Here is a 115343-nt window from a genome sequence, read left to right as displayed (position 1 = left end):
ACCTTATAGAATAAAACATGCTACCTATATCGCCGGAGGACTTAGCATTCCTCAACCTATCGCAAACAAGGATGGAAGTACTGCACCTAATATTGCTGCTGGAATGGAACCTGGAGATCTTACAAAATATATTGGAATTCCATGGCAAGCAGATTTTCATGAATGTACTTTTCAGAACATCAATACTACCTACGAAAAATGGAACAATATTTATCCAGAATCCATTGGTGATCCTGTAGAACAGCAAATAGCATATAATATTCCTTGGTGGCCAGCTCATAGACCTATTGTAGTTCCTGAATCTTTGAATGGTTCTCAAGTGTATTGGGCATCTGGAATACCGAACAACAATGCAGGAGATCTTCAAATGGTAGAGGCTTGGAAAGATCTTGGGTTTTTGATATCCGAAGGAGAAGGAATCACACGGCAATTCTATCAGGTAGAACGTAATAATGAAGCATTAGGAGACCCTGTACAACCAGGTAATCGTGTTTTAGGTCAAAGTTTTGGCGAATCGAACAAAGAAAATAATTCAAATTAAAAAATCATGAATACAGCTATTAACTCTGTACCGGAAATTCTAACTGGCATATGGACCTATCGAAGTTTTCTAAGTAATCCTGATCTGGATGCAGACTTTGATTCTTTAGAATTTGGAAGGGGAAATATAAAAATAAACGAAGCTCCATTTCAAACATTAGATGGTCTGATTTATGGTCCTGGATGGGAATTAAAACTAAAAGGATCAATTGGCTACGGCAATCCTTTCACACTACAATTCCAAGGAAAAGGTATTGTTGGAGGAGCCGAATGGATCTATAATTATTTAGGATATTTCGTTCCGAACTGGATGAATGGCGTTGACCAACGCCCTGCAATTGTGGGGTCTATCGTTAGAGCAATTCCTCATCCTACAGGACCTAATAGTAAATCTACAGCTCCAGCTGGAGTGGTTGCACAATGGATTGCTGTAAAACAAGACTATAATTAATGACCAACAAGAAACTGACATATGATGTTTGTATTATAGGTGGTGGAGTTGCAGGATGTGCAACAGCAATAGCCTTAAAAAATAAAGCGCCTTTTTTATCTATTGTGATCATAGAACGAGCAATAGAAATGCTACCCAATGATGCATATTTACCGAGAATTGGAGAAACCATTCCTCCGCAAGCATCTCAACAATTACAACAATTAGGAATTTGGGATTCTTTCGTAAAGTGTAATTTCCAACAGTCTTATGGCACCTCTGCTTCATGGGGTTCTTCCGAATTGTATTATAATGAATATATGTATTCTACTTATGGATATGGCTGGCATCTGGATAGACTGACTTTTGATCAGTTTATGATAAAAGAAGCCAAAAAAAAGGGAGTATCTATACAATTTAAAACTAGTGTCTTATCCTCCGAAAAAAAATCCGAATTCTGGTATTTAAAGACCAATTCAAATCAGAAACAAACAATTATCAAATCCCGTTTTGTTATTGATGCTACAGGAAAAAAAGCTGCTTTTTCATGTCTTCAACAAGTGACTAAAATAAAAGAAGATCGAATGGTAGGTATTTACCGCTTTTATAATATTGCCAATTCTAATAAAACAGATTTAGGTACTGGCATCTTTGTAGAAACCGATCCATATGGGTGGTGGTATAGCGCTACACTGCCTAATGAAAAACTGGTAATTGCATACATGACAGATGCAGATATTGCAAATAAAATGCAAATTCGAAGAACCGATATTTTTGACAAGCACCTATTTAAAACAAACTATACAAATTCGAGAATAAAAAACTCAGCAAGTCTCATAGAACCACAAATCGTTGCTGCACATACCCAATTTCTAAGCTCATCCGTCGGTAATTCCTGGCTGGCTGTTGGAGATGCTGCATCCAGCTACGATCCTATTTCTTCCTTAGGAATTTTCAAATCTCTAACAATGAGTCAATTTGCAGCTTATGCTACTGTTGATTTTTTAAAAGGAGATCCCTCAGCGTTACCAAAGTACCAATACATTATTACGCAAGATTATAAAGGGTACTTAAAAAAAAGGCAAGAATACTATGCACAAGAACAACGTTACTCTAATTCTTCATTTTGGGAAAGAAGACAGCGATTACAAACAATAACTAATTAACCTAAAATTATATATTATGAAACGCACAGAACAACTTTTATACACCTATTTTAATAAGCTTTGGGTAATCCCATGTATCTCGATGTTATTCTTTTCTTGTAAAGACAAGGTTACCGTTAAAGAGCAGATCGATACTGCAGAAGTTACTATAAATACTAATGATTACAAAAAAATTCCAGCTCCTGTAACATTTTCTCCCGATATTCCAGTAGATGTAAATCCAGTAATTCAGCAAAAATTCAAAGACAAAAAAGACATTTTTGGACTAAATCAAAAGTTCAATGAATACAGTTGGCAAGCTTTTATTGCAATTATGTGGCCAAGAGATGAAAAAGGAAAGCCAACAGAAAAATTTACAGATAAAGGAGAACTTACTTGGTTAGGATGGAAAGAAGCATTTCAGGTTTACAGAGCAGACGGAAAAACTCCAGCTCCTTGGGGAAGTCCAAGAACTACCTCGGGATTAGGTTTATCAGATGCTATTTTATCTAATAACGATGCACGTGTAGTGCTTTCTAAAAACACACCTACAAGCAGTAAAAACTTTGATATCGCAGATGAAGTAGATCAGGCATTCGCCGGAAAACTTTTTGATCAAAACGGAAATGTAGTTGTATATGAAGTACTCATGAATAAAGAGGAGTTCGATTATATCGTTTCTAATAAACTTTATAATATTAATGGTCAGACTAAGTTCTCAGAAACTGGAATTGCTAATTTTCCTAAAGGGAATTATGAGGAGAATAAATTAGGAGCTGTAGAAATCAAATTTGCATGGAAAATACTTACTGTCAAAGATTATAAAGATCGCTATTATACAGAAGAAGGATATATTATTGGTCCAGATGGCACTTCATTAGTTAAAAAAGATTTAGGAATGATTGGTTTTCATATTAGTCAAAAAACACCGACAGGCAAACAATGGGTATGGTCCACTTTTGAGCATATTGATAATTTAGATCAAAATGTAATTGAAAAAGACGGAAAAACTACAGTAATTCCTCCATCGCTTACAGACCCTAACTGCGAAATTTGTCCTGTAAACATAGATGTTACAAAAAACGGAACAACATATACTCATAATAAAGGAGTTCATGGAGATTTCTGGACAATTTCTAGTAGTACGGATAAATATTTTGCCAACAGTGATGTGATGAAAACTCAGGCAAAACGAATGGTAGATATACCCGTAAGAGTACAGCGAATTAATGAAAAAATGCAGACCTATTTTAAACAACAAAAAAGTGTTTGGCAATACTATCGATTAATCGACACTCAATATCCGTTAGATCAGAATGTCCCTCCTGGCAATCACACAGAAAGTGGTTATAAAGTACCAGAATCTGTAGTTAACAAACCTGGTGGAAATCCAAATCTTGCATTACTTACCAATATCACAATGGAGACCTTTTTTCAGGGAGGGAATCAATCTGCCTCAAATTTAATGGAGGCAAATCCAGTAAGTGATATTACTATTTTTGGTACAGAGAGTTGTATGGGATGTCACTCTAGTGCTGGCATCTACCTATATAAGAACGGAAAGTTAACTTCTGGAGATCAATTGAGTGGAGATTTTAGTTGGTTATTAGGCAAAGCACAATGGGAAAAAGGTGTCCCTAAAAAACCCTCAAAGTAGACGGTTTTACTCAAATAGTATTCATCTAATTAATTTTTGATAATACCAAGTAAATATTATGTAATCTCGATTATCGAGTCTAGTTTCATAACCAAACACAACAGCAATATGTATACCTTTAAAAATAAACCTTGCTCTTGTACTACCGAAAATGCTAATAAACCATCTGGTAGCTCTACAAAAAAGATGAGTGTTCTAAATATACTATCCGCTGTTGTGTTTTTTTTATTTCCTAAATGTGCATTTTGTTGGGCTGCTTATGCTTCATTTTTTAGTTACATCGGTTTCGATCAATTAGAATATAATTCTAAATGGAAATATGTAATACTTGCTCTATTCCTGTTGGGAAGTATTATTTTAATGTGGAAGCATTATAAAAATAAATCCTGGATCAATATTATAGTATACACCGTTGGATTATTCATTTTACTTATTGCCTATTATCTAAACTACAATCAAACATGGTGGTTATATATTGTAGCTTTTTTAATGATTTTAAGTAATTTCCATTTAAGAAAAAATCGAACTCTTAGTCATCCATAATATTTATCAAGTACTACGCTTTTAAAAAACATAGAGTATTGTATATTTATACAAAAAGTACCTTCTATGTCATCTCAATCCCGTTTGGATCGCGCTTATAAAAACGCAAAAGTTATCCCTTTTGATGACAGTTCTAAGTTTATTCTTTTTAGTGATTGCCATAGAGGTGATAACAGTTTTGCCGATGATTTTGCGAATAATCGTAATATTTATTTCCATGCTTTACAACATTACTTTAGCGAAGGATTTACCTATTGCGAATTAGGAGATGGGGATGAACTATGGGAAAATATACATTTTGAAACTATTCTGAGAGCACATAAAAATGTGTATGAATTACTCCAGAAATTCTATTTTAATGATAGATTAGCAATGATTTGGGGTAATCATGATATGGTATATAGAGATCCAAAATATGTAAAAAAGTATCTAAGTTCTTTTTATGATCGAAAGATTGATGATGATGTTCCTCTTTTTCCAAATATTGAATATCATGAAGCAATTATTCTAAGACATACCAATACTAAACAAGACATTTTTTTATTACATGGCCATCAGGCAGACTTTATGAACTATGTTGGGTGGAGAATCAATCGATTTTTGGTTCGCGTGTTGTGGAAACCTTTGCAGGTAGTGGGTATTGCAGATCCTACAAGCCCTGCTAAAAACTATAGAGAGACTAAAAAAGTAGAGAAGCGAATAAAAAAATGGATTTCGAATCACAAAAATCAGTTTACAATCATAGGGCATACGCATCGCCCTCGTTTTCCAGAAGCAGGTGAATTAGCACTTTTTAATGATGGAAGCTGTGTACATCCCAGATCAATTACTGGAATTGAAATTGAAAATGGTTGTATCACGCTAATCAAATGGCAAATTGCTACAACAGATGGTGGTACATTAAAAATAATTAGAGTCCCGTTAGAAGGACCTCAGAAGTTAACAGATTTTATTACAGAATAAACCATTGCTGCTATGGAACAAGTACAGCAGATCATAGATCAAATTCCTATACGACATAATTTTGCTTCCTATTTTATTAGTCTTGGTATATTTATAGGATTACTAATCAGTTTGGTAATTCTTCTAAGAACTTCTAAAAAAAGTAAAGCATTTAGAATTTACGGGTGGTCATTACTTATACAATCCATTATAGCTACAGACGTTTTTTTATGTTATACAGGTTTGATAAAATATGTACTCCATTTTAATGACAGTACAGAACCTTTAGTTTTACTTTTAGCACCATCTATTTACTTATTTGTATACTCTCTTCTGGTTAGAAAACCTATTACAATAAAAAAGCATAGTGTACATTTCTTACCAGCTATTCTATACTTTTTTACACAAATACAATATTATTTAGAACCTATTTCGGTAAAAGTAAATGCATATTTAGGAGCTTACTATCCTCATGTAAAAAGAGCTGTAGTTCCAGAAAACACAGACTACACCTATCAATTGATTAAGGATGAATTCCGATGGTTGGTTTTATTTAGCTTTGTTTTTTATATAGTACTTTCTATTCGCCTTATCATCATACATAAAGCTAAAAGAGCAAAGACAAATTCAGAATACACTAGGATTGACAAATTCGATTTTTCTAAGAATACGTCTATAGGATTACTTGCATTTTTCTTACTGATTTTTATAGTGTATTTAAACTATGATGACGATGGAGGAGATCATTATATTTTTATCTTTCATACCATAATAGTTACTATAACAGGTATTGTTTTGTTATCAGAATCTAGATTTTTCGAAAATTCGTGGATTGCAGATAAATATGAAACTTCTAGTTATAAGGGGCAAGAAATTTCTATAGACGAGATAAAAAACTTCGTAGAAAGTAAAGAGTTTTATTTAACCAGTTCGGCTTCTTTAAAAAGATTATCTGAGGAATTAAATTCGAGTGCTAATTACATATCACAGATCATCAATACCTCTACTGGTTTAAATTTTAATGATTTTATTAATCAATATAGAATCGAACTATCTAAAAAAAGATTAACAAATCCAGAATATGCTCACCTTACGATTGAAGCTATTGGCAACTCAGTAGGATTTAACTCAAAATCAGCTTTTTATAATGCTTTCAAAAAACATGTAGCCATGTCTCCAAAGGCTTTTGTAACCTTACAAAATACAACTTAACATTATTAAAAAAGGTGTAGTATTACAATATAGGACGTATTTAGACACTTTTTTGCTCTAATAAAAAGAGATTTATTTCACTTTTGGAGAAACAAATTTTCAAAAGTTATGGATCAAAAAATTCGTCGATACGACTTAGATTGGTTACGAGTAATCGTATTTGCATTGCTTATTTTTTATCATGTAGGAATGTTTTTCGTTCCTTGGGGATGGCATATTAAAAACAATGACATCTCAGAAGGAATGCGGTGGCCTATGTTATTCTTAAATCAATGGCGGCTTCCTATTTTATTCGTTATCTCGGGAATGGGAACTTACTACGCTTTATCCAAAAGAAGTTTATGGCAATTTAATCTAGAACGTTTCTTACGGTTGGGTATTCCTTTAGCCTTTGGTATGCTATTAATTGTACCTCCACAAATTTATTTTGAAAGATTAGCCACAAACGAATTTGTAGGGTCTTATTTTTCATATCTAACTACAGAAGCGTATACAGGAGTCTATCCAGAAGGTAATGTCAGCTGGCACCATTTGTGGTTTTTACCATACTTATTTCTATACTCATTGTTACTATCACCCATCTTAGTATTCCTGAAAAACAGACATACTAAAATACTACAATGGCTTTCAAGGCAACTAACAAAACCTTTTGGGTTTTATATTTTCATCATTCCTTTATATCTCATAGAAACATTAATAGAACCATTTTTCCCAGTAACCCACGCACTAATAGATGACTGGTTTACATTTATCAATTTTATGGTGCTATTTTTTTACGGATTCTTGTTAATCTCTTGCGGATCTATTTTTTGGGAACGAATTCAATTATTTAAGCAAAGAGCCTTATGGATTGGAATTATTGCATTCATCATACAAACTATCATCTGGGTAATCGGTAAAGACAGCATAATTATTCACTTCTCAGAAGGTGTAGTAAAGGTGGTTAATCTCTGGTCATGGATATTAGTACTATTTGGTTATGCGGCAAAGTATTTAAATAGAAGAAGTAACATCCTCGCATATTGTAATAGAGCCGTATATCCTTTTTATATTCTACATCAAACTATTACTGTAGGTATAGGATATTATCTGATGAATTTAGAATGGAATATCACTCTGAAATTTATCATTATGGTATTAGGAACTTTTTTAATTAGCTGGATTATCTACCATTTTATCATTCTAAAAATCCCGTTTTTACAACCATTATTTGGTCTTAAAAAAACATATGCTCAAGAGAAATAATCCTCTTGAGCATATGTTTTTGTTTGTATTAACGAAATATAGATTATTCTATATTTACAACTTCTTCGATCTGAGGAGCATATTTTTTAATGGTCATCTCTACTCCAGATTTTAACGTCATCTGATTTACGCTACAACCTACACAAGCTCCTTCTAACTGAACTTTGACTCTCTTATCATCTTCAATACCTACCAATGAGATATTACCTCCATCACTTTCTAAAAACGGACGGATCTCATCAAGCGCTTTCTCTACATTAATCTTTAATTCTTCAGATGTCATTTTCTATTTTTTTACTGCAGAACATCCTGCCATTGTTGTTATTTTAATTGCTTCTGTAGGCGGTAAATTTTCATTTCTATTTACCACTTCTTGCACCACATTTCTTGTCAATTCTTCAAAAGCTTTCTCTATAGAAGTAGCCGTTTGTAATGCTGCAGGGCGACCTACATCTCCCGCTTCACGAATACTCTGTACCAAAGGTATCTCTCCTAAAAATGGTACATTAATATCTTCAGCAAGGTTTTTGGCTCCTTCTTTCCCAAATATATAATATTTATTGTTAGGAAGCTCTTCTGGAGTAAAATAAGCCATATTTTCTACAATTCCTAAAACGGGAACTTTAATACTATCCTGTTGGAACATAGCTACCCCTTTTCTAGCATCTGCTAATGCTACATTTTGCGGAGTACTTACTACCACCGCACCAGTAATAGGTAAAGATTGCATAATCGATAAATGGATATCTCCTGTACCTGGTGGTAAATCCAATAATAAGAAATCTAACTCTCCCCAAGCAGCGTCAAAAATCATTTGGTTCAATGCTTTTGCCGCCATGGGTCCTCTCCAAACTACTGCTTGATTAGGTTGCGTAAAAAATCCTATCGATAAGATTTTTACTCCATAGCTTTCTATAGGCTTCATCTTAGATTTATCACCTACCTTTACAGATAATGGTCTTTCTCTTTCTACATCAAACATAATAGGCGCCGAAGGACCATAAATATCAGCATCCAAAAGCCCCACACTAAATCCCATTTTGGATAAGGTAACTGCTAAATTAGAAGTTACTGTAGATTTACCAACACCTCCTTTACCAGAGGCAACGGCAATAATATTTTTAATTCCTGGTATTGGTTTCCCTTTAATCACGTTAGGTTCCTGAGGTTTCGGTGCTGGAGCATTTACCTTAATGTTTACTTTTACCTTAGCTTTTTCATAGACGTTAGCGTGGATAGCCTTCATCACATCAACTTCAGCTCTTTTTTTGATGTGTAGCGCTGGTGTAGACAGTTCTAAATCTACAATCACCTCATCACCAAAAGTAATTACGTTTTTCACAGCTCCGCTTTCTACCATATTTTTACCTTCTCCTGCAACTGTGATAGTCTCTAAAGCCTTTATGATCTCTGATTTTTCTAACTTCATTTGTAATAATTCTTTTCCTAAAGCAAATTTAACTGCAAAGATAGCTCTAAAAGTTAAGATTCTAAAACCTATAAATTGAAATGAATTATCATAATATTGGCAATGCTGATAATGAAATTTTCCAAAATGGTACAGTTTGTGTTTTTGGCTATTAAGATTTAAAATCTGTAGCCCCAATGAAAAGAATTATCGGCATGATTTGCCTTTTGTTATTTTTTGCACTAACAGCTTCTGGTCAAGGTTCACTAGAAACTGCACAACAGCGATTATCCAAGGAAAATAACGCTGATATATTTCGAACTAATCCTAATAGCTCGGATAATCTTTTATCTCAAAATGATCGTAATTTAGGAAGAATTACCAAAGTTTTTGTGGAGATTGGTTTGTATGCCACGTACTATGGATTAATAGAAAGCCCGATGGAAAGAAAACATAAAGGGCGTAAAGCATTTATTACCAAACACCCTTATTTTATCTCCAATAAAGGTAATTACTCATATAATTGGGGAGCAGACACGAATCTATACAGAATTACAGCCGCTAATAGATTCCTAAAAGATACAGACCAATTATATGGCAATACTGCTCATATAGATTTTCGGTTTTTAAAAAGAATGAGTTTAGAAGCTAACTATCTACAACTCTGGGAACATGAATCTTTCTATAGCAATAGTTCTCTGGCTACCTATACCATTCTTGCTAAATATAACAGAATCCGAACAGAGAAATTTAATGCTTATTGGGGTGTAGGAGCTACATATATTGCTGGAGAGGTAGAAGAATTTGGTTTTACCTACGGTATTGGCGCAGAATATTTCTTTATAAATCCATTGAGTATTGAAATCAATTACAATCAATCTTTTATCAACTCTTTTTCTTCAAACAGACTAAACAGCTTATTGAATTATCATATCAATCAATATAAAATAATTGGAGGGTATGAATACTTGAGAATTGGTGGATTTAATTTCTCTACTATTTCGGTTGGGTTAGGCCTTTTTATTTAAAAATTAGTGTTCTTAAATCACTACGATTATAGTTCCTTCATAGGATCCCAGAATAATTTTTCAAAATTTTGAATTTGATTTTCAATAACCTCTACACCTTCGCTTTCTAATAACTGCTGCATTAAGTTAGTACCTTCAAAATGATGTTTCCCAGTTAATACACCTTTGCGATTTACTACTCGGTGTGCAGGTACATCTTCTTGTTTTCCAGATGCATTCATAGCCCAACCAACCATTCTCGCACTTCTTGCAGCTCCAAGATATTTAGCGATAGCCCCGTAAGATGTCACTCTTCCGTACGGAATCAATCTAGCCACCTCATATACCCTATCAAAGAAATTATTGTCTGTATTAGTACTCATAGTGTTCCTATTATCCCTCGTTCCAGGTATAAATTATCCTTGCAACGGTGAGCATTACTAAAATCAGCATCAATATTCCCATAAAATAATTGGAATACTTAGTGATAGAAGCAGTTTTCTTTTCAATTTTTAAAAACGATAATACATAAAAATAGAGCGTTACAAAAGTTCCTGCTCCTGCTGCAATTCCAAATATAAAAATTCGAAGCGCATCGTATTCTATCTTACCACTTACACTCATGGCAGCTGCTATAGTACAGAAATAAGGTATTGGTAATACATTTACCAGAGACATCATTACTCCTTTAAAAAAACTGCGAGAACCTGCATGCTTGTATACCTTCATTTTGGTTCTTCTTTGTTTTGCCTTCACAAAAAAATAAATTGCCATTAAAAAAAATATCACTGCTCCTGTTCTAAGCAGCATATTCTTTACATACGGATTAAAGAAGATATATTTTGCTAGTAATATTGCAAATAATGCCTGTACAAAAACTATGGAAGATGCTCCAATGGCTACCAAAATGCCATTTTTCTTCCCCCTTTCTAAGCATGTTTTAGCTACCGTCATATTGATCAATCCTGGAGGAATTACTCCAACTAGAGAAGCAAAAAAAGTAACTAAAAAGAGTTTAGTAGTTTCCAAATCGATGACGCAATTTAGGTAATTTTAAACTGGATGTAAGTTATAGGTTTATTTTGTTCTAGGTATTGTTTTTCATAAAAAGTTTGAATAGAAGTTACCTCTTCTGGCGAACCCTCCTGATGATATACATTATGGTTCGAATAAAGTACTTCATGTCCTTCTCCATGTAACAATCCTAAGGTATATCCATGCATAAACTCACTATCTGTTTTAAGATGCATAATACCATTTGGCTTTAAGATATTTTTATATCGCTGTAAAAACTGATGGTTAGTCATTCTATGTTTTGTACGCTTATATTTTATCTGAGGGTCTGGAAAGGTGATCCAAATTTCATCGATCTCATTAGCATCGAAAATATACTCCACTAGCTCGATTTGTGTTCTAATGAAACCGACATTTTTCATTTCGTTTTCGATGGCTGTCTTTGCACCACGCCAAAATCGAGCACCTTTAATATCGATACCTATAAAATTCTTATCTGGATATTTTTCTGCTAATCCTACAGTATATTCTCCTTTACCACATCCTAATTCTAATACAATCGGATTTTGGTTTTTAAAAAATTTCTCACCCCATTTCCCTTTATAACCAAGAGCATTGTTCAACACTTCCTCCCTGGTTGGCTCTACCACATTCTGAAAAATCTTGTTTTCGTTAAAACGCTTTAATTTGTTTTTACTTCCCACTGATTTTATTCTTCTTATATGTATTTGACTGTTTAATGCCGATTATGTTACGCTCAGATCTCAATTATTTATTTTACTTCTAAAATAAGATCAAGCAACTAAGATGATATACTCACGTTAGATTCTCTTTCAAATGTAAACTACAATCTAACGGATCCCGTTCTTCAACGGGATTGGTTCAGCTAATACATGCAATGCGCTTCGCTTTTGAACGTAAACACATAATCTAATGGATCCCGTTCTTCAACGGGATTAGTTCAGCTAATACATGCAATGCGCTTCGCTTTTGAATGTAAAGCTTCACTAACCTAAACATAATTTTTTGGTAAAATTAAGGAAATATATACTTACGAGAATACTATTAATTTTAAAATTAGACGATGTCTTTTTTTATATGATTAATTTACAAAACAACTGATTTTGAGTAAAAAAGTTCTTGTTGCACCGCTAAATTGGGGATTAGGTCACGCTACTCGCTGTATTCCTATAATAAACGCATTAATCCATGAAGGTTTTGAACCTGTTATTGCTTCTGATGGAGTAGCTCTTGCATTGCTTAAAAAGGAGTTTCCAAACTTAACTGCTAAAGAAATTCCTTCCTATAATATAGAGTATTCCAAAAAGGCTAGTAACTTTAAATTAAAGATGCTCTTAAACAGTCCAAAAATTGCTCATGCTATTACAGCTGAAAAAAAGGCTACTAAAAAAATTATAGAATCTGATGATTACTATGGCATTATATCGGATAATAGAATGGGTGTTAGACATAAAAGCCTCCCATCAGTTTTTATTACACATCAGCTAACGGTATTAAGTGGAAGTACAACTTCTATAAGTACAAAAATTCATAATAAGTATATCAAAAAATTTGATGTATGCTGGGTACCAGACATGGCCGACGATCCAAGTTTAAGTGGAGAATTAGGACATCCTAAACGAAGCAATATTCCGGTTACCTATCTAGGACCTTTAAGCAGGTTCAATTATCAGAATTTGCCAAAGAAATATGATATTATGGTACTGCTCTCTGGACCGGAACCTCAGCGCACTTTATTGGAGAAGAAGTTATTTCAAGAATTTGAACGTAGTGACAAAAAAATCGTTTTTGTAAGAGGTGTCATCGAAGATCAACACGAAACCTATGTTAAGAATAATATTACCGTTCATAATTACCTAACAGGCATTGCACTTCAAAATACCATTAACAGTAGTAATATTATCATATCCAGATCTGGATACACTACAGTAATGGATCTTGCAAAACTTAAGAAAAAAGCATTCTTTATACCTACTCCTGGTCAATTTGAACAAGAATATCTTGCTCAGCGTCTAACGAATAATAAGTTGGTTCCAAGTTGTAAACAAAATGAGTTTACCCTAAAAAAATTATATGATCTTAATATGTATAAAGGACTAAGCAGTTTTAGTACTGACATCGACTACAGGGAACTTTTTCACTTTTTCCAAAGTAAATGAAAACTCACTTCCAATTCGATAGTCGCTTTCTACATATATACGTTCGTGATGTGCTTCGATAATATGCTTTACAATAGCTAGTCCTAGACCAGAACCTCCTTCTTTTCTAGAACCACTTTTATCCACACGATAAAAACGTTCAAAAAGTCTAGGTATATGTGCCTCAGCAATACCTTCTCCATTATCCGTAACTCTAATAATTACTTTATTACGTATTAAATTTTCTATGCTGACTTCTGTAGTACCATCTTCTTTTCCGTACTTAATAGAATTTACAATAAGATTAGATAATACCTGCTGAATACGTTCTTTATCGGCATGAACGATGATCGGGGTTTGATAGTTCATATCAAAAGTCAAAGCAATATTTTTCTTAGCGGCTTTCATCTCAAAAAGATCAAAAACACTTTGCACTAATTCTACAATGTCAAAATTGGTATAATTTAAGTTAAGATCACCAACTTCGAGCTTTGTGATCATATCTAAATCCTTTACGATATAAATCAGCCTTTCCACTCCTTTATTGGCTCTGTTAAGGTATTTATCTAAAATCACTGGATCATTCATAGCACCATCCAACAGCGTTAGTATATACCCTTGAACTGTAAACAAAGGGGTTTTGAGCTCATGAGAAACATTACCCATAAATTCTTTACGATAATCTTCTCTGATTTTTAATGTTTCTATTTCTGTTTTACGTTTTTGCGCAAATTTTTCTACTTCCTTTATTAAGGTTCTCATATCGGTAGTAACCGGACTTTCGCCTCTGGTATCTACATCCAACATTTCTATATCATCATAAATTTTCCGAACTCTACGGTAAATAAATTTCTGAACTCGATACTGAATAATTAGAAAAGCAACTCCATAACATATAATCATAAAGCCTAATACAAACAGAATATTAAATTGATTCTGAACATATAAAAAAACGCTCACTATGAGCGTTAGTAGTATTGTTATGTATAAAGATGACAGGTATGCAAACCTGTACGATCTTTTAAAATTTTCTGCCATTATATCACAAACTTATAGCCTACCCCTTTTATGGTTTTAAAACTATCATCACCTAGTTTTTCTCTAAGCTTTCGGATATGAACATCTATAGTACGTCCTCCAACGATCACTTCATTACCCCAAACTTTGTCTAATATATCTTCTCTTTTGAAGACTTTACCAGGTTTTGAGGCTAATAAAGATAATAATTCGAATTCTTTTCTTGGCAATATAATTTCATTTTTATCCTTTACAATCTTGTATTCATCTCTGTTAATAACAAGATTACCGATCTTCACTACATTTTCGGAAGCATCATTTTCTTTAAGTCTACGAAGTAATGCTTTTACTTTACTTACTAAAACTTTTGGTCTAATAGGTTTAGTGATATAATCATCTGCTCCAGCATCGAATCCTGCTACCTGAGAATAGTCTTCTCCACGCGCAGTTAGAAAGGTAATAATGGTATTTTGCAAATCTGGCATTTTACGAATCTGTTCGCAAGCTTCGATTCCGTCCATTTCTGGCATCATTACATCTAAAATAATCAAATGTGGTTTTTTCTTTTTTGCAATTTTTACAGCTTCGTTTCCATTTTCTGCTGTTAAGACATTGTAACCTTCGGTAGTTAGATTATATCCTACAATTTCCAAAATATCAGGTTCGTCGTCTACAAGTAAAATGGTGATGTCTTTTTTATTCATTTTTCTAATTGAATTACTTCAGTAGTGGTAAATATACTAGCTTAAAATGAAGTATCGCTAATTATAGAACCTATAAACAATAAACTAACATAAATATTTCATAACCTTAACATTAAGCTAACATTATGAGATATTCTATAATCATCTAATCCTGATGATCTCTGTAGGTAGTTAATAAATTCATAGTAGCTGTTACAAGATCTTTAGTTTCCATCAACAACCCAAAGTAAAGAGTTGTGTTTTTAGGGCTACTTTCTTCTGTTCTTGTTCGTTCTACTTGTTTATTAATTTTATCTGTAACTAAGGTAAAGAGATTTTGTTTTTCTTCGATGATAGCATTCAACTTTCCAAATTCTCTGGTGTCAAAAATATCTTTGATACTCCCAAAAAACTCCTGTAGTTGCTCCTCAATTTCTTTTAGATCCTTGATTTGATTAAATCTAAGTTTCTTATGATTATTATTTACGTGTTTGTGACTATTTTTAGATATATATTCTAGGGATTGTGTAATATCTTCTAAATGCCCTAAAATAGAAATATAAAAACTACTGGCTCCAACGCTGGATTCATCAAGGTTTTTGATAAAGTAAAAGATACTATCTCTCAATTCTTCTACTTCCGTTTCCAATTTAGCGATCCCTTTTCTACTCTTTTTTAAGGATGCAAGATCATATTTAGCTAAACTATCAATGGTACTTCCGTAGATTTTATTCCCTCGATTTACAAAAGATTTGATATTGTCAGCACTCTCTTCTATCACTCCTTGTATAGAGCTACTTTCAGATTTTTTTAGACTATCTTCTGCTTTATCCGCTCTTGTTTTATTTCGATATCTAATGGTATTTCTAACCAATAAAAAGACTGCTACTAGAAGTAACACTCCGGTCATAATTGGCTGATTAAAATTAATCAAGAAAGCAATTAAAGCTGCTGCCAAAAATGCACTAATCGCTGTAAAAAACCATCCTCCGATTACATTTAATACTCCGGCCACACGATATACAGCACTTTCTGTTCCCCAAGCTCTATCTGCTAAAGAGGTACCCATTGCTACCATAAAAGTAACATAGGTAGTAGAAAGTGGAAGCTTCATAGAAGTAGCGATGGAAATTAACACGCCTGCTACCATAAGATTTACTGCAGCTCTTACCATATCAAAAGCAGGAAGATCTTCCTTTCTAGTCGTAGCCGCAACTGGAACTTCCTCAAACTGCTTTTCAGAAAAATCTTTAAAAGCTGCTGGAGTAATCGAAGAAATTACTTCCGAAATAAAAACCGTACCTCTAACAACACCTCTAGATAGAAAATTAGGTCGAAACTTTTCATCACCTTCTCCTTGGCGAGATAAATCTATGGAGGTTTTTACTACATTTCTGGCTTTTGTAGAAAACCAAAGTGTGAGTACCATAATTAATCCTGCTCCTAATAAAAATAATGTCGGGGTTTCTGCTTTTCCACTCAAAGAACTCATTAAAAATTCATTCGCAGGTATATTAGATGCACTCCACATCTCATACCCTTCATATGCCGCAATGGGAACTCCTATAAAATTCACCAAGTCATTTCCTGCAAAAGCAAGTGCTAAAGCAAAAGTTCCTACTATGATTATAAGTTTATAAATATTAACCTTTAAAAAGTTCATTACTACAAAAGAAATCAATGAGAGTAATGCAAACCCAGAGACAACTATGGTAAATACATTCGTTTCCAAAAATCCTCTTAAGGTTGTAGAGATGGTTCCAGCCTCTGCATCGATCTTAAAAAGATCTTTTTTAGCTTTTGCCATTTCTTTTAGCGTTTCATATGAGGTTTCGAAATAAGCATTTGCCCATTCTAAAAATCCTAAGCGTGTATCATTAGAAACAGTGTCTACAATTAGTTTTGCGTAATTGGTTCCTTTAATACCTTTAATAAATATGAAATATAAAATTGCTGTTAAGGCAATACCTCCAAATAAAGATCCTACCCATTTAGCTTTCTTTTCAAAATTAAAAGACAGTAAAAGCCTAGATAAATATTGGACGAAAGCCCCTACAGAAAAAGCTACCACTACCGACAATAAAATCCCCGCGATGATTTCACCAGCTTTCTTAGTATTTATATAGTTACCTAAATCGGCAACGGAAAGATCCGCATCTGCAGCAATTTTAAGTAAGGCTACACAAACAGCTGCTCCTAATAATTCAAATACAATAGATACCGTTGTTGAAGTTGGCATCCCCAGAGTGTTGAAGAAATCCAGCAGCAATATGTCGGTAATCATCACTGCCATAAAAATGATCATGATTTCATCGAAGTAGAACTCTCCTGGTACAAAAATCCCCTTACGGGCAACTTCCATTAACCCGCTAGAAAAAATAGCTCCAGCTGCAATACCGACACTAGCAACTATCATAATAGTTCTAAATGAAATGGCTTTAGAACCTATCGCAGAATTCAAAAAATTAACGGCATCATTACTAACACCAACAACCAAATCAGCAATAGCCAAAAAAGCTAAAGCTACAATCATCAAAATATAAATATCGTTCATATTTTCTTCACAATCTTATAAACCACAAAAGTGTTACTAAAAATCTTGCCGTATGTTATTGAAATGTTATCTTTTTTACACTATTTCATAATCGAAAAGCAGTTTACATTCTTTAAAAACAACAATTGATTCACAATGAATATACAAGGGTTTGAAATTGATTGTGATAAATATATTTCAAAATAAAAAACATATCAATCCCTTGATGAATTAATAAGCAATCTCATATAGCCTTTATTTTCTGGCAATCTCAAAAGCATGAAAGTAAATAAAAAACAATAAAACCTATGATTCAGTTACTTTGTAAAGTGATTTTACTTGTTTTTTTTTCACTGCAAACGGTCAAATTGTATCTTACATACAACTGTTAAACCTTACAAAAAACCATAACAAACCTTTTTGTTTTATAAACAAAATACTGATTTACAAATATTTACAGATCTAATGTTAATTTAATGTTACCTAAATGTTGTTTAAAAGTAAAATTAATGTTACATTTGTAATGTAATCATTAAGAACACCCCAATAAAAAATATAGTATGAAAAGTTTAGTATTAACATTAGCAGTTCTTTTTTCTGGTGCAATTATGGCACAAGACGTGAAACCTACTTTCGAAAAAGAAGGAAATACTATAAAAGGAACGTATTATTATGACAATGGTGAAATTCGTCAACAAGGGTTTTACAATAAAGAAGGAAAACTTCACGGAGAATGGAAGTCTTATGATGAGACAGGAAAGAAAATCTCAATGGGACAGTATGAAAATGGTGTAAAAACTGGAAAATGGTTCTTCTGGGAAGGTGAAAAATTATCAGAAGTAAACTATTCAGACAATTCTGTTGCTTCTGTAACAACATGGTCTAATAAAAGTGACGTAGTTGTAAATTACAAACAATAGTAAAATTTGCTACAATAATTTATAATGTGAAAACGCTCGGAAAATATTTCGAGCGTTTTTTTTATATCCTGTTTTTCGAGTAAAAATCAATCCTGTAGATGTACAAATTTGACTTTTTTATAAAAACAATTATTAAATATATTTTTACAATAAATCAGAAAAAATGTATTGTTAACATTTAGATAACTACCTGAAAAAAATATTTCAAAAAACTGATTATTAGGTTTTTAAATATTAAATAGCTTCAATTTTCAGAAAAGAAGTTATGAAAAACACTCTATTCAGATAACAATTACGTAACACTATAATCACTCTTATTTAATTTTTCAGTAACGCACAGGTAACAATAGCTAACGTTATTTGCACCGAATTTAGAACACGTTATGAGAAAAATTGTCATTCTCTGTGCACTATTCGTTGTTGGAATAGTTAGTGCGCAGGAAACTGGCTCTATAGCCGGTACTTTGCTTGATAAAGAAGCAAACAATCAACCGTTACCTTTTGCTAACGTACTTATAAAAGGCACGAGCAAAGGTACTACCACAGATTTTGATGGTTTATACACTATCGAAAATGTAACTCCAGGAACTTATACTTTAGAGTTTAGCTTCGTTGGTTATGAAACTTTAGAAAAAGAAGTTGTTGTAAAAGCCAATGAGACTACCACAGTAAATGCTACTATCGGTGCAAGTGCAGCTGCCTTAGATGAAGTTGTTATTAAAACCACTAGTAGAAAAAAAGAAAGTGTGCAAGCACTTCTTTTGGATCAAAAAGGAGCCGTAGTACAAAAACAAAGTATTGGTGCACAGGAGCTTTCTAACAAAGGAGTAAGTAACGCCGCAGCTGCAGTTACTAAAATTTCAGGAATCTCAAAACAAGAAGGTGGTGGTAATGTATACGTTAGAGGTCTAGGGGATCGATATCTAAACACCACGTTTAATGGATTATCGCTACCTGCAAACAATGTAGACAAGAAAAATATTGATCTTGGGTTGTTCGCTTCTGATGTTATCCAAAATATTGGAGTAAGCAAAACCTATGCTGCTAATTTTTATGGAGACTTCGCTGCTGGTAATGTAGATATAATTGCTAAAGAACATGTAGGAAAAGCTTATATAAATGCTGATTTAGGGAATAGTATAAATACCAATGCTATTGGCGAGAGATTTGTAAAAAGTGAAGGTACAGGATTCTTTGGGTTCTATAATAGATATAAAAATGATCCTTTTGCTGTCGTACTATCTCATGGAGTAGATCCTGTTTCATCAGAAGGACCTGTTGGGCTTTCTGGATCTATTACAGCAGGAAAATCTTGGGATATTGGCGAAGAATCTAAGCTAAGTATATTTGGAACTGCATCTTTTGGAAACAGTTACGAATATCTAAGAGGGGAAGCAGCCAATGTAACTGCAGCAGAAAACCAAATATTTAGAGATACTGAAATTTTTGAATATAGCAGAACTACTACTGCAATGACAAATATTGTATATCGTATCAATTCAGATCATAGCTTAAAATTCACCTCTTTATTCATTAATGATGCTACAGATGAAGTAGGACGTTTTGGAATCGATGGAAACGGGTTTAACCGTAACACCATCGCCGATATTGATGATTTTGGATTCTTTACACAAAATGTACAATTCGAACAAGACATGATCTATGTAAACCAACTTTCTGGAAAAAGTAACATTAACGAAAAAATAAAAGTTGACTACGGAATTGGTTTTAACAGTGTACTAGCTCGCCAACCAGACAGAAAGCGTATCGCTCTAGAACAATTCGACTTGGCATTGGATAATGATCCTACTACAAACCCAGTTCTTTTCCGCAACGTAGATTTCGACAACCAACGTTATTTCCAAAACATTGAAGACGAAGAATGGAACGGTCGAGTAAATGTAGCGTATGAGCATAAAGAAAATTTATCCTTTAATTTTGGGTACAACGGAAGAATCAAACAACGTGATTTTGATAACCAACGTTTTGGACTAAGTATTATAGAACCAAGAACCGAAGTTACAGATGTTAATGATTTCAATTCAATCTTTAGTATCGACAACTTAGGCGTTACGTATAATACAGTGGTGATAAATCCATTAGATCCTTCTATCGGATTAGGAGACACTAACCTTCCAGGACTTGCAGAAAACACCTATACTGGAAACTTAGATATTCATGCACTGTATGCAAATGCTATCTATAAATATGGTGACAAGTGGACATTTGTTCCTGGGTTACGTGTAGAATCTTTTAACCAGAGTATCGAATATGATGTAATCAATCTTGCATTTAACAATCCTGGACGTAATGAAGCTACTGAAACCTTTTTATTACCAAGTTTAAACGTAAAATATGCTTTAAATGAAGATCAAAACTTACGTTTTTCGGTAAGTAGAACAGTTTCTAACCCAGAGTTTAAAGAAGTTGCTCCATTTGTATATGAAAATGTAACCGATCGTATTGGAGGTAACCCAGATCTATTAAACGATCCTGCATTCTCTTCGATCATTAATTTAGATTTAAAATACGAATGGTTCTTCGATCAAGGTCAGATATTCTCTGTCGCAGCTTTTGCAAAGCAGATCAATGACCCTGTAAACTTAGTATCTGCAAATGATGCTACCGGAACACAACGTTTCTTTAGAACAGGAGACAAAGCAGAGGTATTTGGTATAGAACTAGAAGCACGTAAGGCATTATTAAAAACTTCTGAAGAAGAAAACCTTCTTTCTGCTGGTGTAAATATTACCTACACTTCTACCAGACAAGATTTAAAAACAGTTTCTGGTACATTCAACACCAATTTTAACAGAGACTCTGATCAATTACAAGGTGCATCACCATTCTTAATCAATGCCGATGTAAGCTATACACCAACTTTTGGCGATTACAAACCTGTAGCAAACCTAGTGTTCTCTTATTTCTCTGATCGTATTGATGCTTTAGGAGCTGGACAATTAGGAAATATTGTAGAAAAAGGAGTACCAACATTAGATTTTGTATGGAAAAACAAGGTACGTGACAACTTTGAAATCAACCTAAGTGTTAAAAACTTGTTGAACCCAACAATCGAAAGAGTACGTGAAAACGCTACCATATCAGAAGATGTTCTTACAACATTAGGAATTCCATTCAGCAGAAACGCTAATAACGAAATTAATCCAATAGAAGAGTTTGCTCTATCTAGTTATAAAAGAGGTGTAAACATTGGATTACAATTTAAATATACATTTTAACATACATAAAACGAACACGAATAAAATTTATTAAAACAAAAACCATGAAAGCAAATATATTTCTTTTAAAAATCGTTGCCATCGCTATGCTTTTTGCAGCTTGCGCAAGTGATGATACTTCGGATATTACTATCAATATAGATGGTAATGGCTCTCCAGTAAATCCAACAGATAATGTAATCGGAGGAACACTATCATCAGATCTTACACTAGAATTGGGTACAGAGTACTCTCTAACTAGTGCATTAATTGTACCAGAAGGTATTACGCTTACTGTAGAACCTGGTGTGGTAGTAAGAGCAGCAACTGGATCTGATGTATATATCGCAGTATTACAAGGAGGAGTGATCAATGCCGAAGGAACTTCTTCTAATCCAATCGTATTTACCTCTGCTACTTCTACTCCAAATCCTGGAGATTGGGGAGGTCTTATCTTATTAGGTAGAGCACCTATAAATTCTGTTGTTGGTGGAGACGCAACTTCTACTTCAGAAATTGGAGGATTACCATATGGTGGTAGTGTAGTAGATGATAATTCTGGTATCCTTAGATATGTTCGTATCGAATATTCTGGAGGAGCAGCAGATGCAGCTTCAGAAAATAACGGATTCTCTTTTTATGCAGTAGGAAATGGAACCACTATCGAATTTATCCAGGCTTTTGAAGGAGCAGATGACGGAGTAGAATTTTTTGGAGGAACTGTAAATGCTTCTTTTATCTCTGTTGTAGGGGCACAAGATGACTCTGTAGACTGGACAGAAGGATACACAGGAACATTAACTAATGTATATATCGAGCATAGACAATCTCATGACAAAGGAATCGAAGGAGATGGATTTAATACAGATATCGGAAACAACTCTAATCCAGTATTTTGGTCTGCACCAACAGTAACAAATCTTACAATTAACGGTCTTGGTTCTTCTAATGAAAATGAAGCGATCAGATTACGTGCTGGTACAAGAGCTACTTTTACTAATGTATTGTTAGAAGGTTTTGCTGAAGGTTTTGATTTAGATGATACTGAAACTGGAAATGGTGTTATTAATGACGAAACCTCTATCACTGATATTACTTTTGATGATATTACATTAAACCTTAAAAATGATACAGGAGCTACTTTTGGAGAAGCTGATGTAATCTCTGGAGTAGGTAACGGAACTGGAGCAGACTACAATTCATGGAACTCTGGTTGGACTCGTAACTAAACTACCACATCCCTACGGATGTTATTTTATAAAAAGAAAGCTGTTTAAAAATGATCTAAAATTTTTAAACGGCTTTTGTCGTGAAGAAAACTACTTTCTTAACCTTTTCTTTTCATTCTTAGCACTAAGATTACATTCTCATAATACAAGTATAATACTCCAGTAAAGTTTAACTAAAACAAAGTATTTTTATTTGTATCGATTAATTCAGAACGAGTTTTCTGGTGTATCAGACATCTCAGAATTTCAACAAACGACTTCTTATACATACATACGATAGGGAAAACTATTTTCTTTAAATAGCATACTACGATACGTGTTCGTAGAAGGCTGGAAGGTCATTATTATCCAACAACAATAATGGTTCTCTTCAGCCTTCTCATTTTTAATAATCTTCTATAAATGAATTTTTTAATATTTTCTTTAGAAGAGACACATGGTTGTACAGAAAATCTTACTTCATTCTCAAAAAAATACAAAAATATATTGAGTATTGATGAATTCACTTTATGCGATTGTTAACACAAAGATCTTTAAAATACTCTGTTTAACATTATCATAATGTTTATGTAATCTTTTCAAAAAACTAAAAAACCATAAAAAGGTAGTTTTTTTCAAAATTAAAATTCATCTTTTCAGATCCTATACTGAAACAAAATTATTTTCATATAATTGATTTTTAACGATTTACACAACCTGAAAGATTTCTAACAAAAAACCAAAAATAACTACACAAATCTACTTTCATTCTCGTGTTCTACAAATTACAATCCCTTAAACTAAGGATAATAGTAGGGTAAAATTCTTTACTGGAAAACCGTATTTATTTGTACCAGATTTATTAAGAACACGAAATGAGAAAATTTTGCACAGTTATCGCACTGTTTATTCTTGGATTAAATTTTGCACAAGAAACCGGAACCATCGCCGGAACACTTCTAGACAAAGAAGTAAACAACCAACCACTACCCTTTGCTAACATCGTCGTATTAGGAACTACTCTTGGAACCTCTTCTGATTTTGACGGAAAGTACGAAATCCCAAATGTACCCGCTGGGACGTACACCTTAGAATTTAGTTTTACGGGTTATGAAACCTTACGTATTCCGGATGTGGTTATCGAACCAGATAAAGTTACAGTAATCGACACTGCGCTGGGAGCTACCGCTGCAGCACTAGAAGAAGTAGTGATAAAAGTACAAACCAATAGAGAAAGAGAAGAAGCTTTATTATTAGAACAAAAAAATGCAATAACTCAAAAAATATCAATAGGAGCACAAGAATTAGCTAAAAAAGGTGTAGGTGATGTAGCAACCGCCGTTACTAAAGCTACTGGTATTTCTAAACAGGAAGGTTCAGGAAATATTTTCGTTCGCGGGTTAGGAGATCGATACAACGTGACTACCTTAAATGGTCTTCCATTACCATCAAATGACCCTTCAAAGAAAAATATTCAATTAGGGATTTTTAACACTAGTATAGTCGAAGCTATCGGCATTGACAAGACCTATAATGTCAGAAATTATGGAGATTTTGCAGGTGCCAATATAGATATAACATCAAAAGATTACAAAGGCTCTGGGTTTATGGAAGTTGGAATATCGACTGGTATTAATACTGAATCTGTAGCAGTAGATGAATTCTTCCTTACCGATGGACCAAGTAGAACTGGCTTTTATGATACCAACGCTCCTGAATTCCCATTGAATAATTATAATTTCACTACTAGTTGGGATAGAGAGAAAACATCTAATCCATTTAATTCCAATGTTTCCTTAAAAGGTGGAGATTCATATTATCTCTTTGGAGGAGAGACAAAACTTAGCATTTTTGGTGTTGGATCTTTTGGTAATAATTACACGTACCAAGAAGGTGTTTCGCGAGGTAGTGTAAATGTAAACTCTGTTGCACAAAGCGATTTTGACTATTTTGATTTTGGATACAATACCAATACTACCTTAATGGGTAATATTGGATTAAAATATCGCAATCATAAAGTTGTATATAATGTTCTATATCTTAACAACACTAGCGAAAGACAACGTGAATTCTTCGGAATTATTGATGTGGAGGATGATGCACCAAACGGTGGAGGTTTTATCCAAAGATCTGTATTCTTAAGAACTTCATTAATTACCCATCAGTTATTAGGAGAACACAAAATTTCAGAAAACTTTGAGTTTGACTGGGGAGCATCTTATAACTTTTTAGAAAATAATGAGCCAGATAGAAGACAAGTAACTTTAGTTCCAAGAACTCCTAATGAGCCTGATGGACCAAAGTCTTTCTTATTAGTGTCTGCTGCTTCCGATAACCATAGATTCTTTGCCGATCTTATTGAAGATGAAATAGCAGGAAGATTTGAGGCTTCCTATAAATTTAAGAGAAATGAAGAAGACCTTTTCGATGGTAAACTGTCTATTGGGTATAGTGGAAGATTCAAAAATGTTGATTTCGAAGCTGAGCAGTTCAACTTTCAAATTTTTAATAGAGTTCCTCAACCAGATGTTGACGTAAGAAACGTTGATGCTTACTTTAATCAAGAAAACTTAAACGCAGGCTTATATAGAATCAGAACTTTTAGAGGAACTTTAGATACTCCTGGAGCACTTAACCCCCAATTTTATAAGGGAGATCAACAAATCAATGCAGCATATTTAAGTTTGGAATATAAATTTGCATCTAAATTCACTTTACTAGCAGGAATTAGAGCAGAACAAATAAACCAAAATATAGAATGGAGTACCGTAATTAATGGTGAAGGAGAAAATGAACTAGATGAATTAGAAATACTTCCTTCATTATCTTTAAAGTATGCCCATAATGAAAAACAAAACTTTAAACTTGCCGCAAGTAAATCATATACTTTACCACAATTCAAAGAAAGAGCTCCTTTCCTATATCAAGAGGTGAATCAAGATTACTTTGGTAACCCATTCCTGACACTATCCACTAACTATAATGTAGACGTTAAATGGGAGTACTTTCCAAAATCTAGTGAAATAATTTCCTTAGGCGTTTTCGGGAAAATTATCGAAAACCCAATAAATTCCATAACAATTCAATCAGCTTCAAACGATATAACTTGGGCAAATACAGGTGATCAAGCAACAGCTTTTGGTGCAGAATTAGAAGTAAGAAAACTATTATTTCAGCAAGAAAGAGAAGTTAAAGACCAAATCTTAAAGCAAAATTTTACAGCCGGCATAAATGCAGCTTACATGATCCACAATCAAGAATTAGATGGTCAAAAAGTATTAGATGAATCTGGATTAAGTTTTGACCCAACATATTCTGAAACTGGGCTATCTGGTGCTTCTGATCTAGTTGCAAATGCAGATGTAAGTTACTATAAAGATTTTGCAAAAGACAGAAATCTACAATTAACCCTAGCTGCTAATTATTTCTCTGACAGAATCTTTGCTTTAGGAAACTTTGGGAAAGGAAATATTATTGAGAAAGCTGTACCAACTTTAGATTTCATAGCTAAAACACAACTATCCGAGAGAGTTTCTTTAGGATTGTCATTTCAAAACATTCTAAATCCCGAAATCGAAAGATTTCAACAAGAAGTAACAGACAGTAACGGTGATATAAATCCTATAAGAAGTGGAACAGATCTTCAACAAAGAGATGTTGATATGTTGTCTTACAAAAAAGGATACAACCTAAAGCTGTCTTTTAACTATACTTTTTAACTAAACAATGACTTTTTATAAAAAAGCGAACAATTTTTATTCACAACTAAAATTCAAAAAAATGAAAAAAGTTCTTTTTACATTAATATTAATGTTTGCCACAGGCGCATTTGTCGTGTCATGTAGTGGTGATGATGATTCAGGTTCCACCGCATCTTGTACTGATGGTGTACAAAACGGTGATGAAACTGGTATTGACTGTGGTGGCTCTTGTACCCCTTGTACTTCTGCTAATTTATCTGGTGATGTAATAGCTGATACCACACTAGACGCATCATTAGACTACGAACTTACTGGAGCTTATGTAGTAAAGTCTGGAGCTTCTTTAACAATCCCTGCTGGTACTGTAATTAAAGCTACGGGTGGAACTGCTGCATATATAGCAGTTGAGCGTGGTGCTCAAATTTTTATTAATGGTACTTCCGCAAATCCAGTTGTAATGACCTCAGCTTCTGCAAATCCTGCTCCTGGTGATTGGGGTGGATTAGTAATTTGTGGTGATGCTCCAACGAACAAAGGAAATAATGTAACATCTGAAGTTGCTGATCTTCAATATGGTGGAACAACTGCTAATGACAATTCTGGTTCTATTCGTTATTTAAGAGTTGAATATACTGGTGCTACTTTCTCTAACGATAAAGAATTTAATGGTGTATCTCTTTTTGGTGTTGGTTCTGGAACTACGTTCGAATTCGTTCAGTCTTTTGAAGGTGGTGATGACGGAATCGAGTTCTTTGGTGGAACTGTAAATGGAGAAAATCTTGTTTCTACTAATAGTGGTGATGATTCTATTGACTTCGCAGATGGATGGGCAGGAAACGGAGAAAACTGGTATATTTCTGGTGGAGCAAAAGCTGGTATAGAAGGATCTAATAATGGGGACAATGGTAACGCTGCTCCAGTAACTAATACTACCCTTGCTAATATCACTGTAGTTGGACCAGTAACTGAAGGTGCTTTATTTTATAAAGAAGGTGGAGGAAACTTCACAATAGACAATTTCTATACAAGTAATGTAAATGTTGGGATCACTGTATCAGATACAGATGCCGAAGCTGCTGCTAGAATCGAAAATGGTGACTTAACTATAACGAACATTCAGTTTGCGGATGCTCCTACTGATCTTGATATTACTAATTATACTGGTGCTAACCAATCTTTCTTTACAGAAGGTATTGCTACTGGTGCTGGTAACGGCGCTGCTTCTCCAGATTGGGCTGCAGGATGGACGAGAGGTCTTGACAATAGTGGTGCTTCTAGCACGCAAAATTTAGCTGGTGAGATAACAGGCGATGTTACTTTAAGCGCGGATGTTGAATATCAATTAACTAGTTCCTTTTATGTAAGATCAGGTGGTTCTTTAACTATTCCTGCTGGAACTACGATCAAAGCTACTGGAGGTACAGCTGCCTTTATTGCCGTAGAAAGAGGAGCTCAAATCTTTGTAAATGGTACTGCCACAAATCCAGTTGTAATGACTTCTGGTGCGGCAACACCTGCTCCTGCTGATTGGGGTGGATTAGTAATATGTGGAGATGCTCCAACAAATAAAGGAACTAATGTTACTTCTGAAGTTGCTGATCTTCAATATGGTGGTAATACTGCTAATGATAATTCTGGATCTATTCGTTACTTAAGAGTTGAGTACACTGGTGCTACTTTCTCTAACGATAAAGAATTTAACGGTGTATCTCTTTTTGGTGTTGGTTCTGGAACTACTTTTGAGTATGTACAATCTTTAAACGGAGGTGATGACGGAATAGAGTTCTTTGGTGGAACAGTATCAGGAAACTTCTTAGTATCTATAGGAAGTGGAGATGATTCTATTGACTTTGCTGACGGATGGGCAGGAAACGGAGATAGCTGGTATATCTCTAAAGGTGCCAAAGCTGGTATCGAAGGATCTAATAATGGCGATAATGGTAATGCAACACCAGTTACTACTACAACACTTTCTAACATTACCGTTGTAGGACCAGTAACTGAAGGTGCTCTTTTCTTTAAAGAAGGTGGAGGAAACTTTACGATTACTAATTTTTATACTGAAGGTGTAGATCTTGGTGTAAACATTAGTAGTACTGATGCAGAAGCAGCTGTTCGTATTGAAGCTAACGCTCTTTCTATCAATCCAATGCAATTTGCAAGTCCTGCAACAGGTTTTGAACAAACCAATTATGGAGGTGTTAACCAAAGCTTTATCACTGTAGGTGATAATACTGGAGCTGGTAATGGTGCAGCAGAACCAACTTGGGCTAATGGATGGGCTACTGGTTTCTAATCATAACTAAAATATAAATGAATACTAAAAACACCCTCCGAGAGGGTGTTTTTTTTTACCCCAAATCAACAAATATAAATTCGTTAGACCCAACCAAAGTCATATGATTATCATCTTATACATTCTTGTTCATTAATAACATATTTTAATCAAAGGCTATTTCATGATTATAAGTAAAGTAAAAGTGATTTCTTTCTTAGGGAAACATTAATAAAATCCCACAAAATGAACAAATCATTAATTGAGTTTTTTAGCACGTAACATTAGTACTACAAATGACACTCTATGTTATAAACCTTTTAAAACTTTACTAATGAAAAAAATCTATGTATTATTCATTCTATTAACGTCGATGATGCAAGCGCAAGTCGATATTCAAAACTTTAAAGTAACCTCTCCTACTAATGAAACTTTTACTTGGAACAATGGTCAACGTTTTAAATACAAATTTGACATTCGAGGAAATTATGGTTATAACGAAATCAAATTGAAAGTCTATGCCGAATCTGTAACATCTAATAATCTTATTGGATTAATTAGATGGAATCGTGAAGGCGATGACAACCTATCATTTAGCTCTTATACTACAAAATCTATGTGGGTAAGTATATTCAACAATTGGAATGGCAGAAGCTTTAACACTAACCCCACAAAAAAATTCTATTTAGTCGCAGAGTATCAAGGAAATTCACGAACCTATACCTATACAATACCCGACGGTGATAACGATGGAGATGGTGTTACTAACACGCAAGATGAATGCCCAAATGAAGCAGGACCAGCTTCAAATAACGGATGCCCTTTACCTCCTGATCTTATAACCGCTAATTTAACGATCAAAACGAAAACATCTACAGGTGGTTCAATCACATATAATTATGATCATATTACCTATACACCTTCTTTATACTACAATAAATCGGCAGAATTCTCTGTGAAGGTTAAAAATAAAGGAGCAGGTAAAACCAATAGATCGTGTGAATTACGCGTAGTTATTGCAGCGAATAAAAATTCGTATCCAGATTGGAATCCGGGTGAAGCACAACCTTACGTTTACAGAGATTTTACAGTTCCTGTTTTAGAAAGTGGAGAAGAAAAAACATTTAAGTTTACCGAATACTTAGCCGATTATATGGGTTCAGTACCTCTGTATGATGAAGTTACGTACTACATATTTTTCCATATTGATTGGAGAGAAGTAACTAATGAGCCTCCCTCTGCATTCAATAATAACATCAATAGATATGCCTTTAAATATATAAAAGACAAATCCTCTGGAGGTATTGGAATTATTGTACCGATTGATTCTGATTTTGACTCAAAAAGTAGTATCCCAAATGAGTATTATAATGTAGCTATTTTTAATCTTCAGGGAATTTTGGTAAAACAAAAAACAGTTACCGATGAGCAAGAAGAACAAAAGTTAATTGAAGAACTACCTAAAGGATTCTACATCATTAAAAATGATCAAAGAACTTATAAAGTAGGAAAGTAATTAAACTTAAATAACCTTATCCTAATAACAGTAAAACCCGTTTCAAATTTTGAAGAGGGTTTTTTATTCTAAAAATTTAAAAAAAGTTGTTTTTAAACGGTCACAATGTTCTTATAAAATGGATTAACGATAGTAAAAACATATATCTAATTTTAAAACCATTTTTATGATGAAAACAAAGACAAAAAACTACATTTTATTATTAACGTTTTTAACGCTCTCGATATCGTTATCTGCTCAATCTCATAAATATCATCGATTGGTAAAACTAGGAACTTCATTGACCGATAATATTATAAATTCAGTTTGTAATAATCAGGATTTCGATGTCCCAACTTTGAAAGTAAATATAAGGCTAAATACTCCACTAGCAGTTGGAAAAATATACCTCATTAATATTACTGATGGTGATTTAAGTATTCCTTATAATACTCCTACGTACTATTTGGTAGAATTAGCATCAAATTCATCTAATTCAGATGCAGAGAATATTATTACTGCACCTATTGGTCTACCTGAATTCATATTTTGTGATAGTGATGGAGACGAGGTTTCAGACGAAGACGATAATTGTCCAACAATACCAAATACAGATCAGAAAGATTTAGATGGAGATGGAATTGGTGACGTTTGCGATAATCAAGATAATAGAGATTTCGATAATGATGGTGTAGAGAATTATGAAGATCAATGCCCAAATGAAGCAGGACCAGCTTCGAATAACGGATGCCCTTTTCCTGATCTTATTACCGCGAATTTAACCATCAAAACAAAAACAGCTACGGGTGGCTCTATTACTTACGATTATGATAAAATTACCTATACCCCTCCTTTATATTACAATAAATCAGCAGAATTCTCTGTGAAGGTAAAAAATAAAGGAGCAGGTAAAACCAATAGATCGTGTGAATTACACGTAGTTATTGCTGCGAATAAAAATTCGTATCCAGATTGGAATCCAGGTGAAGCACAACCTTATGTATATAGAGATTTTACAGTTCCTGTTTTAGAAAGTGGAGAAGAAAAAACATTTAAATTCACCGAGAACATGTTTGATTATATGGGCTCAATCCCTTTATACGATGAAGTTACGTACTACATATTTTTCCATATTGATTGGAGAGAAGTAACTAATGAGCCTCCCTCTGCATTCAATAATAACATCAATAGATATGCCTTTAAATATATAAAAGACAAATCCTCTGGAGGTATTGGAATTATTGTACCGATTGATTCTGATTTTGACTCAAAAAGTAGTATTTCAAACAAATCTTATAATCTAGCTATTTTTAATCTTCAGGGAATTTTGGTAAAACAAAAAACAGTTACCGATGAGCAAGAAGAACAAAAGTTAATTGAAGAGTTACCTAAAGGATTTTACATCATTAAAAATGATCAAAGAACCTATAAAGTGGCGAAGTAATTAAAAATAGATGACCAGAAACTTAGTAATACATAATCTAAGTTTCTGGTTTTTTAATTTTTAAGTTTTAGCATTTCCTCAAGAAGCTGGATTGCTTTTTTTCGATAGCGACCATCATATTCGATAAGATTCTTTACATAAAATACAGCTTTTTGTAAATCACCTATTTTTAAATACGTAAGAGATAAATACCATTGTGCATCCTCGTAATAACCACTCTTATAAGGTATTTCTTCAAAAAAGGCAATTGCCTTTTTTTCCTGGTCAACGAGTAGATAGCTATTTCCAAGATATATTTTCATTTCGTCTGTAAATACGGCATCTGATATCTCGGATGATTGTAAAATCACTTGATCATATAATTTTTTACTGTACGCAATCTTAATATTTTCCAAAGATTTTGATACTCCTGACCGAACTTCATTATTTACAGGAAACGGACTAAAATACTCACTATACAATGCATCCGCTGGATTAGAATAATTTAAATTTGTGTATAACAAAACTCCCACACTGATGATGACGGCAATTGCAGCAGCAATACCAATATATCTATAGCGATGTCGTTTCGCTTTTTTGTTCTCTTCTTCAATTTCCTTTCCTATAGTTGTAAGTTCCTTTTTAAAGGACACTAGTTTTTTTTCTTGCAAAACGGTTTTAAGGGTTTTATGTCTGGCTACTTCTAATTGTAATTTAGGATTAGCATCCAATTCTTTCTCAAAATCCGCTCTTTCAGACGCTGATAAAGTATCCGAAAGAAATCTATCTATGGTATCAAATAATTCTTCTGTTCGTTTCATAAGCTTGATTTTATGAAATCTTCATATTTTACCTCATCATATAATGGATCATTCTCTATTTGTTCCATTAAGGATTTTTTGCATTTATATTTCTTTCTTCTACAGTACAATTCAGAATAACCTGTGATTTCAGCAATTTCTCGCATACTTTTATCCTCAAAAACCAACTCTAATAGTTGCTGACATGCCAGAGATAAAGAGACAAAATATTTACGATATAAATTCCCCCTTTCTTGATTTGTTAGATCTTCTATAGTAGTATCTTGCATTTCTCCTTCTTGAAGGGTGTTAGTAAGAAAAATGCTACGCTTCTTAGCTAGTCTTTGTTTCCAAAGGTTTTTACATATCCCAAAAAAATAGGTTTTAAGTCTAACGGTAAGTTTCAGGTTATTGGATAACAATTTTTCGTACAACACTACCATAGCATCTTGAAACACATCTTCTACATCTTCCTTATTACCAGAATTTTGTATGATATATTTTCTTATATATTTTAAGTTATCTCGGTAAAAAGCTTTAATAATCACCCGATCATTTTCTACAATTCCGTTTAAAATCTCCTCGTCACTCATTATAACTACCTTTCCAAAGCTTTCATATTTTTTTAAATAACATAGTTTTTTGCAAACGAATTATTAATGAAAATATTGATTAAAATCACAAACGAATTTCGTATTAATAAATTATTAAATCATCATATTTTCATGAAAAAATGACACATTTTTAATTCCTTTGTTTGTCTTTTATTTTATCACCCATCCGTTAATACATATCCATGCACCAATCCCCTTTTGCAAAGTTTTTTATTATTCTATTTTTCTTAAGCCATCATCTTTTGGGACAGACTTCAAAAGATACAGTTAATGCCAATTTATATCAACAAAAAGGAGATTCTTTAGTACAGCGTCAGCATCTAGATAGTGCGATTATCTATTATCAAAAATCAGCAGATATTTATAAATCTCTTCAATATTGGAAAAAAACAGCCTCTAGTTACAATAAAATAGCTAGTGTATACCTAAAAAAGACAACTCTGGACAGCGCTCTACATTTTTCCAAAAAGGCATTTAGTATATGTGAATCAAAACTAGAAAAAAATAATATCGAAAAAGCCAATTCCTTAGAAAATATTGGCTGGTATTATTATGAGCAATCTGAATTCGAAAATGCTCTGAGAAAATTTAAAGATGGATTGAAAATAAAACTGGAAATACTTCCCGAAAATCATATTGCTTTTGCTAATGCATATAATAATTTGGGTAGAGTCTATTCTAAAACTGCACAATTGAATTTATCGTTAAATGCATATCAAAAAGCATTACAAATTGCTAAAAATTATCCAAACAGCCCTAATAGTAATATTGGTCTTTATTATAATAACGTAGCAGGTATTTTTTATCGGAGAGGAGAATACGATGAAGCAATTGAAACATTGAAAAAAGCAATAGAATTTCAAAACGATATTTCAAATCATCACCACCCTAAAAGTGTAAATTATTATAATAATTTAGGGAATTTATTCATGTCAAAAGGAGATTCAGAAAATGGATTAAAAAATTATAAAATAGCATTAAATACTCAAAATTTTATTAAATCTACTAATAAATTGTTGACAGCTTCTATTTATAATAATATAGGCAATGCTCATAATTCTTTGGGAAATTTCAATAAAGCGTTAACATATCACAAAAAATCTTTAACGATTCGACAAAAAAGATATGGTGAATTACATTATTCAATAGCATCATCCTATATGAACATAGGAAATGCTTTTTCAAATTTAGATGAGATTACCAGCGCACTAGAAAACTATACTAAATCACAAGAAATTTACGAAAAAATATTCTCAGAAGAACATCCTAGAATTGCACAAATTTATGGTAATAAGGCAATTGCTCTTCAAAGACAAGGAAATACAGATGAAGCTCTCAATTTTTTAAAAAAAACATTAAACATATATACTACTAACTATGGAAACACGCATCCCAAAGTAGCAAAAACACATTCTACAATTGCTTGGTACTTCTACGAAAACAAATTGTTAAACAAAGCCCTATTTCATTCAAAAATTGCGCTAGACATTAACAAAAATCTTTTCGGCAAAATAAATTCAAAAAATTCTGAACTTTACAATTTTTTTGCTAGAGTTTATATCGAAAAAAAGATGGGCAAAGAAGCATTGGACTTTTGTGAAAAAGCTATTATAGCTAATTCAAGATATCAAAAAAAATCAAAAACCCACTCAGTTTTTAATCCTAAAATTTATTTCGACCCTAGTATTGCTTTGATGAGTTTGAAATTAAAAGCAAACTCTTTTAAACTTTTATTTGAGACCAATAAAAAAATTAAAGACTTACAGAAAGCAACACAATATTATCAAAAAGCAGATAGTATTATACATTATCTTAAAAATTTCAAAAAAAATCATCAAGACAAAGTTATTTTATCCAGCGACATAAAGGAAATTTACAAAAATTCCATCGAAGCTGAATTTCTTTCTTATAAAGTTAAAAACAATCCTACGCATTTAATAAAGGCTTTCGAGTACAGCGAAAAAAGCAAAGCCAATACTCTTAAAAATTTGCTTACAACTACTAGAGCCAAAAACTTCGCTGGTTTGTCTAAAGAAACGCTCTTATTAGAACAGAACCTAAAAACCAATCTGGCATTTTACACTTCAAACATTACTAATCAATTACAGACGAAAAATCCTGATACTGCAAAAATTAGATTCTATGAAAATAAAATATTTGATATATCAAGAAAACAAGATTCTTTAACCGATTTCTTAGAACAAAATCATCCGAACTACTATCGTCTTAAATACAAAAACACATTTCTTACAGTACCCGAAATTCAGGAAAGATTATCTAACAACACTACAATTCTTGAATTTTTTACTGCTGATAGTGTTACGTATGCTTTTACGCTAAATAAAAATGACATCAACGTTTCTAAAATAGCCACTCCCAATATTGCACAGAAAATACAGCATTTTAGAGAACATATTACTTCCAAAAATATTATTGATTACAAGAATAATGCAGAAAGTTTATATACAACACTTATCAAACCCATAGTTCACCAACTAAAAGGAGATGAATTGATTATAGTTCCAGATGGTCCTTTATGGCATCTAAATTTTGATTTACTATTAACTAAAGAAAGTACTAGCAAAGATCCAAAGCAATTGCCCTATATGCTTCGTGATTATGCTATATCCTATGCTAATTCTGTAAATGTTCTTTTTTCAAAAAACCATTCCAACAAAAACTCAAAACTATTGCAAGAATGTTTGGCCTTTTCTTTTTCGGATAGTACACAAATTACAGATTCTGAATCCTTATCATTTAATATGCTAAGAAACGCAGATGCAGATCTTCCTGGCACTAGAGAAGAGATTAGTGCCATTTCCGAAATTGTAAATGGGCAGTATTATTATGGCGCTCAGGCGATAGAAAAAAACTTTAAAAAGACAGCTCATCAATATAATATACTGCATTTAGCATTACACGGAGAAGTTGATAATGAACATCCTGAAAACTCTAAGTTATACTTTACGAAAAGTAATGACTCAATTGAGGATGATTTGTTATATAGTCATGAGTTATTTGCTTTAGATATTCCTGCCGAGTTAGTAGTTTTAAGTGCCTGCAATACTGGAACGGGTAAAATCGCAGAAGGCGAAGGAATTATGAGTCTAGGAAATGCTTTTCAATATGCTGGTTCTAAAAGCTTATTACTAACAAACTGGGAAGTTCCTGATCAAAATACTCCTGAGATTATGCGCAATTTCTATACGCATTTATCATCTAAAATGAGTAAATCAAAAGCGCTGCAACAAGCTAAATTAAACTATTTAAAAAATGCCGATATTACAAGATCACATCCCTTTTATTGGGGAAGTTTTTATATACTTGGAGACAATAAAGCTATAGATCTTCAAACTCCGTCTGATATATCTAAAACAATAACTTGGTTTGTTTTACTTATACTAGTTTTATGTTTAACCTATTTTATACTAAAAAGAAGAAAAAAGCTATCTAAAAAGTAATATATAATTGTCAAACTATGCTTCCTCTATAAGCAGATAGGCGCAGAAGTTTCTAATCATTTGATTGTCAGTCAATCTTCAACAGATCCTGTTTTGAGCCTGTCGAACGGCTCAGAGCGATAAATACAACTTTTTAGTACTTTTTAAACAGCTTATTTCCCTTCACACCTTCACCGATTTCCAGTTCCCTTTTCTAAACCATATGATACTAATTACAGCAATGAGTACTTCTGCAAAAGTAATGGCAAGAAAAACTCCCATCGCTCCCCAATCAAATAATATGGCAGCTAGGTATGCAAACGGTAATTGAAATACCCAAAAACAAAAGAAATTGATAATTGTTGGTGTTTTGGTATCACCTGCTCCATTAAATGATTGAATGATGACCATACCATACGCATAAAACACATAACCTGCAGCAATCACACGAAGACTTAACGCGCCATAGGTAATTACTTTTGGTTCCTCACTAAAAAACCCGATAATATATTCGGCCAATATTAGGTATACAAAAGAAACGAACACCATAAAGATTGCATTATACTTACCGGTTTTCCATACGGATTGTTCTGCTCGATCTGGTTTGCCAGCTCCCAAGTTTTGTCCTACCAAAGTCGCAGCAGCATTACTCATACCCCAAGATGGCATTAAGGTAAACATCAAAACTCGAATTGCAATCGTATATCCTGCTAATACTTCGCTACCAAACTCTGCCATAATACGCATTAAAAACACCCAACTAGAAGTTCCGATAATAAACTGTCCAATTCCACCAAGAGAAACTTTTATCAGATTAAGCATCACTTTAGATCGCAGTACAATATCTTTTAATGTTACTTTAATTTTGCTCCAGCCAAAGAATAAAATCATTAATTGTAGTACTACTGCTGTTCCTCTACCAATGGTTGTGGCGATAGCTGCGCCTTGTACTCCAAATTCTGGAATAGGTCCAAACCCAAAAATAAATAGTGGGTCCAAAATAATATTAAGAACATTAGAAACAATCAACACAATCATTGCCACTGATGCATCACCTGCACCTCTAAAAACTGCATTGATCAAAAACAAAAGCATGATGGTAATATTCCCTCCTAATAAAACCTGAGTGTAGCCATATCCTTCGGCTATGAGATCCGCTTCTGCTCCCATGAGTGCTAAAATTTCTTTCGGAAACAGTATCCCAACGATACTAATGAATATTGCTACTGCAATTCCAAGAAATATAGACTGTACTGCTGCTTGAGAAGCGCCTTCGATATCTCTTTCGCCTACTCTTCTTGCTACAATAGCAGTTACACCCATACTCAGTCCAATCGCTACCGCATAAATAAGTGTAATTACAGATTCTGTGATGCCAACGGTTGCTATTGCATTTGCTCCCAAACTAGAAACCCAATATGCATCTACCAATGCAAATATGGATTCCATCATCATTTCCAGAATCATAGGAATGGCCAGCATGAAGACCGCCTTGCGAATACTGCCGGTTGAAAATTCTTTTTCTTTACCTGTTACAGCTATTTTAAAGTAAGAAAATAATTTGGTTAAGGTTATTTTATTGTGTGCCATGAAAAATGGATTATGTTTAAAAAAAGAAAAATGGAATAAGACTAAATGAAGATTTTTTAGTCTAATAATACCGAATCCGATATTTCCATAAATGTGTACATAAATCCTTATAACTTCATAATAAACAAAGATGAGACTTTTTCCCGAGACAACAAAAAAGAAAAACCTTAATTATGAAAAGGATATACCATAAATGTGAAAATAAATTTGTTATTTTGTACATATTTAACATTTAAAAATGGTTGCCCTAACTCTATTTTTAATAAAATATTGTACTTTTATAGTCCCAAAATAAAGTTTTATGAAGAAAATCTACTTACTACTCATATTTATCGGCATTTTTGTCCTTTCTTCTACTACAGAAGTTCAGGCGCAATCATCCATTGAAATAAAGGATCAAGAAGAAATTAGTATATTTCCAAATCCAGTTACTGGAGATGTTTTAAACATCACTTCCAAATCTGGAAAATCAATAACGTGTAGAGTTTTTAATGTATTAGGTAAAACTGTTTTATTTAAAGTAATTACCACAAGAGAACAATTGGATATTTCCGCCCTACCACCAGGTGTATATGTATTGAAGATTAAATCTGGTAAGGAGATTTTTTCTAAAAAATTAATTAGACAATAATTACATCATCTTTATAGACTATATTTTGTGATATCGAAAGAACGCATATCATAACCCATAATACTTAAAAAACACCCTATTTATAAAGGGTGTTTTTTTATACCTTTGTTTCAAAAATACATTGAAAAGTTTATGCTATCCGACAGAATTTTTGAAATTGAAAATGATGCAGAATTTGAAGAGGTAGCCTTAAGAGTTTTTCATCATCAATACATTCATTGCAAAGTATACCAGCGTTTTTGTAATTTATTAGGTGTTACTAAAAACTCCGTAACCCGAACTACACAAATACCTTTTCTTCCGATAGAATTTTTTAAACAAGAAACTATTGTAAGCTCTCCAGCAAATGTGCAACAGATCTTTACTAGTAGTGGCACCACTGGAAGTATTACCAGTAAGCACTACGTTACAAATCTAAAGATTTATGAAAACAGCTTCAGAAAGGCATTTCATTCTTTTTACGGAGACATTTCAGATTATACAGTTTTGGCTTTATTACCTTCATACTTAGAAAGAGAAGGCTCTTCCTTAGTATATATGGCTGATCAATTTATAAAAGCAAGTAACAAACCTAATAGTGGCTTTTATCTTAATGAAATAGATACACTGATTCAAACCATCAATCAGCTAGCAGAAAAACAAGAGAAAGTATTGGTAATCGGTGTTTCTTTTGCGCTTTTAGATATTGCAGAGCAACACTCCCTCCATTTAAATGATAATATTGTAATCATGGAAACAGGAGGAATGAAAGGTAGGCGTAAAGAAATAGTCCGAGAAGAATTACATGAAGTATTAAAAAAAGGGTTTGGTGTTTCTAAAATTCATAGCGAATATGGAATGACCGAATTATTATCACAAGCCTACTCTAAAGGCAATAGTCTTTTTAATTGTCCTCCTTGGATGAAAATATATACTCGCGATCCAGAAGATGCCCTCACTTTATTAAAACACAACAAAACGGGTGGAATTAATATTATAGACTTAGCAAATATTAATTCTTGTTCCTTTATTGCCACACAAGATCTGGGTAAAACTCACATAGATGGAAGTTTCGAAATTCTTGGCAGATTCGACAATAGTGATATTAGAGGATGTAACCTAATGGTATTGTAACCTCACTTTTTTCATTTTATTCTATACAATTAAGATTCTTTTATGATCTTTTTATGCAACATAGAAAGTGTTCACACGTATTTATAAATGTATAGGTTTTAGTATATAGCGCATATCAAATTGGATATTCACAGATATTAAAAACTTATAATTATGTTAAAATTGTAATGTCCTGTTTTTTTTACGACTGAATGGGTGTAACAACAAAAAAACATTACTCAGAATGAAAAAGTTCTTAATCTTACTGTTTTTAGGATTAGCCGCTAACTTAACAGCACAGAAGATTGATTACAATCTAAAAAAAGGTTTTGTCGCAGAAGGATACGATGTAACAGAATACTTTAATAATAAAGCTGTGAAGGGAGAAAGTAAATATACTACTACTCATGACAATGTGAAATATAAATTCGCAAGTCAGGCAAATTTGGATGCATTTAAAAAGAATCCAGAAAAATTTGTTCCTCAATATGGTGGTTACTGTGCCTACGCAATTGGAGCGAAAGCAGAAAAGGTAGATATTGATCCTGAAACCTATGAAATAAGAGATGGTAAACTGTACTTATTCTATAATTCCTGGGGAATAAACACATTAACCAAATGGAATGATGAAGGTGCAGAAGCCTTAAAAAATAAAGCCGATGAGAATTGGCAAAAAATAAAAGCAAAAAAATAATCGAGCAAATTCTCGATAAACATATAGAACGTTAAGTTTTTTTCAATAATTGATTGGTTAGTTGACAAAGCCTGCTAAGAAGAGATTCTTGCAGGCTTTGTTTTTTTATGTGGTTTTGTTATTTCTTTATACTGCTCTAATCACAAAATAGTTTTTCTTTCCTCTTTGTAACAGCACGAACTGGTCGTTGATTAAATCATTAGAAGTGATAGAATACCCGTCTTTTACTTTTTCTTTATTCACAGAAATAGAGTTTTCTTTTAATGCACGTCTTGCTTCTCCATTTGATTTTAAAAACCCCGTATGTTCCGCTAATGCTCCAATAATATCTACACCATTGCTGATGTTATCTTTAGATATTTCTGCTTGTGGCACACCATCAAATACATCCAAGAAAGTAGCTTCATCCAACCCTTTTAAATCTTCTGATGTAGATTTACCAAACAATATATTAGAAGCTTTGATCGCATTATCCAAATCTTCTTGAGAATGCACCATAATAGTGATCTCATCTGCTAACTTCTTTTGAAGAATTCTTTGATGTGGAGCTTCATTATGAGCGACAATTAGGTTTTCAATCTCTTCTTTCGTTAGAAAAGTAAAAATCTTGATATACTTTTCAGCATCCTGATCACTTGTGTTTAACCAATACTGATAAAATTTATAAGGAGAAGTTCTTTTCGCATCTAACCAAACATTACCACCTTCAGATTTACCAAACTTAGAACCATCAGATTTTGTAATCAATGGGCACGTAAGGGCATACCCTTTACCGCCTCCAATTCGTCTGATCAATTCTGTACCAGTGGTAATATTACCCCACTGATCACTACCTCCCATTTGCAATGTACAATCATGCTCTTTATACAAATGCAAGAAATCATATCCTTGTACTAATTGGTAAGTGAATTCTGTAAATGACATCCCATCAGAAGATTCTGAAGAAATTCTGTTCTTCACAGAATCTTTGGCCATCATATAATTTACAGTAATATGCTTACCTACATCTCTAATAAAATCAAGGAATGAAAATTCTTTCATCCAATCATAGTTGTTTACTAAAACGGCAGCGTTAGGCTCATCACTTTCAAAATCCAAAAACTGTGATAATTGTAGTTTTATAGCTTCCTGGTTATGGCGAAGTGTATTTTCATCCAAAAGATTACGCTCTGCAGATTTACCAGAAGGGTCACCTATCATTCCAGTAGCACCACCAACTAGAGCAAAAGGTTTATGACCAGCACGCTGATAGTGCGCCAGTAACATAATTGGTACTAGATTACCAATATGTAAAGAATCTGCTGTTGGATCAAATCCTACATACGCCGCACGCATCTGCTCTAATAAATACTCTTCTGTACCAGGCATTGCATCATGCAACATTCCACGCCAACGAAGTTCTTCTATAAAATTTACAGCCATTTTTGTAGTGTTCAAATTATGGCGCAAAGATAAAAATATGGATTATATAGCCCTATGAATACTGTAGAAATTAGTATCAGCTGATTGAAAAAATTAATCTTCTAATTTAGCTAATAGCTCTTGTGCTTTTTCTTTGTAAACACCATCAAAATCAACAATGTCTTTTAATAAGGCTGAAGATTTTTCAGCATCTTTTAGCTTTAAATAAGTTAAGGCCTGATACCAATTAGCATTTTCAGAATATTTACTATCATCACCTATCTGCTGAAATTGCTCCAAAGCTTCTTGCTCTTTTCCTAAATTTAGATAACTATTCCCTAAATACAATCTAAATTGTTCCGTTAATGGAAATGAAGTATTATCAGAAAGTATAGCTACCACCTTTTGGTAATCACCTTCTGCGTAACTTTTCATAATAACATCTTTTTCTACCTGAGTACTTCCTCTGATAACATCTTCTACAGGATATATTTCATAATACGCAGCGTATAAATCAGAAAAATCACCTGAAGTATTTAGCGTATTCCATAATAAAGTACCAACCCCAAAAACAATTACTATCGAAGCTGCTATTTTCCAGAATAATGAATAAGAAATAGTACTTTCTTCTGAACTTTCTCGTTTGATCTCTGTACTGATTTTATGTAACTTTTCTTTAAATAGAAGCGTATCCGTATCACTTAACACTCGTTGCAGTTCGCGATGCTTTTCTACTTCGAGTTCTAGCTCAGAATCCATAGATATTTCCTTTTCAAAAGCAATAACCTCTTGAGCAGGTAACTCTTTTGATAAATAAAGCTCTATTTTTTCAAATAATTCCTGAGTTCTTTCCATCACATTAATCTTTTACAGAAGTTATTTTTAATTCCTGAAACATAGGGTCTTTCTCTAATTTTTCTAACAACGCTTTCTTACATTCAAACTTTTTCTTTCTGGTGTATCCGTCTGAATATCCTGTTATACTTGCAATTTCTTTCATGTTATTACCATCAAAAACAAGATTCAGGATTTCTTTACAAGAATCACTTAAAGCAAGAAAATACTTCCTATACAAATGCTCCCGCTCTTTGTATTCGATCTCTTCACTTATTGACTTTTCTATTCTTTCATTTTCTTCCAGCACCTCATTATCTACAATCATTTTCTTTTTCTTTCTCAATCGACTCCTCCACATGTTCTTACATATCGCATAAAGATAGGTTCTAACTGTAACGTTGGAATGTATATCCAAAGTACCTGCTTTTAATTTTTCATAAATAACTATTAATGCATCCTGAAAAATATCCTCAGCATCTTCTTCGTCTCCCGAATTTTTTAAAACAAAACCTTTTATGTAACTAAAGTTTTTCTTGTAAAAAGCCTTAATTGCTTTGGCATCACCAGCTAGAATTCCTTCTAAAATTTTGCGATCATCATTAATACTCATAGGTTAATGTCCTAAAACAGCAATCTGTTACCTTATTAGTTTAATTTTTATTTATCTGTAAAAGTAACATTTTTATGTGCTATACTATAAATAAATATAAATGGTTATCTATTTTTGATTTTAAAAGTACATAACCAACTATCTAAAATAACAAGCTTATCTGAGAACACCTATTGTCTATGCATGATTTAAGATAGGTTTTAGATAAAAATCAAACAATCTAACATTAAGGATGTTTATATTGTCATCAATGGAACGACTGGAATATTTTTTTACTCTTAAGATTGTATATATTACTATTCTTTTTCTTCCATTATGCCAAATTTTAGCACAGTCATCTAAGGACACGATACTAGCCTCACAATATCTACAAAAAGCTGAATCTCTATTTGAACAAAAGAAACTTGAACGTTCTGTAGAATACTATAAAAAAGCTTTGGATGTAGAATCTAAAATATATGGTCAGAATCATGAAAAAATAATTATTCATTACAATAGAATAGGCCTTATTTATAAAAACTTGGGTGAACATGAAATTGCACTTGATTATTTTAAAACTTTTGTAAGACTATCGATTAAGAAATATGGTTGGTATCATTTTTATACTGGAACTGGATTTCTATATATTGGAGTTACCTACAAAAACCTTTTGCGATATGATTTAGCACTAGAAAACTACGAGAAATCACTGCTTATTTTCCAGTATTCTAGAAAAAGGGATATGATCGCTTTTACTTATGACAATATCGGAGATGTTTACATTAAAAACGGCGCACACGAAAAGGCAATAGAGTATTACAACAAGAGTATTCTTATAGGAACTAAGCTGTTTGGAGAAAACTATATTGAAAATGGAAAGAGTTATCAGAATATTGGTAACCTCTACAGGGATCAAAAAAAGTATGGAAAATCACTTACAAACTATCTAGAAAGCTTAAGAATACACATACAAGCTTATGGAGAAAACAATATTAATGTAGCCGAATTATACGCTAATATTGGAGACATCTACGACTACAGAAAAGAATATGACATCTCATTATCTTATTACCAAAAATCTCTTAACGCCTACTCAACTGTTTTAGATGAAAATGATCCAAAAATTGTGAACTTAAATCTAAGAATTGCAAATATTTATATTCAGAAACAGAAATATGAAGACGCCCTACAATACTATGAAAAAGGGTTAATTACATTTCAAAAAACCTATGGTAATAAACATATACTAACTTCGGATTTCTACTATAACATAGCGAAAGTGTACGATAAGAAAAAAGACTTTTCTAAAGCAATATCTTACTATGATAAAGCCGTAAAAGCTAATAGAAAATCAAAATATGATACCCGAAGAACAAACGTTTTTGATCCTAGCGAATATTATGATTTAAAATTACTATTAACCGTACTCAGGGGGAAAGCTACTACACTTCTATCGAAATATGAAGAGTACGAGAATATTGAAGATCTATGTAAAAGTTTAGAGATCTATGATCAAGCTGATGTTTTGATTAATTATATCCGAAAATCCTATCAAGATTATCAAGAGAAAATTTTATTCGCAGAAAGTGCTAGAATTATTTATGCGGATGCTATCAAAGCACAATTTCAGTTTTACAAGGAAATAGGAGCTAAGCATACTCTTGAAAAAATAATTTACCTAATAGAAAAAAGCAAAGCAAATACACTTAAGGACTTAATCAACGAATCAAAGACTAAAGAGTTTGCCGGCTTATCTCCTGAGTTATTAGAACTCGAAAAAAACCAAAGGATTAATAGAGCTTTTTATCAATCTAGAATAGTTGAAGAAACATCCAAAGCAAACATCGATGGGTCTAAAATTCAGGAATACGAAAACAAATTACATAAGTTAAGTCTGATAGAAGACTCTCTAGCCTTTGTATTAAAAACAAATTATCCCAAATACCACAAATTAAAATACCAAAACTCCATAATATTAGTAGATGATATCCAAGAAATGCTGCACCCGACATCTACGCTTTTAGAATTTTTTATAGCCAATGATATTGTATACACATTTATCATTACCAAAAATAAAATTGCGGTTAAAGAATTAAAGATATCTAATCTAAATGAAAAAGTTTCGGAATTCAGAATGACGATAACCGATAGAAATACAAAGACATATAAGAAAATAGCTCATTTATTGTATAAAGACCTTATAGCTCCAATTAAAAATGAGCTTCTAGGCAAAGAACTTATCATTGTTCCAGATGGTGCTTTATGGCATCTTAATTTTGATTTACTACTAAGTAAAGACGACATTACTAATAACCCTAAAGACCTATCCTATTTACTAAAAGATTATACTGTTTCTTATGCCAACTCCGCAAACTTATTATTTTCGGATAGAGATAAAAGCTTATTTAATTTTAAAAACACACAAGAAGAATGTCTAGCCTTTTCTTTTTCTAATAAAATTGATAAACAAAGTTCAAATACCATAAGTTTATCAGATCTTACTCAGTATACAAATGATTTGCCAGGAACTCGCAAAGAAATTAAGGCCATTGCCAATATTATTAATGGAAATTATTTTTATGGATCGGAGGCTATTGAAACTAATTTTAAAAAGAATGTGAGTAATTATAGTATCTTACATTTAGCATTACATGGTGAAGTGGATAATGAGCGACCAGAAAATTCAAAGCTATTTTTTACAAAGAGTAATGACTCTATCGAGGATAATTTACTCTATAGCCATGAACTATTTGCATTGGACATCCCAGCAGAACTAACAGTTCTAAGCGCCTGTAATACAGGTACAGGAAAAATTGCGAAAGGAGAAGGGATTATGAGTTTAGGAACTGCGTTTCAGTATGCGGGAGCTAAGAGCTTATTGCTAAGTAGTTGGGATGTTTCGGATCAGACTACTCCAGATTTAATGACCTATTTTTATATCAACCTAAAAAATGGCATGAGTAAATCACAAGCTCTGCAACATGCAAAATTAGAGTATCTTAAAAATGGGAATATCAATCGTATCCACCCTTTCTATTGGGGAGGTTTTTATCTTTTAGGAGATTCTGATCCTGTCCAATTCGGAACGAATCCTTTTTGGTATTGGATAGCAATAGGAGTTACAAGTATTATCATAATCTTTTTAGGTGGGTTATGGTACAGAAACAAAAAAATAGGAACAGTGAGCAAAGATATTTATAGCTAATTGTTTACATTAGTATTCCAGAAGAAGAAGAATGATTTTAGTTACCGGAGCAACAGGTTTAGTGGGCACTCATTTACTGATCAAACTATTAAAAGAAAAACATCAGATACGAGCCACATACAGAACAGCAACAAAAAAAGATTATGCAAAAAGCATCTATTTAAAGTGCTGTAATCCGGAAGATCGAGAAGCATTTGATACTATTGAATGGATTAAAACTGATCTGAATGACATTCCTGAATTAACTAAAGCCTTTGTAGACATCACTCATGTTTATCATTGTGCTGCCATGATTTCTTTTAATCCTTCACATTTCAAAAAATTAAGAAAAACAAATATTGAAGGAACTGCAAACATTGTAAATCTATCTTTATTAAACAATGTTCAAAAACTATGTTATGTAAGCTCTATTGCAACATTAAGTGAAAACGCATTACAAAATCCTATTAATGAAAATTCAGAATGGAATCCTGAAATTTCCGATTCTGTTTATGCCATCACTAAATATGGAGCAGAAATGGAAGTATGGAGAGGTACTCAGGAAGGATTAGATGCAGTCATTGTAAATCCTGGAATAATTATAGGTCGTGGTTTTTACAATTCTGGAAGTGGTTTTTTATTTAAAAAAATACACAAGGGAATGCCTTATTACACCAATGGAACTACTGGCTATGTTGCTGTGGAGGATGTAATAGAAATCATGTATCGTCTCACAAATAGCACTATTAAAAATCAACGTTATGTGGTAGTTGCCGAAAATTTGAGCTTTAAAAATGCGTTTACTCTTATTGCAAAAGCTTTACAAAAATCAATTCCCAAAAAGAAGGTTTCTCCGTTAACGATTAAAATAGCATATTATATTCAAGAATTTAGTCATTTCCTTTTTAGAACTAAAAAAATTCTATTTAAGTCTTCTATAAAAAGTGCGTTTACAAATTCTTTCTATGAGAATGATAAAATCAAAAAGGAATTATCCTATGATTTCTTACCAATAGAAAATGCTATAGAAACTACTGCTTCTTTTTTCCTGAAGGAGAAGAAGACTTAACCCTCTTTTTAACAGCATTTTCCATCTCCGCATTCATCAATTCTTCTTCTATTGATTCTAATTTATCTAAATCAGATGGTAGTATTTTTTCATTTTCAAGACCATTTTTGATTCGTTTCAAAGAGTCTTCTATCTTTTTTAACGAATCCTCTTCCTTCTTAAGTTTCTCAAACTTAATTTTTGAGACTTCTATATTCTTTTTTACCTTATTGAATATTTTTTCGTAGTCATCGAGCTTGCTAATATACCATCTATTGTTTTCTGCAAACACTAAGCTATCGACACCATGTTTTTCTAATATATATAACTCTGGATTTATTTTTTCGATATCAAAAACCTTTTTATAACTTCCTTTAGCAGCTTTCACAAAAGCTATATCCGTAAGTATCTCAATCATCTTATCTTCCTCGATAAAGTTTTCGGGTTTATCAATCTTATCCAGATTTTGACAAGAGAACCCTACGAGTATCAATAATAAAGCACTATAAACAACACTTTTTTTCACATATTTTAATTTTAATGATTATCAAGAACTAACCATAAAACCGAGAACTACACACATCAACTTTATTGTATAATTCAAAAGTTTTACCAATATAAAATTGAAGCTTTTCTTAACGATCAAAAGTTAATCTTTGTGCATTTTTAACATCATAGAACTTAAAGTTCTTATACACCAAACTTCCATTAATAAAAGTATGCGTAATTCTAGATTTAAAAGTTGTCCCCTCAAAAGGAGACCACCCACATTTGTACGCAATATTATCTGAGTTTACAGTCCAAGGCGCATTCAAATCTACCAAAACAGCATCTGCACAATATCCTTCTTTAATATACCCTCTTTTTGATACTTGAAAAAGAATTGCAGGATTATGACACATTTTTTCGGCGATTTTTTCTAATGAAATTTTACCTCTGTGATAAAACTCTAACATCGCTGGCAAAGCATGTTGCACTAAAGGACCACCTGATGGTGCTTTGGTGTATACATTACTCTTCTCTTCTTTTGTATGTGGCGCATGATCCGTAGCAATTACATCTAATTTATCTGCCAATAATGCTTCAAATAATGCATCTCGATCTTTAGCAGTTTTCACTGCAGGATTCCATTTAATAAGAGTTCCCTTTTGCTTATAATCTTCATCAGAAAACCAAAGATGATGTATACAAACTTCTGCAGTTATTTTTTTCTCTTTCAGAGGAATTTTATTGGTAAAAAGTTCCAGTTCTTTTGCTGTAGAAAGATGAAATACATGTAATCTAGCTCCAGTTTTTTTAGCTAATGCTACAGCACTAGAAGAAGATAAGTAACAAGCTTCTTCACTTCTTATTACCGGATGCATTTCGATAGGAATGTCATCCCCATATTGTTCTTTATACTTTGCTGTATTATTTCTAATCGTCTCTTCATCCTCACAATGAACCGATATTACTAAATCCGTCGATGAAAAAATCTTTTCTAATACTTCTGGATTATCCACTAACATATTTCCTGTAGAAGACCCAAGGAATAATTTAAGCCCTGCCACTTTAGATGGATCTAACTTTATTATCTCTTCTAAGTTATCGTTAGTTCCTCCAAACATAAAAGAATAATTCGCATAACTAGTTTTAGCTGCGATATCAAACTTTTCTTCAAGTTTTTCTACCGTTGTTGTCTGAGGATTTGTATTAGGCATTTCTATAAAAGAAGTTATTCCTCCTGCAACAGCAGCTTTAGACTCAGTTTCGATAGTTGCTTTGTGTGTTAATCCTGGCTCTCTAAAATGAACCTGATCATCGATTACCCCAGGAAATAGGTACTTCCCTTCTGCATCAAAAACCTGAACATCTGGAGATTTTGCACTTATCTGTGCTGCAATTTCTTTGAAAAACCCATTTTCTATATATACGTCTCCATTGAAAATTTTTCCTTCATTAACAATGTTCGCGTTTTTAATCAATACACTATTCATAATTATATATCATAACTATTAAACAAACTCTTTAATTTCATTCCCAAAACTCCAAAAATCGCCTCTGAAATGATTCCTTTACTCATCTTAGAAGCACCACGTGTTCTATCTGTAAAAATTACTGGGACTTCTTTTATTTTAAACTTAAGGAGATAAGCCTTAAACTTCATTTCGATTTGAAAAGCATACCCAACAAATTTAATTTTATCAAGATTTATTTTTTCTAAAACCTCTCTTTTATAACATACAAAACCTGCTGTTGTGTCATGGATATTCATACCTGTAATTAGACGCACATATTTTGAGGCTAACCAAGAGAGTAATACTCTACTCATTGGCCAATTGACCACATTCACTCCAGTTACGTATCTTGATCCTATGGCCACATGAGATGATCCTTTGGCACAAGCATTATACAACCTTATTAAATCATTAGGGTTATGAGAAAAATCAGCATCCATTTCAAAGATATATTCATACGAATTTTCCAAAGCCCATTTAAAGCCCGTAATATAGGCTGTTCCTAAACCAAGTTTACCTTCTCTTTCTAATAAAAACAAATGTTCTCCATATATTTCTTGCAGCTCTTTAACTTTTGCCGCAGTTCCGTCAGGAGAGTTATCATCTACAATCAGTATATCGAAATCACGCTGTAATGCAAGCACATTTTTAATAATACGCTCTACATTTTCAATTTCATTATAGGTAGGTATAATTACTAAGGCGTCTACCATCTGGGTATTTTCAGGCAAATATAACTAAATAATCACTAGATTATTTCCAGTTTTTTTCAGTAAAAATATAGTTTAATAATATAACTACCAGAAGAAATTAGTGTTGCATCTTTATTTACTTTATTTTCATTTTCTTATGTAGCAACTATGATTTAATTTTGGAGCATCAATTATGGAAGTTATTACAAGAGAAATTATAACAAGCGACTGGATTACCATTATATTTCTGGTATGTTTTATATTGTTAGCTACTGCAAAACTCATGAACTCAGTATTGTTTCATGAATTTACAATGCTTTTTAACACAAATAAGTATGTGGTATTAAATCATAAGGGGAATAAACTCTCTAATGCATTTAATGCAATACTAATATTAGTGCAAATACTGTCTGTGTCTTTATTTGCATATCTATGCGTTGAAACTTTTCAATGGAAAGTAAACGAATTAAATATGTTATTCTATTTCAAGATCACTTTACTCTATTTATTCGTATTTCTATGCAAAATTTTAATCGAAAAAATTGTTTCTATTGTTTTTTCTATAGAATCCTTGATAGACGATTATTTATTCTATAAAATATCATATCGTAATTTTTTAGGCGTAATTTTATTACCTCTTAATTTATTCTTCATTTATACTGCAAAACCTTCAAAAATTGTTCTTCTAATTATTATAGGATCTTTGGTACTACTTAACTTAATCACTCTCTTTTCTGCCTATAAACGAAATGAAAACATTATTTTAAAGAACTTGTTTTATTTTATTTTGTATCTTTGCGCACTTGAAATCGCGCCCTATTTTATGCTTTACAAACTAATGGCATAATTTAGGAATACGTGTACTAATAAAGATTATATATGAAAGTGAAAACGATTTTGGTGTCTCAGCCAGAGCCTAAAGTAGAGAATTCGCCTTATTTCGATCTTGAAGAAAAGGAAAAGGTAAAAATTGACTTTATACCGTTTATTCACGTTGAGGGAGTAGATGCGAAAGAAGTGAGACAACAAAAGGTAGATTTATCTCAATACACAGCAATTATACTTACCAGTAGAAATTCTGTTGACCACTTTTTTAGAATCGCTGACGAAATGCGTTTTAAAGTACCTGATACTCTTAAATATTTCTGCCAGAGTGAAGCTGTAGCATATTATCTTCAGAAATATGTAGTTTATAGAAAGAGAAAGATTTATGTAGGGAAACGTACATTCCAAGAACTAACACCTTTGATTAAAAAGTACAAAAATGAAAAGTTCTTACTTCCTTCTTCCGATCAATTAAAACCTTTAATTCCAGACACTTTAAATTCATTGAAAGTAGACTGGAAACAAGCTATTTTTTACAGAACAGTAGTGAGTGATCTTTCTGATTTACGCGATGTATTTTATGATATTTTAGTATTCTTTAGCCCTTCTGGAATCAAATCATTATTTGAAAACTTTCCAGATTTTAAGCAAAACAATACGCGTATAGCAGTTTTCGGTAATTCTACTGTAAAAGCAGCCGAAGAACATGATTTAGTAGTGAATATTCAAGCTCCTACGCCTGAAACTCCTTCTATGACCATGGCGCTTCAGAAATATATTAAAGAAGCTAATAAAAAATAAGACATTTTTTTATTTCGATATAAAACTAAAAAGCCTGAAATTTAAATTTCAGGCTTTTTAATATCTATTACTTTTTATTTATTTAAAAAGCATATCGCTGTGGTCCACCTCTACGAATTTCTTCATTCGCATAAGATTCAAACTTTTTAAAATTCTCTCTAAATGCATTTGTTAGTTTAAATGCTGTCTTATAATAAGCTTCATCATCATTCCACGTTGCTCTAGGACTAAGCACACTAGTAGGAACTCCAGGACATTCTCTTGGTTGTGCTACCCCAAATACCGAATGAATATGATAGTTATCATAAGAATACAGACCTAAATCTCCGTTCAGTACTGCCTGAATCATTGCTCGCGTATATTTCAGTTTTATTCTGGTACCAACACCATAAGGACCACCTGTCCATCCAGTGTTTACCAACCAAACATTTACTCCAGTATCTTTCATTTTGTCAATAAGCATTTCTGCATATTTCGCTGGGTGTAAAGGCATAAATGGAGCACCAAAACAAGCAGAGAATGACGGAGTAGGCTCTACAACTCCTGCCTCTGTACCCGCAACTTTTGCTGTATATCCTGAGATAAAGTGGTATGCTGCTTGACTAGGCGTTAACTTAGAAATAGGAGGAATTACTCCAAACGCATCTGCCGTTAAAAAGAAAATGTTTTTTGGGTTTTTTCCAATAGAAGAATCCTGAATATTTTCAATATGATGTATTGGGTAACTTACTCTTGTATTTTGTGTAATTGAAGTATCTGAATAATCTACTTCTCCGTTATCATCTATAATAACGTTCTCTAAAATAGCTCCTTTTTTAATCGCTCCATATATCTCAGGTTCTTTCTCAGCAGACAGATCAATCACTTTTGCATAACATCCTCCTTCAAAATTAAAAATAGTATTTTCTTTTGTCCATCCATGCTCATCATCACCAATAAGCTTTCTATCGGGATCTGTAGATAAGGTTGTTTTTCCTGTACCTGATAATCCAAAAAATATGGCTGTATCTCCTTTTTCACCAACATTAGCCGAGCAATGCATTGGCAAGGTATTTTTATATACTGGCAAGATAAAATTCAAAGCAGAGAAAATTCCCTTTTTAATTTCACCTGTATAGCCTGTTCCTCCTATAAGTGCAATTTTTCTAGTAAAATTTAGAATAGCAAAATTATGCTGACGTGTTCCATCTACGGCAGCATCTGCCATAAAACCAGGAGCATTAATTACCGTCCACTCAGGATCAAAATCTTTTAACTCCTCTTCCGTTGGCCTTAAAAACATATTATAAGCAAACATATTTGACCAAGGATATTCATTAATTACCCTAATGTTTAATTTGTAATCAGGGTCTGCACACGCATAACTATCTCTAACAAATATTTCTTTCCCAGAAAGATAAGTGATCACTTTATCATATAAAGCATCAAATGCATCTGGCTCAAAAGGAATGTTAATATCACCCCACCAAATCTTTTCTTCAGTAATTTGGTCTTTTACAATAAAACGATCCATTGGAGAGCGACCTGTAAACTCACCTGTATTCACAGCAAGTGTGCCTGATTTTGTAATTCTTCCTTGTTTTTTTTGTACCGTTTCTTCCTGAAGTTCATCAGGAGATAATTGGTAACGTATTGTCGCATTTTCAATACCGTAATGCTTTAACGAAATCGTTTTCGTAATTGGATACAGTGGTTCCATAAAAATATGTTGTGTTTGTTATGTGTGGCAAAATTATAAATAAAAAGTACACCAACCGTCAAAAAAATCACTTAATCTTACTGAGATAAATCATAAAGAAAATCCATCCCAAAATTAAAACAGAACCTCCTAAAGGTGTAATAAAACCAATGCTTTCCAGAGAAATTCCCAGCACTTCATCTAGCACTAATAAATAGATCGATCCCGAAAAAAGAATAATTCCTATCAGGAATAAATAAAAAACACGTCTTTTATGAAGCTGTTGTAGCATATTCATATTTCCTAAGATAAGACAACCAATTGCATGATACATTTGATACCGAACCCCAGTTTGAAAAGAATTGATATTCTTGGCATCCACTAATTTTTCCAATCCATGTGCTCCAAATGCACCTAACAAAACAGCTAATAAAGCTAATATAGCACCAGTAATCAAAATTGTTTTATTCATTCTTTTTTTTGCAACAATTGATCATTTTTTGGTTTAAAAAATGATTTTTAGACATATTTTAGAGAAAAACATAACGAATACTACAAAATCAAGATCTTACTTTTTGATGTATTCATTACTTTCGTATCAAAGTTATCAAAATAATCATTAGTTATGAGAAAGATATTGGTCATTGGTGCAGGTAAATCAACTGCTGTTTTAATCAAGTATTTTCAAGACAAATCTTCTTCTGAAAATTTACACATTACTATCGGAGATATCTCTCTAACTAATGCAGAAGAACTTGCTGCAAATCATCCTAATACCAATGCAATTGCTCTAGATGTTTTTGATCAAAAATCGAGGGAAGAAGCCATAAAATCAGCCGATATTGTAGTATCTATGCTTCCTGCTAGATTTCATATAGAAGTTGCTAAAGATTGTCTTCGATTTGAAAAATCAATGGTTACAGCTTCTTATGTAAGTGATGAAATGAAAGCTCTAGATCAGGAAGCAACCAATAAAGGCCTTGTTTTCATGAACGAGATTGGTGTAGATCCAGGCATCGATCACATGAGTGCTATGCAAGTGATAGACAGAATTAGAAATCAGGGCGGAAAAATAATATTATTCGAATCTTTCACTGGTGGCCTTGTAGCACCAGAAAGTGACACTAATCTTTGGAATTATAAATTCACATGGAATCCAAGAAATGTAGTTGTTGCTGGACAAGGAGGAGCTGCTGAGTTCTTGCAAGAAGGAACTTATAAATACATCCCATATCACAAACTGTTTAGAAGAACTGAGTTTTTGGAAGTAGAAGAATATGGTAGATTTGAAGCCTATGCCAATCGAAATTCTCTAAAATATCAAAGTATTTATGGTTTAGATGATATTTTAACTTTATACAGAGGAACTATTAGAAGAGTTGGTTTTTCTAAAGCCTGGAATATTTTTGTGCAGTTAGGTATGACTGCCGATGATTATACACTAGAAAACTCGGAACACATGAGTTATCGTGATTTCACGAACTCTTTCCTTGCATATTCCCCTACAGATTCTGTGGAATTAAAACTGCGTCATTATCTCAAAATTGATCAGGACGATATCATATGGGATAAATTATTAGAGTTAGATATTTTCAATACCAATAAAAAAGTTGGAATTCCAAATGCTACACCAGCGCAAATTCTGCAAAAAATACTAATGGATAAATGGACTTTAGATCATGGAGATAAGGATATGATCGTTATGTATCATAAATTTGGTTATGAAATAAATGGCGAACGTAAACAAATAGATGCCACAATGGTAAGTATCGGAGAAGATCAAAAGTATACTGCTATGGCAAAAACCGTTGGACTTCCTGTTGCAATAGCTACATTAAAAATCCTGAATAAAGAAATCACGACTCCAGGAGTTCAAATACCAATTCAGGAAGAAGTATACACACCAATTCTTAAAGAACTAGAAGAATACGGAATTATATTCAAAGAAATTGATCGGGAATACCTGGGCTATAATCCTGATGGTGTAAAAGGATAATCCCTACAAGAGTTTCAATTTTATATCTAATACCTTATTTTTGGTTAAGATTTGAAACTTCTTTTTTATGAAAGGGCAATACGGCAACTTAAAAATTGATGGTATAGACAAAGAGATTCTTCGCAATCTTATGGAAGATGCACGAAGACCCATCCTAGAAATTGCAAGAAAAATTGGCATATCAGGTGCTGCTATTCATCAGAGATTAAGAAAACTAGAAGCATCAGGACTTATTACTGGATCCAAATTTATCATTGACCCAAAGATACTTGGATATAAAACCATGGCATTTGTCGGTGTTTATCTAGATAAAGCTGTAAGCAACCCTAAAGCTGTAAAGCAACTTAAAGACATCCCAGAAGTAATAGAATGCCATTACACCACCGGAAATTGGTCTATTTTTATTAAAATTCTTTGTAAAGACAATGAACATTTAATGAATGTTCTTAATAAAGAAATTCAGGCAATAGAAGGTGTTTCACGAACAGAAACCTTTATTTCCTTAGATCAACAAATTAGTCGACAAATAAAAATCTAAGAAACAGATGAAAATTAGCAACAAAAGCTTTATTCTAGGTCTAATTGGAATTCATCTTTTATTTTTCATTATTAAGATTTGGATTGGAGATTATTTCATTATCGATTCCTTTGAATACTATAAGCTATCGGAAAATATTCTATATGAATTTGAGTTTTATTGTGGAGACTTAAATAGCAACATTGATTTACGTAATTACAATCGAAGACCACCACTTTATTCAATATTTATTCTAATAAGCTCTTTATTTTTAAAATTTAACATTGGAATCTTACTGTTTCAAAATGTACTATCAGTAATTTCTTTAATATTAATCAGAAAAATATTTGAGGAGCATTCTTTTAAAATAAATACTGCATTATATTTTTTATTTATAGGCACTTCTTTAAACCAGTTTATTTACAGCAATTTAATCATGAGTGAAATATTTTTTCAGTTCATGATCATTATTTTATTTTACAGCTTACATCGGCTTATTCAAAACCCATCCTGGAAAAAACTTATTATTTTTCAACTATTTATTGCTCTTGGATTTTTAATTAAACCCGTTTTTTATCTATTCATTATTCCTAATATAGTACTTACCTACTTAATCTATAAGAAAACTAAAATAAGATGGGGATTTCTGAGTTCGATCATACCAATTTCAATTTTTGTTTTGTACAGTTTCTGGAATTATACAAGAACAGGTAGCACTGATTTTTCTAGCATGCAGAATTTCAACTTACTAGAATGGAATGTGAAATATTTTCATCAAAACAAATATGGTGCTCAAAAAGCCATAGCTATTAATGATTCTATACTCTCTAAATCCAAGGAAATAAAAAGCTATCCCGAACGTCAAAATTATATAAAAAACACATCTATTGGATACATCAAAGAGGATTTACTAGGGTATGGTCTTTTTCATTTAAAAGGATGTTTTAGAATTTTTATAGATCCTGGTAGATTTGATATTGCTAACTTTTTTAAGATTGAATCAGAGAATTCTGAACTCGGAATTTTACATCATTTAAATAATAGTGGATTAAAGGGCGCTTTTAACTTTTTAAAATCTCAAAATATCTTCTTATTCATTTCATTTTTTATAATCCTATTTTTTAACCTGATTAAAGCAGTGGGGTTTATTTGGTTCTGGATCAAAAATTACAAAAAAGCAAATCTTACGATACTTATTATATTATCAGTAGTGTTATATATAGTTATTTTAACCGGACCTCTGGGAGCTTCTCGCTTTTTCGTTCCTATTTTACCAGCTTATCTTCTGTTTGCAGTATTAGGTTGTAATGATATAGTTTTAATAATCCACAGAAAAAAATTAGAATGAAGTATTCTACAATAAAAAACTCTAAATACAGCTTAAACTAATCCAAATGCTTTTGTTTTACTGTATCAAAACATCTTTAACCTCTCCATCTTCCTGATATCCTGTATCTGTATTAATTTTCCACAAATCTACATGAGTATTGTTTACAATATTCTCAGCAGCAAGAATGCCCATTAAAATAGAATGATCTTGATTATTATATTTAAATGCTCCATATCTACCTATCGGAGTTAATTTATTGATCCCCATCAAATAATTTTCAATAATGTCTAAATGAGATCTATATCCAATTTCATACACAGGATAGCATTTTGGAACTCTTACAATCTTCGTATTTTCTACTACTTCTGTTTCTTCTATTAATTTCAAAGCCTTAAGCTCTTTGATTGCTAAATCACCAAGATATTGATCCGTCTCTTTCCAAATAGGATCCGAATCAAAAGCCCAAAATTCTAAACATAAAATCGTAGTCTTCTTTCCTCTATTCAAACTTGGACACCAATTCCTAAAATTGGTAATTCTTCCATGTTTGACTTCTGGAGAATGCACATAAATCCAATTATCTTCAAACAAATCTTTCCTATCTATTTCTAGATATACTAGAATAGTATTTCGAAAATATAATCTGTCCACTGACTTCAAAACTTCTTCAGGAACATCATTCATACCATGCAATAGATAGGTAAGAGGCATAGAAGATATCACATGATCAGCAGAATATTGTTCTCCATCTTTTGTAGTGACTCCTGTACACACACCGTCTTCAATAACAATGTTTTGAATTGGAGTATTTTTATGGATAATTCCACCTTTTTCTATTACATATTCAGCCGCACGTTCATACAACGTTCCTGTTCCATTTTTGGGATAAGAGAACTCATCAACCAACGTTTTATGTTTATTTCCTCGATTTCCCTTAAAAGCACTCCAAACAGCTTCAAAAAGTGACAATCCTTTGATCCGTTGTGCCGCCCAATCTGCATCTATTTTGGAGCATGGAATGCCCCAAAGCTTTTCGGTATAATATTTAAAAAAAATGGTGTAGAGCTTTTTACCAAAGCGATTTGTCACCCATTTTTCGAAAGTATCTGGATTCTTTATAGGAAAAACCCGTTGTTTTGCATAATAATAGAGAATGCCTGTGATAGTTATAAGACTAAGATTACCCAATACATTAAAAATTTTTAGCGGGTAATCAAAAAAGTTCTTGTTGTAAAAGATTCTTGTTAACCTCTCTACTTGGGTAAAATCTTCCTTAATCAATTCATCAAAAAAAGCATTAATCCTAGGGTCTTTAGAAAAAAATCTATGAGGTCCTAGATCTACTCGTTGACCCCAAAGATCAAAGCTCCTGGACATCCCTCCAACGAAGGGAGAAGTTTCAAAAACCACCACTTGCACATTATTCTTCATCAATTGGTAGGCCGCTGCTAAACCAGCTGGTCCAGCACCAATAACAATCACCTTTTTATTCGACATTATTAGTCTATCAAAATTAAAGGCAAAAGATACACATATTTGATCTTTGAATAAGAAAAACTACGAGTTTTCGCAATTACTAATCCCTTCTTCCTAAAAACATTGAAATAAAATAAAGTAACGTAGCTAGTGATCCTAAAGCTGCTACTAAATACGTTCTTGCCGCCCATTTTAAAGCATCTTTGGCACCATCATATTCTTCACTGGTAACCATATTAGCATCTTCTAACCAAGCAAGCGCTCTATTACTTGCATCATACTCTACAGGCAGCGTAATAAATGTAAATAAAGTAGTAACAGCGAACAATATAATACCGAGTAGGAGAACAAAATTTCCAAATACACTACCGCCTACAGACAAAGCTAGACCTACCATTATTACAATGTTAGAGAACTTACTAGCTATTCCTACCGCAGGAACAATTTTAGACCTCATCGTTAACCAGCTATATGCTGTAGCATGCTGTACTGCATGGCCAACCTCATGAGCTGCTACTGCTGCAGCGGCCGCATTTCGTTGATTATATACTCCCTCACTAAGGTTTACAGTTTTATTTCTAGGGTTATAATGATCCGTTAGCATACCAGGTGTAGATATAACTTGTACGTCTCTGATTCCATTATCATCTAACATTTTTTGAGCGATCTCTGCTCCACTCATTCCATTACGCAATTGCACCCTTGAATAATGTTTGAACTTACTTTTTAATTTATTGCTTACATAGGAGCTCACCAAAAAGATAACACCCGCTATGATATAATATCCCATCATAATTAAATACTTTTAAGATTAAAGTTACGATAATAAAAGCAAAAACCTCGCCATAAAGACGAGGTTTTCAGTTAAATAAACTTGAGTTAGCCAATAAGTCGAGTTTAACTTAAATAGTTATTTACATCTTCCAAAGGAAGGTTAAATGCCTCTGAAATAGCAGGATACACTACAGCTCCATTAATCACATTCAATCCTTTTCTAAGTGGTTCGTTATCTGCACAAGCGGCTTTCCAACCTTTATTTGCCAATTGAATTGCGTATGACAAAGTTACATTGGTTAATGCCAAAGTAGATGTATATGGTACCGCTCCTGGCATATTTGCCACAGAATAATGTACTACATCATCAATAATATAAACAGGATCCTGATGTGTAGTAGGTTTTGTAGTTTCGAAACAACCACCTTGATCAACAGCAACATCAACCAATACAGTACCCGTACGCATATCCTTAAGCATATCGCGTGTGATTAACTTTGGAGCTTTAGCCCCAGGAATTAATACTCCTCCAATGATTAAATCAGAAGTTTTTATATGTTTACGAATAGTATATTCGTTAGAGAATTCAGTATTTACATTAGCAGGCATTACATCATCTAAATAACGTAATCTTTTCATACTAATATCTAGGATCGTAACATCAGCACCCATTCCTGCTGCCATTTTAGCAGCTTGCGTTCCTACAACACCTCCACCCAAGATTAAAACTTTGGCAGGAGCAACTCCCGGAACACCACCTAAAAGAATTCCTCTTCCCTTTAATGGTTTCTCTAGATACTTAGCACCTTGCTGTATCGACATTCTACCAGCTACTTCACTCATCGGAGTCAGTAAAGGCAAACTACGATCTGGATCTTCTACAGTTTCATAAGAAATACAAACGGATCCACTTTCGATCATAGCCTTTGTTAAAGGCTCGCTAGAAGCAAAGTGAAAATATGTGAATAATAATTGATCCTTTTTAATCAATTTATATTCTGGTTCAATAGGTTCCTTAACCTTAATAATCATTTCAGCAGTAGCATAAACCTCTTCTATTGTAGGTAATATTTTAGCTCCAGCTTCTATATATTCTTCATCACTAAAACCACTCTGAAGACCAGCATTTTGCTGAATGAAAACAGTGTGACCATTTTTAACGAGTGCCATTGTTCCGGCAGGTGTTACACCTACTCTGTTCTCGTTATTTTTGATTTCCTTAGGAACACCAATTATCATATTCTTAATTTTGGGTCGAAAATAGATGTTTTCTTGAAATAAAACAATAAAATACCTTTAAAAAATATCTTATCCGTAATTTAGGAAAACATATTGAAAGTTGTTAAAAAACAAGAGAGTCGTTAATTTTATTTAGTTTTTATAACGAAATTTAAAATAAAGTAGAAAAATTCCTGATACTGCAGTAATCGCATTTGCCAAAATTACAGGAAAGCTATCGATCAAAAAACCGTAAACCAACCAACAAAGAACGCCACTTTCAAAAACCAATAACATCGTCATCGATAAACTTTCTGCAGATTTTGTTTTCCAGGTCTTGTATACTTGAGGCAAAAAAGCCACTGTAGTTAATACAGCGGCTATTAATCCTAATATTTCTATGGAATCGATCATATCTGTTGATAAAAAACTGTAAGCCTATCGTAGTCACACTAAGCTTGTCGAAGTGTTATAATACAAAAAAAGTCTTCGACAGGCTCAGACTGACATAAATTTCTTTCCAAAAATCACCCTACGATGTTCACAATTTTACCAGGCACTACGATCACTTTTTTCGGTTCTCGTCCTGCAAGTTGTTGTTGTGTCTTTTCGTGAGCCATTACTGCTGCTTCAATATCCTCTTTACTCATATCTAAGGGAAGTTCCATGGTAAAACGCATTTTTCCGTTAAAAGATATCGGATATTGTTTTGAGCTTTCCACCAAATGTTTCTCTTCAAATATTGGAAATGCTGCTGTAGCAATGGAATCATTATGACCTAATTTACTCCATAATTCTTCTGCAATATGCGGTGCATATGGAGATACCAGTACTAGTAGTGGTTCTAAAATTGCTCTAGCATTACATTTTTGAGCAGTTAATTCATTTACGGCAATCATAAATGTACTTACAGAAGTATTAAAAGAGAAGTTCTCTATATCTTCTTCTACTTTTTTAATCGTTTTATGCAGTGTCTTTAAGTTATCCTTAGAAGGTTCTGCATCAGTTACACCAAACTCTTCTCCATTATGATATAGCTTCCAAAGCTTCTTCAAAAATCCATGCACTCCTGTAATACCCGCAGTATTCCAAGGCTTTGCTTGCTCTAGTGGTCCTAAAAACATTTCATACAAGCGTAAACTATCCGCTCCATACTGCTCACAAACTCCATCTGGGTTTACAACATTAAACCATCTTTTAGACATTTTTTCGACCTCACGCCCAACAATATATTTCCCATCTTCTAGTTCAAATTCAGCATCTTCAAATTGTGGTTGCCAATTTCTTAAATCGTTTGGATCCAACTCATCTGAAGCATTAATCATATTTACATCTACGCGAAGTTCTTCAATCTGATTCTTATACTGATCCTTAAGTCCTTTAGAAACATATGTATTCGTACCACTTATCCTATACACAATAGCACTTGTTCCCAAAATCATTCCTTGGTTGATTAGCTTTTTAGCAAATTCATCTACAGGAACGATTTCACGATCAAATAAGAATTTCTGCCAAAAACGTGCATATAATAAATGTCCTGTTGCATGTTCGCTACCTCCTATATATAGATCTACCTCTTTCCAATAGTTGATTGCTTCTTTAGAAAATACTACCTCATCATTATTAGGATCCATATACCTATTAAAGTAATACGAACTTCCAGCCCAACCAGGCATTGTATTCAACTCTAATGGAAAAACGCTAGTGTTATCTATTTTTTCATTACTAACCACTTTATTGGTTTCTGTACACCATGCCCAAACATCAGCACGACCTAAAGGTGGTTCTCCAGTTGCAGTTGGCAAATATTTTTCAACTTCTGGCAACTCAATAGGCAGATGTTGCAGATCTATCATCTGCGGCATTCCATCTACATAATATACTGGAAAGGGTTCTCCCCAATATCGCTGACGGCTAAATACCGCATCACGTAATCGGTAATTAATTTTACCCTTTCCTTGACCGATTTTCTCTAATTCGTAAATCGCTCTTTTCATTGCCTTCTTATAATTCAGACCATCTAAAAAATCTGAATTCGCAATGATTGTTTTTTCTTTATCCGCAAAAGCTTCTTCGCTGATGTCTACTCCATCAAAAATGTTAGGAATCTCAATCCCAAAATGTTTTGCAAAGTCATAATCACGTTGATCTCCACAAGGAACCGCCATCACTGCTCCAGTACCATAACCTGCTAATACATAATCTCCAATCCAAATCGGCACAGGTTCTTTGGTAAAAGGATGTTCTGCATAAGCTCCTGTAAACACTCCACTAATGGTTTTTACATCTGCCATACGATCACGTTCACTTCGTTTTGCTGTAGCTTCAATATATGCTTCGATCTCTGCTTTTTGTTCTGGAGTAGTAATCTTAGTTACCAATTCATGTTCTGGTGCTAATGTCATAAAACTTACTCCGAAAATAGTATCAGGTCTTGTAGTAAATACTTCTATTACCTCATCATGATCTTTTACATTAAAAGTAACACTCGCTCCTTGAGAACGACCAATCCAATTAGTCTGAGAATCTTTTAATGGTTGTGGCCAATCTATCGTTGTTAATCCATCCAATAAACGTTGTGCGTATGCAGAAATTCGCATACTCCACTGAGTCATTTTTTTACGAATTACCGGATGACCACCACGTTCAGAAACTCCATTTACAATTTCATCATTTGCCAAAACAGTACCTAGTTTTGGACACCAATTCACTTCGGTTTCTGCTAAATATGTCAATCTATATTTTAGAAGGACTTCTTGTTTTTCTAAGGACGAAAAATCATTCCACTCCTCAACAGAGAAAGTAACCACATCTTCATCACAAACAGCATTTATAGTTGTATTCCCTTCATTAGAAAAAACTTCTTCCAGTTCATTTATAGCTCTTGCTTTATCAGCATCATTATCATACCAGGAATCAAAAAGTTGGATAAAAATCCACTGCGTCCATTTATAGAATTTTGGATCACTAGTTTTCACCTCTCTACTCCAATCAAAAGAGAACCCTATTTTATCTAACTGCTCTCTGTAACGGGCAATATTCTCTTTGGTGGTAATTGCGGGATGCTGTCCAGTCTGAATCGCGTATTGTTCAGCCGGTAATCCAAAAGAGTCGTATCCTTGCGGATGTAATACGTTAAAACCTTTATGACGCTTGTATCGTGCATAGATATCACTGGCAATATAACCTAATGGATGCCCAACGTGTAATCCTGCTCCAGAAGGATAAGGAAACATGTCCAATACATAATATTTTGGTTTATCGCTATTATTTTCAGCTTTGAATGTTCCATTCTCTGCCCAATAAGCCTGCCATTTGGCTTCAATCGTATTAAAGTCGTAACTCATGATCTGAAATTAAGACCGCAAATTTACGATTTTATGTGAGTTTCCTATAGTTTTTTAGGTTAGTTTTTAGTGCTTCGAGCTTTTGCTTCCATTGGTTGTAAGCAACTATAAATAAACGTATTTGTAGGTGTATCTATACCTAGTTTTTTACCTTCATTTACAATAAAACCATTAAAATTTTCTAGCTCTGAAGGTCTACCTTCCATAATATCTCTTTGGGTAGATGCTGTGGCATCATAAGGCTGATTTTTGATAAAATTCATGATACCTTCTACAATGGTCGGAGGCATTGCTACTTTTTTCGCAATAGCAACTTGATAAATTTCGGAAGCTGTAGCTCTCAATATACTATTAAGTTCTGGATGCGCAAACATCTCTCCAATGGTAGCTCTGGTTAACGCTCCCAATCCACTTACTGTGGCTATAAACATAAACTTACTCCAAATATCTACCTGAATATCCTCAGAAATTTTATTTTTAAAACCTGCTTTATCAAATACTTCTTTTATACGAAGTAGTCGATCTGATTTACTCTTATCTAATTCTCCAAAAATAATCTCTGGTGGGTGTCCAAAATGTGAAATTATTCCTGGTGATTCGATCTTGCTGTAGATTTTGCATAAACCTCCTAATACATATTTCTTATCAATTACGGAAATGATCTTTTCTGCATTATCAGCTCCATTTTGTAACGGAATTACAACAGTAGTATCTTTAAGTAATGGTTTTATGATTTCGGCAGCGTCTTTAACTTGCCATGATTTTGTACAAATCAATATTAAATCGGCTTTATCAATTTGATGTATATTATCCGTTACCAAAAAAGGTGCTGTAATAAAATCTCCTTCAATACTCTTTACTTGCAATCCATCTTGGAGTATCGCTTCGAGATGTGCTCCTCTTGCCAGCATAGATACTTTCTGACCCGAAAAAGCAATCTTACCTCCAAAATATCCTCCTACTCCTCCTATACCAATTATTACTGTATGCATATGATTTGGTTATATTAAAAATAACAATGTTTGTAAGTTTACGTTATCTGATAAAGAAACTAAAATTAGGTAAAAGATTATTATAAATTGATCTTAATTATTAGTGCAACTAATTCTGAAATGAGATGTATTTAGCATCAAAAGTCTATTAACTTTATTATTTTTACCTGCAAAACAAATCTTTATGAGCTCATCCTTTGAAAAATATCAGAAACGCAGACTTATATCTTCTTATTTCTCTGTGGTGATTAGTATTTCTCTGGTACTTTTTTTATTGGGATTATTAGGTCTTTTGGTGTTGAATACCAAAAAGGTAGCCGATCATTTTAAAGAAAAGATAGCGCTAACTATCTACTTAAAAGACACTGCCAAAGAGGTAGAAATTAAACAAATGGAAAAAAGTCTAGCTTTGGCAGAATACACAAAGTCAACTACCTATATTTCCAAAGATGAAGCGGCAGAAGAGCATAGTAAAGATATTGGAGAAAACTTTATGGATTTTCTAGGATATAATCCTTTACAAAATTCTATCGATGTATTTCTTAAAGCCGATTTTGTAGATCAAGTAAAAATTGATGAAATAACCACAAGCATTACTAAGAAAGATTTTGTAGACGAAGTAATTTATGACAAACCTTTAATCTCGCTACTAAATGACAATATCAAAAAAATAAGTTTTTGGGTATTACTTATTAGTGGGATTTTCACATTTATTGCGGTGTTACTTATCAATAGTTCCATACGATTGTCTGTATACTCAAAACGTTTTATTATTAAAACGATGCAAATGGTAGGTGCTACCAAAAAATTCATCCGTAGACCCTTTGTTTGGAAGAGTATTCGTCTAGGTATGATCGGAGCAATTGTTGCATTAATAGGAGTAGGAGTTGTATTATATTATTTGGATCAGGCTTTTCCTGAACTAGGTTTATTGAATGACAAAATCTTACTCATTGGTTTATTTGGAGGAGTTTTTGGAATAGGTGTTTTTATCACATGGCTTAGTACTTTCTTCGCTACTCAGCGTTTTCTTAATCTTAGAACTGATGAATTATACTATTAATTATCTGAAGCTATCATGAAAAAAACCGGAAGAATTTTCTTTTCCATATCATCGGTATTGTTCATCATTTTTATGTGGGTTGCCATTCAAACGTTTAAACCAATACGAGATGTACAACCTGATGACGTTATAGAAATTACTGGCGTTGTTGCCAAAGTAGAAGAGAAAAGCGGTTTTGATATCGCCATTACTTTAGAAAATGATGATCATTACTATTATATCAATCGAGGATTAGAGCAAGGATTGACTATCCAACAATTACAAGAAGAATTAATAGGCAAAAAAGTTACTTTGTATTCTATTCATAGATGGACTATATTTACACGTGATAAAATTATGGGACATATCTCTAAATTGACAGTAGATGATCGTGTAATTTTTAATGAAATTCAAGAAGAACAATAGTTATAAAAACATAAACATTGGAATTCTATCTTCCTTGTACACCTAGATAGAACAACAACATAAATAACGACATTCATGAGCAAACAATCCAACAATAGCACAGTGCACAAACCAGATTTCGTTTTTGGGAAGAAAAACTATGTAGTAATGGCAATTGGTATTGCTGTAATTGCCTTAGGTTTTATCCTAATGGCAGGAGGTGGAAGTGACGATCCTAATGTTTTTAATCCTGAGATTTACAATTTCAGAAGAATTCGATTAGCTCCTATGATTGTATTAACTGGATTTGGAATTGAAGTTTATGCCATTTTACTAAATCCTAACAAGAAGAAAAGCGAGTAAACAAACGATTTATCTTCTCGTAGTTATATATTTGCATCGAATTTTACAAAACGTTCCTTATGGAAATTATTGATGCTATCATTTTGGGTGTAATTCAGGGACTAACCGAATTTCTTCCAGTTTCTTCCAGTGGTCATTTAGAATTAGGAAAAGCTATTCTAGGTGATAAGAGTGTACCCGAAGAATCCTTGCTTTTTACTGTTGTTTTACATTTTGCAACAGCACTTAGTACTATAGTTGTATTTAGAAAAGATATTCTACAGATTCTAAAAGGTCTTTTTCTATTTAAAAAGAATGAAGAAACTATGTTTTCTCTACGCATTATAGTTTCTATGATTCCGGCAGTGCTTATAGGTCTATTTTTTGAAGAACAATTAGAGCAGCTTTTTAGTGGGAATATTATGTTCGTTGGTTTTATGTTATTGATCACGGCGATTCTTTTATGGTTAGCAGATAAGGCCAAAGACACTAATAAGGTCGTAAGTACACCTAATGCTTTTATTATAGGAATTGCTCAAGCTATTGCCATGCTACCAGGTATTTCTAGAAGTGGAGCTACCATTTCTACTTCTGTACTACTAGGTAATGATAAAACAAAAGCAGCAAGATTCTCATTTCTTATGGTAATTCCTCTAATCTTCGGAAAGATTGCCAAAGACCTATTAAGTGGGGATTTAAACATCTCTTCAGAGAGTAGTTTCCCTTTAATTCTTGGGTTTTTAGCAGCTTTTATTTCTGGACTTTTTGCTTGTACATGGATGATTTCTTTGGTAAAAAAGAGTAAATTATCATATTTTGCCTTATATTGTATTGTTGTTGGTGTAATAGCCATCATCTTTGGTTTTATTAAATAGTCCCCAGTAATGCTAACCGAACAAGATTATAAAGACGGTCAGATCGTTCTGATCGACAAACCGCTTCAATGGACTTCCTTTCAGGTTGTTAACAAAGTACGTTGGCGTATTCGTAAAACTTTCGGGATTAAAAAAATTAAAGTTGGTCATGCTGGTACGTTAGACCCACTGGCTTCTGGATTACTAATCATTTGCACTGGTAAGTTTACAAAACGAATTCAGGAATTCATGGGACAAACCAAAGAATACACTGGAACCATTACCTTAGGCGCAACGACACCTTCTTATGATTTAGAGACTGAAGTAGATCAGACTTTTCCTGTAGATCATATTTCAGCAGAAAATATACAACAAGCCACAAAAGGGTTTGTTGGAGAAATTGAACAATATCCTCCGGTTTTTTCAGCCTTAAAAAAGGATGGAAAAAGATTATATGAGTATGCTCGCGAAGGAGAAGAAGTAGCCGTAGCAGCAAGAAAAATTACGATTTCCGAATTTGAAATAACACGAATAGAATTACCAGAAGTAGATTTTAGAGTAGTTTGCGGAAAAGGAACCTATATACGATCACTAGCACATGATTTTGGAAAAGCATTGCAAAGTGGTGGCCATCTGAGTGCTTTGAGAAGAACTAAAATCGGATCTTTTGATGTTACGGACGCAATAAGCCCTGAAATATTTGAAAATCAGCTACGTGCAGAAATCGAAACCTTATAAAATATTGTAGAAGAAAAGGAGTTATAGATACCTATGCAATTTATAGAAAAACATAAAGCATTAATTATCACATCTATGTTGATGGGTATTTTTGTGTTGACGCTCTACAATATTAATATGGTGAATAAAAAGAAAGAGCAGTCAGAAATTCTTATGGAAATCCCAGAAGAGTTAATGGAAGAACTTGCAAAACAAGAAGAACCAGAAGAAGAAATAGCTCCCGAAGAAAACAGAGAATTAATCGCCTCTAAAAGAACTCATGATGCGTTTAACGAAGATTTCGAGGATTCTGAGGATTTCGAACAACGTTTAAAATCTCTTACCGAAACAGCAGAAGCAACGGAACAAACTTCTGATAATGAAGAAATGGTAAAAGGAGAGGAAGTAGTGAACGAAGAAATCATTGAGGAAAAGGTTGAGGAATCTAAAAAAGATGAAAAACCAATTTCTGAAGAAGTTAATAACAGAAACAGTTCGGTTACTTTTACACTAAAAGGAAGACAAAAAAAAGACATCCCCAATCCTATTTATACTTGTAATGGGAGTGGGAAAGTCGTTATTAAAATTGAGGTAAACCAGAACGGTTATGTTACCGATGCCAAAGTTGACAAAAAAAGATCTACCACACGAAACGAATGTCTTTTTGAGAACGCAATTAATTATGCGCGAGATGCTTTATTCTCCTCTTCCGAAATAGAAGAACAAAAAGGTTTTATCACGTATTATTTTAATTACGGAGGATAGCTTACAGAAGCTTTACTAAATCTTCTGCGATGTTATTCCCTTTGTCCTTGTTATACCAAACCTGCAAATCTTGCTTAAACTGAGGATCCAGACTTCCATGTAATTCTTTATAATCATTTACCATTTTAGTAGCTACTGATGGTCTTGGCCCCCAACTATCTACTACTTCTTTAGTTTCTTTATTGTAAGCGATCAACTTAGGAATTGACTTGCCACCGTTAGTAAGAAAGTTATTCATTAGTTCGTCATTATCATCTCTAGAAATAATTCTTAGCTTAATTCCGTCGTTCATTTCTGCAAGCTTATTAATTACCGGTAAGGATTGTGCAGCATCACCACACCAACCTTCGGTTAACACCAACCAGGTAATATCTGTTTTAGCATTCGTAAACGCATCCTTTACTTGATCATCTATTTTTAAAGTTTTGTCCAGTCTTTTCATTCTACGATCATTCAGCATACTGTAATTAGTTAATGCATCAGACTGTTCATGACCTGTAGACTTACCTTCTGCTAATAGGTCACTTACTAAACTTCTATATTCCTGATAGGAATATGAATTATCGATTCCTTTTTCTATTAAATTATGTATTGTCATTGTTGTTTCCATAGTTGTTATCTCTCTTACGAACTAAGACGAGACCGAGTTTCAAAACTTACAAATCATGTAAACCCTTCTACAGTGTCAAAAATACCATTTCGATAAAAAACATTTATTCAGTACTTCAAAAATATCAATAGGAATACTTTATTTTAGACAATAATTTTTAAAAAATACTTTATGGGAAAAACTCGATGCGGATGGTGTATTGGCGACCCTTTGTATGAATCTTATCATGATAATGAATGGGGTGTTCCATTGCACGATGAACAATTATTATTTGAATTCTTAGTTCTAGAAACCTTTCAGGCAGGATTAAGTTGGATTACAATTCTTAGAAAACGTGATAATTTTAGAGTTGCTTTTGACAATTTTGATTACCAACGTGTGGCGCGATATGACGATAACAAAAAAGAAGAATTATTACAAAATCCAGGTATCATCCGAAACAAGCTAAAAGTAAATTCTGCAATTACGAATGCTCAGAACTTTATCAAGATCCAGGAAGAGTTTGGAAGTTTTGATGCGTATATCTGGGGATTTGTAGATGGAAAACCTATTAAAAATGCTTGGAAAGACCATAAAGAATGTCCTGCTAACACATCGCTTTCGGATAAAATCAGTAAAGATTTAAAGAAACGAGGTTTTAAGTTTGTTGGATCTACTGTAGTGTATGCTTTTATGCAAGCAATTGGAATCGTAAATGACCATATCGTAGACTGTTACAGGTATAATGAGGTGTAAATTACAATTTGGATCCGTAAGAAAGGTCTCCAGCATCTCCTAATCCAGGAATTATATATCCTTTGGAATTTAGCTCTTGATCAATAGCAGCTATCCAAAGATGTGTATTTTCTGGAAATATTTTTTCTACATACTCCACTCCTTTATTGGACCCAATAACTGAAACTATATGAATTTGCTTAGGTGTCCCATGACTTTTTAAAGCTTTCATGGTATTTTCTAATGTTTTTCCGGTAGCTAACATTGGATCTATTAATACTAACACCTTATTTTCTATGGAAGGAGATGCCAAATAACTTACCACCACATCAAATTCATCACTATTTCCCTTATGATCTCTATAAGCTGATATAAAAGCATTTTCTGCTTGATCAAAATAATTAAGAAGTCCTTGATGTAAAGGCAAACCTGCTCTTAAAATAGCACACAATACAAGATCTTTTTGTGGAACCGAGATTTCTTTAGCTCCAAGAGGCGTCTGAGTCATTTCCTCAGCATACGTCAAAGTTTTACTAAGTTCATATCCCAAAACCTCTCCTATACGCTCTATATTACGCCTAAAACGCATAGCATCTTTTTGGATAGCTGTATCTCTAATTTCTGCTATAAATTGATTTAAAATAGAATTTTCGGTTTCAAGATTATGTATAATCATAAAGGTTTGATTTTCTTATATAAATCTACTTCAAAAATTTCATAAAATCATCTCTTGGAATTTCTTTTGCACCCAAACTTTCTAAATGATTTGTATGTACCTGACAATCTATTAACTTCACTTCATTTTCCTTTAAAAACTCTACAAGTTTAACAAACCCATATTTAGAAGCATTACTTACTTTAGAAAACATACTTTCGCCACAAAAGACATTCTTGTCTTTTAGCCATACTCCATACAAACCTCCAACCAATTCCGAATCTTTCCAAACTTCTACTGAAGTTGCATATCCCATTTTGTGAAGTGTAGTATAAGCTTTTTTCATATCTGGTGTTATCCAAGTTCCTAATTGATCTACTCGATCAATCGAAGCACAATTGTCAATTACATTTTCAAAATCCTTATTAAAAGTTACAGAAAACGTATTTCTTCGTAACAGCTGCTTCATACTTTTACTAATCTTTAGTTCATTCGGAAAAAGTATCATTCTAGGATCAGGACTGAACCACAAAATTGGCTGATCTTCATCATACCATGGAAAAATACCATGATGATATGCCTCTAACAATCTAGGCACTGAAAGGTCTCCACCAATTGCTAATAATCCGTCGTTATTGGCCTCGGATACTGGTGGAAAAGCAATAGAATTATTAAGTATGTACAAATCTAAATTCGCTAACGTTTCTACAACGTTAAATATCAATTAGTTGTTTGAATTGACCAAAAAAATCGCAATATTTGTTAAGACCTTTTAAGATAAATTTTGTTCATCATTGCTTTTTTGAGTTTTATTAAAAGGTTAACCTAAAACCACAATATGAAAAGTCCGACACATATGTATCGGACTTTTTGCTTTGTAATTCAATATGTTGCTTAAAATTTTTGCAACATGTTGAACTTAAAATGGTAGATCGTCGTGATCTTCTTCTTTAAAATCGGTAGCAGGTTCAAATGCATCAGCAGGAGGCATTGCTGCTGGAGCCGAAGGAGCTGCTTGTTGTAAGTTTTCGATTCTCCAACCTTGAATAGAATTAAAATATTTTGTTTCTCCCTGAGGATTTACCCATTCGCGACCACGCAAATTGATACTTATTTTTACATCCTGACCTATCTGAAAGTTATTTAATAAATCACATTTATCCTGAATAAACTCAACCATTATATGCTGTGGATATTGCTCATCTGTAGTCACCACTATCTCACGTTTTCTGAAACCATTGCTTCCAAACGTCTGCGTTTCACCTAACATCTTTACTTTACCTTGTACTTCCATGTGTTTAATTATTGTATTGCTGCTAAAATATTCCAGGCAGTTTGAATATCATCTTTATCCAAATACTGCTGTGCAAATTTATGAATTTCTATTAGGTTAGCACCCTGAATTTTATCCTTAATATCACTATTGTTATTAACAAAATCTTTGGCTTTGTTTATTTCAGGGATACTTTCAATATTTCCCAATTTACCTAAATCATTACCAGTAAAAACACTACTATTCTTAATACGATCTGGTAGTACATCAATTCCAATTCCTATAGTGCTTAAAGGTTTTGGCACTTCAAACATTCCCATGTTTGCTCTAGAATACCAATTACCACCCATACGAGCTACCTGATCAATTTTATATTGGTCGATCTTACCATCAGCATCTAATATATCTTCTTTTACGTGCATCAATAAGACCTCGCAAATAACCAAGTTACCAGCACCACCATTATCACCCAATGAAACAACCTCGTTTACCTTGCACTCAAACTGAACTGGAGCCTCAGCTACTCTAAAAGATTTTATTTTTTCTGAAGGTAACATGGTCAATCCAGCTTTCTCAAACTCATTAACACCCTCTGGATATTCTGTACTAGACAAGGACATTTGCTGAACAATATCATAATTAACAATATTAATCACTACCTCATCAGTTGCTATAACATTCTCCAGGGTATGCTTGGTAGAATTATCTCTCACTCTTCGCGCAGGAGAGAAAATCAGAATAGGTGGATTAGCACTAAATACATTAAAAAAACTAAAAGGAGAAAGGTTTGGATTCCCTTCCTTATCCACGGTACTGGCAAAGGCTATAGGTCTTGGGCCTATTGCACCAAGCATCATTCCGTGTAATTTTCCAGTGGAAACTTCTAAAGGATCAATTCGTATCATATAAAAATCTAATAAGACAAAGATAATTAAACTTTAACCCGATCAGCATTCATTTGTTTGGTTTTACTTACCTTGGTATAAAACAATAAAATCGTATAAAAACGTTTATATTTAGGACTTGCAATACACTTTTTATGAACTTTTCTGACGAACGTAATTTAGCTAGTTACTTTATAATATTTGCCGTTCTTGTAATTACAGGTCTTGTATTATGGAACACCTCTTTGTTTTTGCAGCGCTTAAAGAAAGATGAAAGTATCAAAATGCAAGTTTGGGCTCAATCTTTTAAAGCGCTGAGTAGTTCTGGTTTAGACGGTTCGGATGAACTTAGTCTTGATGATTATTTAGAATTATCAAACCTAATCAATCGTACTAACAATACAATACCTACCATTATTACAAATGCAGAAGGAGATTTGATCAAAGACTCCAAAGGAAGAATTGACATTCAGGGCACCACGTTAAACCTTCCAGAAGACATTTCCGAAACTGAATTAAGGGATCATCTGGACAACATGAAATCAGAAAATGAACCTATTGTTTTAGATCTTAAAGATACCGTACAATACGTCTATTATGGCAATTCTTCTATTCTTAATAAATTAAAATACTACCCTATAGCCATTGCATTGATCATTTTTTTGCTCATTGGTGTTATTTATTTCTTTTTTACTACTTCTAAAGCGAGTGAACAAAATAAATTGTGGGCTGGTATGGCTAAAGAAACAGCACACCAGATCGGAACACCACTTTCTTCATTAGTTGGCTGGAACGAAATTTTAAAAGCAGAACAAGTAAATCCAGAATACATTGTAGAAATCGAAAAAGACATTTCTAGATTGAAAGTAATTACAGAACGATTTTCTAAAATTGGCTCGATACCGAACTTGGAAGAATCAGATATTGTAAAAGAAACGAGTGAAGCATACACGTATTTACAAAGTAGAAGTTCTAAATTAATTAATTTCTCAATAAACATTCCCGATGAGTCTATTGCGGTACTTCTAAACTCTCAGCTTTATAGTTGGACCATAGAAAATTTGGTTAAGAATGCGATAGATGCTATGAGAGGAAAAGGAGATCTGAATATTGATTTATCTCAGGATAGTAAACGTGTTTACATTAGGATTACCGATACTGGAAAAGGAATCCCAAAAAGTAAGTTTACTAAGATTTTCGAACCTGGTTACACCTCTAAAACCAGAGGTTGGGGACTTGGGCTCTCGTTGGCTAAGAGAATCATTGAAGAATACCATTCTGGTAAAATTCGAGTACTAAGATCGGAAATAGGAAAGGGTACTACATTTCAGATTACTTTAAGTAAATATGATGCTTCTAGCATAACATAATGTTTTTACACACGTTATCTTTTAAAATAAATATAACGTGAAAACTGAGTATATCATTTTAAAAAACACCATTCTAAATAACAATTGTCCTGAATGTTACGCTACAAAAAGCCTACAACTTTCTTTTAAACAAAAAAAGGTTCTTTCTAAATTATACATTAAAACAGAAAAGGATGTTATAGAAAGTATGGATTGCCAAAAATGTGGCACCACTATCTACCCTGGTCGATGGACCGATGATATCGAAAGAGTTTATGAATATCATAAGAAAACGATATCCGTAGCATCTTCTGGAATCAGATTTACTAAACTATTTTACGCAATACTCTTTTTACTTATTCTGATAGTTTCTTGTGCTATTGGAGCATTTCTATTTTTCCCGGATCTTTTTACTGATAAACTCTAAGCATATTCATTCATTACTGCTCTAAGATCCTCAGGAATAACAAATGTTTTATCAATATTAAAGTCAAAACAAACAGCTACATCGTTACCAACAGCACATAAAGTACCATCATCATTGTAAAGTTCGTGATACAAACCAAAACTTGAATTTTTGATATAAGCTACTTTTGTTTTTATCAATACATTTCCAGGAAAAAATAAAGGATTTTTGAAATCACATTTGGTAGAAACCAACATAGGTCCTTTTTTGGTTGCTGCATATAATTTTGCCAAACCAGACACCTCCCAAAACTGAACACGCGCACTCTGCATGTATTTCATGAAGTTAACATTATTTACGTGCTGATAGGTATCCATTTCACTCCAATCAATCCTAAGCTGTAGTGAAAGTTTAAATTCTGAAGAGGTACTCATTTACAAATTAGATTGAATCTTTTCGGCTAATGTTTCAAACTCTTCTTTACTCATTGATACTTTATGCTGAAATGTCATCTCTCTCATATCATTAAGTGGAATTAAATGCACATGAACATGAGGTACTTCTAGACCCACTACAGCAACCCCAACTCTTAGACAGGGTACAGATTTTTCAATTGCCTTTGCTACTTTACGAGAAAAACGCATCAGTTCTATATAAGTTTCTTCGTCTAGATCAAAGATTTTATCTTCTTCCTTTTTTGGAATGCATAGCGTATGCCCTTTGGCATTAGGGTTAATATCTAAGAAAGCATAAAAGTGCTCATCTTCTGCAACTTTATATGAGGGTATTTCACCAGCAACTATTTTCGTAAAAAGGGTAGACATTTGTTATAAATTTTGGTTGGTTTATTGTTACGAAATATAGAACATTTCTAGGAAAATAATAATCATAAAAAAACCTTTCTCATTTTTTTAAGAAAGGTTTTCGTATTCTATGTTATTTATACTATTCTCTTGTTATTTCTACTACATCAAACTTCATAATTCCGTTAGGAACTTGAATCTCTGCTACCTCTCCAACGCTTTTACCTAGAAGACCTTTGCCGATTGGAGAATCTACCGATATTTTTCCAGTTTTAAGATCTGCCTCACTTTGTGCTACTAGTTTATACGTCATTTGAGCACCATTAGTTTGGTTTTTTATCTTTACCGTAGAATGTATTAGCACTTTTGAAGTATCTAACTGAGATTCATCAATAAGACGAGCTCCAGCCAAAGTCTCTTCTAATTTAGAAATTCTCATTTCTAAAAGTCCTTGTGCTTCTTTTGCCGCATCATATTCGGCATTTTCACTTAAATCTCCTTTATCACGTGCTTCTGCAATTGCTTGTGATGCTTTAGGTCTTTCTATATCTTTAAGGTTATTTAACTCGTCTCTTAATTTTTTTAGCCCTTCTGCAGTGTAATAGGATACTTTGCTCATAACTTCATCGTTTATATAAATACAAAAAATCCCATAGCTATGGGACTTTATCTAAAACAAATATAAGAAAAAATAATACCGAATCACATTTTTGACTAATTTGGTCGTTTAAAAAATCCCTGTTTTTGTAAATAAAGAATATCTTTCTTTTTTTAAGAGTAAACAAATGAAAAAAATACTATTTATACTATCCATTTCGCTATGTATCATTTCTTGTAGTAGTGATGATAATCGTTCTAATAACCCTAACCTTCCGTCAATCAGTTTTAACCATACGGTAAATTTAGATCTTCCACAATTTAATGATCTTAAATTTCCTGGAAACTCTGAAGTAATAGGAATTGAAGGAGTTGGTATCAAAGGTGTGATTATCTACAATGTTGACAACACATTATATTCTGCTTTTGAACTTAGCGATCCTAATATTACTCCAAGTGACTGTTCAGCTCTAAATGTAACTGGTATTAGAGCCGAATCTAATTGTGGCAATGATAATGCTTATGAAATTATAAATGGGCAGCAATTAGAAGGAGAAGGTGGTTTTCCTTTATTGAGATATCAGATTAGAAGAGAAGGAAACATTTTAGTAATTTCTAATTAAAACGTAGACAATCCATTACTTAAATTAATGAGATGAAGATCATTTCTTTTTTCTCTAATAAGTTCTATTGCTCTTTTACTACGAATTCCTGATTGACAACAAACCACAATTGGTTTGTTCCCATTCAATTCCATTATATGATCCGAAATACTTTCTAAAGGAATATGCGTACCGCCTATGTTAAAATGATTAAACTCTTCGAAAGATCTGACATCTAAAATTTGATAATCTTCTATATGTTTTTTCAGTTCTACTGCATTGATTTCTTCAAAACCATAAGAACTTATTCCGCAGAAAAAATCGTAATCCTCTTCTAGTTGGTCTATTTCAATATCATGATTTTTCTTGAATGCAATGACCTGCTGTTGCATCGTTAGCGTATCAAAATAAAAAAGCTTTCCTCGTAATACTTCTCCAATTCCTGTAACCATTTTGATTACTTCATTGGCTTGAAGACTTCCAATAATACCTGGTAACACCCCCAAAACGCCTATGTCAGAACAATTAGGAACAGCTCCTGGAGACGGAGGAGAAGGAAATAAACAACGATATGTTGGTCCATCCTTATAATTTAAGACAGAAACTTGTCCTTGAAATTTAAAAATAGATCCAAAAACTAGCGGTTTATCAGCTAGTACACAAGCATCATTCACTAAGTATCTGGTCGGAAAATTATCGCTTCCATCCACTATAATATCATAGTCTGAAAATAGTTCTACAGCATTGTCATTATCTAGTAATTCTTCATATACCTTAAAAAAAACAAAAGGATTTATTGCAGCTAACCTTTCTGAAGCTACTCTAGCTTTTGACTTTCCTATATCATTAATCGTGTATAAAACTTGTCTTTGTAAGTTAGTTTGATCAACTACATCATTATCAATAATACCAATCGTTCCAACTCCTGCGGCAGTAAGATATTGTAAAATTGGACATCCTAAACCACCTGCACCGATAACTAAAACTTTGGCAGATTTTAATTTTTCTTGCCCTTCGACACCTATCTCATCGAGTAAAATATGGCGACTATATTGAATGTTTTCTTCTTTGTTTAACATATGCAGTACTGACTTATCCTTAGTTATTATTGCCAATTATGTGCCCAATCTTTCCAAACTACTTCTAAACCTTTAGATTTTAGCATAGTGACCACTTCTTCGGTAGAACGCTCATCAGAAATTTCGAACTGTTCCAAAGATTGAGGTTCTACAGCATATCCTCCAGGATTTGTTTTAGATTCTGCACTTATAGAAGTAATACCTAGATTGACAATATTTTCTCTAAAAACTTCACTCTCACGAGTAGACATAGATAACTCCACATCTTCATCTAATAATCGAAATGCGCATATTAATTGTACTAAATCCGAATCTGTCATTTCTACTTTAGGCTCTAATCCTCCACTATGCGGTCGTAACCTCGGAAATGATATAGAGTATTTAGTTTTCCAATACGTTTTTTGAAGATATTGTAAATGCAACGCAGTAAAAAAACTATCTGCTCTCCAATCTTCCAACCCAAACAAAGCTCCTAACCCTATTTTATGAATTCCTGCACGTCCTAATCGATCTGGAGTTTCTAACCTATAGTCAAAATTAGACTTTCTCCCTTTTGGGTGATGCTTCTTATACTCTTCTTTATGGTAAGTTTCCTGATACACCAACACTGCATACAAACCACTTTCTATAAGCAACTCATAATCCGGTTGATCTAATGGTTGTACTTCTATAGTGATATTTGCAAACTTCGACTGAATTAACTGTATCGCATTATTGATATAAGATACACCTACAGTTCTATTCGCCTCGCCGGTAACTAATAAAATATGATCATATCCTTTTGACTTTAAATATGCTACTTCCGTAAGTATTTCCTCATCGGTCAAAGTTCTTCGAGGAATTTTATTAGTCATACTAAAACCGCAATATGTACAAATGTTTTGACATTCATTACTAAGATACATGGGTGCATACATCTGTATGGTATTCCCAAATCGTTTCTTAGTAAGTTGATAACTTAATTGTGCCATTTGCTCCAAATACGGTTTTGCGGCTGGAGAAATTAACGCTTTAAAATCCTCAATAGTTCTTTTCGAAGTATATAAAGCTTGCTGAACATCTTGTTCATTTTTTTGTAAAATATCGGAAAGCACATCGTTCCAATCAAACTTATCGAATATGTCTTTGAAACTACTCATTCAAAAAACTTGTTAATGGACTACTTGCTTCTGCGTGCTTTTTAACTGGCGCTAATTTTGCATTATAAGCTAGCCTACCTGCTTTAACAGCCATTCTAAAAGCCTCTGCCATAGCAATAGGCTCCTGAGAAACTGCAATCGCCGTATTTACCAATACAGCATCTGCCCCAATTTCCATAGCAAAAGCAGCATGTGATGGACTACCGATACCTGCATCTACAATTACAGGGACGTTACTTTGATCAATGATTATTTCTAAAAAATCAAATGTCTTTAAACCTTTATTACTTCCTATTGGCGCTCCTAAAGGCATAACACATTGCGTTCCTACCTCTTCGAGTCTTTTGCACAAAACAGGATCGGCATGAATATAAGGCATTACTACAAATCCTAATTTTACAAGCTCTTCTGCCGCTTTTAAAGTCTCTATAGGATCTGGTAACAAATATTTTGGATCGGGATGAATCTCTAATTTGATCCAATTCGTTTCTAAAGCTTCTCTTGCCATCTGGGCAGCAAAAATAGCTTCTTTGGCATCTCTAACTCCCGACGTATTTGGTAATAAATTAATTCTGGGATGATCTAAATGCCCTAATATATCATCATTATTATCTTCGACATCCACCCTTTTTAGAGCAACTGTTATCAATTCGCTTTCTGATGCTAATAACGATTTTCTCATTAGATCAGAGGAACTAAATTTTCCTGTACCTGTAAATAATCTAGATGAAAACTCTTTATCTGCAATTTTTAATGTATCCATGTTTCTTTTAATTCATTCAATATGCATCAGCTCTTGACCATTATAAGGTCTTTTAAGTTTTGTACTCTTTCTTCTAATTGCTCTTGGTTGGTCAACATTCCAGAAACAGCAATTCCAGATACACCAGTTTCCATAATACCAGCAATATCTTCTTCAACAATACCACCAATCGCTACAATTGGCATTTCTATTTCCTGAACTCCTAATTCTGATATAACAGATCGATATCCTTCAATTCCAAGAATAGGACTTAATTTTTCTTTGGTTGTAGTATATCTAAAAGGACCAAGGCCAATATAATCTACTCCATCATTCTTATGTTGTATACAGTCCTGCAGTGTATTTGCAGTACCTCCAATAATAAAATTAGGACCTAAAATATTTCTGGCTTCTTTAGGGTTCATATCATTTAATCCTAAATGCACTCCATCTGCCTGCGATGCCTGCGCGATACTCACGCTATCGTTTACGATCATAATCGCTCCGTACTGATCACAGATTTCTCTACATTTTAGAGCAGTATTTAAAATGGTAGCTGGATCTTCTTTTTTTAGACGTAATTGCACCCATCTTACACCTGCTTCACAAACTTCTCCTATATGCTGCAAATGCTCTTGTGGAGAATTTCCTTGTGATATATATTGTAAGTTTATCATATTAATACATTCTTAACTTCTTCAACTACTTAACTACTAAAACTTATGATAGCCCAATAATGTCTTATTAGACCTTAATACATTTTCTGTATATCTTTTTCCTCTAAAACATGCTTTCAATAAAGGAAAACCTAAAGCCAAATATGCAGCAACAGCAGATGATAATACACAACCACTACCATGTTTTTCTGTGATTCTATTGCGCTTTGGGTTTAATGTAAAACAATTACCTTTTTTAGTATACAATTCATCCTTACCAACCATTTCTTTGCGATGCCCTCCTTTTAGAAGCAGATTCGTATAGCCAGAAATATGATTTATAGTTTCTTTTATGTTCTTATCATTATACAGTTTTTCGATCTCTTCGTAATTAGGAGTAATTAGATATATCTTTTGCAAGACTTCTTCGAAGTACTTTTTATCATCTTTACTATCTTCATGATCTAGTTTTTCACTTTCGGAATGAAAATCATAGGAAGAGCTAGATCTCAATACTGGATCCAAAATGATTTTTATCTTACTATTATTTTTCAATAAAAAATCGATAATTTCATTTAGTACTTTCCAATTCTGAACAATTCCGATCTTCACGAAGTCAATGCTAAACTTTTTAAAAAGAATCGCAATTTGATTTTTTATCAACTCAATATCATTCCATATACATGCTTCAAAATCAGTATCATTTTGTATCGTATTGGCGGTACATACCGCAAATCCGTAACACTTTAAAGCCTCCATCGTTTTAATATCAGCCGTTAATCCAGCTCCCGATGAAGGATCAAAACCGGCAATTGTTAATACATTAGGACGCTTTTTCATACACTCTCAATTCATAATCCTAACAACAGCATCATGAACATCTTTAATCTTAATAAAACTTTTTATTGGATCTTCTGAATTCCAAACACCTCCTAAAATTCCAACCCCTTTAAATCCTAAATCATAGGTTTTTTGTAGTGTGCTTTCATTGATACCGCCCATACCAATTATAGTATGATCCATATCAGTTACATCGAAACCTTTACCTTCATATCCAGCTTTAGATATAGAACCAAAAACAGGACTTAATAGCACATATTCAAAAGCAGCTTTACAGTCCCTAATATCTTCTTTGGAATGGAAAGAACTCGTTACAGAAAAACCTTTGTTTTTATAGACTTGAATAGTTACTTCTAAAGCATCTTCCAGATCAATTCTTGCTTGTTCTTGCAGGTGAATCCCTCTTAGATTATACTGTTGTGTTAACTCAGGAAATTGATGTGTCATAATTCTATTATGATACTTTCTGTCTATCTGGTCCAAAAGTGAGCGATATCCATCTATCGTAAATGTAGGTTTACGTAGATGCAATATTTCTAAGCCTTCTTTAAACAATTGATTAATTTGTTCTGCCTCATTTGGCAAAGCTCTTTCTGATGTAAGCACGATGATCATTTTTCTGCTTGCTATTCTATTATACATGGAATCGGGTACAAGATTCGATCTCCGATACCCAACTCCAAATACCTTGATACTTATAGATAAACTTCGCTTCCTTTTTCTTTAAACTCTTCTGCTTTTTCTTGCATTCCTTGTTCTAGCGCTCTCTGATCATCGATTTCCTTTTTAGCGGCATAATCTCGTACTTCTTGAGATATTTTCATTGAGCAGAATTTTGGACCACACATACTACAGAAATGAGCGATTTTTGCTCCTTCTGCGGGTAAGGTCTCGTCATGATATTCTCTTGCTCTTTCTGGATCTAAGGCAAGATTAAATTGATCTTCCCATCTGAACTCAAATCGTGCTTTACTCAAAGCATCATCTCTATGTTGTGCTCCTGGATGTCCTTTTGCCAAATCCGCGGCATGTGCTGCCAACTTGTAAGTAATCACTCCTGTTCTTACGTCTTCTTTATTAGGCAATCCTAAATGCTCTTTTGGAGTTACGTAACATAACATTGCAGTACCATACCATCCTATCATTGCCGCTCCAATTCCTGAAGTAATATGATCATATCCTGGCGCAATATCTGTAGTTAAAGGCCCTAATGTATAAAAAGGAGCTTCTCCACAAGCTTCTAACTGCTTATCCATGTTCTGCTTAATCATATGCATAGGTACATGACCTGGTCCTTCAATAAAAGTCTGCACATCATGCTTCCAGGCAATTTTTGTTAATTCACCTAGTGTTTCTAATTCTGCAAACTGGGCTTCATCATTAGCATCTGCAATACTTCCTGGACGTAAACCGTCTCCTAATGAAAATGCTACGTCATAAGACTTCATGATTTCACAAATCTCCTCGAAATGAGTATATAAAAAACTCTCTTTATGATGCGCTAAGCACCATTTTGCCATGATCGATCCTCCCCTAGATACAATTCCTGTAACTCTTTTAGCAGTCATTGGCACATATGCTAAACGTACACCTGCATGAATGGTAAAGTAATCTACTCCTTGCTCTGCTTGCTCAATTAAAGTATCTCTAAAAATTTCCCAGGTAAGATCTTCTGCCTTACCGTTTACTTTTTCCAACGCTTGATAAATTGGTACTGTCCCTATTGGTACAGGAGAGTTACGAACAATCCACTCTCTGGTTTCGTGAATATTCTGACCTGTAGAAAGGTCCATAATATTATCCGCTCCCCAACGGCACGCCCATACAGCTTTTTCTACCTCTTCTTCGATACTGGAAGTAGTTGCCGAATTACCAATATTAGCATTAATTTTTACCAAAAAGTTACGCCCTAAAATCATTGGCTCTGCTTCTGGATGATTAATATTAGAAGGAATTACTGCTCTACCTCTTGCTACTTCCTCTCTTACAAACTCTGCAGTAATTTTCTTAGGAATACTCGCCCCAAAATCCTGACCTGGATGCTGTTTGGCAATTCTAGTTGCTTCCTCTATTTTTTGATTTTCTCTAATGGCAACATATTCCATTTCTGGGGTAATGATTCCTTGCTTTGCATAATACATTTGAGAAACATTCTTACCAGCTTTTGCCCTTTTTGGTTTTCTAAGATGGTTGAATCTTAGGTGATCTAAACTTGGGTCATTTAGCCTTTGATTACAGTATTCAGAAGAAAAACCATCTAGCTCTTCGACATCACCACGATCTAATATCCATTGCTCTCTTATACGTTCAATTCCATTATGAACATTAATTTCTTTGGTAGGATCTGTATAGGGTCCACTTGTATCATATACTACTACAGGCTCATTTGCTGTTTTTTTACGAGTCATCGAATCTACTGTATCACTCAATTCTATTTCCCGCATCGCCACATTGATCTGTGGATGGATACTTCCTTTTACATATACTTTTTTAGAGTTGGGAAAAGGTGTTGTAGTAATTTTTTCTTGCTGTGGTGCGGTATCTTTTTTCTTCATAAACATGTTGTTTTAGCTTCTGGTAATCGTTTATCTGTAATGTATTTATCCTCCTTGAGTAGCTTGAATTATAGTAATATTATCGCTTACTTTGATTAAAGTCTGGCTCCATTCTTTTTTGGTAACAACTTCATTATTTATTGCTATTGCAATTCCATCTTTAGCAATGGATAGCTGCTCTAACAAAGATGTTATGGAACTATTTTCGGAAATAGTTTTTTCTTGATTATTAACGTTTATGGTCATTCTAAAATCTTAAATCCATAAACTTTAGGCACATACCTATAACGAGAAGAAAAATCACATACAATAATGCAGTGACATTAACTTTTCCCTTCATCAGTATTAACTGCATCAGGTTCGAAGGGTATTTCTCAGACTCCTTTTTCGGAGACACCCCTAAAGTTTATTTGGTAAAGGTAAGGAATCTAAAAATAAATACAGTATCTACTTTCCTATTTATAAACTTTTTATGAAAATATAAAGTCTAGATGCTAGAGAAAGACAAGGGTAATCCTTGTTCAAAACAAAATGCTATATGTGAGTTGTATCATCAATAAACAAGGTGGTTCCAATGATTTATTGTAAATTTATAAATCGGTTAAACAATGCTTCTCCTTTTTTGAAGTTAGTATACTAAGAAATAAGTTATTACTATCAATTTAAATCTAATTAAATTGATTATTAGAGATTCCTCTTTTAAAATTGGAAACTCAATACATATAAACCAATGAAAAATACCAAACGTGCTATAACATCAAAGGTAATTATTAGCTATAGTCTTGCGACCGTTTTGGCCGTTCTTTCTTTTTGGATAATCTATAGTCAATTAAATAACTACACAGAAAGCACTAAAATAAAGAATGAAAATAATGAAAAATTAGTTCTTGTCGGAGAAGCTATTACCAGATTATATGAAGCGGAAAGCCTTACAAGAAATATCATTCAAACTTCTAATAAGAACAAGAAATTTCAAAACTACACTGCCAAAGTAGATTCTATTATTAATACGATCGATCAACTTGCATACGTTTCCTCCGATAGTGTTCAGATTAGAAAAATAGATAGTATTAAAATTTTAGTAGATAATAAAAATAAAAACTTTGCAGAGTTAATAGACATTTATAAACAACGTAATCGAAAAGGTACTTATCAAACAGCTATAGATGAGTTGAAAAAAACCAATTCTAACTTCGAAGATTATGACACCAACTATGAAAAACGTTTTAAAGACAAGTCTCCTGATAAGAGAAAACTTTTTTCTAATGTGATAGAATTATTAAAAAAGGACAATGAAAAAAGGTTAACCAACGAAACAGTAGAATCTCTTACCAATACGGTAAAGGAAGTACTTGCAGAATTAGAAGCAAAAGACCGGAGATATAGATATGAGATTTGGTATAAAGAAAACAAACTCTTAAAAAATGATCAGGTTATTACTCAAAAATTAAGAGATATTTTAGCTCATATTGAACAAAACGAGAGAAACGAATTTAAAAAGAGATTCCAAGCTTCGAGTGAGGTCATGGATAAAACCTTTACGTTTATCATTATTATCTCTGCAATAAGTCTTGTCATTGCTATTATTTTTATTGTATTAATTACTGGTGATATTTCTAAAAGTCAGAAATTCAGAAATGAATTGGAGAATGAAAAAACATACACAGAGTCTTTATTAAAAACCCGAGAATCTTTAATCAACACCGTTACTCATGACCTACGTTCTCCTCTAAACACAGTGATTGGATATTCTGATTTATTAGAAAAAACAGGATTAAACAATAAGCAAAAACATTATCTAGGTCATCTCAAAAAATCATCGGATTACATTCTACATTTAGTGAATGACTTGCTTGATCTATCAAAATTAGAGGCTGGTAGAATGGTGATCGAAGAATTACCTTTTTCTCCAAAAAAATTAATAATAAATACCATTACAAGCGTAATACCGGTAAATGATGCTAAAAACCTTGATATTTTTATCAATACCAAAAATGAACTAAAAAAACAATATTTAGGAGACCCTTTCCGTATCAAGCAGGTACTCACTAACTTGCTTAATAATGCGTATAAATTTACGGACGTAGGCTCCATTACGATTGATGCAGAAATTACGGAAAACGGGCTAGCAGAAAAAGAACTTAAAATCTCTGTTAAGGATACAGGAATTGGTATTACAAAAGAGCAACAAAAATACATCTTCGAAGAATTTTCTCAAGGCGATGATGACACTGAAAAAAAGTATGGTGGATTTGGTTTAGGCCTGGCTATCACAAAGAAAATAATCAAACTACTTAATGGTAAAATCCGCTTAGAAAGTGAACCTAATAAAGGAAGTAATTTTACGTTTTGCATACCTATTAAACTTGCTAAAAATCAAATTCCTGAAGAAGAACATGAAGTAGTAAAAATAGAACATTTCACAAATAAAAAAGCGCTTATTGTAGATGATGACCTAAGTCAATTAGATCTAACTAGTGAAGTTGTTTCACTTATGGGATTATCTTATGATATCTGTGAAAATGGTTTAGATGCTCTTGAACTTCTCAAAAAAAACAGCTATGACCTTATTCTTACAGATATTCAAATGCCCAAAATGGATGGTTTTGAACTTTTGAAAAATGTAAAAGAAGACTCAAAATATGTGGATACTCCAATTATCGCACTTTCAGGTAGAACCGATACTACAGCATCGGAATATGAAGTAGCAGGTTTTTCTAGTAGCTTGCGAAAACCATACGCACCACAGTCACTTATAGATCTGGTAGCATCCGTATTAAAAATTGATGCACCTGATATTGAATACGAAAACCCAATTACTGATCAGGAAGAAGAATCCGATTATTCTTTAAGTGATCTGATGCTTTTTGCACACGGAGATTCTGAATCTCTTTATGCTATTTTAGAAACCTTTTGCGATAGTACTACAGACCATATAAAAGAATTAAAAACAGCCGTATCAACTAATGATGGCGATCTAGAACAAATTAAAAGGTTAGCGCATAAAATGCTACCTATGTTTAAACAAATAAAAGCCAAGGAAATCGTACCTATATTAGATACACTTGAACATCTGGATGACTACGAACTAAACTCTGAAGAAGTTCTTTCTCTCACCAAAGAAGGGATACAAAAGATAGAAAACCTAATTGATAAGCTTAAAGTAAAACACTAAAGACTTATATCGTATTGCTTTAATTTATTGTAAAGTGTCTTCCTATCTATATCAAGCATGCGCGCAGCTTTTGCTTTATTACCATTAGCTTTTTCTAAGGCATCCAAAATCAATTCTTGTTCATTTTGGTTTTTAAACAACCCATAGGTTTGTTTCGCATTATGTGAAGCATATGCCACATCATTTGGTAATACATCTAGGGTAATCATATCATTTTGCGAAAGTAACACAGATCTTTTTACGATATTTTTTAATTCCCTTAGATTTCCAGGCCAATCATATTTCTTAAATGTGTCGAGAACCTCATCTGCAAAACCTACAACGTGCTTATCTAGCTCTATATTAGACTCTTCGAGAAAATAATTTGCGAACAACATTAAGTCCTCAATTCTATCCTTTAAAGGTGGAACTTTTATTGAAAATTCATTTAGTCTGTGATACAAATCCTCTCTAAATTCTCCTTCTTTTACAGCATTACTTAAATCCTCATTGGTAGCTGCAATCACTCGAATATCTACCTCTATCTCCTTATTACTTCCTACAGGCTTAATCTTTCTTTCTTGCAATGCTCTTAGCAACTGTACCTGTAATTCATAACTTAGGTTTCCAATTTCATCTAAAAATAGAGTTCCTCCATTCGCTGCTTCAAAATGACCTACCTTATCATTAACAGCACCCGTAAAAGAACCTTTTATATGTCCAAAAAATTCACTGGAAGCAATTTCTTTAGGAATTGCTCCACAATCTACGGGAACAAAAGGTTTATCTGCTCTCTTACTTGCTTTATGAATACTACTAGCTACATATTCTTTTCCTGTACCACTATCACCAATTACCAAAACAGACATTCTGGTAGGAGCCACTAAAGCTACATATTCATTTAGTTTTTTGGATGCATCACTAACTCCTTTGACAAAGGAATTATTCTGAGACACTACTACCTCTTCTTTTTTAGAAGATTCTTTTTTTACGGGTTGAGAAATATCCTTTACCTTTAAGGCATTTTCTAAAATTTGTAGTATTTTATCTGGATTAAATGGTTTAGAAACATAATCAAAAGCCCCTTGCTTAATAGCACTAACTGCCATATTAATTTCGGCATAACCAGTCATAATAACGACTTGCGTTTTTGGATTTTTTGCTCTAATATCATCTAATAAAGTAATTCCATCTCTATCTGGCAGTCTTACATCTGTAAGGACTATATCAAATGTATGTTCTTGAATTTGTAAAACAGCTTCACTACCAGAAAATGAGGTTGATACTTCATATCCTTTTTTTTGTAAAAAAGTCTTAAGCATTGTGCAAAAAGCCACATCATCTTCAACAATCAGTAATTTGGACATATGATATCATTTAATTCTAAATGTATTATATAAAATTAAATATTAAAAACATTTAATAATTCTCTTCTTCAAAGAAACGTAAAAAATAAAAAAGAGACCCTTGGGATTGGGTCTCTTTTTAGCACTAAACAACTTTATATCGTCTTTTGGTTGCAAAACGATATCCTTTTCTACCCCTAGATTTAAGATTTGTCGTCTGGCTTAATCCATTCGCCATTAGCGCTTGCAAATACAACTTTAGTATAGTTATCTTTACCTTTAAGGACAATTTTATAGGTATTATCCTTTGATATATAAGCTCTATAAATACGTAAGTTTTCAAAATCTTTAGCAGCTGCATCCTGAACCATCATAGGTAATTCTACAATTTCGATTTCAGTATATTCTTGCAGCTCATATTCGTAATCCATAAACTCCCATCCATCATTTTCAGCTAACTCATCCTGTGCTATCACTCCTTGTGCTGAAATAATACTTACTACTATCGCGATGATCATTTGTAAATTTTTCATTTTGTTAATATGTAAAAACTCGTTTTACGATTATATAGAAAGGAATAATTGTTCCAAAAAATAAGTAATACAGAAAAAACTGTAAAATACTGTAAAACAGTTTTTTACAAATTAAATGAAAAATCAAAAAACTGTGGAAACTCGTAAAATCCACATAAAAGTGTAGAAATTTTACACACTTTTTGATAAATGCGGCAAATCAAAAAAGTGGTTTCTTACGATTTGATTTTTTTAAGGAGTGTTGTTTTTTATTCTCTAACCTTTTTTTGACAGATACTTTTGTAGGCTTTGATGGTTTTCTGGACTTTTTCACCTGTAAGCTCGCTTTTAGAACATCTAAAAATCTAGTAATCACAAGTTCCTTATTTCTGTGCTGACTTCTTGTATCACCACATTGTAAGATCAAATGACCAGATTTTGTTATTCTAGAAGCAAGCTTATTAAAAATCTTTACTTTTTCTTCTTCTGTAATCCCTTTTGAATCTTGTATATGAAAACTAAGCTCTACTTTGGTGGACACCTTATTTACATGTTGACCACCAGCTCCAGAACTTCGTACAGATTTAAATTTCAATTCGCTGAGAAGAATAGAAGTATTCACGAAAAAAGTTTTACTTGATGAGCAGATTTAAGCAAATCATTTACAGTTTTTACAGGATTAAAAGTAGTAAGAGGAACCTCCACAAAAACACTAATCCAATTTGCCATGGCACCATTCCACAATCCTGGAAGTTCTAGCGCTTTCAAAACTTTTCCATTTAATGATTTAGTAGTTATGAATCCAGCATTTGGATCAATATATTGCGTTAAGTCAAATTTATTTCCTTTATAGTCTCTAACTCCACAAACCAGATCTACTGGATTAAAATGAGTAGCGCTTTCCAATATTTCACGTTGTCTATGATCCTGTGTATTAATCTGAGGAGTTTCTATAATCTGTAACACTAGCCTTCCATTATCCTTCTTAACCCAAAAAGGTCCTCCTCCAGGTTCTCCCTCATTAATTACCATCCCACAAACTCGGATCGGTCTATTTAAAGATTCCTGTAAAAATTCGATTTTATACTTCTCAGAAAATTTGTCAAAGTCTAAAGGCAAACGAACATTAAGTTGCTCTACCAAGAACTTCTTTATGTCAGTTAGCTCTGCTTCAGTTGGGGGTTTTTTGTCAATAGCATGTAATATTCTAAAAGCTTCTTCCTGAATTTCTATCAACTTACCGGCCAGTATCTTTTTATATCCAGAAACCTCATCCTGATATTTTCGAACGACCACATTATCAATATTCTTTATGTAGATAATATCAGAATCCAGTTCGTTTAAATTTTCGATCAATGCTCCGTGCCCTCCAGGCCTAAAAAACAAGGAACCTTTTTCCGTTCTGAAAGGTTCGTTATTTTCATCTACTGCAATAGTATCTGTTTCTGATTTCTGAAAAGAATAAGTAATGATAAAGTTAGTATCTGTTTTCTCCTCTACCTTTTTCTTAATTCTCTCAAACTCATCTTTAAATGCATCCAAGTGATCTTTTGAAATAGTAAAATGCAGTTTAGAATCTCCATTAACGCTTTTATTATACCCTGCAGCTTCGTATAAATGTTCCTCGAAAGAAGTAGCTATACTATTTGGATATTTATGAAATGGTAATAAACCTTTTGGATATGAACCAAAATTCAAACCTTTTTCTTTTAACATCATCTCAATAAATATATATAACTGACGTCCTTCAGAAAGAGACTCAAAATTAGGATACGAATTCTTCACATCTTGCATTACAGTTTCATAAAAAGGAAACTTTTCTAAACCAATCAGGAATAAACGTATAGCAGTTGCTTTTTCATGATTTGTATAAGAATTTAAACTCTCTTTTTTGTATTCGTAATTATCCAAAAACTTAAATAGGTCTTTGAACATTCTAGTTGCTGCACCAGATGCAGGAACAAACTTAATCGTATCTAAATCTGCGGACTTAGATTCATATAACTTAGTTAATTCGGTTTGATAATGGTCTGAAAACTTCAAAATACCATTCTCTAAACTTGCCGCACTCCTTAATGCAACAAAGGGAATTTCATTTTTAAAGGTTTCTATCTGGGATAATACCCGTTCTACAGTTAATCCTTTTGAGGTTATCAGCTTAATATCTTTATCTGTAATATTCACTTTTGTAAATTCTTTTATTAGTCAGAAACAAAAACACAGTATTCAATCTTGTTTTCAATTTTAACAGTTAGTTTCCGCTTCGAAAGTCTATTTTATAGTTATTATTCGGTTTATCAATATAAAATAAAAACGTGTAAAACCTAGTTATTTCTATTTTAAAAAATGATTTATATTGGTAAAGCATATACACAGGTAAAGCCTTCAAACTCTAAAAAAGTAATATCATAATAGCTAATTTTGTTTTTATAATGTAAACTTGCCGTTGTAAAAGGCATTCCGAGGTTAAATGGTGTTACATGAATATTTTGCTCAAAACTAAGACCTGCCGTTCCATATAATTTGTACAAAGACTCTTTGGCCCCCCAAATAACCGTCAAAACCCTAACCTTTTCTTCTTGAAATTGCTCGACAAATTCCTGTTCTGATTCCACAAATTTATGAGCAATCCTAACAATCTTATCTCGTTGCTTTTCGATATCAATTCCCACTAATTTATCACTAATTATAACACCAGCAAATTCATAGGAATGTGTAATAGAAATTTGTTTCCCATCTTTTAAATGTGGTTTCCCAAAATCGTCATAATATAAATCATGATCTGTATATCCAAAAATGGCTAATAAATGACGAACACTCATAAATCCCCTTCTATGCAGATCAGATTTCATATTGTCAACTCTATTTTGACAATGATCCGTAAGTTCAATTCCATCAGACAGATCTTCAAAAGACTCTTCTATCTTCCAAATCAATATATTAGTGGTTTCATCTACTGTTATAGTTTTGTAAAGAGGCATGCGAATTCTTAAAGTTATTATGTACCTTTGCAAACTGAAAATTAGGAGTGAAGACCTTAATTTTCGGGAAACGAATTTAGAATAATTTGGTGCGAAATACTAAAATTATTGCACTTGATAACTATAAAACAGATACTATGAGTACCAAAACAGTACCTTATGTTCCTTACAAAGTTAAAGACATTTCATTAGCTGCTTGGGGGAGAAAAGAAATTGAACTAGCAGAAGCAGAAATGCCAGGTCTTATGTCCTTAAGAGAAGAATATAAAGACGAGCAACCTCTTAAAGGAGCTCGTATTGCAGGTTGTCTACATATGACTATCCAAACTGCAGTACTAATCGAAACATTACAAGCTCTTGGAGCAGAGGTTACTTGGAGTTCATGTAATATTTTTTCTACTCAAGATCAGGCAGCAGCAGCAATTGCAGATGCTGGAATACCAGTATATGCATGGAAAGGAATGAATGAAGAAGAATTTGATTGGTGTATAGAGCAAACACTGTTTTTTGGAGAAGATCGTAAGCCATTAAATATGATTCTAGATGATGGTGGAGATTTAACAAACATGGTATTGGATAAATATCCAGAACTAGTGGATGGTATTAAAGGACTTTCTGAAGAAACCACTACTGGGGTTCACCGTTTATACGAAAGAATGAAAAACGGTACGTTGCCTATGCCAGCAATTAACGTAAATGATTCTGTTACTAAATCTAAATTTGACAACAAATACGGTTGTAAAGAGAGTGCGGTGGATGCCATAAGAAGAGCAACAGATGTAATGTTAGCTGGTAAACGTGTAATTGTTTGTGGATACGGAGATGTTGGTAAAGGAACAGCTGCATCATTTAGAGGTGCTGGTTCTATTGTTACGGTTACCGAAATAGATCCGATCTGTGCTTTACAAGCTGCAATGGACGGTTTCGAAGTTAAAAAACTAGAAACTGTAATCGGAAATGCGGATATTGTAATTACTACTACAGGTAACAAAGACATTGTACAAGGACATCATTTCGAAGCCCTTAAAGACAAAGCAATTGTTTGTAATATTGGACATTTCGATAACGAAATCGATATGGCGTGGTTAAATAAAAACTACGGAAATACAAAAGACACCATCAAACCACAAGTAGATAAATATAATATCAATGGTAATGATGTGATCATTCTTGCAGAAGGTCGTTTGGTGAATTTAGGATGTGCAACAGGTCACCCAAGTTTTGTAATGAGTAATTCTTTTACCAATCAAACTTTAGCACAAATAGAGCTTTGGAAACATAGCGAAAACTATAAAAACGAAGTATATATGCTACCAAAGCACTTAGATGAAAAGGTAGCTAAACTTCATTTAGCTAAAATCGGAGTAGAATTAACAGAATTACGAAAAGATCAAGCTGATTATATTGGTGTTACGGTAGAAGGACCATTTAAACCAGAACACTATAGATATTAATTAGGATAATATCTTAAAACGTATATTTTTACAAAAAACTCCTTGTTTATTAAACAAGGAGTTTTTTTATTGGTTTAAGCTATAAAAATTTGCAAACCTAATCTACAATACTAGTATACCATATTTAAGTTAATATTTCCGTTTCCGGAAAATATAACTCATCCATACCGGATCATTTTCTTCAGAAACTACAGATTGACGGTCTACGAACTCCCAATTGGCTGCATTCATATAATTCAACAAATCTGAAGTCCCATCTAGATCTTCAACTTCTTTAATCGAAATCGCTTTACCTTTTAAAGACTCCTGTTCTTCCACCTTTATTCTTTTAATACTTCCACTATTATTAGCTTTTTGGACAACTATGATTTCTAAATAATCATATTTTGGTATTTCCTGCGAGGCTACAGTGCTTACGATCAAAAGAAAAACAAAGCAAAGCACAATTCGGTTTAGTAGTAATTTCATAAAATTTAGGTTTAAAAGAAGTTTAATTCAAATAAAAAGCCCTTTTCAAGTTTATTTGAAAAGGGCTTCGTCTTTATTACAAAGGAAAATATTCTTATGCTTCAAAAGGAACTATAGAAACATAAGATTTATTATCTTTTTTCTTAGTGAATTTTACTACACCATCTACTTTAGCATGAAGTGTATGATCTTTACCAGCGTAAACGTTTTCACCTGGCTTATGTGCTGTACCTCTTTGTCTTACAATGATGTTTCCAGCTACGGCAGCTTGTCCACCAAAAATCTTAACACCTAATCGTTTCGATTCTGATTCTCTACCATTCTTCGAACTACCAACTCCTTTTTTATGAGCCATAATTTCTAGGTTTTATTATGTTAAACTTAAAATTGAATGAAGCAATTAAGCTTTACCACCATCCAATTCGTCTTGCCATTTCTTTAATTCGTCCCACTTCCCTTCAGCAGCTAATTTTGCTTGTGCAGGCCAAGTGTCTGTTACGTGGTTACCACGTACTTCAGCGATGATTTCTGAAATCTTAGCAGCATCAGTCTTTGCTAAATCAGCAAAAGTGGCGATTCCTGCTTCTACTAATGTAGATGCGATTTTTGGTCCAATACCTTCAATCTTTTTAAGATCATCTGCTTTCGCTTCCTTTTTAGGAGCAGCTTTCTTTGGTGCTTCTACTTTTTTCTCAGCTTTTACTTTTGGCTCAGCCTTCTTAGTTTCTTTCTTAGGAGCAGCTTTCTTAGCTCCAGAAGCAACAATACTTTCAATTACGATTTCAGTAAGAGATTGACGGTGACCATTTTTTACACGGTAACCTTTACGTCTCTTTTTCTTGAAAACAATAACTTTATCACCTCTTAGGTGTCTTGTGATTTTCGCTCCTACTTGAGCTCCATCTATAGCCGGGGCGCCTAAAGTAACATTATCTCCATCTGCAGTAAGAAGAACTTTATCGAAAGAAACTGTATCTCCCTCTTCTCCTGCTAAACGATGAACAAAAACTTTTTGGTCTTTCGCAACTTTAAATTGCTGCCCTGCTATCTCTACAATTGCGTACATAGCGTAACGTTTAATTAATTTTTTATATTTAAAGAACAACCGCCTATTAAATAAGCGGATGCAAATATACTGCTAATTAATTAACTGACAAATATTTTACGCCTTTATAGGGTGAGAATGATGCTTTTTCTTAATATTCCAACTTTCTTTAAATAATTGCATAAAGGATAAGGTAAGCACAAAAGTTGTAGCAAATCCCATTATGGCAGCTACAAATACCACAATACCAACTCCTACATGATAATGTGAACTCCAATTAGCCAGCATTTCTGGAAGAAAGCTTGTATTGATATTGGTAACGTATATAGCAAAGAAAATAGTAAAGATTAAAGTAGCATTAAATCCAGTAAATAAACCTGCCATAAATCCTTTTTGATATTCAAATTGACTTCCTTTTTCTAACTTATAATCCCTCATTGCTCTGTAGAGACCATAAGCAACAATAAAACCATTACCTAAACTAAAAGCTGGGTTGGTTTGTGCTCCAACTAATGATAAAAGTAAAAAATAAGCAATCAATCCAATTGCAATCAAAACACCATATTTAACAGGAATAGTAGACTTTTTCATAATTTTCTTGTTTAGTTTTTACAGTAATTTATAGATAATAAACGGCTTTTAACCTTAAAGAACTGTTAATTTATTAGTAACTAGCTATTTACAACGTTAAAATTCTTTTTCGTTTAAATTGTAACAAAATCCGATCTTTGCATACAAATTCAATAAACAAAATTGTTATAAATGAAAACTAAACTTTACACAATTGCTTGTGGATTCCTGATGGCAGTATCAGGAAATGCGCAAGAAGTAGAATACACAGAGTATGACCTGGATAATGGTCTACATGTAATTCTACATCAAGAAAACAAAGCACCTGTTGTAACGGTAGGTGTGATGTATCACGTAGGCGCTAAAGATGAAGAAACAGGAAGAACAGGGTTTGCCCATTTTTTCGAACACCTATTATTTGAGGGTACTAAAAATATAGAAAGAGGAAAATGGTTTGATATCGTTTCTGCCAATGGAGGAAGAAATAATGCAAATACCACTCAAGATAGAACTTACTACTACGAGACTTTGCCATCTAACAATCTAGAGCTAGGATTATGGATGGAATCAGAACGTATGTTACACCCAGTGATTAATAAGATAGGTGTAGATACTCAAAACGAAGTAGTAAAAGAAGAGAAAAGACAACGTATAGATAACGCTCCTTATGGAAAGATTATCTACAGAACTGGAATTAACAAATACATCTTCAAAAAGCATCCTTACGGACAATCTGTGATCGGAAGTATGGAAGATTTAGATGCTGCTAAACTTGATGAATTTATTGCTTTCAACAAAAAATTCTATAATCCAAATAATGCAACTTTAGTCGTAGCAGGAGATATTCAGATTGAAGACACCAAGAAGATGATTGCTGATTATTTTGGTCCTATAAAAAATACAGGTGATAAAATAACCAGAACCGTAATCAAAGAAGATCCTATTACTACAGAGATCAAAGCAACAGAGAAGGATGCCAACATTCAGATTCCTGCAAAAGTACTGGTTTACAGAACACCAAAACAGACAGATAAAGATGCTTATGTTTTAAACTACATATCTACAATTCTTACTGGAGGTAATAGTTCTAGAATGTACAAGAATATGGTAGAAGACAAAAAAATGGCATTGCAGGTACTAGCTTTTACAGATGCTCAAGAGGACTACGGAACTTATATTATGGGTGCCTTGCCTCTTGGAAATGTAAGTCTGGATAAACTACAAGCAGAAATGGATGCTGAAATCGAAAAATTACAAAACGAATTGATTTCTGAGAGAGAGTTTAAGAAACTTCAAAATCAATTTGAAAATAACTTTGTGAATTCCAATTCTAGTATAGAAGGGATCGCTAATTCATTAGCTAGATACCAAATGCTATATAATGATACTAGTTTGATCAATAAAGAAATTGACATTTACAGATCTATTACAAGAGAAGACATTCAGAACGTTGCAAAAAAATACTTAAATAAAAACCAACGTCTTAATCTTGACTACTTACCTGAGTCGAGTAAATAATAAAAAAGAATATTACGATGAAAAAACATATAATCTTTATCATAGCATTTGTATTGGTTGCTGTTAGTGCTCAGGCGCAAATAGATCGATCTAAAATGCCAAAATCAGGACCTACACCTGTAATTAATTTAGGAGAACCTTATACCTTTAAAATGGGTAATGGTTTAACGGTACTTGTGGTAGAAAATAAAAAGCTACCAAGAATCACAGTAAGCTTGTCCCTAGACAATCCTCCAAATGCAGAAGGAGAAAAAGCCGGAATTGAAGCAATCGCTTCGGAAATGATGGGAAAAGGAACTAAAAGCATTAGTAAAGACGCTTTTAATGAAGAAGTTGATTTTCTTGGGGCGTTTGTAAATGTTGGTGCATCTGGCGGTTTTGCACAGTCATTATCAAAATACTCTGACCGAATCATTGAACTATTCGCAGATGCTTCTTTAAATCCAAATTTCACACAAGAAGAATTAGATCTAGAAAAAAAGAAACTTATTGAAGGAATTAAATCTGGAGAAAACAGTGCTGAAGCTGTTGCAAGTAGAGTACGAAGTGTATTAGCTTATGGGAAAAACCATCCTGAAGGAGAATACATAACGGAAAAAACTGTAAGCAATATTACATTAGCAGATGTAGAGAAATATTATAGAAAGAACTTTGTTCCTGCAAATGCCTATATGGTAATTAGCGGTGATATCAATAACGATAAGGCCAAAGATCTTGTAGAAAAGTATTTCACTTCTTGGACCTCTGGAAAAGCACCTTCTTTTGGCATTCCTGATGTAAAAGATGCTCAATACAGACAGATCAACTTTATCGATATGCCTAACGCTGTACAAACAGAAATGGCAATTATGAATATTTCTGATCTTAAAATGGCAGATGAAGACCATCATGCTGCGCTGGTTACTAATTATATCCTAGGAGGATCTTTTGGTAGTTATGTAAATATGAATTTAAGAGAAGAGCACGGATACACATACGGTGCGAGATCTACAATGCCTAGAAATAAAAATTTCAAGACTGCATTTCGAGTTACTGCCAAAGTAAGAAACATGGTAACCGATAGCGCTGTTGTAGAAACATTAAAGGAAATCAAAAGAATCAGAACGGAAGATGTTGATGATGAAGTATTAAAAAATGCAAAAGCAAAATTCTTAGGGAACTTTATCTTAGCTTCTGAAAACGATAGAACAATTGCTTCTAGAAGTATTGATATCAAAACTCAGAATCTTCCAAAAGATTTCTATGAAACTTTTATTGCTAAAATTAATGCTGTTAGTAAAGCAGATATCAAAAGAATTGCTAATAAATATTTTAATTTAGATAAAGCAAGAATTGTATTAGTTGGTAAAGGAAGTGATGTTCTTGAAAACCTTGAAAAAATCCAATTCGAAGGAAAGAAAATCCCTATCCTATATTTTGATAAATTCGGAAATAAAACCGAAAAACCAGATTATAACACTGCATTACCAGAAGGAGTTACGGCTCAATCTGTTTTTGACGCTTATTTTAAAGCTATTGGAGGAAAAGATAAATTAGAAGCAGTTACTTCTACATTTACAACAGCTCAAGCATCTATGGGAGGAGCTACCTTAGATATGATTCTTAAAGTGACCTCTAAAAGCCAAACACTTTCTAATATCTTATTTGGCGGAAATTCGGTAAACAAAAATGTTTTCGATGGAACTAAAGGGTATGTTATGGCGCAAGGCCAGAAAATCGACTACACAGAAGCGCAGATTGCTGATGCTAAAAAGGATTCACATCCATTTTCTGAATTAAAAAATACAGATGCTACACTAGAAGGCATAGAGCCATACGAAAACGGAAAAGCATACAAGGTAAAAATAAGTGATAAGAAAACTTCATTCTTTGATACAGAAACAGGACTTAAAGTAAAGGATATCGTTATCCAAGAACAAGGAGGACAAAAGATTCCTTCTACTGTTGGATATAGCAACTACAAAGAGGTAAATGGTATCAAGTTTCCACATACTATCTCCATTGCTGCTGGTCCTCAGAAATTCGATTTTAATGTTTCAGAAATTAAAGTGAACGAAGGAGTAAGTGATGAAGATTTTAAATAAAATCTAATTCAAGACAAAAGATGATAAAGGTTCGTAGTAATACGGACCTTTATTTTTTTCTGTTAGCAATGTACACTCCAAGAATAATTACCCCTGCTGCCAATACCTGATAAAAAGAAAATTCCTCTCCATCTAATAACCCCCACATCAATGCCACGATAGGTATGGTGTATGTTACAGAAGTAGCAAAAACAGGACTGCTAATCTGCACTAATTTATTGAATAATATTTTTGCGATACCAGTACCTATAACCGCAAGTATGGATATATACATCAAACTGGTATGTACTTCTGGACTTTGAACAACTTCAGCTTCAAAAAAATCTGAATAATATAAAACAATAAGCGAAGGAATTACCAACACGATAAAATTACCATTAGCAATGGCAATTGGAGAAATCTGTTGCATATACCTTTTTATAATATTCACGTTGGTAGCATAACAAACCGAAGCACAAAGGACTAAACCGGCATACCAATAGTTTTGATTTGGATTCACAGAAGCTCCTTCTAATATAAGTGCTAAACAACCTATTAAACCAACGATGACTCCAATAAGCTGATTTCTACTAAAGTTTATAGAAAATAGCACAACTCCTAATATTAATGTAACTAGAGGAGTAGTCGAATTAAGTACCGATACTACACCACTATCTATTTCGGTTTCTGCAAAAGCAAAAAGAAATGCAGGAATAAAGGTTCCTAAAAAACCTGATATTATCACCCATTTCCATTCTTCCTTTTTAATGGTTTTCATACTACGAAAACCTATCAAAAACAAAAATGCCGCAGCAAACAAGGTTCTCAATGCACCTAACTGCATTGGTGTAAGTCCAATCAAAGATTTTTTGATCAAAATAAACGAGCTACCCCATACTAACGACAATATCGCCAGATATATCCATTTAAGCTTAGTCTGTTGCATTGATAATTAATAAGCTGCAAAAATCAATAAAATAAATAAGCTACAATTCGTTATATAGAAAAATTAACGAACGTTTAGCGTTATTCTTTCCACTGCACTGTTTCCATAAAATGGATTACATCATTTCTTAGATATTTTGCAGCAGGAAGAATCGAATCGTAGTTAGGTTTCACTTTAAAATAAACCGAACCAGAGACAAAATGTTGTACACTATCCGTTAGATAAAACTGACAAGAAGAAGCTGCATTTCCACTAACTTCATATATTCTTCCGTAGACCTTTTTCTCTGGATATACAAAATCCCTAGATTGTATATTATCAGCTTTGATATAATGCTCCTGAGTTAGATTTTGAGCATCACGTAATAAGGAATCTAAATTTTTATCAATGTCATAGTACGACAAATAGATAGTAGCTTTTAGCTGTGGATATTCTAGATTATACCAACAAGTCTTTTTATTTCTTGCTTTTTGAAAAGAAGCTAAACTATTTTTTTCAAACGAATACGAACAATCTAGCAAGGCTTTTTCATATTTTGGAGATGGATACGATAAACGCAACATTGCTTTTGGTTTTGGTAAGGTCTCACCTCCACATGAATACAATACTCCTATTATGATAGAAGTCAAAAATATGTATAGCCTACTCTTCGTCATTAATTGTTAGTTTTATCCTCTTAATACGCTTATTATCTAAGGATTCTATTTTAAAAACGTACTGTTCCAGCGTTATTATATCATTTATTTTAGGAAAACTTCCTGACATTTCCAGCAATAAACCAGCAATCGTTTCTGCATCTCCTTTCTTATTTTCAAAAATAGAATGATCCTCTAGTTTTAGTACTTTGTAAAAATCTTTTAGTGATGTTCTTCCTTCGAATACATAATTTTGATCATCTAATTTAGAAAACACCAAATCTACATCATCAAATTCATCACTAATATCTCCTACAATCTCCTCGATAATATCTTCTAAAGAAATTAGTCCACTTGTACCTCCATACTCATCTACAACAATAGCCAAATGATTCTTTTTATCTTTAAAATCATTTAGCAAATCATCTAGTTTTTTGTTTTCAGGAACAAAATAGGGATCCCTAACTAAACCAACCCAATCAAAGTCTTTATGATTAATGTATGGCAAAAGATCCTTTACATATAAAATCCCTACCACTTTATCGATACTATCTTCATATACAGGAATACGCGAATATCCTTGTTTTATTATCTCCGGAAGTACCTCTGCATATTTCTTTTCTTTATTTAACGCAAAAATATCAATCCTAGGCTTCATCACCTGCTTGGTATCTGTATTTCCAAAAGATACAATCCCTTCTAATATTTTCTTTTCTTCGGAAGTAGTATCGGTATCCGATGTTAACTCCAATGCCTGTGATAGTTGATCTACACTAATATTGGATTTTTGTTTTCCTAATCTATTGTGAATTAACAAGGTAACACTACGCATAGGTAAACTAATTGGAGTAATGATCCAATCTAGAAACTGCAAAGGACGCGCCATAAAACTTGCAAACTTTACTTTATTTCTACTCGCATATATCTTTGGTAGTATTTCTCCGAATAATAAAATTAGAAAAGCCACCAAAATTACTTCTACTACAAATCGCACATCAATCCAGGTGGCCCAAGGAATTACTAAATCATCAAGATCTTTAAAAAACACCTCTCCTAGAGTATTAAAAAGCAATACAATAGCAATATTGATGAAGTTATTAGCTACCAAAATCGTAGCCAATAGTTTTTTTGGCTTGCTTAGTAGTTTTGAGATTATTTTTTGATGAATTGTTTCTTCTTCTCCTTCTATTTTTAGATCAGAAGGTGTAAGCGAAAATAGAGACACCTCGCTGCCGGAGATCAATGCCGAACAGATCAATAGTATAACAAGGACAATCAGATTGATTGCCTGCATCGAATCAAAAGTTGTTAAAACAATAAATAACGGTTCAGGATCAGGGTCCAAATTATAGCTCTTTAGTTAAACAAATTAAAACGGAAGATCATCTTCTTCCATTTCTGTTGGCGAAGATGTAACCGATTGTGGTGTACTAACCGATGGAGTATTACCCATAGTTGGTTGTTTTTCTGGAACTATTTCAGAGTGCTGACCTTCAGTTTTAGGTGTTAAAAATGTAAAATCAGTACACTGTATTTCGGTACTATATCGATCTTTTCCTTGTTCGTCTTGCCATTTTCTGGTTTTTAGACGACCCTCGATATATACCTTATCTCCTTTTTTTAAATACTTTTCGCAGATCTCTGCAGCTTTATTGCGTACTACTATATTATGCCACTCGGTAGAAGTAACTCTTTCTCCTGTGGTTTTGTTTACATAAGAATCATTAGTTGCCAGTGGAAATCTACCAATACAGTTTCCTCCTTCAAAATAATGCATCTTTACCTCATCACCCGTATGGCCAATAAGCATTACTTTATTCAACGTTCCAGACATATTCTTTATTATTAATTATAGTAAATGTAATAAAAAAGCATCATACCTTAAAAAAGGAATCTATAAAATTACCTAATAATATAGGAACAGGATATTCTTTGATTTTATCAATAGGTATTAACTGACAAGAATCATCAAACTTAGGAGAATTATCTGTCCTTATAATATAGAACCGTGTGTACAGGTGCTGATGCGAAAGTTTATGAATTTTAAACTCTTCTTCATACACGGTTATATTATAGGAAGAGGTTGACATACTTTCCTTTAGTATTGCATGCTTTTCTACATATTCCAAATTCACATCTTTATCGCTTTCGATTAATGGAAATTCATATAGATTCTGCCATATTCCTTTTCCTGTTCTCTGACGAATCACTGTATGCTTATCGTCTACCAAAAAGATCAAATAATTAAAATATCGTTTTTTAACTTTTAATTTTTTCAATTTTACTGGCAATGACGCTACAGTTCCTTTTTGCAAAGACTCACAACTATCATTTAGAGGACATACTATACAATAAGGATTTTGTGGTTTACATTGTAAAGCTCCAAATTCCATGATTGCCTGATTGTACGTAGCAGGTTCCTCTTGCTCCATAACCTCTATCGCCACTTTTTTAAATTCCTTTATTCCCTCTGTACTATTAATAGGAGTGCTAATATTAAAATATCTGGATAACACTCTATATACATTTCCATCTACCACAGGTACTACCTCATCATAACAAATAGAGGCAATAGCACTAGCAGTATAGTCTCCTACTCCTTTAAGCTTTAATAACTCTTTATATGAAGTGGGAAAAACACCATGAAGATCATTGGCAACATATTTTGCAGTAGTGTGTAGGTTTCTAGCTCTCGAATAATACCCTAAACCTTGCCATAATTTTAGTACTTGTTCCTCTTCTGCATTCGCCAAATCGAAAACGGTTGGATACTGCTCTGTAAAAGCTAAATAATAAGGCAATCCTTGCGCAACTCGAGTCTGTTGCAAGATAATTTCGCTTAACCAAATACGGTAGGGATCGGTAGTTTCTCGCCAGGGCATCGATCTTTTGTTTTGTAAGTACCACGAAATGAGTTTTTTAGAGAAAATCATAAGGAATTCTTAAGTTTTGTAAAATTAAACCATTAAAAGATGATAATTTCATCTTAAGTATTGATATTTTGGATTTTAAATTGCTATATTTGCCCCCTTGAAAATTTAAAAACCCCTAAATAGGTAATATAATGACTAAAGCAGATATTGTAGCAAAAATTTCAGAAAAACTAGGAATTGAAAAAGGAGATGTTCAGGCAACTGTTGAAACATTCATGGAAGAAGTAAAAAGTTCTTTAGAGAGTGGAGACAATGTATACTTAAGAGGATTTGGAAGCTTCATCATCAAGACGAGAGCAGAAAAAACTGGGCGTAACATTTCTAAAAACACTACAATCAAAATACCTGCACACAATATTCCTGCTTTTAAGCCAGCGAAAGTGTTTGTTGAAGGTGTAAAAACTAACGTAGAAGTTAAGTAAAAAATTAATAATCAATAAATAAGACGCACTATGCCAAGTGGTAAGAAACGTAAAAGACACAAGGTAGCTACGCACAAGCGTAAAAAAAGAAGAAGAGCTAATCGCCATAAGAAAAAGTAGTTTTCTAACTACTTTTTCTGGTATTTAAGAATGTTCTTTGAAATCGAAATAGAGTTTCTTATATCACTACCTTTATAAGACTTTGTTTCAACGGAATTATTAAAAATTCCTGTGAAAAAATTTGTTTAATCCATTCCGATATCATTCGGAATAAAAATCTAATCAGAGTGAACAAAGAATTGATCATTAGATCTGGTTCCTCTACAGATTTTGCCTTATTAAAGGATGGAAAACTAATTGAATTACATAAGGAAGAAGACGACAGTAATTTTTCGGTTGGTGATATATTTATTGCCAAAATTCGAAAAGCTGTTCCAGGTTTAAACGCTGCATTTGTAAATGTAGGGTATGAAAAAGATGCGTTTTTGCATTATCATGATCTGGGTCCTCAAGTATCTTCTTTACTTAAATTCATTAAACGTGTAAGCACAGGTAAAGTAAAAGATTACTCTCTTAAGAATTTTTCTTTTGAGAACGATATTGATAAACACGGCGTTATTACCGACGTGTTAAAATCAAATCAATCGCTATTAGTACAAATAGTAAAAGAACCTATTTCTACAAAAGGCCCTCGAATTAGTTCTGAACTTTCGATTGCTGGTAGATATATTGTTTTGGTACCTTTTTCTAGTAGAGTTTCTATTTCGCAAAAAATAGAATCTTCAGAAGAAAAAGAACGTCTAAAAAGGCTCGTAAAAAGTATCAAACCAAAAGGTTTTGGAATTATTGTACGTACAGTAGCAGAAGGCAAAAAAGTAGCAGAGCTAGATAGAGATTTGCAAAACTTGATGGACCGATGGGAGTCTATGTGTAAAAAATTATACAAAGCACACCATCCATCAAAAATTTTGGGTGAAATGAACAGAGCATCTTCGATATTAAGAGATGTTTTTAATGATACCTTCACCTCTATTGTTGTAGATGAACAAGATCTCTACAACCAAATTAAAGAGTATCTGCAAGAAATTGCACCAAAAAAAGAATCAATTGTAAAGTTACACACGTCTAAAGTACCGGTATTTGAGAAATACGGTATTGAAAGACAAATTAAAACCAGTTTTGGCAAAACGGTATCCATGAGTAAGGGAGCCTATTTGGTAATTGAACACACTGAAGCAATGCATGTCATTGACGTAAACAGTGGTAACCGATCTAACAAAGCCAAGAACCAAGAAGACACTGCACTAGAAGTCAACCTAATCAGTGCAACCGAAGTTGCCCGCCAACTACGTCTAAGAGATATGGGAGGTATTATCGTAGTCGATTTTATAGATATGAATAATGCTGATAATCGTAGAACACTCTTTAACCACTTACGAGAAGAGATGAAAGACGACAGGGCGAAGCACAAAATTTTACCACCAAGTAAGTTTGGTTTGATTCAGATTACGCGACAACGCGTTCGACCAGAAATGAATATCAAAACCCGTGAGGACAATCCAAACGGAGGAAATGGCGAAGTTGAGGCGCCCATAGTTTTAGTAGATAAAATAAAGGTCGATTTAGAAAAATTAATTAAAAAAGATCATAAAAAGTTGACGCTAAGCGCGCATCCTTTTATTGCAGCTTTTTTAACCAAAGGATTTCCATCCGCCCGATCTAAGTGGTTTTTTGACCATAAGAGATGGGTAAAAGTTATACCTAGAGACGCTTACACGTATTTAGAATATCACTTCCATGATAAAGATGGAGAAGTGATACAATAATAATCAAAAACCCAGCTTACCATTGTAGGCTGGGTTTTTTTGTTGGATATTTCGATAAACCACTACCATACTTGTAAAATATTGCTCTTCTTCTTACTTATATTCAACGTAGTACTCAGTAGCGTCGCCATTATTTCTTATTCTTCCAAACACTTCTCTATTTCATAAATTAAAATAAATCCTGAAAAACATTTTTAGAAAAAAATCAAAAAACAGAGGTAACAATTTTATTCTTTATGACACAAAAGAGATAGAAAACAGAATTAAAACACAACAAATAAAATCAAATCCATCAAAAATCACTTTATGAGAAAAATTGTTTTAATGCTACTACTCAGCATGAGCTTGGGGGTATATAGTCAAGCCATTCCTGGGGGTGCAGGTCCTATAGTAGATTACAGTGAAGAAGTCACTCGAATCGCCAGCGCTGCCACAGCGCCAGAAGCCGCCACTTTAACTAAATTCGGTAATACTCCTGTAAGCTTATATACTGGAACTCCAGAAATCAGTATTCCATTGTATCAATATCCAGGTCAGGAATTAGGGTTACCTATTCAATTATCATATGATGCACAAGGTGTAAAAGTCGAACAGCAAGCCTCTTGGGTAGGTCTTAGTTGGAACCTTACTATTGGCGGTCGTGTTTCGAGAATTGTAAATGGGATGCCCGATGATTATATCGATTCCGATTATCAAAGCATCTTCGATAATTCCGTCAGATCAAAAATTATTGAATATACTGCAAACAATTTCTCTTTTGATACACAACAAAAAGCTATCGATTACTTCTACTTTTTAGAAAGCGTAAATAAAGGACGTAAAGAAATAGAGCAAGACTTTTTTAGTGTTAATGCGCCAGGTCTTAACGAGATGGTAGTCATTGATATGCAAACTCTACAGGCTCGAGGTCTTAAAAACCCAAGAACTAAAGTAGAATACTATAGATCCGGATATATTCGCCATTGGACCATTACCAGTGAGAACGGAACTAAATATTATTTCGAACAGCAAGAAAAAACACATACTCAGGGTAATGACGCTTCTGCCACAGGCGGAGTGATTAAAGAGTATGTATCGTCTTGGTTATTAACCAAAATAGAGTCTCCAACATTAAAGGATACATATGAATTTAGCTATACCAGTACAGGATATTGGAATCAACCTTTTTCATCGGCTCCAGTAAGTCATGCTACCAATCCCATGCCAGATAATCCTGGAGGAAACACCTTTAGCAATCCAGGTGGATCCACCTTTCAACCAGTTACTAAGCTAAATCAGTCCTTTTTAAGTCAAATACAACACAATGGAAAATTGATCGTATCCACTGTTCTTAAAAATAGATATGACATGAAACTGACCGTGCCTAGTGGACTAGATGAATTGCGAATTTATACTCCACAGAGCAGTGGATTAATAGCTCCAATACTTAAAAAGATAAAATTTACACATTCTTACTTTGGAATCTCTCCTTCAGCAAATCCTGCCAATAGTGATGCTTATGATATTCGTCTAAAACTAGATAATATAGAGATTACGGATGCCAATGACAATGGCTATCAACAATATTCTTTTACATATGATAATGCTCCAGGAGTACCTTCCAGAAAATCCCTTTCTCAGGATTATATGGGATTTTATAATGGCAAGAATAACTCGGTATTATATCCACAATACACTAGAAATGGAGATATCTATAATGGAGCAAACCGATTACCAGATTTTGACAAAGCTAAAACAGGGATGCTTACCAAAATCACCTACCCAACAGGAGGATATACCACCTTTACTTATGGATCCAATAGAGCATCCAGTGGAGGATCTTCTAATACTATTGTAACAAGAGAAGTAGTATATGGAGGAGCAAGTTTAACCGGTGGTCATGATCCTTCGAATGCAGATGTTTGTGGAAATGCATGTGAAGACAAATTTGGTGATGTAATACCAAAAATTCAAAGTAACTTATTTACGATCACAGAACCTTACTATTACGAACTAGACTATAAAACAACTGGACTAGGAAATAGAGAAGCTTATATTTTAAGAGTATTTGGAAATATTGATCTTGGTGATAATCGAGATGACAACCCTCTTATAGATCCTGATTTTACTCCGACTGTAATTCCTTACGATCAAATTGTAAATCAATCTACGGGACAAATAAGCTCTTCTGTCTTATGGAGTAATTATGGTACCGCGGATAGAAGACAAATTCTTTTAGAGCCAGGCACCTATCAAATCACTTTGGTAAATTCTCTATCTGGAACTTCTAATGTTCGGGTATTTAGAGAAGAACAAATTGATGAAACAGAAACAACCAATGGACAATTCTTAAAAGCAGGAATTCGTATCCAAAAAATTACAGATTACGACAGTAATAACCAAAAAGTATCTTCTAAAAAATATGTATACAATTCTGGTAAAACAGTTTTTGATCCTACACTGGTATATACAACAGCTAAAGTAATTACCAACCAACCAGGTAATCCTACTGCTTATACTCTACATAGATTAGCAGGAGCATCTAGTAACCAACCTCATGTGGTATACCCAAAAGTTACTATATATGAAGAGAATATTCTAAATGGTAGTACAGGTAATGGACGCACTGTTCATGAATTTAACACGGGATCCGATGGAATCGTTACCAACGAAATAAGGCCTTTTACTAATAGTTTTATCCCAACATACAAAGTGGGTAAGGAAAAAAAGAACTTTGTTTTTAATGCTGATAATGATACCATTTCTTCTTCAGAAAACAGCTACAATAACCCTTTATATTTTTCTACAGCCGGAATTTCTCTTACTCACAATGAAAACAATAGCATCAAATACATACAAATTTATTACGATGCTTCTACAAATAAATACAGGTACCGCCATTTAGAACCTGTTTGGTTTCAAGGATTTGTAGGTAGTGCAGGAGTTGGTGGAATCGTACAGGCAGAAAATAGAGCTTATACACCGCAACGACCTGCAGGATGTGATGCTCCAGGAGCTACTTGCATTGAACGATTTGATCTCTCTACCCTTTCTTTAAAGAGAAATCTTATGCAAGGTACTGCTGGTAATACGATCCAGGTGAAGTCTACTCAATACTTTGATGACAAGCAAACTACTACAGTAAGCAATATGAGTTATGATCCTACTGTAGACTATTTACTACGTACTAGCACAACTACGGGAATCGATGGCGCTAAAGAACAAAGTATGTTTTCTTATCCGAAGGATTTTAGCGATGCAGGTAGTCAATTACTGGTAACTAGCAATCGTCTTACCGAAGTGATCCAAACAGAAAGTAGCACCATCAAGGAAGATGAAACTACTCTTAAATTAGCTACTCGTAAAACTATTTACAAAGATTGGGGTCAGGGCATTGCCTTACCAGAAAAGGTGCAATTTGCCAAAGGAAATACCACGCTAGAAGATCGTATGTATTATAAAAAATACGACTCCCATGGAAATCCTTTAGAAGTAACCCAAGCCAATGGAACCTCGATCATATTTGTGTGGGGATACAATAATCGTTACCCAATTGCAAAAATTGCCAATGCTTCTTATACAGGAATGCCTACAGCTGTCACCAATCTTATCAATCAAATAAAAACAACCTCTAATTCTGAAAATTCAATTAGCGAAGAAAATACGCTGAGAACTCAGTTAAAAAACTTACGAGATAACACATTTTTTGCCAATGCACAGGTAACTACCTATACCTACAATCCATCTGTAGGAGTCACTAGCATGACAGACCCAAAAGGATATGTGATGTACTATGAATATGATAATTTTCATCGATTAGCTAAGGTAAAAGATCAGGATGGAAACATTTTATCAGAAAATGAATATCACTATACAAACAACTAATACAGCAGTATCATGAAAACATTACAAAACATACTAATAGCCATCGCTGTATTATGCATTACAGCCCTAAGCGCACAGACACAAACAGAAAACTATGTGAAAACCACCACCTACCAAACCGATGTGCAAGAAGGTGAGCAATCTGAAGTATTAGAAAGTGATAAGATTGTATCGGTAAATTATTTTGATGGTTTAGGAAGAGCCAAACAATCGATAGCCGTTAGAGCTGGTGGACAACAACAAAACACCAATATCTTAGATTGGACAGATGATTGGACGGTAGGCACAGGAACTACTCCTTTATTTAACATCAATGGCCAATCTTCTGATAACCAAAGAATATTTGACACCAATCCTTTTGGAGAAGAATCTCTTGTATGGAGATGTGGTAATGATAGCAATAACGATGCTGATGGTGGTTGGAATACTGATTATATCCCAGTGGATAAAAATGTAGCCTATAGTTATACCGTTTGGGTAAAACGTACCGGATCGCAAGACGGAAGAACATATCATGGAACACAAAACGTAAACAATTTAAGTGGTACCGCTAACAATAATCCTTATTTCTGGTCTGGAGATATGCCAAATCTGAATCAATGGTATTTATTAGTTGGAGTCGTACATCCGCATACCTATAGTGGTGGTAATTCTGGTATTAGTGGTGTCTATGATATCAATGGTACTAAAGTGAAATCAGGAAATGATTTTAAATGGAGAAACAATACGACCACTTCACGATTTAGAAGTTATTTATACTATGCTACAGACACCAATGTACGTCAGTACTTTTGGAATCCTGTGTTGACTAAAATTGATGGAAATGGCGTACCTGTTACAGAACTCATCCAACGGACCAAACCCAAAGATATCATTACACACTATGCATATGATAACTACGGTAGACAAGCCAAAGAGTACCTACCTTACGCATCAGAAGAAACACAAAATGGTGATATCTATACCAATCCACTAGCAGAATTAAATGCTTTTTATAACACTCCAAAATATCAGAATACGCCTAATCCATATTCGGAAACTATTTTTGAAGCATCTCCATTAAACAGACCCTTAAAACAAGCTGCACCAGGAGCAGATTGGCAAGGGAGTATTACAGGAGACGATCATACCATCAAACTGGATAGAACTCTAAATAGTGATGCAGATGATGTAGTGTATTTTAAAGTAAACTTTACTGGTGGCGACACAGAAAAACCAACATTAGTAAAAGTTGGTGATTATCCAGCAAATGAACTTTTTGTTACCATTACCAAAGACGAAAACTGGACAGAAAGCTATCAAAACGATCACACTACACAGGAGTATACTGATAAATTAGGACGGGTTATTTTAAAAAGAACATTTAATAACAATACTCCTCATGACACGTATTATGTATATGATGATTTTGGGAATCTAACCTTTGTATTACCTCCTAAGATTACAGTAGCAAATGGTGTATCTACCACTGAGCTTAGTGAACTAGGATACCAATACAAATATGACTACCGTAATAGATTGATCGAAAAGAAAATACCAGGAAAAGGTTGGGAATATATCGTTTACAACAAACTAGATCAGCCAGTGATGACACAGGATGCATTATTAAAAGCACAAGGTGTTTGGCTATTTACCAAATATGATGCACTTGGAAGAGTTGTCTATACAGGGTCTATAAAAAATAACGAATCCAGAGTATCTCTACAAAACTCAGCCGATACCAATACAGTCTATAGTGCATACGAAACCAAAAAAACAAGTGCTACCACTATTGCAGGAACTGCGGTGTATTACACAAACAATGCAATACCGCGATTTATGGATAAAGTTTTAACCATCAATTACTACGACAACTATACTTTCGATAGAGATGGTATGAACAAACCGGCCAGTGTCTATGGAATAGCTACTTCCAATACCACCAAAGGATTGGCTACAGGATCTAAAGTACGTGTATTAGGCACAGATCAGTGGATCACAACAGTGATGGCCTATGATACCAAAGGACAGGTTATTTGGACTGGTAGTCGTAATGATTATTTAAACACTACTGATAAGATAGAAAATGAATTAGATTTTACTGGAAAACCAATCCAAGTAAAAACTACACATACTAAAGGGAGTAATGCTGCCATTGTTACCACAGATACTTTTACCTATGATCATATGGGACGATTATTGACTCAAAAACAACAAATCGGCAATCATCCACAAGAATTAATCGTACAAAACAATTACGATGATCTGGGACAGTTAGAAAATAAAAAAGTAGGAAATGCAGAACAAGCACCACTTCAAATCATAGATTACAAATACAACGTACGTGGATGGCTAACCGATATTAATGATGTAGCTAATATAGGAGACGATCTGTTTACTTTTAAAATTAATTATACAGACGTAGAAGGGCTTTATGATGTACCAGAGTTGTACAACGGTAATATTTCCCAAACCATCTGGAGAACGGCTAATGATAATACCAAAAGATCGTATTCTTATCAGTATGATGCCCTTAATAGAATTACCAGAGCTAATAGTCTTAAAGACAACTCGCTAATGGCTGGAGATGCTTATAGTATTTGGGGGATTGCATATGATAAAAATGGAAATATCGGAAGAATTACCAGAAATGGAAGACCTGGAGGAGGAGCTACCAAAACCATTGATGAGCTTTATTATACGTACTCCAATAATAAATTAGAAAAAGTTAGAGAGGCGATAACCACAGTTCATAAGGATGAAGGTTTTATAGATGGTACTAATACCAATAACGATTATGTTTATGATGTAAATGGTAATATGACAGTAGATCGTAATAAAGGAATAACTAATATCGCTTACAATCATTTAAACCTGCCAACATCGGTTGTAATAAATGATCAGGTAAGATCCAACGTGGGAAATATTAGCTATATTTACGACGCTACTGGAGTCAAACAAAAAAAGATCGTCTCTGGTGGAAGTTCTTTAACAACGGAATATGCTGGGAACTATATCTATGAGAATGGACAGTTACAGTTTATGAGCACAGCTGAAGGATATGTAGAACCCAATGGAAATGGAAGTTATGATTACATCTATCAATATAAAGACCAACTAGGAAATATCAGATTATCTTACTCTGACAAAAACAAGGATGGTAAAATTGATGTTCTCAGAAATGATGTAGATGTTGATGGGGATAGTGACTATGCGCATGAAATCATGCAAGAGAAAAACTATTATCCCTTTGGAATGAGACATAAAGGATATAATGATCTGATTGTATCTGAACATAAGTATGGTTTTAGTGGGAAAGAAGAAAATGATGAGTTAGGTCTACAATGGTTAGATTTTGGAGCGAGAAATTATGATTCTAGTATTGGGCGCTGGATGAATATTGACCCTCTTGGGGAAGTCTATTATGGAATAAATCCTTATGGTTATGTTTTCAATAACCCTGTACAGCTTTTTGATCCTGATGGAATGCGTGTTAAATATGTTAGACAGGAAGGACAAAGCCGTAAAGAGTTTAGGCAAGCCAGAAGAGAGTTTAAACGTAGAAATCGACAATTAAGTAGAGAATCTAAAACTCATAAAGCAAATTTTAGACAACTGAAAAAGTCTAAGAACACTCATTCAATAAGTTTTAATAAAGGAAAAGGCTCTAGTGTGGAACAAGTTGGAACTAAAAATAGAGAAACTGGAAATGATACAAATATCAGCATAGATTTAGATCAACAATCCGATGGAAATCAAGGTAATGAATTTGTAATAGCTCATGAGCTACAACATGCTATTGAAGATGATAATGGTACAAGTAGCCCTTTTGAAGCTGATATTGATTATATGAATGATAGTCCAAAAACGATTACCAGTAAATCTTTAGATCAGAGTAATAAGAATAAAGAAATAGATGAATCCAGTGCTTCTCATATTGAAAACATAATAAGAGGAGAAGTCAGTAACTCAAGAGGTATTAAAATACCCTTACGCGCAACATATACCATAGGCGTTGAGTCTATTTTTTTAGGAACATATGAAAATAAAGAAAAAGTAATTAATGTAATAAAAAAGAATTATGATTATTATAAAAAATCTGATAGCAAAACTGATGAAAAATAGATCTTTAGTGTTGTTAATTATTCTGATCTCTTGTTCTTCTACTAAAAAAGAGGTTGTTAAAGAGATGAAGTCAGATTGTTATGTGACAAAGGTTGACTCCTATAAACTTCCAAAAGAAATTAAAGAATCTACAGCTAATTTGGCTGAAAGCTTTTCTAATTCCAATTATGAATTACAGATATTACATACAAAAGTGATTCAAGGGTATGACTACAAAGTCGATAGCAGAATAATCTATTTTGAAAATAATAGGTTTTATATTAAGGATAATCAAGGAAATATAGAAGAAATGAATGATCTTAAATTTGACATAGTCTCAGAAAAACTAGATCAAATAGGTAAACAAAATTATGTGGCTTTTTGTAATCATAATAGTTCTTCGAAAGAAATAAATCAGTTTTACCTAAAACAAAAAGATGAAATTACGTTTAGTTTTGTACTTACAGGAAAAGGACTACATGAAATAGATACAGATCTGTCTAAAAATGAAATCTCATTCATTAAACTTTTTATTTAAAATTATGAGTCGTCCTAAAATAGGTTGACAATTTTACAAGATTTTATTTAATCCCTCGAAGCTAGCTAGCTTCGAGGGATTTTTTGTTATGTATAAAGTTAGGTGTTTTTAAGTTAAGACTCCAATGTGGTCTTTTGTTATTATAAGTTTCTATGGATTGTTCAATTAATTTTTTTAGTTCTTTTCCATTATTGCAAATGTTAATCAAAAACTCCCCAGTATTCCCCAGATTTCCATGATAAAATCAAGGGTTAAAAGTTAAAATATTAGGCAGCAGCTTTTTGATAAGGTTGTTGCCTTTTTATTACAGCACAGACTCTATGCACAAGTTTGTTTCTAACGTTGTTAATGACGAGCATTTTAGATTTTCCTTCTTCTACTTTTCGGTTATAGTAATTTTTGAGTTCTAGGTCATATTGTATTGCTGATAAAGCACATAAGTGTAATTGTTTTTTTAGTGTTTTATTAGCCATATGATGGACTTTAGACCTTTTTCTTATACTAGTTCCAGAGGTATGTTCAAAAGGCACTACCCCACAATAACAAGCTAATTGTTTAGCATTTTGATAGCGCGTAAACATGTTTGTAAAAATGGCTAAATATAATGCTGTAATTTTT

General features: G+C 33.3%; 104 protein-coding genes and 1 riboswitch (1 of these 105 running past the window's edge). Of the genes, 47 read left to right on the top strand and 57 right to left on the bottom strand.

Annotation, left to right across the window (positions count from 1 at the left end; genetic code table 11):
- The 8 genes from Q1B37_RS08680 to Q1B37_RS08645 form a co-directional block, all read left to right on the top strand.
- On the top strand, positions 1 to 541 hold the 3' portion of the coding sequence (locus tag Q1B37_RS08680; protein ID WP_299897910.1) for a LodA/GoxA family CTQ-dependent oxidase. It extends 1670 nt beyond the left edge of the window; 541 of the gene's 2211 nt are visible here — the last part of the coding sequence; its start codon lies beyond the left edge, outside the window; its stop codon occupies positions 539 to 541.
- Positions 542 to 547: 6 nt separating this feature from the next.
- Positions 548 to 991, top strand: coding sequence for a hypothetical protein (locus Q1B37_RS08675; protein ID WP_299897907.1), 444 nt, complete (start codon positions 548 to 550; stop codon positions 989 to 991).
- Positions 991 to 2136, top strand: a complete 1146-nt coding sequence (locus tag Q1B37_RS08670; RefSeq protein ID WP_299897903.1) for an NAD(P)/FAD-dependent oxidoreductase — start codon at positions 991 to 993, stop codon at positions 2134 to 2136. The genes Q1B37_RS08675 and Q1B37_RS08670 overlap by 1 nt, the downstream gene beginning before the upstream one ends.
- Positions 2137 to 2152: 16 nt before the next feature.
- The gene (locus Q1B37_RS08665; RefSeq protein WP_299897900.1) at positions 2153 to 3772 is read left to right on the top strand and encodes a hypothetical protein; all 1620 of its coding nucleotides are present in this window, start codon (positions 2153 to 2155) and stop codon (positions 3770 to 3772) included.
- A 108-nt stretch (positions 3773 to 3880) separates the two neighbouring features.
- Positions 3881 to 4315 carry a hypothetical protein gene (locus Q1B37_RS08660; protein WP_299897897.1) on the top strand — a complete coding sequence of 145 codons (435 nt, stop codon included), beginning with the start codon at positions 3881 to 3883 and terminating at the stop codon, positions 4313 to 4315.
- Positions 4316 to 4381: 66 nt separating this feature from the next.
- Positions 4382 to 5278, top strand: coding sequence for a metallophosphoesterase (locus tag Q1B37_RS08655; RefSeq protein ID WP_299897894.1), 897 nt, complete (start codon positions 4382 to 4384; stop codon positions 5276 to 5278).
- Between the two features lie 12 nt (positions 5279 to 5290).
- Positions 5291 to 6469 carry an AraC family transcriptional regulator gene (locus Q1B37_RS08650; RefSeq protein WP_299897891.1) on the top strand — a complete coding sequence of 393 codons (1179 nt, stop codon included), beginning with the start codon at positions 5291 to 5293 and terminating at the stop codon, positions 6467 to 6469.
- Positions 6470 to 6577: 108 nt separating this feature from the next.
- Entirely contained in the window at positions 6578 to 7714 is a 1137-nt protein-coding gene (locus Q1B37_RS08645) for an acyltransferase family protein (protein WP_299897888.1), read from the top strand.
- Positions 7715 to 7757: 43 nt separating this feature from the next.
- Here Q1B37_RS08645 and Q1B37_RS08640 read toward each other — a convergent pair whose 3' ends face one another.
- Complete coding sequence (locus tag Q1B37_RS08640) at positions 7758 to 7997, bottom strand: NifU family protein (RefSeq protein ID WP_027394883.1); 240 nt, start codon at positions 7995 to 7997, stop codon at positions 7758 to 7760.
- Positions 7998 to 8000: 3 nt separating this feature from the next.
- Positions 8001 to 9143 (bottom strand): Mrp/NBP35 family ATP-binding protein, encoded by a 1143-nt coding sequence (locus tag Q1B37_RS08635; RefSeq protein ID WP_299897885.1) that lies wholly within the window; start codon positions 9141 to 9143, stop codon positions 8001 to 8003.
- A 176-nt stretch (positions 9144 to 9319) separates the two neighbouring features.
- Between Q1B37_RS08635 and Q1B37_RS08630 the strand changes: the two genes are divergently transcribed.
- Positions 9320 to 10150 (top strand): hypothetical protein, encoded by an 831-nt coding sequence (locus Q1B37_RS08630; protein ID WP_299605164.1) that lies wholly within the window; start codon positions 9320 to 9322, stop codon positions 10148 to 10150.
- 26 nt (positions 10151 to 10176) lie between these two features.
- On the opposite strand, the gene Q1B37_RS08625 is transcribed toward Q1B37_RS08630, so the two are convergent.
- Genes Q1B37_RS08625 through trmB form a run of 3 tightly spaced genes read right to left on the bottom strand, consistent with a single transcriptional unit; the run spans position 10177 to position 11847 of the window.
- Positions 10177 to 10512 carry an MGMT family protein gene (locus Q1B37_RS08625; RefSeq protein ID WP_299605161.1) on the bottom strand — a complete coding sequence of 112 codons (336 nt, stop codon included), beginning with the start codon at positions 10510 to 10512 and terminating at the stop codon, positions 10177 to 10179.
- Positions 10513 to 10522: 10 nt separating this feature from the next.
- Positions 10523 to 11158 (bottom strand): LysE family transporter, encoded by a 636-nt coding sequence (locus tag Q1B37_RS08620; protein ID WP_299605159.1) that lies wholly within the window; start codon positions 11156 to 11158, stop codon positions 10523 to 10525.
- Positions 11159 to 11172: 14 nt separating this feature from the next.
- Positions 11173 to 11847: a tRNA (guanosine(46)-N7)-methyltransferase TrmB gene (trmB, locus tag Q1B37_RS08615; protein ID WP_299897882.1), complete on the bottom strand. Its 675-nt coding sequence runs from the start codon at positions 11845 to 11847 to the stop codon at positions 11173 to 11175.
- A 420-nt stretch (positions 11848 to 12267) separates the two neighbouring features.
- Between trmB and Q1B37_RS08610 the strand changes: the two genes are divergently transcribed.
- A complete protein-coding gene (locus Q1B37_RS08610) occupies positions 12268 to 13323 on the top strand; it encodes a glycosyltransferase (RefSeq protein WP_299897879.1) in 1056 nt (351 codons plus the stop codon).
- Here the strand turns inward: Q1B37_RS08610 and Q1B37_RS08605 are convergent.
- The 3 genes from Q1B37_RS08605 to Q1B37_RS08595 all read right to left on the bottom strand — a co-directional run bounded on the left by Q1B37_RS08605 (position 13261) and on the right by Q1B37_RS08595 (position 17556).
- Complete coding sequence (locus Q1B37_RS08605; RefSeq protein ID WP_299897876.1) at positions 13261 to 14340, bottom strand: ATP-binding protein; 1080 nt, start codon at positions 14338 to 14340, stop codon at positions 13261 to 13263. The genes Q1B37_RS08610 and Q1B37_RS08605 overlap by 63 nt on opposite strands.
- Positions 14340 to 15023, bottom strand: a complete 684-nt coding sequence (locus Q1B37_RS08600; protein WP_299897873.1) for a response regulator transcription factor — start codon at positions 15021 to 15023, stop codon at positions 14340 to 14342. The genes Q1B37_RS08605 and Q1B37_RS08600 overlap by 1 nt, the downstream gene beginning before the upstream one ends.
- Positions 15024 to 15168: 145 nt before the next feature.
- Positions 15169 to 17556 carry an inorganic phosphate transporter gene (locus tag Q1B37_RS08595; RefSeq protein ID WP_299897870.1) on the bottom strand — a complete coding sequence of 796 codons (2388 nt, stop codon included), beginning with the start codon at positions 17554 to 17556 and terminating at the stop codon, positions 15169 to 15171.
- A 539-nt stretch (positions 17557 to 18095) separates the two neighbouring features.
- Between Q1B37_RS08595 and Q1B37_RS08590 the strand changes: the two genes are divergently transcribed.
- The 7 genes from Q1B37_RS08590 to Q1B37_RS08560 all read left to right on the top strand — a co-directional run bounded on the left by Q1B37_RS08590 (position 18096) and on the right by Q1B37_RS08560 (position 31796).
- On the top strand, positions 18096 to 18455 hold the full coding sequence (locus Q1B37_RS08590; protein ID WP_299605147.1) for a nicotinic acid mononucleotide adenyltransferase: 360 nt from the start codon (positions 18096 to 18098) through the stop codon (positions 18453 to 18455).
- A gap of 383 nt (positions 18456 to 18838) precedes the next feature.
- Positions 18839 to 21694, top strand: coding sequence for a TonB-dependent receptor (locus tag Q1B37_RS08585; protein WP_299605144.1), 2856 nt, complete (start codon positions 18839 to 18841; stop codon positions 21692 to 21694).
- Between the two features lie 44 nt (positions 21695 to 21738).
- Positions 21739 to 22902, top strand: coding sequence for a multidrug transporter (locus Q1B37_RS08580; RefSeq protein WP_299897867.1), 1164 nt, complete (start codon positions 21739 to 21741; stop codon positions 22900 to 22902).
- 854 nt (positions 22903 to 23756) lie between these two features.
- Complete coding sequence (locus tag Q1B37_RS08575; RefSeq protein WP_299897864.1) at positions 23757 to 26600, top strand: TonB-dependent receptor; 2844 nt, start codon at positions 23757 to 23759, stop codon at positions 26598 to 26600.
- Between the two features lie 61 nt (positions 26601 to 26661).
- Positions 26662 to 28878: a hypothetical protein gene (locus tag Q1B37_RS08570; protein ID WP_299897861.1), complete on the top strand. Its 2217-nt coding sequence runs from the start codon at positions 26662 to 26664 to the stop codon at positions 28876 to 28878.
- A 313-nt stretch (positions 28879 to 29191) separates the two neighbouring features.
- Positions 29192 to 30373 carry a T9SS type A sorting domain-containing protein gene (locus Q1B37_RS08565; RefSeq protein ID WP_299897858.1) on the top strand — a complete coding sequence of 394 codons (1182 nt, stop codon included), beginning with the start codon at positions 29192 to 29194 and terminating at the stop codon, positions 30371 to 30373.
- A 166-nt stretch (positions 30374 to 30539) separates the two neighbouring features.
- On the top strand, positions 30540 to 31796 hold the full coding sequence (locus Q1B37_RS08560; protein WP_299897856.1) for a thrombospondin type 3 repeat-containing protein: 1257 nt from the start codon (positions 30540 to 30542) through the stop codon (positions 31794 to 31796).
- Between the two features lie 53 nt (positions 31797 to 31849).
- Here Q1B37_RS08560 and Q1B37_RS08555 read toward each other — a convergent pair whose 3' ends face one another.
- On the bottom strand, positions 31850 to 32596 hold the full coding sequence (locus Q1B37_RS08555; protein WP_299897853.1) for a hypothetical protein: 747 nt from the start codon (positions 32594 to 32596) through the stop codon (positions 31850 to 31852).
- Entirely contained in the window at positions 32593 to 33168 is a 576-nt protein-coding gene (locus Q1B37_RS08550; protein WP_299897850.1) for a sigma-70 family RNA polymerase sigma factor, read from the bottom strand. Before Q1B37_RS08550 ends, Q1B37_RS08555 begins: the two co-directional genes overlap by 4 nt.
- 263 nt (positions 33169 to 33431) lie before the next feature.
- Here Q1B37_RS08550 and Q1B37_RS08545 point away from each other — a divergent pair, with 263 nt between their 5' ends.
- Complete coding sequence (locus Q1B37_RS08545; RefSeq protein WP_299897848.1) at positions 33432 to 36650, top strand: tetratricopeptide repeat protein; 3219 nt, start codon at positions 33432 to 33434, stop codon at positions 36648 to 36650.
- A 162-nt stretch (positions 36651 to 36812) separates the two neighbouring features.
- Here the strand turns inward: Q1B37_RS08545 and Q1B37_RS08540 are convergent, their stop codons facing one another.
- Complete coding sequence (locus Q1B37_RS08540; RefSeq protein WP_299897845.1) at positions 36813 to 38219, bottom strand: MATE family efflux transporter; 1407 nt, start codon at positions 38217 to 38219, stop codon at positions 36813 to 36815.
- A 301-nt stretch (positions 38220 to 38520) separates the two neighbouring features.
- On the opposite strand from Q1B37_RS08540, the gene Q1B37_RS08535 reads away from it, so the two are divergent.
- The 3 genes from Q1B37_RS08535 (at position 38521) to Q1B37_RS08525 (ending at position 40636) form a co-directional block, all read left to right on the top strand.
- Positions 38521 to 38850, top strand: coding sequence for a T9SS type A sorting domain-containing protein (locus Q1B37_RS08535; RefSeq protein WP_299897843.1), 330 nt, complete (start codon positions 38521 to 38523; stop codon positions 38848 to 38850).
- A 132-nt stretch (positions 38851 to 38982) separates the two neighbouring features.
- Positions 38983 to 39963: an acyl transferase gene (locus Q1B37_RS08530; RefSeq protein ID WP_299897842.1), complete on the top strand. Its 981-nt coding sequence runs from the start codon at positions 38983 to 38985 to the stop codon at positions 39961 to 39963.
- Positions 39964 to 40186: 223 nt separating this feature from the next.
- On the top strand, positions 40187 to 40636 hold the full coding sequence (locus Q1B37_RS08525; protein ID WP_299605119.1) for a YHS domain-containing (seleno)protein: 450 nt from the start codon (positions 40187 to 40189) through the stop codon (positions 40634 to 40636).
- Between the two features lie 126 nt (positions 40637 to 40762).
- Here Q1B37_RS08525 and tyrS read toward each other — a convergent pair whose 3' ends face one another.
- From tyrS to Q1B37_RS08510, 3 genes are all read right to left on the bottom strand, one after another.
- Complete coding sequence (gene tyrS, locus Q1B37_RS08520) at positions 40763 to 42058, bottom strand: tyrosine--tRNA ligase (protein WP_299897840.1); 1296 nt, start codon at positions 42056 to 42058, stop codon at positions 40763 to 40765.
- A 93-nt stretch (positions 42059 to 42151) separates the two neighbouring features.
- A complete protein-coding gene (locus tag Q1B37_RS08515) occupies positions 42152 to 42892 on the bottom strand; it encodes a hypothetical protein (protein WP_299897838.1) in 741 nt (246 codons plus the stop codon).
- A 4-nt stretch (positions 42893 to 42896) separates the two neighbouring features.
- A complete protein-coding gene (locus tag Q1B37_RS08510) occupies positions 42897 to 43484 on the bottom strand; it encodes a sigma-70 family RNA polymerase sigma factor (RefSeq protein WP_299605113.1) in 588 nt (195 codons plus the stop codon).
- A 250-nt stretch (positions 43485 to 43734) separates the two neighbouring features.
- Here Q1B37_RS08510 and Q1B37_RS08505 point away from each other — a divergent pair, with 250 nt between their 5' ends.
- Entirely contained in the window at positions 43735 to 46668 is a 2934-nt protein-coding gene (locus Q1B37_RS08505) for a CHAT domain-containing protein (RefSeq protein WP_299897836.1), read from the top strand.
- A 31-nt stretch (positions 46669 to 46699) separates the two neighbouring features.
- Entirely contained in the window at positions 46700 to 47716 is a 1017-nt protein-coding gene (locus Q1B37_RS08500) for an NAD-dependent epimerase/dehydratase family protein (RefSeq protein ID WP_299897834.1), read from the top strand.
- On the opposite strand, the gene Q1B37_RS08495 is transcribed toward Q1B37_RS08500, so the two are convergent.
- The 3 genes from Q1B37_RS08495 to Q1B37_RS08485 all read right to left on the bottom strand — a co-directional run bounded on the left by Q1B37_RS08495 (position 47679) and on the right by Q1B37_RS08485 (position 50405).
- Complete coding sequence (locus tag Q1B37_RS08495; RefSeq protein WP_299897831.1) at positions 47679 to 48221, bottom strand: DUF4296 domain-containing protein; 543 nt, start codon at positions 48219 to 48221, stop codon at positions 47679 to 47681. The two genes, Q1B37_RS08500 and Q1B37_RS08495, sit on opposite strands and share 38 nt — an antisense overlap.
- 109 nt (positions 48222 to 48330) lie before the next feature.
- The gene (locus Q1B37_RS08490; protein ID WP_299605105.1) at positions 48331 to 49671 is read right to left on the bottom strand and encodes a dihydroorotase; all 1341 of its coding nucleotides are present in this window, start codon (positions 49669 to 49671) and stop codon (positions 48331 to 48333) included.
- Between the two features lie 2 nt (positions 49672 to 49673).
- Positions 49674 to 50405, bottom strand: coding sequence for a polyprenol monophosphomannose synthase (locus Q1B37_RS08485; protein ID WP_299605103.1), 732 nt, complete (start codon positions 50403 to 50405; stop codon positions 49674 to 49676).
- 172 nt (positions 50406 to 50577) lie between these two features.
- Between Q1B37_RS08485 and Q1B37_RS24240 the strand changes: the two genes are divergently transcribed.
- A complete protein-coding gene (locus tag Q1B37_RS24240) occupies positions 50578 to 51231 on the top strand; it encodes a DUF4271 domain-containing protein (RefSeq protein WP_366944311.1) in 654 nt (217 codons plus the stop codon).
- Positions 51232 to 51263: 32 nt separating this feature from the next.
- Positions 51264 to 52010, top strand: a complete 747-nt coding sequence (locus Q1B37_RS08480) for a uroporphyrinogen-III synthase (RefSeq protein WP_299897828.1) — start codon at positions 51264 to 51266, stop codon at positions 52008 to 52010.
- An 82-nt stretch (positions 52011 to 52092) separates the two neighbouring features.
- On the opposite strand, the gene pckA is transcribed toward Q1B37_RS08480, so the two are convergent.
- The gene (pckA, locus tag Q1B37_RS08475) at positions 52093 to 53709 is read right to left on the bottom strand and encodes a phosphoenolpyruvate carboxykinase (ATP) (protein ID WP_299897825.1); all 1617 of its coding nucleotides are present in this window, start codon (positions 53707 to 53709) and stop codon (positions 52093 to 52095) included.
- 67 nt (positions 53710 to 53776) lie between these two features.
- On the bottom strand, positions 53777 to 54160 hold the full coding sequence (locus Q1B37_RS08470) for a DUF423 domain-containing protein (protein ID WP_299897822.1): 384 nt from the start codon (positions 54158 to 54160) through the stop codon (positions 53777 to 53779).
- 153 nt (positions 54161 to 54313) lie between these two features.
- Here Q1B37_RS08470 and Q1B37_RS08465 point away from each other — a divergent pair, with 153 nt between their 5' ends.
- The 3 genes from Q1B37_RS08465 to Q1B37_RS08455 all read left to right on the top strand — a co-directional run bounded on the left by Q1B37_RS08465 (position 54314) and on the right by Q1B37_RS08455 (position 57549).
- Positions 54314 to 55684, top strand: a complete 1371-nt coding sequence (locus Q1B37_RS08465) for a saccharopine dehydrogenase C-terminal domain-containing protein (protein WP_299897819.1) — start codon at positions 54314 to 54316, stop codon at positions 55682 to 55684.
- A 67-nt stretch (positions 55685 to 55751) separates the two neighbouring features.
- Positions 55752 to 56222, top strand: coding sequence for an Lrp/AsnC ligand binding domain-containing protein (locus tag Q1B37_RS08460; RefSeq protein WP_299605089.1), 471 nt, complete (start codon positions 55752 to 55754; stop codon positions 56220 to 56222).
- 7 nt (positions 56223 to 56229) lie between these two features.
- Positions 56230 to 57549 carry a glycosyltransferase family 39 protein gene (locus tag Q1B37_RS08455; protein ID WP_299897818.1) on the top strand — a complete coding sequence of 440 codons (1320 nt, stop codon included), beginning with the start codon at positions 56230 to 56232 and terminating at the stop codon, positions 57547 to 57549.
- 57 nt (positions 57550 to 57606) lie between these two features.
- On the opposite strand, the gene Q1B37_RS08450 is transcribed toward Q1B37_RS08455, so the two are convergent.
- From Q1B37_RS08450 to Q1B37_RS08425, 6 genes are all read right to left on the bottom strand, one after another.
- Positions 57607 to 59028: an FAD-dependent oxidoreductase gene (locus tag Q1B37_RS08450; protein WP_299897816.1), complete on the bottom strand. Its 1422-nt coding sequence runs from the start codon at positions 59026 to 59028 to the stop codon at positions 57607 to 57609.
- Positions 59029 to 59107: 79 nt separating this feature from the next.
- Complete coding sequence (locus tag Q1B37_RS08445) at positions 59108 to 59800, bottom strand: zinc metallopeptidase (protein WP_299897815.1); 693 nt, start codon at positions 59798 to 59800, stop codon at positions 59108 to 59110.
- A 104-nt stretch (positions 59801 to 59904) separates the two neighbouring features.
- Positions 59905 to 61020, bottom strand: coding sequence for an alanine dehydrogenase (gene ald, locus Q1B37_RS08440; RefSeq protein ID WP_299897814.1), 1116 nt, complete (start codon positions 61018 to 61020; stop codon positions 59905 to 59907).
- 132 nt (positions 61021 to 61152) lie between these two features.
- Positions 61153 to 61413: a SemiSWEET family sugar transporter gene (locus Q1B37_RS08435; RefSeq protein WP_299897811.1), complete on the bottom strand. Its 261-nt coding sequence runs from the start codon at positions 61411 to 61413 to the stop codon at positions 61153 to 61155.
- A gap of 113 nt (positions 61414 to 61526) precedes the next feature.
- A complete protein-coding gene (gene leuS, locus Q1B37_RS08430) occupies positions 61527 to 64346 on the bottom strand; it encodes a leucine--tRNA ligase (RefSeq protein ID WP_299897808.1) in 2820 nt (939 codons plus the stop codon).
- Between the two features lie 59 nt (positions 64347 to 64405).
- Positions 64406 to 65338, bottom strand: coding sequence for a 2-dehydropantoate 2-reductase (locus tag Q1B37_RS08425; protein WP_299897805.1), 933 nt, complete (start codon positions 65336 to 65338; stop codon positions 64406 to 64408).
- A gap of 184 nt (positions 65339 to 65522) precedes the next feature.
- Between Q1B37_RS08425 and Q1B37_RS08420 the strand changes: the two genes are divergently transcribed.
- From Q1B37_RS08420 to Q1B37_RS08395, 6 genes are all read left to right on the top strand, one after another.
- Complete coding sequence (locus Q1B37_RS08420; protein ID WP_299605071.1) at positions 65523 to 66401, top strand: permease-like cell division protein FtsX; 879 nt, start codon at positions 65523 to 65525, stop codon at positions 66399 to 66401.
- A gap of 15 nt (positions 66402 to 66416) precedes the next feature.
- Positions 66417 to 66806 (top strand): hypothetical protein, encoded by a 390-nt coding sequence (locus tag Q1B37_RS08415; protein WP_299897802.1) that lies wholly within the window; start codon positions 66417 to 66419, stop codon positions 66804 to 66806.
- A gap of 75 nt (positions 66807 to 66881) precedes the next feature.
- Positions 66882 to 67148 (top strand): DUF3098 domain-containing protein, encoded by a 267-nt coding sequence (locus tag Q1B37_RS08410; RefSeq protein WP_299897797.1) that lies wholly within the window; start codon positions 66882 to 66884, stop codon positions 67146 to 67148.
- Positions 67149 to 67207: 59 nt separating this feature from the next.
- On the top strand, positions 67208 to 68002 hold the full coding sequence (locus Q1B37_RS08405) for an undecaprenyl-diphosphate phosphatase (protein ID WP_299897789.1): 795 nt from the start codon (positions 67208 to 67210) through the stop codon (positions 68000 to 68002).
- A gap of 9 nt (positions 68003 to 68011) precedes the next feature.
- Positions 68012 to 68719 carry a tRNA pseudouridine(55) synthase TruB gene (gene truB / locus Q1B37_RS08400; RefSeq protein WP_299897786.1) on the top strand — a complete coding sequence of 236 codons (708 nt, stop codon included), beginning with the start codon at positions 68012 to 68014 and terminating at the stop codon, positions 68717 to 68719.
- Between the two features lie 33 nt (positions 68720 to 68752).
- Positions 68753 to 69463 (top strand): hypothetical protein, encoded by a 711-nt coding sequence (locus Q1B37_RS08395; RefSeq protein WP_299897783.1) that lies wholly within the window; start codon positions 68753 to 68755, stop codon positions 69461 to 69463.
- Position 69464: 1 nt separating this feature from the next.
- Here the strand turns inward: Q1B37_RS08395 and Q1B37_RS08390 are convergent, their stop codons facing one another.
- The gene (locus tag Q1B37_RS08390; RefSeq protein WP_299605059.1) at positions 69465 to 70073 is read right to left on the bottom strand and encodes a thioredoxin family protein; all 609 of its coding nucleotides are present in this window, start codon (positions 70071 to 70073) and stop codon (positions 69465 to 69467) included.
- 171 nt (positions 70074 to 70244) lie between these two features.
- Between Q1B37_RS08390 and Q1B37_RS08385 the strand changes: the two genes are divergently transcribed.
- Positions 70245 to 70808, top strand: coding sequence for a DNA-3-methyladenine glycosylase I (locus Q1B37_RS08385; RefSeq protein WP_299897781.1), 564 nt, complete (start codon positions 70245 to 70247; stop codon positions 70806 to 70808).
- A 1-nt stretch (position 70809) separates the two neighbouring features.
- Here the strand turns inward: Q1B37_RS08385 and upp are convergent, their stop codons facing one another.
- The 4 genes from upp to Q1B37_RS08365 form a co-directional block, all read right to left on the bottom strand.
- The gene (gene upp, locus Q1B37_RS08380; RefSeq protein WP_299605054.1) at positions 70810 to 71463 is read right to left on the bottom strand and encodes a uracil phosphoribosyltransferase; all 654 of its coding nucleotides are present in this window, start codon (positions 71461 to 71463) and stop codon (positions 70810 to 70812) included.
- Positions 71464 to 71488: 25 nt separating this feature from the next.
- Positions 71489 to 72127, bottom strand: a complete 639-nt coding sequence (gene aat, locus Q1B37_RS08375) for a leucyl/phenylalanyl-tRNA--protein transferase (RefSeq protein WP_299898694.1) — start codon at positions 72125 to 72127, stop codon at positions 71489 to 71491.
- Between the two features lie 234 nt (positions 72128 to 72361).
- On the bottom strand, positions 72362 to 72736 hold the full coding sequence (locus Q1B37_RS08370) for a DUF3127 domain-containing protein (protein ID WP_299605052.1): 375 nt from the start codon (positions 72734 to 72736) through the stop codon (positions 72362 to 72364).
- Positions 72737 to 72744: 8 nt separating this feature from the next.
- A complete protein-coding gene (locus tag Q1B37_RS08365) occupies positions 72745 to 73620 on the bottom strand; it encodes a flavin reductase family protein (RefSeq protein ID WP_299897777.1) in 876 nt (291 codons plus the stop codon).
- Positions 73621 to 73754: 134 nt separating this feature from the next.
- Here Q1B37_RS08365 and Q1B37_RS08360 point away from each other — a divergent pair, with 134 nt between their 5' ends.
- Together Q1B37_RS08360 and Q1B37_RS08355 are read left to right on the top strand one after the other, a co-directional pair.
- Positions 73755 to 74969, top strand: a complete 1215-nt coding sequence (locus tag Q1B37_RS08360; RefSeq protein ID WP_299897775.1) for a HAMP domain-containing sensor histidine kinase — start codon at positions 73755 to 73757, stop codon at positions 74967 to 74969.
- A 37-nt stretch (positions 74970 to 75006) separates the two neighbouring features.
- A complete protein-coding gene (locus tag Q1B37_RS08355) occupies positions 75007 to 75375 on the top strand; it encodes a hypothetical protein (RefSeq protein WP_299897772.1) in 369 nt (122 codons plus the stop codon).
- Here the strand turns inward: Q1B37_RS08355 and Q1B37_RS08350 are convergent.
- The 3 genes from Q1B37_RS08350 to greA all read right to left on the bottom strand — a co-directional run bounded on the left by Q1B37_RS08350 (position 75372) and on the right by greA (position 76776).
- Complete coding sequence (locus tag Q1B37_RS08350) at positions 75372 to 75788, bottom strand: thioesterase family protein (protein WP_299897769.1); 417 nt, start codon at positions 75786 to 75788, stop codon at positions 75372 to 75374. The genes Q1B37_RS08355 and Q1B37_RS08350 overlap by 4 nt on opposite strands.
- Positions 75789 to 76178: an HIT family protein gene (locus Q1B37_RS08345; protein ID WP_299605044.1), complete on the bottom strand. Its 390-nt coding sequence runs from the start codon at positions 76176 to 76178 to the stop codon at positions 75789 to 75791. It abuts the gene before it with no gap.
- Between the two features lie 121 nt (positions 76179 to 76299).
- Positions 76300 to 76776 carry a transcription elongation factor GreA gene (gene greA, locus Q1B37_RS08340; RefSeq protein ID WP_299605043.1) on the bottom strand — a complete coding sequence of 159 codons (477 nt, stop codon included), beginning with the start codon at positions 76774 to 76776 and terminating at the stop codon, positions 76300 to 76302.
- 166 nt (positions 76777 to 76942) lie between these two features.
- Here greA and Q1B37_RS08335 point away from each other — a divergent pair, with 166 nt between their 5' ends.
- Entirely contained in the window at positions 76943 to 77377 is a 435-nt protein-coding gene (locus Q1B37_RS08335) for a hypothetical protein (protein WP_299605041.1), read from the top strand.
- Here Q1B37_RS08335 and moeB read toward each other — a convergent pair.
- Genes moeB through thiS form a run of 8 tightly spaced genes read right to left on the bottom strand, consistent with a single transcriptional unit; the run spans position 77374 to position 84613 of the window.
- Positions 77374 to 78435 (bottom strand): molybdopterin-synthase adenylyltransferase MoeB, encoded by a 1062-nt coding sequence (moeB, locus tag Q1B37_RS08330; protein WP_299897766.1) that lies wholly within the window; start codon positions 78433 to 78435, stop codon positions 77374 to 77376. The two genes, Q1B37_RS08335 and moeB, sit on opposite strands and share 4 nt — an antisense overlap.
- Before the next feature lie 26 nt (positions 78436 to 78461).
- Positions 78462 to 79574: a 2-iminoacetate synthase ThiH gene (gene thiH, locus Q1B37_RS08325; protein WP_299897763.1), complete on the bottom strand. Its 1113-nt coding sequence runs from the start codon at positions 79572 to 79574 to the stop codon at positions 78462 to 78464.
- Positions 79567 to 80337: a thiazole synthase gene (locus Q1B37_RS08320; protein ID WP_299897759.1), complete on the bottom strand. Its 771-nt coding sequence runs from the start codon at positions 80335 to 80337 to the stop codon at positions 79567 to 79569. Before Q1B37_RS08320 ends, thiH begins: the two co-directional genes overlap by 8 nt.
- Before the next feature lie 26 nt (positions 80338 to 80363).
- On the bottom strand, positions 80364 to 80993 hold the full coding sequence (locus Q1B37_RS08315; RefSeq protein ID WP_299897750.1) for a thiamine phosphate synthase: 630 nt from the start codon (positions 80991 to 80993) through the stop codon (positions 80364 to 80366).
- A 36-nt stretch (positions 80994 to 81029) separates the two neighbouring features.
- Entirely contained in the window at positions 81030 to 81812 is a 783-nt protein-coding gene (locus tag Q1B37_RS08310) for a hydroxymethylpyrimidine/phosphomethylpyrimidine kinase (protein ID WP_299605031.1), read from the bottom strand.
- Positions 81813 to 81818: 6 nt separating this feature from the next.
- Positions 81819 to 82454, bottom strand: a complete 636-nt coding sequence (locus Q1B37_RS08305; RefSeq protein ID WP_299897747.1) for a thiamine phosphate synthase — start codon at positions 82452 to 82454, stop codon at positions 81819 to 81821.
- A gap of 53 nt (positions 82455 to 82507) precedes the next feature.
- The gene (gene thiC, locus Q1B37_RS08300; protein ID WP_299897744.1) at positions 82508 to 84367 is read right to left on the bottom strand and encodes a phosphomethylpyrimidine synthase ThiC; all 1860 of its coding nucleotides are present in this window, start codon (positions 84365 to 84367) and stop codon (positions 82508 to 82510) included.
- Between the two features lie 45 nt (positions 84368 to 84412).
- Entirely contained in the window at positions 84413 to 84613 is a 201-nt protein-coding gene (gene thiS, locus Q1B37_RS08295) for a sulfur carrier protein ThiS (RefSeq protein ID WP_299897741.1), read from the bottom strand.
- A 68-nt stretch (positions 84614 to 84681) separates the two neighbouring features.
- A riboswitch (TPP riboswitch) is annotated at positions 84682 to 84778 on the bottom strand.
- Positions 84779 to 85097: 319 nt separating this feature from the next.
- On the opposite strand from thiS, the gene Q1B37_RS08290 reads away from it, so the two are divergent.
- A complete protein-coding gene (locus tag Q1B37_RS08290) occupies positions 85098 to 87542 on the top strand; it encodes an ATP-binding protein (RefSeq protein ID WP_299897738.1) in 2445 nt (814 codons plus the stop codon).
- Here Q1B37_RS08290 and Q1B37_RS08285 read toward each other — a convergent pair.
- The 5 genes from Q1B37_RS08285 to Q1B37_RS08265 form a co-directional block, all read right to left on the bottom strand.
- Positions 87539 to 88888: a sigma-54 dependent transcriptional regulator gene (locus tag Q1B37_RS08285; protein WP_299897736.1), complete on the bottom strand. Its 1350-nt coding sequence runs from the start codon at positions 88886 to 88888 to the stop codon at positions 87539 to 87541. The two genes, Q1B37_RS08290 and Q1B37_RS08285, sit on opposite strands and share 4 nt — an antisense overlap.
- 182 nt (positions 88889 to 89070) lie before the next feature.
- Complete coding sequence (locus Q1B37_RS08280) at positions 89071 to 89400, bottom strand: hypothetical protein (RefSeq protein ID WP_299605019.1); 330 nt, start codon at positions 89398 to 89400, stop codon at positions 89071 to 89073.
- A 199-nt stretch (positions 89401 to 89599) separates the two neighbouring features.
- A complete protein-coding gene (gene arfB / locus Q1B37_RS08275) occupies positions 89600 to 90001 on the bottom strand; it encodes an alternative ribosome rescue aminoacyl-tRNA hydrolase ArfB (protein WP_299897733.1) in 402 nt (133 codons plus the stop codon).
- Positions 89998 to 91563 carry a DUF4301 family protein gene (locus Q1B37_RS08270; RefSeq protein WP_299605015.1) on the bottom strand — a complete coding sequence of 522 codons (1566 nt, stop codon included), beginning with the start codon at positions 91561 to 91563 and terminating at the stop codon, positions 89998 to 90000. The genes arfB and Q1B37_RS08270 overlap by 4 nt, the downstream gene beginning before the upstream one ends.
- 167 nt (positions 91564 to 91730) lie before the next feature.
- Positions 91731 to 92360: a 4'-phosphopantetheinyl transferase superfamily protein gene (locus Q1B37_RS08265; protein ID WP_299897730.1), complete on the bottom strand. Its 630-nt coding sequence runs from the start codon at positions 92358 to 92360 to the stop codon at positions 91731 to 91733.
- Positions 92361 to 92497: 137 nt separating this feature from the next.
- Between Q1B37_RS08265 and ahcY the strand changes: the two genes are divergently transcribed.
- Positions 92498 to 93814, top strand: a complete 1317-nt coding sequence (ahcY, locus tag Q1B37_RS08260; RefSeq protein ID WP_299605012.1) for an adenosylhomocysteinase — start codon at positions 92498 to 92500, stop codon at positions 93812 to 93814.
- Positions 93815 to 93943: 129 nt separating this feature from the next.
- Here ahcY and Q1B37_RS08255 read toward each other — a convergent pair whose 3' ends face one another.
- The 4 genes from Q1B37_RS08255 to Q1B37_RS08240 form a co-directional block, all read right to left on the bottom strand.
- Positions 93944 to 94282, bottom strand: coding sequence for a hypothetical protein (locus Q1B37_RS08255; RefSeq protein WP_299897727.1), 339 nt, complete (start codon positions 94280 to 94282; stop codon positions 93944 to 93946).
- A gap of 94 nt (positions 94283 to 94376) precedes the next feature.
- Complete coding sequence (rpmA, locus tag Q1B37_RS08250; protein WP_211073876.1) at positions 94377 to 94637, bottom strand: 50S ribosomal protein L27; 261 nt, start codon at positions 94635 to 94637, stop codon at positions 94377 to 94379.
- Between the two features lie 45 nt (positions 94638 to 94682).
- Positions 94683 to 95348: a 50S ribosomal protein L21 gene (gene rplU, locus Q1B37_RS08245; RefSeq protein ID WP_299897724.1), complete on the bottom strand. Its 666-nt coding sequence runs from the start codon at positions 95346 to 95348 to the stop codon at positions 94683 to 94685.
- Between the two features lie 96 nt (positions 95349 to 95444).
- Positions 95445 to 95918: a DUF4199 domain-containing protein gene (locus tag Q1B37_RS08240; RefSeq protein ID WP_299897720.1), complete on the bottom strand. Its 474-nt coding sequence runs from the start codon at positions 95916 to 95918 to the stop codon at positions 95445 to 95447.
- A 171-nt stretch (positions 95919 to 96089) separates the two neighbouring features.
- Here Q1B37_RS08240 and Q1B37_RS08235 point away from each other — a divergent pair, with 171 nt between their 5' ends.
- Together Q1B37_RS08235 and Q1B37_RS08230 are read left to right on the top strand one after the other, a co-directional pair.
- A complete protein-coding gene (locus Q1B37_RS08235) occupies positions 96090 to 97415 on the top strand; it encodes a pitrilysin family protein (RefSeq protein WP_299897717.1) in 1326 nt (441 codons plus the stop codon).
- Positions 97416 to 97432: 17 nt separating this feature from the next.
- The gene (locus Q1B37_RS08230) at positions 97433 to 99499 is read left to right on the top strand and encodes a pitrilysin family protein (RefSeq protein ID WP_299897714.1); all 2067 of its coding nucleotides are present in this window, start codon (positions 97433 to 97435) and stop codon (positions 99497 to 99499) included.
- A gap of 49 nt (positions 99500 to 99548) precedes the next feature.
- Here Q1B37_RS08230 and Q1B37_RS08225 read toward each other — a convergent pair whose 3' ends face one another.
- The 5 genes from Q1B37_RS08225 to mutY all read right to left on the bottom strand — a co-directional run bounded on the left by Q1B37_RS08225 (position 99549) and on the right by mutY (position 103992).
- A complete protein-coding gene (locus Q1B37_RS08225; RefSeq protein WP_299897711.1) occupies positions 99549 to 100424 on the bottom strand; it encodes an EamA family transporter in 876 nt (291 codons plus the stop codon).
- Between the two features lie 80 nt (positions 100425 to 100504).
- Positions 100505 to 101080 carry a gliding motility lipoprotein GldD gene (gene gldD / locus Q1B37_RS08220; protein ID WP_299897708.1) on the bottom strand — a complete coding sequence of 192 codons (576 nt, stop codon included), beginning with the start codon at positions 101078 to 101080 and terminating at the stop codon, positions 100505 to 100507.
- Positions 101067 to 102404: a gliding motility-associated protein GldE gene (gldE, locus tag Q1B37_RS08215; RefSeq protein ID WP_299897705.1), complete on the bottom strand. Its 1338-nt coding sequence runs from the start codon at positions 102402 to 102404 to the stop codon at positions 101067 to 101069. The genes gldD and gldE overlap by 14 nt, the downstream gene beginning before the upstream one ends.
- A 24-nt stretch (positions 102405 to 102428) precedes the next feature.
- Positions 102429 to 102893 (bottom strand): single-stranded DNA-binding protein, encoded by a 465-nt coding sequence (gene ssb, locus Q1B37_RS08210; RefSeq protein WP_299604992.1) that lies wholly within the window; start codon positions 102891 to 102893, stop codon positions 102429 to 102431.
- Between the two features lie 40 nt (positions 102894 to 102933).
- Complete coding sequence (mutY, locus tag Q1B37_RS08205; protein WP_299897702.1) at positions 102934 to 103992, bottom strand: A/G-specific adenine glycosylase; 1059 nt, start codon at positions 103990 to 103992, stop codon at positions 102934 to 102936.
- Positions 103993 to 104123: 131 nt separating this feature from the next.
- On the opposite strand from mutY, the gene Q1B37_RS08200 reads away from it, so the two are divergent.
- The 5 genes from Q1B37_RS08200 to Q1B37_RS08180 all read left to right on the top strand — a co-directional run bounded on the left by Q1B37_RS08200 (position 104124) and on the right by Q1B37_RS08180 (position 114725).
- Complete coding sequence (locus Q1B37_RS08200; protein ID WP_024768281.1) at positions 104124 to 104414, top strand: HU family DNA-binding protein; 291 nt, start codon at positions 104124 to 104126, stop codon at positions 104412 to 104414.
- Positions 104415 to 104701: 287 nt separating this feature from the next.
- Entirely contained in the window at positions 104702 to 106240 is a 1539-nt protein-coding gene (locus Q1B37_RS08195) for an Rne/Rng family ribonuclease (RefSeq protein ID WP_299604988.1), read from the top strand.
- A 306-nt stretch (positions 106241 to 106546) separates the two neighbouring features.
- Complete coding sequence (locus tag Q1B37_RS08190) at positions 106547 to 110104, top strand: hypothetical protein (protein ID WP_299897699.1); 3558 nt, start codon at positions 106547 to 106549, stop codon at positions 110102 to 110104.
- Between the two features lie 12 nt (positions 110105 to 110116).
- Complete coding sequence (locus tag Q1B37_RS08185; RefSeq protein ID WP_299897696.1) at positions 110117 to 114208, top strand: DUF6443 domain-containing protein; 4092 nt, start codon at positions 110117 to 110119, stop codon at positions 114206 to 114208.
- Positions 114198 to 114725 carry a hypothetical protein gene (locus tag Q1B37_RS08180; protein WP_299897693.1) on the top strand — a complete coding sequence of 176 codons (528 nt, stop codon included), beginning with the start codon at positions 114198 to 114200 and terminating at the stop codon, positions 114723 to 114725. Before Q1B37_RS08185 ends, Q1B37_RS08180 begins: the two co-directional genes overlap by 11 nt.
- A 61-nt stretch (positions 114726 to 114786) precedes the next feature.
- Here Q1B37_RS08180 and Q1B37_RS24235 read toward each other — a convergent pair whose 3' ends face one another.
- Both Q1B37_RS24235 and Q1B37_RS08175 read right to left on the bottom strand, forming a co-directional pair.
- Positions 114787 to 114933 carry an integrase core domain-containing protein gene (locus Q1B37_RS24235; RefSeq protein WP_366944310.1) on the bottom strand — a complete coding sequence of 49 codons (147 nt, stop codon included), beginning with the start codon at positions 114931 to 114933 and terminating at the stop codon, positions 114787 to 114789.
- A 58-nt stretch (positions 114934 to 114991) separates the two neighbouring features.
- Positions 114992 to 115343: IS110 family transposase (locus tag Q1B37_RS08175; protein WP_299897690.1), on the bottom strand; the 352-nt coding region annotated here is incomplete at its 5' end.

The organism is uncultured Aquimarina sp. (genome assembly GCF_947492965.1).
Classification (GTDB): domain Bacteria; phylum Bacteroidota; class Bacteroidia; order Flavobacteriales; family Flavobacteriaceae; genus Aquimarina.
This window is presented reverse-complemented; position numbering and strand designations above follow the sequence as displayed.

Excerpts from the sequence above, each read along its gene's own strand:
- thiS (WP_299897741.1), bottom strand. The coding sequence starts at position 84,613 with ATGACCATAAACGTTAATAATCAAGAAAAAACTATTTCCGAAAATAGT.
- Q1B37_RS08670 (WP_299897903.1), top strand. The coding sequence starts at position 991 with ATGACCAACAAGAAACTGACATATGATGTTTGTATTATAGGTGGTGGA.
- Q1B37_RS08290 (WP_299897738.1), top strand. The coding sequence starts at position 85,098 with ATGAAAAATACCAAACGTGCTATAACATCAAAGGTAATTATTAGCTAT.
- Q1B37_RS08525 (WP_299605119.1), top strand. The coding sequence starts at position 40,187 with ATGAAAAAGTTCTTAATCTTACTGTTTTTAGGATTAGCCGCTAACTTA.
- greA (WP_299605043.1), bottom strand. The coding sequence starts at position 76,776 with ATGAGCAAAGTATCCTATTACACTGCAGAAGGGCTAAAAAAATTAAGA.
- Q1B37_RS08285 (WP_299897736.1), bottom strand. The coding sequence starts at position 88,888 with ATGTCCAAATTACTGATTGTTGAAGATGATGTGGCTTTTTGCACAATG.
- truB (WP_299897786.1), top strand. The coding sequence starts at position 68,012 with ATGCTAACCGAACAAGATTATAAAGACGGTCAGATCGTTCTGATCGAC.
- Q1B37_RS08240 (WP_299897720.1), bottom strand. The coding sequence starts at position 95,918 with ATGAAAAAGTCTACTATTCCTGTTAAATATGGTGTTTTGATTGCAATT.
- Q1B37_RS08515 (WP_299897838.1), bottom strand. The coding sequence starts at position 42,892 with ATGGAAAGAACTCAGGAATTATTTGAAAAAATAGAGCTTTATTTATCA.
- ald (WP_299897814.1), bottom strand. The coding sequence starts at position 61,020 with ATGATAATTGGTGTTCCTAAGGAAATCAAAAATAACGAGAACAGAGTA.
- Q1B37_RS08635 (WP_299897885.1), bottom strand. The coding sequence starts at position 9,143 with ATGAAGTTAGAAAAATCAGAGATCATAAAGGCTTTAGAGACTATCACA.
- Q1B37_RS08360 (WP_299897775.1), top strand. The coding sequence starts at position 73,755 with ATGAACTTTTCTGACGAACGTAATTTAGCTAGTTACTTTATAATATTT.
- Q1B37_RS08645 (WP_299897888.1), top strand. The coding sequence starts at position 6,578 with ATGGATCAAAAAATTCGTCGATACGACTTAGATTGGTTACGAGTAATC.
- ssb (WP_299604992.1), bottom strand. The coding sequence starts at position 102,893 with ATGTCTGGAACGTTGAATAAAGTAATGCTTATTGGCCATACGGGTGAT.
- Q1B37_RS08640 (WP_027394883.1), bottom strand. The coding sequence starts at position 7,997 with ATGACATCTGAAGAATTAAAGATTAATGTAGAGAAAGCGCTTGATGAG.
- Q1B37_RS08280 (WP_299605019.1), bottom strand. The coding sequence starts at position 89,400 with ATGAAAAATTTACAAATGATCATCGCGATAGTAGTAAGTATTATTTCA.
- Q1B37_RS08540 (WP_299897845.1), bottom strand. The coding sequence starts at position 38,219 with ATGGCACACAATAAAATAACCTTAACCAAATTATTTTCTTACTTTAAA.
- Q1B37_RS08595 (WP_299897870.1), bottom strand. The coding sequence starts at position 17,556 with ATGAACGATATTTATATTTTGATGATTGTAGCTTTAGCTTTTTTGGCT.
- Q1B37_RS08455 (WP_299897818.1), top strand. The coding sequence starts at position 56,230 with ATGAAAATTAGCAACAAAAGCTTTATTCTAGGTCTAATTGGAATTCAT.
- Q1B37_RS08465 (WP_299897819.1), top strand. The coding sequence starts at position 54,314 with ATGAGAAAGATATTGGTCATTGGTGCAGGTAAATCAACTGCTGTTTTA.
- Q1B37_RS08650 (WP_299897891.1), top strand. The coding sequence starts at position 5,291 with ATGGAACAAGTACAGCAGATCATAGATCAAATTCCTATACGACATAAT.
- Q1B37_RS08555 (WP_299897853.1), bottom strand. The coding sequence starts at position 32,596 with ATGAAACGAACAGAAGAATTATTTGATACCATAGATAGATTTCTTTCG.
- Q1B37_RS08445 (WP_299897815.1), bottom strand. The coding sequence starts at position 59,800 with ATGATGGGATATTATATCATAGCGGGTGTTATCTTTTTGGTGAGCTCC.
- Q1B37_RS08565 (WP_299897858.1), top strand. The coding sequence starts at position 29,192 with ATGAAAAAAATCTATGTATTATTCATTCTATTAACGTCGATGATGCAA.
- Q1B37_RS08230 (WP_299897714.1), top strand. The coding sequence starts at position 97,433 with ATGAAAAAACATATAATCTTTATCATAGCATTTGTATTGGTTGCTGTT.
- moeB (WP_299897766.1), bottom strand. The coding sequence starts at position 78,435 with ATGTTAAACAAAGAAGAAAACATTCAATATAGTCGCCATATTTTACTC.
- rpmA (WP_211073876.1), bottom strand. The coding sequence starts at position 94,637 with ATGGCTCATAAAAAAGGAGTTGGTAGTTCGAAGAATGGTAGAGAATCA.
- Q1B37_RS08425 (WP_299897805.1), bottom strand. The coding sequence starts at position 65,338 with ATGCATACAGTAATAATTGGTATAGGAGGAGTAGGAGGATATTTTGGA.
- upp (WP_299605054.1), bottom strand. The coding sequence starts at position 71,463 with ATGATTATACATAATCTTGAAACCGAAAATTCTATTTTAAATCAATTT.
- Q1B37_RS08550 (WP_299897850.1), bottom strand. The coding sequence starts at position 33,168 with ATGAGTGACGAGGAGATTTTAAACGGAATTGTAGAAAATGATCGGGTG.
- gldD (WP_299897708.1), bottom strand. The coding sequence starts at position 101,080 with ATGACGAAGAGTAGGCTATACATATTTTTGACTTCTATCATAATAGGA.
- Q1B37_RS08265 (WP_299897730.1), bottom strand. The coding sequence starts at position 92,360 with ATGCCTCTTTACAAAACTATAACAGTAGATGAAACCACTAATATATTG.
- Q1B37_RS08385 (WP_299897781.1), top strand. The coding sequence starts at position 70,245 with ATGGGAAAAACTCGATGCGGATGGTGTATTGGCGACCCTTTGTATGAA.
- Q1B37_RS08415 (WP_299897802.1), top strand. The coding sequence starts at position 66,417 with ATGAAAAAAACCGGAAGAATTTTCTTTTCCATATCATCGGTATTGTTC.
- Q1B37_RS08310 (WP_299605031.1), bottom strand. The coding sequence starts at position 81,812 with ATGAAAAAGCGTCCTAATGTATTAACAATTGCCGGTTTTGATCCTTCA.
- Q1B37_RS08335 (WP_299605041.1), top strand. The coding sequence starts at position 76,943 with ATGAAAAAAATACTATTTATACTATCCATTTCGCTATGTATCATTTCT.
- Q1B37_RS08200 (WP_024768281.1), top strand. The coding sequence starts at position 104,124 with ATGACTAAAGCAGATATTGTAGCAAAAATTTCAGAAAAACTAGGAATT.
- Q1B37_RS08180 (WP_299897693.1), top strand. The coding sequence starts at position 114,198 with ATGAAAAATAGATCTTTAGTGTTGTTAATTATTCTGATCTCTTGTTCT.
- Q1B37_RS08665 (WP_299897900.1), top strand. The coding sequence starts at position 2,153 with ATGAAACGCACAGAACAACTTTTATACACCTATTTTAATAAGCTTTGG.
- Q1B37_RS08410 (WP_299897797.1), top strand. The coding sequence starts at position 66,882 with ATGAGCAAACAATCCAACAATAGCACAGTGCACAAACCAGATTTCGTT.
- Q1B37_RS08235 (WP_299897717.1), top strand. The coding sequence starts at position 96,090 with ATGAAAACTAAACTTTACACAATTGCTTGTGGATTCCTGATGGCAGTA.
- Q1B37_RS08420 (WP_299605071.1), top strand. The coding sequence starts at position 65,523 with ATGAGCTCATCCTTTGAAAAATATCAGAAACGCAGACTTATATCTTCT.
- Q1B37_RS08500 (WP_299897834.1), top strand. The coding sequence starts at position 46,700 with ATGATTTTAGTTACCGGAGCAACAGGTTTAGTGGGCACTCATTTACTG.
- Q1B37_RS08675 (WP_299897907.1), top strand. The coding sequence starts at position 548 with ATGAATACAGCTATTAACTCTGTACCGGAAATTCTAACTGGCATATGG.
- Q1B37_RS08590 (WP_299605147.1), top strand. The coding sequence starts at position 18,096 with ATGAAAAGTTTAGTATTAACATTAGCAGTTCTTTTTTCTGGTGCAATT.
- Q1B37_RS08625 (WP_299605161.1), bottom strand. The coding sequence starts at position 10,512 with ATGAGTACTAATACAGACAATAATTTCTTTGATAGGGTATATGAGGTG.
- Q1B37_RS08315 (WP_299897750.1), bottom strand. The coding sequence starts at position 80,993 with ATGATAAACTTACAATATATATCACAAGGAAATTCTCCACAAGAGCAT.
- Q1B37_RS24240 (WP_366944311.1), top strand. The coding sequence starts at position 50,578 with ATGGAAGTTATTACAAGAGAAATTATAACAAGCGACTGGATTACCATT.
- Q1B37_RS08485 (WP_299605103.1), bottom strand. The coding sequence starts at position 50,405 with ATGGTAGACGCCTTAGTAATTATACCTACCTATAATGAAATTGAAAAT.
- Q1B37_RS08630 (WP_299605164.1), top strand. The coding sequence starts at position 9,320 with ATGAAAAGAATTATCGGCATGATTTGCCTTTTGTTATTTTTTGCACTA.
- Q1B37_RS08600 (WP_299897873.1), bottom strand. The coding sequence starts at position 15,023 with ATGAATAAAAAAGACATCACCATTTTACTTGTAGACGACGAACCTGAT.
- Q1B37_RS08570 (WP_299897861.1), top strand. The coding sequence starts at position 26,662 with ATGAAAAAAGTTCTTTTTACATTAATATTAATGTTTGCCACAGGCGCA.
- Q1B37_RS08370 (WP_299605052.1), bottom strand. The coding sequence starts at position 72,736 with ATGGAAGTACAAGGTAAAGTAAAGATGTTAGGTGAAACGCAGACGTTT.
- Q1B37_RS08390 (WP_299605059.1), bottom strand. The coding sequence starts at position 70,073 with ATGGAAACAACAATGACAATACATAATTTAATAGAAAAAGGAATCGAT.
- pckA (WP_299897825.1), bottom strand. The coding sequence starts at position 53,709 with ATGGAACCACTGTATCCAATTACGAAAACGATTTCGTTAAAGCATTAC.
- thiC (WP_299897744.1), bottom strand. The coding sequence starts at position 84,367 with ATGAAGAAAAAAGATACCGCACCACAGCAAGAAAAAATTACTACAACA.
- Q1B37_RS08185 (WP_299897696.1), top strand. The coding sequence starts at position 110,117 with ATGAAAACATTACAAAACATACTAATAGCCATCGCTGTATTATGCATT.
- Q1B37_RS08470 (WP_299897822.1), bottom strand. The coding sequence starts at position 54,160 with ATGAATAAAACAATTTTGATTACTGGTGCTATATTAGCTTTATTAGCT.
- Q1B37_RS08435 (WP_299897811.1), bottom strand. The coding sequence starts at position 61,413 with ATGATCGATTCCATAGAAATATTAGGATTAATAGCCGCTGTATTAACT.
- Q1B37_RS08345 (WP_299605044.1), bottom strand. The coding sequence starts at position 76,178 with ATGTCTACCCTTTTTACGAAAATAGTTGCTGGTGAAATACCCTCATAT.
- mutY (WP_299897702.1), bottom strand. The coding sequence starts at position 103,992 with ATGATTTTCTCTAAAAAACTCATTTCGTGGTACTTACAAAACAAAAGA.
- Q1B37_RS08510 (WP_299605113.1), bottom strand. The coding sequence starts at position 43,484 with ATGAGTATTAATGATGATCGCAAAATTTTAGAAGGAATTCTAGCTGGT.
- Q1B37_RS08535 (WP_299897843.1), top strand. The coding sequence starts at position 38,521 with ATGAAGAAAATCTACTTACTACTCATATTTATCGGCATTTTTGTCCTT.
- Q1B37_RS08575 (WP_299897864.1), top strand. The coding sequence starts at position 23,757 with ATGAGAAAATTTTGCACAGTTATCGCACTGTTTATTCTTGGATTAAAT.
- Q1B37_RS08660 (WP_299897897.1), top strand. The coding sequence starts at position 3,881 with ATGTATACCTTTAAAAATAAACCTTGCTCTTGTACTACCGAAAATGCT.
- thiH (WP_299897763.1), bottom strand. The coding sequence starts at position 79,574 with ATGAGTAGTTTCAAAGACATATTCGATAAGTTTGATTGGAACGATGTG.
- Q1B37_RS08505 (WP_299897836.1), top strand. The coding sequence starts at position 43,735 with ATGGAACGACTGGAATATTTTTTTACTCTTAAGATTGTATATATTACT.
- Q1B37_RS08585 (WP_299605144.1), top strand. The coding sequence starts at position 18,839 with ATGAGAAAAATTGTCATTCTCTGTGCACTATTCGTTGTTGGAATAGTT.
- Q1B37_RS08350 (WP_299897769.1), bottom strand. The coding sequence starts at position 75,788 with ATGAGTACCTCTTCAGAATTTAAACTTTCACTACAGCTTAGGATTGAT.
- Q1B37_RS08655 (WP_299897894.1), top strand. The coding sequence starts at position 4,382 with ATGTCATCTCAATCCCGTTTGGATCGCGCTTATAAAAACGCAAAAGTT.
- Q1B37_RS08605 (WP_299897876.1), bottom strand. The coding sequence starts at position 14,340 with ATGGCAGAAAATTTTAAAAGATCGTACAGGTTTGCATACCTGTCATCT.
- Q1B37_RS08560 (WP_299897856.1), top strand. The coding sequence starts at position 30,540 with ATGATGAAAACAAAGACAAAAAACTACATTTTATTATTAACGTTTTTA.
- Q1B37_RS08255 (WP_299897727.1), bottom strand. The coding sequence starts at position 94,282 with ATGAAATTACTACTAAACCGAATTGTGCTTTGCTTTGTTTTTCTTTTG.
- Q1B37_RS08450 (WP_299897816.1), bottom strand. The coding sequence starts at position 59,028 with ATGTCGAATAAAAAGGTGATTGTTATTGGTGCTGGACCAGCTGGTTTA.
- Q1B37_RS08395 (WP_299897783.1), top strand. The coding sequence starts at position 68,753 with ATGCAATTTATAGAAAAACATAAAGCATTAATTATCACATCTATGTTG.
- Q1B37_RS08225 (WP_299897711.1), bottom strand. The coding sequence starts at position 100,424 with ATGCAACAGACTAAGCTTAAATGGATATATCTGGCGATATTGTCGTTA.
- Q1B37_RS08365 (WP_299897777.1), bottom strand. The coding sequence starts at position 73,620 with ATGATACGAATTGATCCTTTAGAAGTTTCCACTGGAAAATTACACGGA.
- Q1B37_RS08530 (WP_299897842.1), top strand. The coding sequence starts at position 38,983 with ATGCTATCCGACAGAATTTTTGAAATTGAAAATGATGCAGAATTTGAA.
- Q1B37_RS08490 (WP_299605105.1), bottom strand. The coding sequence starts at position 49,671 with ATGAATAGTGTATTGATTAAAAACGCGAACATTGTTAATGAAGGAAAA.
- Q1B37_RS08480 (WP_299897828.1), top strand. The coding sequence starts at position 51,264 with ATGAAAGTGAAAACGATTTTGGTGTCTCAGCCAGAGCCTAAAGTAGAG.
- Q1B37_RS08580 (WP_299897867.1), top strand. The coding sequence starts at position 21,739 with ATGAAAGCAAATATATTTCTTTTAAAAATCGTTGCCATCGCTATGCTT.
- tyrS (WP_299897840.1), bottom strand. The coding sequence starts at position 42,058 with ATGGCTGTAAATTTTATAGAAGAACTTCGTTGGCGTGGAATGTTGCAT.
- leuS (WP_299897808.1), bottom strand. The coding sequence starts at position 64,346 with ATGAGTTACGACTTTAATACGATTGAAGCCAAATGGCAGGCTTATTGG.
- Q1B37_RS08460 (WP_299605089.1), top strand. The coding sequence starts at position 55,752 with ATGAAAGGGCAATACGGCAACTTAAAAATTGATGGTATAGACAAAGAG.
- Q1B37_RS08305 (WP_299897747.1), bottom strand. The coding sequence starts at position 82,454 with ATGTATAATAGAATAGCAAGCAGAAAAATGATCATCGTGCTTACATCA.
- rplU (WP_299897724.1), bottom strand. The coding sequence starts at position 95,348 with ATGTACGCAATTGTAGAGATAGCAGGGCAGCAATTTAAAGTTGCGAAA.
- Q1B37_RS08320 (WP_299897759.1), bottom strand. The coding sequence starts at position 80,337 with ATGGATACATTAAAAATTGCAGATAAAGAGTTTTCATCTAGATTATTT.
- ahcY (WP_299605012.1), top strand. The coding sequence starts at position 92,498 with ATGAGTACCAAAACAGTACCTTATGTTCCTTACAAAGTTAAAGACATT.
- Q1B37_RS08190 (WP_299897699.1), top strand. The coding sequence starts at position 106,547 with ATGAGAAAAATTGTTTTAATGCTACTACTCAGCATGAGCTTGGGGGTA.
- Q1B37_RS08405 (WP_299897789.1), top strand. The coding sequence starts at position 67,208 with ATGGAAATTATTGATGCTATCATTTTGGGTGTAATTCAGGGACTAACC.